Origin of the sequence: Vibrio sp. Isolate25 (assembly GCF_022398025.1) — a bacterium.
Taxonomy (GTDB): domain Bacteria; phylum Pseudomonadota; class Gammaproteobacteria; order Enterobacterales; family Vibrionaceae; genus Vibrio; species Vibrio coralliilyticus_A.
Map to the genome: position 1 here is coordinate 863808 of NZ_JAKEUT010000001.1, position 115343 is coordinate 979150.

110 protein-coding genes, 1 pseudogene and 1 riboswitch (2 of these 112 cut by a window edge) are annotated in these 115343 nt (G+C 44.0%); of the genes and pseudogenes, 51 read left to right on the top strand and 60 right to left on the bottom strand.

The annotated features are described in order from the left end of the window. A protein-coding gene (locus L1D15_RS03750) for a fatty acid desaturase (protein WP_239835187.1) crosses the window boundary here: on the top strand, positions 1 to 207 show its 3' end. It extends 921 nt beyond the left edge of the window; only the last 207 of its 1128 coding nucleotides appear in the window; its start codon lies beyond the left edge, outside the window; its stop codon occupies positions 205 to 207. Positions 208 to 562: 355 nt separating this feature from the next. Here the strand turns inward: L1D15_RS03750 and L1D15_RS03755 are convergent, their stop codons facing one another. Further along, positions 563 to 2140 carry a BCCT family transporter gene (locus L1D15_RS03755; RefSeq protein ID WP_239835188.1) on the bottom strand — a complete coding sequence of 526 codons (1578 nt, stop codon included), beginning with the start codon at positions 2138 to 2140 and terminating at the stop codon, positions 563 to 565. Between the two features lie 414 nt (positions 2141 to 2554). Here L1D15_RS03755 and L1D15_RS03760 point away from each other — a divergent pair, with 414 nt between their 5' ends. Together L1D15_RS03760 and L1D15_RS03765 are read left to right on the top strand one after the other, a co-directional pair. Beyond that, on the top strand, positions 2555 to 3031 hold the full coding sequence (locus tag L1D15_RS03760; RefSeq protein WP_239835189.1) for a MarR family transcriptional regulator: 477 nt from the start codon (positions 2555 to 2557) through the stop codon (positions 3029 to 3031). A 78-nt stretch (positions 3032 to 3109) separates the two neighbouring features. After that, complete coding sequence (locus tag L1D15_RS03765; protein ID WP_239864200.1) at positions 3110 to 4159, top strand: diguanylate cyclase; 1050 nt, start codon at positions 3110 to 3112, stop codon at positions 4157 to 4159. Here L1D15_RS03765 and L1D15_RS03770 read toward each other — a convergent pair whose 3' ends face one another. Continuing rightward, positions 4160 to 4615, bottom strand: a complete 456-nt coding sequence (locus L1D15_RS03770) for an Lrp/AsnC family transcriptional regulator (protein ID WP_239874717.1) — start codon at positions 4613 to 4615, stop codon at positions 4160 to 4162. A 143-nt stretch (positions 4616 to 4758) separates the two neighbouring features. Here L1D15_RS03770 and L1D15_RS03775 point away from each other — a divergent pair, with 143 nt between their 5' ends. Together L1D15_RS03775 and L1D15_RS03780 are read left to right on the top strand one after the other, a co-directional pair. Further along, positions 4759 to 5682, top strand: a complete 924-nt coding sequence (locus L1D15_RS03775) for a DMT family transporter (RefSeq protein ID WP_239864202.1) — start codon at positions 4759 to 4761, stop codon at positions 5680 to 5682. Positions 5683 to 6071: 389 nt separating this feature from the next. Further along, on the top strand, positions 6072 to 6380 hold the full coding sequence (locus tag L1D15_RS03780; protein WP_239874718.1) for a cysteine-rich CWC family protein: 309 nt from the start codon (positions 6072 to 6074) through the stop codon (positions 6378 to 6380). Between the two features lie 14 nt (positions 6381 to 6394). On the opposite strand, the gene viaA is transcribed toward L1D15_RS03780, so the two are convergent. Together viaA and L1D15_RS03790 are read right to left on the bottom strand one after the other, a co-directional pair. Next, positions 6395 to 7840 (bottom strand): ATPase RavA stimulator ViaA, encoded by a 1446-nt coding sequence (gene viaA, locus L1D15_RS03785; RefSeq protein ID WP_239835194.1) that lies wholly within the window; start codon positions 7838 to 7840, stop codon positions 6395 to 6397. A gap of 11 nt (positions 7841 to 7851) precedes the next feature. Next, positions 7852 to 9516: an ATPase RavA domain-containing protein gene (locus tag L1D15_RS03790; RefSeq protein ID WP_239874719.1), complete on the bottom strand. Its 1665-nt coding sequence runs from the start codon at positions 9514 to 9516 to the stop codon at positions 7852 to 7854. Between the two features lie 270 nt (positions 9517 to 9786). Here L1D15_RS03790 and L1D15_RS03795 point away from each other — a divergent pair, with 270 nt between their 5' ends. Continuing rightward, a complete protein-coding gene (locus L1D15_RS03795; protein ID WP_239864208.1) occupies positions 9787 to 10311 on the top strand; it encodes an NUDIX hydrolase in 525 nt (174 codons plus the stop codon). A gap of 11 nt (positions 10312 to 10322) precedes the next feature. Continuing rightward, entirely contained in the window at positions 10323 to 11327 is a 1005-nt protein-coding gene (gene ltaE / locus L1D15_RS03800) for a low-specificity L-threonine aldolase (protein WP_239874720.1), read from the top strand. On the opposite strand, the gene L1D15_RS03805 is transcribed toward ltaE, so the two are convergent. Continuing rightward, a complete protein-coding gene (locus L1D15_RS03805) occupies positions 11299 to 11574 on the bottom strand; it encodes a hypothetical protein (RefSeq protein ID WP_239874721.1) in 276 nt (91 codons plus the stop codon). The genes ltaE and L1D15_RS03805 overlap by 29 nt on opposite strands. A 349-nt stretch (positions 11575 to 11923) precedes the next feature. On the opposite strand from L1D15_RS03805, the gene L1D15_RS03810 reads away from it, so the two are divergent. Beyond that, positions 11924 to 14476, top strand: a complete 2553-nt coding sequence (locus tag L1D15_RS03810) for a glycosyl hydrolase family 18 protein (RefSeq protein WP_239874722.1) — start codon at positions 11924 to 11926, stop codon at positions 14474 to 14476. A gap of 37 nt (positions 14477 to 14513) precedes the next feature. On the opposite strand, the gene ppiC is transcribed toward L1D15_RS03810, so the two are convergent. Continuing rightward, positions 14514 to 14792, bottom strand: a complete 279-nt coding sequence (gene ppiC, locus L1D15_RS03815) for a peptidylprolyl isomerase PpiC (protein WP_239836236.1) — start codon at positions 14790 to 14792, stop codon at positions 14514 to 14516. A gap of 191 nt (positions 14793 to 14983) precedes the next feature. Between ppiC and L1D15_RS03820 the strand changes: the two genes are divergently transcribed. Both L1D15_RS03820 and L1D15_RS03825 read left to right on the top strand, forming a co-directional pair. Next, the gene (locus tag L1D15_RS03820) at positions 14984 to 15919 is read left to right on the top strand and encodes a chemotaxis protein (RefSeq protein ID WP_239874723.1); all 936 of its coding nucleotides are present in this window, start codon (positions 14984 to 14986) and stop codon (positions 15917 to 15919) included. 153 nt (positions 15920 to 16072) lie between these two features. Next, on the top strand, positions 16073 to 17086 hold the full coding sequence (locus tag L1D15_RS03825) for a GGDEF domain-containing protein (RefSeq protein ID WP_239874724.1): 1014 nt from the start codon (positions 16073 to 16075) through the stop codon (positions 17084 to 17086). A 64-nt stretch (positions 17087 to 17150) separates the two neighbouring features. Here L1D15_RS03825 and L1D15_RS03830 read toward each other — a convergent pair whose 3' ends face one another. Then, the gene (locus tag L1D15_RS03830) at positions 17151 to 18083 is read right to left on the bottom strand and encodes an exopolyphosphatase (RefSeq protein ID WP_239865370.1); all 933 of its coding nucleotides are present in this window, start codon (positions 18081 to 18083) and stop codon (positions 17151 to 17153) included. 203 nt (positions 18084 to 18286) lie between these two features. Between L1D15_RS03830 and L1D15_RS03835 the strand changes: the two genes are divergently transcribed. Next, on the top strand, positions 18287 to 18544 hold the full coding sequence (locus L1D15_RS03835; protein WP_239864214.1) for a DUF333 domain-containing protein: 258 nt from the start codon (positions 18287 to 18289) through the stop codon (positions 18542 to 18544). Between the two features lie 4 nt (positions 18545 to 18548). Here L1D15_RS03835 and L1D15_RS03840 read toward each other — a convergent pair whose 3' ends face one another. After that, entirely contained in the window at positions 18549 to 19385 is an 837-nt protein-coding gene (locus L1D15_RS03840) for a YdcF family protein (protein ID WP_239864215.1), read from the bottom strand. Positions 19386 to 19532: 147 nt separating this feature from the next. Between L1D15_RS03840 and L1D15_RS03845 the strand changes: the two genes are divergently transcribed. Then, entirely contained in the window at positions 19533 to 20903 is a 1371-nt protein-coding gene (locus L1D15_RS03845; RefSeq protein WP_239864217.1) for an L-serine ammonia-lyase, read from the top strand. Here the strand turns inward: L1D15_RS03845 and L1D15_RS03850 are convergent. The 3 genes from L1D15_RS03850 to L1D15_RS03860 all read right to left on the bottom strand — a co-directional run bounded on the left by L1D15_RS03850 (position 20879) and on the right by L1D15_RS03860 (position 24507). Beyond that, complete coding sequence (locus L1D15_RS03850) at positions 20879 to 21805, bottom strand: LysR substrate-binding domain-containing protein (protein WP_239874725.1); 927 nt, start codon at positions 21803 to 21805, stop codon at positions 20879 to 20881. The two genes, L1D15_RS03845 and L1D15_RS03850, sit on opposite strands and share 25 nt — an antisense overlap. A gap of 23 nt (positions 21806 to 21828) precedes the next feature. Further along, a complete protein-coding gene (locus L1D15_RS03855; RefSeq protein ID WP_239874726.1) occupies positions 21829 to 23232 on the bottom strand; it encodes an FAD-dependent oxidoreductase in 1404 nt (467 codons plus the stop codon). 150 nt (positions 23233 to 23382) lie between these two features. Further along, the gene (locus L1D15_RS03860) at positions 23383 to 24507 is read right to left on the bottom strand and encodes a M14-type cytosolic carboxypeptidase (protein ID WP_239874727.1); all 1125 of its coding nucleotides are present in this window, start codon (positions 24505 to 24507) and stop codon (positions 23383 to 23385) included. Between the two features lie 279 nt (positions 24508 to 24786). On the opposite strand from L1D15_RS03860, the gene L1D15_RS03865 reads away from it, so the two are divergent. After that, on the top strand, positions 24787 to 26262 hold the full coding sequence (locus L1D15_RS03865; protein ID WP_239836227.1) for a peptide MFS transporter: 1476 nt from the start codon (positions 24787 to 24789) through the stop codon (positions 26260 to 26262). 131 nt (positions 26263 to 26393) lie between these two features. Here L1D15_RS03865 and L1D15_RS03870 read toward each other — a convergent pair whose 3' ends face one another. The 5 genes from L1D15_RS03870 to L1D15_RS03890 form a co-directional block, all read right to left on the bottom strand. Further along, entirely contained in the window at positions 26394 to 27296 is a 903-nt protein-coding gene (locus tag L1D15_RS03870) for an EamA family transporter (RefSeq protein WP_239875112.1), read from the bottom strand. 58 nt (positions 27297 to 27354) lie between these two features. Next, positions 27355 to 28059 (bottom strand): phosphonate utilization transcriptional regulator PhnR, encoded by a 705-nt coding sequence (gene phnR / locus L1D15_RS03875; RefSeq protein WP_239836225.1) that lies wholly within the window; start codon positions 28057 to 28059, stop codon positions 27355 to 27357. A gap of 9 nt (positions 28060 to 28068) precedes the next feature. Beyond that, complete coding sequence (locus L1D15_RS03880; protein WP_239874728.1) at positions 28069 to 29796, bottom strand: putative 2-aminoethylphosphonate ABC transporter permease subunit; 1728 nt, start codon at positions 29794 to 29796, stop codon at positions 28069 to 28071. A 10-nt stretch (positions 29797 to 29806) separates the two neighbouring features. After that, a complete protein-coding gene (locus L1D15_RS03885) occupies positions 29807 to 30919 on the bottom strand; it encodes a putative 2-aminoethylphosphonate ABC transporter ATP-binding protein (RefSeq protein WP_239836223.1) in 1113 nt (370 codons plus the stop codon). Between the two features lie 257 nt (positions 30920 to 31176). After that, positions 31177 to 32187 carry a putative 2-aminoethylphosphonate ABC transporter substrate-binding protein gene (locus L1D15_RS03890; RefSeq protein WP_239836222.1) on the bottom strand — a complete coding sequence of 337 codons (1011 nt, stop codon included), beginning with the start codon at positions 32185 to 32187 and terminating at the stop codon, positions 31177 to 31179. 293 nt (positions 32188 to 32480) lie between these two features. On the opposite strand from L1D15_RS03890, the gene phnW reads away from it, so the two are divergent. The 3 genes from phnW to phnX are packed head-to-tail and all read left to right on the top strand — an operon-like array spanning position 32481 to position 35806. Beyond that, positions 32481 to 33596 (top strand): 2-aminoethylphosphonate--pyruvate transaminase, encoded by a 1116-nt coding sequence (gene phnW, locus L1D15_RS03895; protein ID WP_239874729.1) that lies wholly within the window; start codon positions 32481 to 32483, stop codon positions 33594 to 33596. 4 nt (positions 33597 to 33600) lie between these two features. Further along, the gene (locus L1D15_RS03900; RefSeq protein WP_239874730.1) at positions 33601 to 34974 is read left to right on the top strand and encodes an aspartate aminotransferase family protein; all 1374 of its coding nucleotides are present in this window, start codon (positions 33601 to 33603) and stop codon (positions 34972 to 34974) included. A 16-nt stretch (positions 34975 to 34990) separates the two neighbouring features. Continuing rightward, complete coding sequence (phnX, locus tag L1D15_RS03905) at positions 34991 to 35806, top strand: phosphonoacetaldehyde hydrolase (protein WP_239874731.1); 816 nt, start codon at positions 34991 to 34993, stop codon at positions 35804 to 35806. Between the two features lie 55 nt (positions 35807 to 35861). Here phnX and L1D15_RS03910 read toward each other — a convergent pair whose 3' ends face one another. After that, on the bottom strand, positions 35862 to 36464 hold the full coding sequence (locus tag L1D15_RS03910) for a DUF1294 domain-containing protein (RefSeq protein WP_239864228.1): 603 nt from the start codon (positions 36462 to 36464) through the stop codon (positions 35862 to 35864). 232 nt (positions 36465 to 36696) lie between these two features. Here L1D15_RS03910 and L1D15_RS03915 point away from each other — a divergent pair, with 232 nt between their 5' ends. Both L1D15_RS03915 and L1D15_RS03920 read left to right on the top strand, forming a co-directional pair. Further along, positions 36697 to 37017 (top strand): hypothetical protein, encoded by a 321-nt coding sequence (locus tag L1D15_RS03915; RefSeq protein ID WP_239864230.1) that lies wholly within the window; start codon positions 36697 to 36699, stop codon positions 37015 to 37017. 65 nt (positions 37018 to 37082) lie between these two features. Beyond that, the gene (locus L1D15_RS03920; RefSeq protein WP_239864232.1) at positions 37083 to 37769 is read left to right on the top strand and encodes a YafY family protein; all 687 of its coding nucleotides are present in this window, start codon (positions 37083 to 37085) and stop codon (positions 37767 to 37769) included. 276 nt (positions 37770 to 38045) lie between these two features. Here L1D15_RS03920 and yjjG read toward each other — a convergent pair whose 3' ends face one another. Beyond that, the gene (gene yjjG, locus L1D15_RS03925) at positions 38046 to 38720 is read right to left on the bottom strand and encodes a pyrimidine 5'-nucleotidase (RefSeq protein WP_239864234.1); all 675 of its coding nucleotides are present in this window, start codon (positions 38718 to 38720) and stop codon (positions 38046 to 38048) included. Between the two features lie 95 nt (positions 38721 to 38815). On the opposite strand from yjjG, the gene L1D15_RS03930 reads away from it, so the two are divergent. The 4 genes from L1D15_RS03930 to yiaY all read left to right on the top strand — a co-directional run bounded on the left by L1D15_RS03930 (position 38816) and on the right by yiaY (position 42183). After that, the gene (locus L1D15_RS03930) at positions 38816 to 39724 is read left to right on the top strand and encodes a LysR family transcriptional regulator (RefSeq protein ID WP_239865374.1); all 909 of its coding nucleotides are present in this window, start codon (positions 38816 to 38818) and stop codon (positions 39722 to 39724) included. Positions 39725 to 39878: 154 nt separating this feature from the next. After that, positions 39879 to 40034, top strand: a complete 156-nt coding sequence (locus L1D15_RS03935; RefSeq protein WP_239874732.1) for a hypothetical protein — start codon at positions 39879 to 39881, stop codon at positions 40032 to 40034. Between the two features lie 53 nt (positions 40035 to 40087). Beyond that, a complete protein-coding gene (gene elbB / locus L1D15_RS03940) occupies positions 40088 to 40738 on the top strand; it encodes an isoprenoid biosynthesis glyoxalase ElbB (RefSeq protein ID WP_239874733.1) in 651 nt (216 codons plus the stop codon). Between the two features lie 296 nt (positions 40739 to 41034). Then, the gene (gene yiaY / locus L1D15_RS03945; protein WP_239836212.1) at positions 41035 to 42183 is read left to right on the top strand and encodes an L-threonine dehydrogenase; all 1149 of its coding nucleotides are present in this window, start codon (positions 41035 to 41037) and stop codon (positions 42181 to 42183) included. A 59-nt stretch (positions 42184 to 42242) separates the two neighbouring features. On the opposite strand, the gene L1D15_RS03950 is transcribed toward yiaY, so the two are convergent. From L1D15_RS03950 to L1D15_RS03985, 8 genes are all read right to left on the bottom strand, one after another. Next, entirely contained in the window at positions 42243 to 42392 is a 150-nt protein-coding gene (locus L1D15_RS03950; protein ID WP_239874734.1) for a hypothetical protein, read from the bottom strand. 119 nt (positions 42393 to 42511) lie between these two features. Continuing rightward, positions 42512 to 43339: a hypothetical protein gene (locus L1D15_RS03955; RefSeq protein ID WP_239874735.1), complete on the bottom strand. Its 828-nt coding sequence runs from the start codon at positions 43337 to 43339 to the stop codon at positions 42512 to 42514. A 20-nt stretch (positions 43340 to 43359) separates the two neighbouring features. Then, on the bottom strand, positions 43360 to 45567 hold the full coding sequence (locus L1D15_RS03960; RefSeq protein ID WP_239874736.1) for a metallophosphoesterase: 2208 nt from the start codon (positions 45565 to 45567) through the stop codon (positions 43360 to 43362). A 446-nt stretch (positions 45568 to 46013) separates the two neighbouring features. Then, on the bottom strand, positions 46014 to 46799 hold the full coding sequence (locus tag L1D15_RS03965; RefSeq protein WP_239874737.1) for a hypothetical protein: 786 nt from the start codon (positions 46797 to 46799) through the stop codon (positions 46014 to 46016). Between the two features lie 120 nt (positions 46800 to 46919). Next, a complete protein-coding gene (gene secF / locus L1D15_RS03970) occupies positions 46920 to 47822 on the bottom strand; it encodes a protein translocase subunit SecF (protein ID WP_239874738.1) in 903 nt (300 codons plus the stop codon). 2 nt (positions 47823 to 47824) lie between these two features. After that, complete coding sequence (secD, locus tag L1D15_RS03975; RefSeq protein ID WP_239874739.1) at positions 47825 to 49663, bottom strand: protein translocase subunit SecD; 1839 nt, start codon at positions 49661 to 49663, stop codon at positions 47825 to 47827. Between the two features lie 190 nt (positions 49664 to 49853). Further along, positions 49854 to 50330 (bottom strand): hypothetical protein, encoded by a 477-nt coding sequence (locus tag L1D15_RS03980; protein WP_239864252.1) that lies wholly within the window; start codon positions 50328 to 50330, stop codon positions 49854 to 49856. Between the two features lie 142 nt (positions 50331 to 50472). After that, positions 50473 to 51141, bottom strand: a complete 669-nt coding sequence (locus L1D15_RS03985) for a hypothetical protein (protein WP_239874740.1) — start codon at positions 51139 to 51141, stop codon at positions 50473 to 50475. Positions 51142 to 51179: 38 nt separating this feature from the next. On the opposite strand from L1D15_RS03985, the gene L1D15_RS03990 reads away from it, so the two are divergent. Next, positions 51180 to 51752 carry a hypothetical protein gene (locus L1D15_RS03990; protein WP_239874741.1) on the top strand — a complete coding sequence of 191 codons (573 nt, stop codon included), beginning with the start codon at positions 51180 to 51182 and terminating at the stop codon, positions 51750 to 51752. 20 nt (positions 51753 to 51772) lie between these two features. Here L1D15_RS03990 and L1D15_RS03995 read toward each other — a convergent pair whose 3' ends face one another. The 5 genes from L1D15_RS03995 to phhA all read right to left on the bottom strand — a co-directional run bounded on the left by L1D15_RS03995 (position 51773) and on the right by phhA (position 55777). Next, positions 51773 to 52747 (bottom strand): GGGtGRT protein, encoded by a 975-nt coding sequence (locus L1D15_RS03995; RefSeq protein WP_239874742.1) that lies wholly within the window; start codon positions 52745 to 52747, stop codon positions 51773 to 51775. Positions 52748 to 52759: 12 nt separating this feature from the next. After that, entirely contained in the window at positions 52760 to 53452 is a 693-nt protein-coding gene (locus L1D15_RS04000; protein WP_239874743.1) for an iron-sulfur cluster assembly scaffold protein, read from the bottom strand. Positions 53453 to 53564: 112 nt separating this feature from the next. Then, positions 53565 to 53629, bottom strand: a riboswitch (Fluoride riboswitch). 126 nt (positions 53630 to 53755) lie between these two features. Continuing rightward, entirely contained in the window at positions 53756 to 54214 is a 459-nt protein-coding gene (locus L1D15_RS04005; RefSeq protein ID WP_239874744.1) for a cupin domain-containing protein, read from the bottom strand. 446 nt (positions 54215 to 54660) lie between these two features. Beyond that, the gene (locus L1D15_RS04010; RefSeq protein WP_239836201.1) at positions 54661 to 54993 is read right to left on the bottom strand and encodes a 4a-hydroxytetrahydrobiopterin dehydratase; all 333 of its coding nucleotides are present in this window, start codon (positions 54991 to 54993) and stop codon (positions 54661 to 54663) included. Continuing rightward, positions 54986 to 55777, bottom strand: a complete 792-nt coding sequence (phhA, locus tag L1D15_RS04015) for a phenylalanine 4-monooxygenase (RefSeq protein WP_239874745.1) — start codon at positions 55775 to 55777, stop codon at positions 54986 to 54988. The genes L1D15_RS04010 and phhA overlap by 8 nt, the downstream gene beginning before the upstream one ends. Positions 55778 to 56003: 226 nt before the next feature. Between phhA and L1D15_RS04020 the strand changes: the two genes are divergently transcribed. Continuing rightward, complete coding sequence (locus tag L1D15_RS04020; RefSeq protein ID WP_239874746.1) at positions 56004 to 58004, top strand: acetoacetate--CoA ligase; 2001 nt, start codon at positions 56004 to 56006, stop codon at positions 58002 to 58004. Between the two features lie 52 nt (positions 58005 to 58056). Here the strand turns inward: L1D15_RS04020 and L1D15_RS04025 are convergent, their stop codons facing one another. After that, entirely contained in the window at positions 58057 to 58635 is a 579-nt protein-coding gene (locus L1D15_RS04025) for a methyltransferase domain-containing protein (protein ID WP_239875113.1), read from the bottom strand. Between the two features lie 150 nt (positions 58636 to 58785). Here L1D15_RS04025 and L1D15_RS04030 point away from each other — a divergent pair, with 150 nt between their 5' ends. The 6 genes from L1D15_RS04030 (at position 58786) to L1D15_RS04055 (ending at position 66358) form a co-directional block, all read left to right on the top strand. Next, on the top strand, positions 58786 to 59664 hold the full coding sequence (locus L1D15_RS04030; RefSeq protein ID WP_239874747.1) for a LysR family transcriptional regulator: 879 nt from the start codon (positions 58786 to 58788) through the stop codon (positions 59662 to 59664). A 227-nt stretch (positions 59665 to 59891) separates the two neighbouring features. After that, complete coding sequence (locus tag L1D15_RS04035) at positions 59892 to 60785, top strand: cation diffusion facilitator family transporter (protein WP_239874748.1); 894 nt, start codon at positions 59892 to 59894, stop codon at positions 60783 to 60785. Between the two features lie 168 nt (positions 60786 to 60953). Beyond that, positions 60954 to 64265, top strand: coding sequence for an ATP-binding protein (locus L1D15_RS04040; RefSeq protein ID WP_239874749.1), 3312 nt, complete (start codon positions 60954 to 60956; stop codon positions 64263 to 64265). Beyond that, positions 64258 to 64965, top strand: coding sequence for a response regulator (locus L1D15_RS04045; RefSeq protein WP_239864269.1), 708 nt, complete (start codon positions 64258 to 64260; stop codon positions 64963 to 64965). Before L1D15_RS04040 ends, L1D15_RS04045 begins: the two co-directional genes overlap by 8 nt. A gap of 227 nt (positions 64966 to 65192) precedes the next feature. Next, a complete protein-coding gene (locus L1D15_RS04050; RefSeq protein WP_239874750.1) occupies positions 65193 to 65894 on the top strand; it encodes a response regulator in 702 nt (233 codons plus the stop codon). 122 nt (positions 65895 to 66016) lie between these two features. Continuing rightward, on the top strand, positions 66017 to 66358 hold the full coding sequence (locus L1D15_RS04055; RefSeq protein ID WP_239874751.1) for a winged helix-turn-helix domain-containing protein: 342 nt from the start codon (positions 66017 to 66019) through the stop codon (positions 66356 to 66358). A 65-nt stretch (positions 66359 to 66423) separates the two neighbouring features. Here the strand turns inward: L1D15_RS04055 and L1D15_RS04060 are convergent, their stop codons facing one another. From L1D15_RS04060 to L1D15_RS04080, 5 genes are all read right to left on the bottom strand, one after another. Then, positions 66424 to 66609 carry a DUF1289 domain-containing protein gene (locus tag L1D15_RS04060; RefSeq protein ID WP_239874752.1) on the bottom strand — a complete coding sequence of 62 codons (186 nt, stop codon included), beginning with the start codon at positions 66607 to 66609 and terminating at the stop codon, positions 66424 to 66426. 79 nt (positions 66610 to 66688) lie between these two features. After that, a complete protein-coding gene (locus L1D15_RS04065) occupies positions 66689 to 67549 on the bottom strand; it encodes a mechanosensitive ion channel family protein (protein WP_239864273.1) in 861 nt (286 codons plus the stop codon). Between the two features lie 141 nt (positions 67550 to 67690). Further along, on the bottom strand, positions 67691 to 68158 hold the full coding sequence (locus L1D15_RS04070) for a DM13 domain-containing protein (protein ID WP_239836190.1): 468 nt from the start codon (positions 68156 to 68158) through the stop codon (positions 67691 to 67693). 79 nt (positions 68159 to 68237) lie between these two features. Next, positions 68238 to 69467: a peptidase T gene (gene pepT / locus L1D15_RS04075; RefSeq protein WP_239874753.1), complete on the bottom strand. Its 1230-nt coding sequence runs from the start codon at positions 69465 to 69467 to the stop codon at positions 68238 to 68240. A 173-nt stretch (positions 69468 to 69640) separates the two neighbouring features. Beyond that, positions 69641 to 70849 carry a NupC/NupG family nucleoside CNT transporter gene (locus tag L1D15_RS04080; RefSeq protein ID WP_239874754.1) on the bottom strand — a complete coding sequence of 403 codons (1209 nt, stop codon included), beginning with the start codon at positions 70847 to 70849 and terminating at the stop codon, positions 69641 to 69643. Between the two features lie 575 nt (positions 70850 to 71424). Between L1D15_RS04080 and L1D15_RS04085 the strand changes: the two genes are divergently transcribed. After that, positions 71425 to 71871: an exoribonuclease R gene (locus L1D15_RS04085; RefSeq protein ID WP_239874755.1), complete on the top strand. Its 447-nt coding sequence runs from the start codon at positions 71425 to 71427 to the stop codon at positions 71869 to 71871. A gap of 155 nt (positions 71872 to 72026) precedes the next feature. Here the strand turns inward: L1D15_RS04085 and L1D15_RS04090 are convergent, their stop codons facing one another. From L1D15_RS04090 to L1D15_RS04110, 5 genes are all read right to left on the bottom strand, one after another. Beyond that, complete coding sequence (locus tag L1D15_RS04090; RefSeq protein WP_206375215.1) at positions 72027 to 72749, bottom strand: carbonic anhydrase family protein; 723 nt, start codon at positions 72747 to 72749, stop codon at positions 72027 to 72029. A gap of 256 nt (positions 72750 to 73005) precedes the next feature. Continuing rightward, complete coding sequence (locus L1D15_RS04095) at positions 73006 to 74571, bottom strand: BspA family leucine-rich repeat surface protein (protein ID WP_239874756.1); 1566 nt, start codon at positions 74569 to 74571, stop codon at positions 73006 to 73008. 26 nt (positions 74572 to 74597) lie between these two features. After that, positions 74598 to 75029 carry a DUF285 domain-containing protein gene (locus L1D15_RS04100; protein WP_239874757.1) on the bottom strand — a complete coding sequence of 144 codons (432 nt, stop codon included), beginning with the start codon at positions 75027 to 75029 and terminating at the stop codon, positions 74598 to 74600. A 334-nt stretch (positions 75030 to 75363) separates the two neighbouring features. Beyond that, a complete protein-coding gene (tdh, locus tag L1D15_RS04105; RefSeq protein WP_219348971.1) occupies positions 75364 to 76395 on the bottom strand; it encodes an L-threonine 3-dehydrogenase in 1032 nt (343 codons plus the stop codon). Continuing rightward, entirely contained in the window at positions 76395 to 77591 is a 1197-nt protein-coding gene (locus L1D15_RS04110) for a glycine C-acetyltransferase (protein WP_239874758.1), read from the bottom strand. The genes tdh and L1D15_RS04110 overlap by 1 nt, the downstream gene beginning before the upstream one ends. 584 nt (positions 77592 to 78175) lie before the next feature. On the opposite strand from L1D15_RS04110, the gene L1D15_RS04115 reads away from it, so the two are divergent. Together L1D15_RS04115 and L1D15_RS04120 are read left to right on the top strand one after the other, a co-directional pair. Beyond that, a complete protein-coding gene (locus L1D15_RS04115; protein ID WP_239836183.1) occupies positions 78176 to 79102 on the top strand; it encodes a LysR family transcriptional regulator in 927 nt (308 codons plus the stop codon). Between the two features lie 11 nt (positions 79103 to 79113). Then, complete coding sequence (locus tag L1D15_RS04120) at positions 79114 to 79500, top strand: VOC family protein (protein ID WP_239874759.1); 387 nt, start codon at positions 79114 to 79116, stop codon at positions 79498 to 79500. A gap of 7 nt (positions 79501 to 79507) precedes the next feature. Here the strand turns inward: L1D15_RS04120 and L1D15_RS22030 are convergent, their stop codons facing one another. The 4 genes from L1D15_RS22030 to L1D15_RS04135 form a co-directional block, all read right to left on the bottom strand. Beyond that, positions 79508 to 79630 carry a hypothetical protein gene (locus L1D15_RS22030; RefSeq protein ID WP_275658278.1) on the bottom strand — a complete coding sequence of 41 codons (123 nt, stop codon included), beginning with the start codon at positions 79628 to 79630 and terminating at the stop codon, positions 79508 to 79510. Then, on the bottom strand, positions 79623 to 80969 hold the full coding sequence (creD, locus tag L1D15_RS04125) for a cell envelope integrity protein CreD (RefSeq protein WP_239874760.1): 1347 nt from the start codon (positions 80967 to 80969) through the stop codon (positions 79623 to 79625). The genes L1D15_RS22030 and creD overlap by 8 nt, the downstream gene beginning before the upstream one ends. 73 nt (positions 80970 to 81042) lie before the next feature. Then, positions 81043 to 82482 (bottom strand): two-component system sensor histidine kinase CreC, encoded by a 1440-nt coding sequence (gene creC, locus L1D15_RS04130; protein ID WP_239864286.1) that lies wholly within the window; start codon positions 82480 to 82482, stop codon positions 81043 to 81045. Between the two features lie 2 nt (positions 82483 to 82484). Then, positions 82485 to 83168, bottom strand: coding sequence for a response regulator (locus L1D15_RS04135; protein WP_239874761.1), 684 nt, complete (start codon positions 83166 to 83168; stop codon positions 82485 to 82487). 465 nt (positions 83169 to 83633) lie between these two features. Between L1D15_RS04135 and L1D15_RS04140 the strand changes: the two genes are divergently transcribed. The 3 genes from L1D15_RS04140 (at position 83634) to L1D15_RS04150 (ending at position 87912) form a co-directional block, all read left to right on the top strand. Continuing rightward, the gene (locus tag L1D15_RS04140; RefSeq protein ID WP_239874762.1) at positions 83634 to 85868 is read left to right on the top strand and encodes a cytochrome c peroxidase; all 2235 of its coding nucleotides are present in this window, start codon (positions 83634 to 83636) and stop codon (positions 85866 to 85868) included. Between the two features lie 83 nt (positions 85869 to 85951). Continuing rightward, positions 85952 to 86635, top strand: coding sequence for a response regulator transcription factor (locus tag L1D15_RS04145; RefSeq protein ID WP_239836177.1), 684 nt, complete (start codon positions 85952 to 85954; stop codon positions 86633 to 86635). Then, positions 86632 to 87912: a HAMP domain-containing sensor histidine kinase gene (locus tag L1D15_RS04150; protein ID WP_239874763.1), complete on the top strand. Its 1281-nt coding sequence runs from the start codon at positions 86632 to 86634 to the stop codon at positions 87910 to 87912. The genes L1D15_RS04145 and L1D15_RS04150 overlap by 4 nt, the downstream gene beginning before the upstream one ends. A gap of 53 nt (positions 87913 to 87965) precedes the next feature. On the opposite strand, the gene L1D15_RS04155 is transcribed toward L1D15_RS04150, so the two are convergent. After that, positions 87966 to 88952, bottom strand: coding sequence for an aldo/keto reductase (locus tag L1D15_RS04155; RefSeq protein ID WP_239874764.1), 987 nt, complete (start codon positions 88950 to 88952; stop codon positions 87966 to 87968). 58 nt (positions 88953 to 89010) lie between these two features. On the opposite strand from L1D15_RS04155, the gene L1D15_RS04160 reads away from it, so the two are divergent. Further along, positions 89011 to 89976, top strand: coding sequence for a LysR family transcriptional regulator (locus L1D15_RS04160; protein ID WP_239874765.1), 966 nt, complete (start codon positions 89011 to 89013; stop codon positions 89974 to 89976). A 63-nt stretch (positions 89977 to 90039) separates the two neighbouring features. On the opposite strand, the gene L1D15_RS04165 is transcribed toward L1D15_RS04160, so the two are convergent. Beyond that, positions 90040 to 90240 (bottom strand): chromosome segregation ATPase, encoded by a 201-nt coding sequence (locus L1D15_RS04165; RefSeq protein WP_006960686.1) that lies wholly within the window; start codon positions 90238 to 90240, stop codon positions 90040 to 90042. A gap of 81 nt (positions 90241 to 90321) precedes the next feature. Further along, positions 90322 to 92238 carry a methyl-accepting chemotaxis protein gene (locus L1D15_RS04170; protein ID WP_239836173.1) on the bottom strand — a complete coding sequence of 639 codons (1917 nt, stop codon included), beginning with the start codon at positions 92236 to 92238 and terminating at the stop codon, positions 90322 to 90324. 356 nt (positions 92239 to 92594) lie between these two features. On the opposite strand from L1D15_RS04170, the gene L1D15_RS04175 reads away from it, so the two are divergent. From L1D15_RS04175 to L1D15_RS04210, 8 genes are all read left to right on the top strand, one after another. After that, on the top strand, positions 92595 to 93551 hold the full coding sequence (locus tag L1D15_RS04175; protein WP_239874766.1) for a MoxR family ATPase: 957 nt from the start codon (positions 92595 to 92597) through the stop codon (positions 93549 to 93551). Between the two features lie 9 nt (positions 93552 to 93560). Beyond that, positions 93561 to 94487 carry a DUF58 domain-containing protein gene (locus L1D15_RS04180; RefSeq protein ID WP_239836171.1) on the top strand — a complete coding sequence of 309 codons (927 nt, stop codon included), beginning with the start codon at positions 93561 to 93563 and terminating at the stop codon, positions 94485 to 94487. Then, positions 94484 to 94957 carry a DUF4381 domain-containing protein gene (locus tag L1D15_RS04185; protein WP_239836170.1) on the top strand — a complete coding sequence of 158 codons (474 nt, stop codon included), beginning with the start codon at positions 94484 to 94486 and terminating at the stop codon, positions 94955 to 94957. The genes L1D15_RS04180 and L1D15_RS04185 overlap by 4 nt, the downstream gene beginning before the upstream one ends. Beyond that, the gene (locus tag L1D15_RS04190; RefSeq protein WP_239836169.1) at positions 94950 to 95918 is read left to right on the top strand and encodes a VWA domain-containing protein; all 969 of its coding nucleotides are present in this window, start codon (positions 94950 to 94952) and stop codon (positions 95916 to 95918) included. Before L1D15_RS04185 ends, L1D15_RS04190 begins: the two co-directional genes overlap by 8 nt. After that, on the top strand, positions 95911 to 97803 hold the full coding sequence (locus tag L1D15_RS04195) for a VWA domain-containing protein (RefSeq protein WP_239874767.1): 1893 nt from the start codon (positions 95911 to 95913) through the stop codon (positions 97801 to 97803). Before L1D15_RS04190 ends, L1D15_RS04195 begins: the two co-directional genes overlap by 8 nt. Before the next feature lie 2 nt (positions 97804 to 97805). Continuing rightward, on the top strand, positions 97806 to 99443 hold the full coding sequence (locus L1D15_RS04200) for a BatD family protein (RefSeq protein ID WP_239874768.1): 1638 nt from the start codon (positions 97806 to 97808) through the stop codon (positions 99441 to 99443). Between the two features lie 57 nt (positions 99444 to 99500). Continuing rightward, positions 99501 to 99668: a hypothetical protein gene (locus tag L1D15_RS04205; RefSeq protein WP_239836166.1), complete on the top strand. Its 168-nt coding sequence runs from the start codon at positions 99501 to 99503 to the stop codon at positions 99666 to 99668. 67 nt (positions 99669 to 99735) lie between these two features. Next, positions 99736 to 100227: a L,D-transpeptidase family protein gene (locus L1D15_RS04210; RefSeq protein ID WP_239874769.1), complete on the top strand. Its 492-nt coding sequence runs from the start codon at positions 99736 to 99738 to the stop codon at positions 100225 to 100227. A gap of 3 nt (positions 100228 to 100230) precedes the next feature. On the opposite strand, the gene yddG is transcribed toward L1D15_RS04210, so the two are convergent. The 7 genes from yddG to L1D15_RS04245 form a co-directional block, all read right to left on the bottom strand. Continuing rightward, positions 100231 to 101148, bottom strand: coding sequence for an aromatic amino acid DMT transporter YddG (gene yddG, locus L1D15_RS04215; RefSeq protein ID WP_255906806.1), 918 nt, complete (start codon positions 101146 to 101148; stop codon positions 100231 to 100233). 41 nt (positions 101149 to 101189) lie between these two features. Beyond that, positions 101190 to 101750: a sugar O-acetyltransferase gene (locus tag L1D15_RS04220; protein WP_239864308.1), complete on the bottom strand. Its 561-nt coding sequence runs from the start codon at positions 101748 to 101750 to the stop codon at positions 101190 to 101192. 144 nt (positions 101751 to 101894) lie between these two features. Further along, complete coding sequence (locus L1D15_RS04225; protein ID WP_239874770.1) at positions 101895 to 102293, bottom strand: OsmC family protein; 399 nt, start codon at positions 102291 to 102293, stop codon at positions 101895 to 101897. Positions 102294 to 102304: 11 nt separating this feature from the next. Next, positions 102305 to 103282 (bottom strand): Gfo/Idh/MocA family oxidoreductase, encoded by a 978-nt coding sequence (locus tag L1D15_RS04230; RefSeq protein WP_239874771.1) that lies wholly within the window; start codon positions 103280 to 103282, stop codon positions 102305 to 102307. 72 nt (positions 103283 to 103354) lie between these two features. Next, on the bottom strand, positions 103355 to 103969 hold the full coding sequence (locus L1D15_RS04235) for a LysE family translocator (protein WP_239874772.1): 615 nt from the start codon (positions 103967 to 103969) through the stop codon (positions 103355 to 103357). Positions 103970 to 104057: 88 nt separating this feature from the next. After that, positions 104058 to 104981, bottom strand: coding sequence for a LysR family transcriptional regulator (locus L1D15_RS04240; protein WP_239874773.1), 924 nt, complete (start codon positions 104979 to 104981; stop codon positions 104058 to 104060). Then, on the bottom strand, positions 104971 to 105417 hold the full coding sequence (locus L1D15_RS04245; protein ID WP_239874774.1) for an Lrp/AsnC family transcriptional regulator: 447 nt from the start codon (positions 105415 to 105417) through the stop codon (positions 104971 to 104973). Before L1D15_RS04245 ends, L1D15_RS04240 begins: the two co-directional genes overlap by 11 nt. Positions 105418 to 105613: 196 nt before the next feature. Between L1D15_RS04245 and yjeH the strand changes: the two genes are divergently transcribed. Then, positions 105614 to 106873, top strand: a complete 1260-nt coding sequence (gene yjeH / locus L1D15_RS04250) for an L-methionine/branched-chain amino acid transporter (protein ID WP_239874775.1) — start codon at positions 105614 to 105616, stop codon at positions 106871 to 106873. Here the strand turns inward: yjeH and L1D15_RS04255 are convergent. Beyond that, positions 106866 to 107624: a class II glutamine amidotransferase gene (locus L1D15_RS04255; RefSeq protein WP_239864321.1), complete on the bottom strand. Its 759-nt coding sequence runs from the start codon at positions 107622 to 107624 to the stop codon at positions 106866 to 106868. The genes yjeH and L1D15_RS04255 overlap by 8 nt on opposite strands. Positions 107625 to 107661: 37 nt before the next feature. Next, the gene (locus L1D15_RS04260; RefSeq protein WP_239874776.1) at positions 107662 to 109083 is read right to left on the bottom strand and encodes a PLP-dependent aminotransferase family protein; all 1422 of its coding nucleotides are present in this window, start codon (positions 109081 to 109083) and stop codon (positions 107662 to 107664) included. Between the two features lie 96 nt (positions 109084 to 109179). On the opposite strand from L1D15_RS04260, the gene L1D15_RS04265 reads away from it, so the two are divergent. Further along, entirely contained in the window at positions 109180 to 109842 is a 663-nt protein-coding gene (locus L1D15_RS04265; RefSeq protein ID WP_239874777.1) for a pyridoxamine 5'-phosphate oxidase family protein, read from the top strand. A 415-nt stretch (positions 109843 to 110257) separates the two neighbouring features. On the opposite strand, the pseudogene L1D15_RS04270 reads toward L1D15_RS04265, so the two are convergent. After that, positions 110258 to 111372 (bottom strand): annotated as a pseudogene (locus L1D15_RS04270) (IS3 family transposase). Positions 111373 to 112053: 681 nt separating this feature from the next. Between L1D15_RS04270 and L1D15_RS04275 the strand changes: the two are divergent. The 3 genes from L1D15_RS04275 (at position 112054) to L1D15_RS04285 (ending at position 113744) form a co-directional block, all read left to right on the top strand. Continuing rightward, the gene (locus tag L1D15_RS04275; protein WP_239874778.1) at positions 112054 to 112872 is read left to right on the top strand and encodes an AraC family transcriptional regulator; all 819 of its coding nucleotides are present in this window, start codon (positions 112054 to 112056) and stop codon (positions 112870 to 112872) included. A 92-nt stretch (positions 112873 to 112964) separates the two neighbouring features. After that, positions 112965 to 113255: an antibiotic biosynthesis monooxygenase gene (locus L1D15_RS04280; RefSeq protein ID WP_239874779.1), complete on the top strand. Its 291-nt coding sequence runs from the start codon at positions 112965 to 112967 to the stop codon at positions 113253 to 113255. A 111-nt stretch (positions 113256 to 113366) separates the two neighbouring features. After that, positions 113367 to 113744, top strand: coding sequence for a hypothetical protein (locus L1D15_RS04285; RefSeq protein ID WP_239871844.1), 378 nt, complete (start codon positions 113367 to 113369; stop codon positions 113742 to 113744). A gap of 465 nt (positions 113745 to 114209) precedes the next feature. Here L1D15_RS04285 and L1D15_RS04290 read toward each other — a convergent pair whose 3' ends face one another. Beyond that, complete coding sequence (locus tag L1D15_RS04290) at positions 114210 to 115211, bottom strand: AraC family transcriptional regulator (RefSeq protein ID WP_239874780.1); 1002 nt, start codon at positions 115209 to 115211, stop codon at positions 114210 to 114212. A gap of 108 nt (positions 115212 to 115319) precedes the next feature. Between L1D15_RS04290 and L1D15_RS04295 the strand changes: the two genes are divergently transcribed. Next, positions 115320 to 115343, top strand: partial view of a hypothetical protein gene (locus L1D15_RS04295; RefSeq protein WP_006960661.1) — the beginning only. 300 nt of this gene lie beyond the right edge of the window; the window shows 24 of its 324 coding nt (coding positions 1–24); it begins with the start codon at positions 115320 to 115322; its stop codon lies off the right edge, out of view.

Below are 115343 nucleotides of genomic sequence, written 5' to 3' on the forward strand. Positions count from 1 at the left end.
AATGAGGCGTTAAATAAAGAGTTTGATGCCCTAATGAACAAAATGTCCGACTACTACGAGCTGAAAAAAGAAATGCTTGAAAGTAAAAAGTGTGATTTAGCCAAAAAGTATGAACACTCCGTACTTAAAGTTCGCTATCAGCAAATGAAGCAAGAGCTTGAATCTCAGCGCAAAAGCTGGGAAATGTTAGTCGCACGTTACGCATAGACCCTTTCACAACCTCTAAGACACAATCCCTAAGATATCATTCTCGGGGATTGTCTATTCTCGCTCCACTCAATTCAATTGGCCCTCGTTTCAATCTCTTCGGAAGATTATATCCACCATTAACTCGCTATTTTGTCGCATATAGGCGGATTTCCATGTTCACTACTCTCATGTATTCAAAGTCAATAACGTCATCTTTATCAAACAAAGCCAACGGTTATTTGAAGCAGCAAACCATACTAAGCTTGCATCATTATAGTAATAACAACTTTGCATACTCCAATTAGAAAAGGCCTAGCTCGAAAGCTAGGCCTTTGTTAAATCATCGAAAGGGATGAAGTATCATCCCTTGCAATTAACGATCGTATTGTTCAGTGCGCATCCCCATCAGTAGGCTCACACACATCATTAATAGAACAAACGTGAAAGGTAATGCGGTTGAAATAGCCCCTGCCTGCAACGCTTGTACTGCTTCCGTACCACCAACCCATAGAAGTGCTACAGCAATAGCTCCTTCCATAAAGGCCCAGAATACACGCTGAAGAACAGGTGCATCCACTTTACCACCAGCAGTGATGCTATCAATAACAAGTGAACCAGAATCTGAAGAAGTGATGAAGAATACCAACACCAAAATAATAGCAATGATAGACAAAACAGTGCCAAATGGCAGTACATCAAACATCTGGAACATAGCCAATGAAACATCAGTCAGGCCGTTAGCACCAAGCTCACCAATATTGTTTACAACTTGGTCAATCGCAATGCCACCAAATACCGACATCCAAAGTAGCGTAACCACTGTTGGCACCAATAGTACCGCTGTCATGAATTCACGGACCGTACGGCCTTTAGAAACACGAGCAATGAACATACCAACGAATGGTGACCATGAAATCCACCAAGCCCAGTAGAATACTGTCCAACCTTGGAACCAAGCTTCATCTTCGCGACCATGAGGATTACTCAGAGGAATGATGTTCTCGACGTAAGCCATCAAGGTCGTTCCAATATTACCAAATGCTACGGCATAACCTATCAGAGCAACTAAGATCAATAGCAGGAAAGCAACGATCATGTTGATGTTACTAATGACCTTGACGCCTCCATCAATACCGCGAACGACTGAAACTACCGCGAGCAAGGTTACAACCGTGATCACAATAATTTGTAGTCCCATGCCTGCGTCTAGACCAAAGACATGATGGATACCGCTTGCAGCTTGTTGAGCCCCTAGCCCTAGTGATGTTGCAAGACCAAACAATGTCGCCAATACTGCTAGAATATCAACCACATGCCCAGCCCAGCCCCAGGCACGGTCACCGAGGATTGGGTAGAAAATAGAACGGATAGAAAGTGGCAAACCTTTGTTGTAAGCAAAAAATGCCAGAGACAGAGCAACCACACCGTAAATAGCCCAAGGATGCAAACCCCAGTGGTACATCGTCGCGCCCATCGCCAGCTTAGCCGCTTCCGCAGTATTTGCTTCAACACCAAGAGGAGTTTCATACCAACCTGTAAAATACGCTACGGGCTCCGCAACACTCCAAAACATCAATCCGATACCCATACCGGCCGCAAACAGCATCGACAACCACGAGATAAACGAATAATCAGCAGTCGCATCTTGTCCGCCTAGGCGAATTTTACCTAGAGGGCTAACAATTAATGCCAAACAGAAAATAACAAAAATATTTCCTGACCAAATGAACAACCAGTCAAAGCTTCCGATGATTTGAAACTTTAAACCATCCAACATCGATTTTGCAGATTGAGCGTCCATCACAAGAACTGCAAATAGGAATAAACCAATAAATCCGGCACTTACTCCAAATACAGGGTTATGAACGTCAAACCCCCACTTCTGTACATTATCTTGACCGACAGTGTAATCGGTACTATCGATACTGTACTTATCAATACCTTTAGTCATCTTTCCTCTCTATGGATAAATACTCTTCCCTAATCCAGTCTTCAGATAGAAAATCGTTAGTGATAAAAACAATTTAGTCTATATCAAGACTTGATCAAATCACCACTATTGTACGCTGAGATACAAAACATTCCAGTAAATCACTCTCACTCGGCTACTTTTTCGGCAAACTAAGATTAAGTCGTCTATCATTTATACAACAATCAACAATCCATTAACAGGCACTAAATTCGACTTCTAAACATTTGAGAACATCACATTTACACTAGAAAATTTCTCGTCAACTCTCATAACTATCAATATCCTCATCAATATGAGAGTTAAGTATGAAATTTATGACTTTTCAGACTTCATTTTGCGAGAGTTTTCATGTATTTTTTCGCCTCCAAACGCTTCGCTCACTAAGGATTTACATTGGAAAAGCACGAAGAAGTTCTTATCTCTATTCGACAGATTATCCGCGCCATCGATCTGCACTCGAAAAGGCTAAGTAAAGAATCAGGCTTAACGGGCCCTCAACTGATTCTGATGCGCTCAATAAGAGAGCTGGGTGAAGTCACTATTCGCGAGCTTTCTAACCATACCAACATGAGTCAAGCAACAGCGACCACTATTCTAGACCGTTTAGAACGTCAAGAATTGGTTACACGCGTTCGCAGTGTGCAAGACAAACGAAAAGTGCATGCACACTTAACTGAAAAAGGTTCTGCGGTGCTTGCTCAAGCTCCAATGCCTCTACAGCAAAACTTCATTAACAAATTCCAGCACCTTGAAGAGTGGGAACAGTCCTTGTTACTTTCTTCTGTACAACGCATTTCATCTATGATGAATGCCGAAGATATTGATGTAGCACCGGTATTAGAGATCGGCAGTATCACCAAAGCCGAGTAACTTTCTATCGTAAAATTGATTTAGCAACACTTTAGACTTACTTTTTAGTAAAGGCGTAAAAACAGTCAAGGGTGTTGCATGATAAAAGAAAAAACGCTTCCGACTCGTCATAGGAATACCCTACTTGATACCAAACAGCAGAAGCACGTTTTAAAGCTTATCATTGCAATTACGCTTATTTTCTTTGTGCCACTCGGTATAAAAAACCTTCTGACAGGTGAGCTGATGCTTGGTGCCGTACTACTGGCATTTGAGATCACTTTGCTGCTCGAAATCACGGCGATCATCTACAATAAGTCAGGCTTCTTTGGGCATATAGTGCCGCTCTCTTTGTTGGTCATATCAAATATTATGGCGGTGAATATTTTTGGAACACTTGCAAGTTACTGGGTGTTCCCAATTGTAATCAGCATTGCTTTTTTACTTCCAACCAGAACAGCTTTAATGGCTAATGTCCTAATGTGTCTCGGTTGTGTTATTGCTCTCTTTCCACATCAAGAACTATCAGAAACTTCTCGATACGCCTTTTCTTTGCTTGCTACAGCAATTATTGTGCATGTTGTGGTTAAAGCCATCAAAAAGCTCCAGGCCGAGTTACGTTTTCTCTCAGTGAGAGATCCTATGACAGGAGCTTATAACCGACATCAATTACAAAGTTCACTAGAGAACATCCGCCAGTTATATACGACGTCTTCAATCGCATTGATTGATATCGATAAGTTTAAAACCATTAATGATCTCTATGGGCATGATGTGGGAGATCAAGTCATCAGCAAAGCAGTTGAAATAATAACTCAACATACTGAACGTACGGACATGTTATTTCGCTTGGGTGGCGATGAGTTCCTGCTGCTCTTCCCTCAAGTCGACCAATACACGGCAAAATCCGCGATGGAGCTCATTAATCAATCAATAAAAGAAGGCGATTACCCCATAAAAGTAAAAATCACCCTCAGCTCAGGTATTGCAGAGTCCCAACCCCTTGAAGCCATCGAAGACTGGGTAAAACGCGCAGATATCGCTCTCTATCAAGCCAAAAGACTAGGCCGAGATCGTGTCTCTCTCTTTTCTAAGCCAGACTATTTAAGCGAAGGCAGCCAAAGTACATATCAGCAGACAACCCGCTAACTACTTAAATATAGGTAGATGGCTCGCTTCTTTAACTTGTCTGATAGCAAGGTGGGTGTGGATATCTTTCACATTTTCTAACCTTTGAATTTTTCGTGTGAAAGACTCATAACCTGCTAAGTCATGACTCACAACTTCTAGTAGGTAATCATAAGCTCCGGAAACCACGTGGCAACTGACAACCTCCTCCATGTCTTGCACCGCTTGCTCAAAATCCTCTATCGACGATGCCTGATGGTTACTCAGGCTAACTTCAACAAAGACCGTCATCCCTACTCCGATTTTAGCCTTACTCAAACTGGCTCGATAACTAGCGATCACCCCTTCTTCTTCCAATCTTTTAATTCTCCTGGCACAGGGAGAAGGCGAAAGCCCGACTTTATCGGCTATATCTGCGGTCGATTGACGCGCATCCTTTTGTAACAGCATTAAAATATGTTGATCGATTCTGTCCATGAAGCACGCTTCTTTATCGCTTAAAACAATGAAATATTAGCGTTTTCAGCCAACCTATAATCTATTAATAGTTAACTTTGCCATATTTGGTCGCAAGAAACGACCCATAATTATCATCACCGAATTCAATTATTATTAACGTTATGATCTCAGGTTACTTGGCCATGGCCGCCACACTACTACTCTGGTCCGGCTTTTTCTTATCACTTCGTGACGGAGCACATTCAGACCTAACCACAGCGGATATCGCCTTAGTTCGATTCCTAATCCCCGCTATCGTGCTACTGCCTTTGGTTATCAAATCGAAATCCGTAATCAAAAGAGTACCAAAGCGCTACATAATGGGCATGTTTTTGGGTTGTGGCTTGCCCTACTTGCTTATCGCAGGCGCAGGAATGCAGCTTGCTCCCGTATCTGATGGTAGTGCACTGATTCCAGGAACGCTGCCATTGTTTGTTTCCGGAATTGCTGTCGTTTTATTTAAACAACCTTTGAGCTCACACCGCATTTTAGGGTTAACACTGGTAGTAAGCGGAATAGCGGCCTTTCTTTATCAAGGCTTTGGCCAACCAGATAGTCACCTGCTCAAGGGGTACTTATTGTTTTTAATTGGAAGTTTGATGTGGGCAACATTTACTATCTGCGCCCGTGTTTCGAGCCTTAATCCACTTATCACCGCAGGGTTCATTTCGTTGTTATCAACGTTAGCTCTGCCCGCACTGATTTTCAGCGGCAACATAGACAGCTACTTATTCAAGACTAACGTTGCAGAGTGGCCTTGGAAGGAGCTGGCTGGTCATATTACTTTACAAGGTATAGGTGCTGGTATAGTCGCTGCCTATACCTACTTACACGCGATCTCAGTACTAGGTGCAGAACGTACCGCCGCTTTTGGTGCAGTAACACCAGCCATTGCGACTTTGCTAGCAATAGTTGTATTTAACGAGCAGCCAACCGTGCTTGGATGGTTCGCTCTTGGGTTAATCTGTGTCGGGAGCCTAATAGCCAGCAATGTTTTCATGAAACAGGATACCTCTTTGCTCTATCAACCGCCTAAGTTTAAATAAGCTTAGAGATGAGTGTGATGCTTGGAACAATGACACATAGAATGTAGATTTGCCGAGCCAATGGCTTATTGTCCATTTTAATTAAAAATGGCGATGCAATGAACATCGATACCAATACATTCAAGGCCAGGTTATGAACAAACTGTGCTAGCCCTAATGTAAATAGCAACCAAAAGACAATTTGCAGGTGAGAAACATAAATTTTAATTCCAAGCCCGACGATAAAGACTGAAACAGCAAGCAAAGCTATCATGAATAAATTACTTTTTGATATTGATTATCATTTACATTAAATGTTAGTGGGAATCAATATTAATGACAACTGATTTTTGTTGTTACCGGCAGACTCCGGTATAGTCTGTGTCAGTTTTTTCGCTTGGATATCTATTTTGAAAACGCCCTGCATTGCTGCATGCAAAAATAATGGTGGGATCTGTAACGGCTGCCATCGAACTATAGACGAAATCATCAGTTGGAGACATCTATCAGATAATGAAAGAGAGACTGTAATACAAGCTCTTCAGGGAAGCGTTACAAGTCACTTATGCCCTTCATGTGGGCAACCCGCTCAATGCGATATCAGTGCAGAGAAAAGCACGTGCTGGTGCTTTTCTGTCGAACAGCGTGACACCTCTTCCTTAACATCTAATGACACTTGTCTGTGTAGAAAATGTCTGAATGCGTTGCCGATTGTTTAAATATTGGATGAAGGTTACCACTTCTTCATTATCCTACCGACTAGGTTGGGATGATAAGCCCAACTATGATCAAACATAGACATAAGCTCAGGGTTACCGTATTTTGACAAACTGATCGCGTGAAATCGGTTCTTACTCTTTTTAAGCTGCGTAACTTTATCTTGGATTTCCGGAGATTGTTGGGGGGCGATAAAATCAGAAATCACCACCATATCGGCATTTTTGTATTTATCACCACACATCAAGTCAATAGACTTGATCAAAACGGGTTCTAAGTCCGTTCCACCATGGAAACTGTATGTAAGAAAGTCACTCGCTTCCCTCAAACCATCTTGCCTCGTCAGCTCATACGTAATTTGTTCGGTGGAAAACAAAATAACAAAACAATCACGATCTTCGGCCAAAGCGATCTGCATGAGCGCATAAGCCATTGCTTTTGCACATTGCTCTGGGAACCCGCTCATAGAGCCTGATGCATCAACACAAACGATGAACGGGCCTTTTTCGACATCAACTTGCTTGTGCTCCGGCTTCTGCGCTTTCACTTTACGCAGAGTACGAGATTTACCTTGCATACGATAATTCATAAGCCGCTTGTCGACTAAGTGCTTATAAAAAACCACCTCTAACTCTGGGTAAGCCAAAAACATGGTCTCGTTCGGAAGCAACTTATTGAGGTCATCACTTTCGTGGATACCAACAATATCATCTGTTGCTTCATCCGATTTTTCTTCGACCATTTGCAATTCTTCAGTTGGAGCGCGATTTAAATCCGGATCGTCAACCTGACCAGCCATACGCCCTAATTTTTCAGCAATTTCCTGTAAGCCCTGATTCTTTTTCAGAAACTCAGCATGACGTTTCATTACTGATAAATCCGTTTTACTCAATTTCGCAGAAGCCATATCCCACAGACGCCCAACACTGTTTTCATCGCCTTCCTCAGTGACTTTATCCATGTTCTTCATGGTTTCCATACGCTGATAGAGATCTTTCAGAGCTTTTTCTTTGCTTGCTTCCAGCTCACTCACCTGAGCCTGATGGATGGCATCTGACAGACTTTGATACCACTGGTCACAGAAGTAATGAGGAAACATTGGGTTGTTTACCCCTTTATTCTTCTCTATAAGTCGACGAGCTTGAAGATAAAAAGCAGAATGCCATTCCAGTTTCTTAATGACGTCAGGAACCTTTTCAAAAAACGTGGCTTCATCCCAATGAATCACCTCTTGATAGAGTCCCAACTCTTGCTGAAATCGCTCCGTTTCACACACTCGAGTAATTCGTTTCTTAACGCTCCCTCGCCACTTCAACAGATGGTTTTTAACTTTGGTTTTCACCCCTCTGTTTTCGGTGAGCGCCATCACTTGAGATCGCGCCATTAAATCATTCACTGCAGAGTCGATAATCCCTGAGTCTGCTATCATTAATGCGAGATTGAGTCCGTCGGCTCCTAACATTCATTGTTCCTTTAAGAGAAGAACTGGTTTAGGTTTCTAAAACGTAAAACCGTACGTTCACATTCAGTTTTGGTGGACTCAAGCACTTGTTGAATATGCTGGAGGCTTGCTTCCATCGCCCTAGGCAAGTCTTGATCAATAAAGCTGTGCGGTAATGCGCCGTGGAAATTAGAGCGTACTTTCAATAAGTGGTGCTCGGCATGTTCAAGCTGAGCAAGTGCTTGTTCTGATTTTGTCAGCCAACTTTGATATAAGCCTTCATCTAACCCTTTATTCGTCACGACCGACACCAGCACAGCCCTGTTGGCTATATCTTTAATGACCAGATTGTTCGCAGCATCAATATCAAATCGAAGTCGGCACATATTGGTGTTCTGGTTCACGTAGCCATAGACATCACCGTTCCCTTCTTTAATGATTCGCTCCAACTCATTCTTAGGCACATAAACCCAGCGGCTGTCGCCTTTCTCGGATTCAGATACCGACATATTACTCTGCAGTAGCACCAACTTAACCAAGTCTAAAGCACTGCCTACTTTGTAAGTTTTTGCATCCGAAATATCGTAACTATGAATTTGTTTTTTGAGTAACCCGGTTGTCGATTCCATCGATAACATAATGCCAAACTCAGACTCTAACTCTTCCTGAACTTCAGCCAATTCTTCTCGACATAGACTGATCTGCTGTTCAACCTCTTGTTGATCAAAAGCTTGTTTAAGAGCAAATTCTTTGACTACTCTTTGAACTACCTCTCGAGACTCAGGGCTGTTCCATAAACAATCCTGTAGAAGCAGTAAATCGAGCGGATTGACCGCATCTCTACCGTTAAAATATGCGCTAGCTTTGAGTAACTTAACCGCCTTTTTCCAACGACGATCCGATACGTACATGTCGGTATCTGCGATGTCAGATCCAGTATTTTCCATGGCGGCTTGTTCTAACATCTGTTTCAGTTCGTAGAGCTTTTCGAACACTTCATCACTAAGCTGTAACTTTTCAAGCTCCGACTGCCACAGATGGTATTCTTCATCGGTAATAGCTAAACCTTCTGGGATCTGCGCTTCTTGAGGCGTCCCTACCGTTAACATCGACTTAAAGTTTTGCTTGTTTTGAATTCGATTAACAAAAATACGCACTAACATTCGGTCATAGAGGGCTTCTAGGCCACTGTCTTCATCCGGCAATTCATTGGAAGCCGAAACCAAAAGGCGCATAGGTACACGCTCTACGTCACTGCCATTTTTGAACGTTTTCTCATTTACTACCGTCAACAATGTGTTGAGAATGGCAGGCCCCGCCTTCCAAATTTCATCCAAAAATACCACTTGAGCTGTTGGCAGGTACCCTTCAGTCAAACGAAGGTAGCGGCCATTATCTTTCAGTTCTTGAATGCTCAGAGGCCCGAACACCTCTTCAGGCGTTGAAAAGCGAGTCATCAAGTATTCAAAATAAGAAGAATTGTCGAAGGCTTGAATAAGCCGTTTGGCAATAAGACTTTTCGCAATACCTGGTGGACCTAAGAGAAATACGCTTTCACCTGCCAGCGCTGCAAGCAAACACATTTTGATGGTATCTTCACGCTCGTAGACCCCATCAGATAAGGCATGCGCTAATTTGTTAATTCGTTCAGAGAGTAACGCTTTTTGCGAGTGGGAGACTCTGGTAGGGCTAATCATTCTGCGCTCCTCTGACTTCGTTCAGAATTTACTGTATGTATATTTTTATACATTTGTTATCACTTTGTTACAAGTGCATTTTTTAGTTTTGACTCGTCTTTATAGCAGAAGCAATTTTGACGTAACTTGTTGAAATCAATGTTTGCAAATTTGGGAGACAAGTCACTGGGAGAGTGTCTCAAATTTGAGCCAAGCTCTTTATTAACCTTTTATTCACTATATGTTGGCTGTAATGTAATCCGCATTAAAAATGAGTCACTTTAAGACGACATGGATACACCTTTGAATATTTTACACACATGGAAAGGCATTTCCCTTCAGGAAGAGCAAACAACCCTACCTAATGGTAAAACCATCACTCACACTACGATTTCTCATCCTGGCGCTGCCGTTATTTTGCCAATTGAAAACAATGGGAATATCGTTCTTATTAATCAATATCGTCCCTCTCTCAAGAAATGGCTACTCGAGCTACCAGCCGGAACACTCGAATCTAATGAACCCATTGAGCTTTGTGCAGTAAGAGAACTGGCAGAAGAAACTGGTTACAGCGCTGAAACCATGATATCTCTAGGACAAGTCACACCTTTGGCAGGCTTCTGCGATGAGATTCAATACCTATTTGTCGCGAAAGGCCTCTCAGAGGTAACAAAATTTGCGTGCGATGAAGATGAAGTCATTGAAGTGGTGTCTCTATCAGTAAAAGAAATCGAACAAAAGATTATCGATGGAGAGCTCACCGATGCCAAAACGATCGCATGTTTGAGTAAAGCAAAGTTATGCGGATACATATAGGAGAAAAGCGCATGGATTTCCGTTCGGATACCGTCACCAAACCAACCCAAGCAATGAGACAAGCAATGGCCGACGCGTTAGTCGGAGATGACGTATACGGTGACGACCCGACCGTTAATTCGCTAGAAGCATGGGTAGCAGAGCGCCACGGCTTCGAAGCTGCGCTTTTCACCACCTCCGGCACACAAGCCAACCTGCTTGGTTTAATGGCGCATTGCGAACGAGGCGATGAGTATTTGTGTGGCCAACAAGCGCATAACTACAAATACGAAGCTGGCGGTGCTGCAGTGCTTGGGTCCATTCAGCCTCAGCCAATCGAAAACAACCCAGATGGCACACTGGATTTCGATAAACTAAAAGCCGCAATCAAACCCGATGATAGCCATTTTGCTCGTACTAAATTACTAAGCCTAGAAAACACCATCAATGGCAAAGTGCTCCCACTTTCTTACCTAGCACAAGCCCGTGAGTTTGTTGATCAACACGGCCTTTTACTCCACCTTGATGGAGCGAGAGCTTACAACGCGGCGGTTGCTCTCAATGTGGATATAAAAGAGATCGCCAAACACTTTGACTCAATGACAATCTGCCTGTCAAAAGGGCTCTCAGCGCCTATCGGCTCATTGCTTCTTGGCAGCAAGGCTTATATCGCTAAAGCTCGCCGATTACGTAAAATGGTCGGCGGTGGTATGCGTCAGGCTGGTATTCTTGCTGCGGCAGGCAAACTGGCATTGACAGAGCAAGTAGAGCAACTCAAAGTTGACCACGCTAACGCGAAGCTACTGGCGACAGAATTAAGTCAGCTTCAAGGCTTCCACGTCAACCCTGATTTCGTTCAGACTAATATTGTCTTAGCTAAGCTAGACGACAACGTCGATATCCACGCCATTGCAAGTAAATTGAGTGAAGATGGCATTACCGTTTCACCAGGAAACCCAATACGCTTTGTAACTCATAAAGACGTTTCTGAGTCTGACATTAAGTTGCTTATTGATAAGTTAAAAACATATTTATAGTTTTCACCATAACTCTCTCTAAAAGCCAGTTACGAATGATGTGACTGGCTTTTTTATTAAGCATACGGCACTGCTCAACCAAGAGTTTTGCATTTCCATCTCTCCAAGAGTCCATTCTCAGCCACTTCCCTATCAGTATGACATGCAGTAAATGCTCGTACCATTTATGATGTTTTACAGTTAATGACTCTTCAATAAAGGTTTCTATGGATAAAATATATTCTCCTAGATAAAGAAACTTATCCAACCACTCCCTATTAATAATTTAATTCTTTAATAAGCATAAATTTTTGACATGTTTAAAACAAAAGAACACAGACGATAAAAACGTTAATTTTAAGCATGCGATTTTTAACGTTTTTGCCGAGGATTTTTAGAATAAAAACAATAAGTTAACCTTCCATTTAAGCTTTATGAAGTCCAGCAATTATTTATGAAATAATATTAATTACTGCTTCTAGTTCCATCTTGAAAAGTTGCCTTTTTTCTCCTCTAAAAAAACCTTCTAAATTGAAAATGGATAGCCTGAAAAATAAGTTCCTTATTGAATTTACTTTCAGGTTTTAACATAGGGTTGAATAAAAAGGAAATGTGCAATGAGCATAAAATACAATTGTCAGTTGGGTAAAAAAGGCATTTTAAAACCATTGTCTGCAGTTATCGCACTCAGTTTAGGAACAGTTAGCATGGATGTATACGCTGCACCATCGGCTGCAACTTTGGACTGGAATATGACTAGCGTGAAGAGCCAGTCATTTGTTGAGATTAACGGAGAAGCAGGTCAGCAATCTTACAAAAAGACCGTGGTAAGAAATGACCAAGTAACTTTCCCAGTAGAATGGGATGTTTGGTACAACAGCGGAACACCAGCAACAGAATGGCAAGTTCGCATAAATGATGAGGTCATCTTTTCTGAAGCGATCAATGGCCCTACAGGCTCTGATTTTTCAGGCGAAACGCAAGTACAGATAGATAAAGCAGGCCAATACGACATGACCGTTAATATTTGTGACGCTAACGGGGAGTGCTCAACTTCACCTGTCCACGCTGTTTCGGTGACAGATACTGATGGCAAAGGCATGGCGCCACTGGAAATGAACGTCGACGGCAATAACCAATCTTTTCCCCCACAGCCAGATGGTACAGTTGTAGGGACCTATTTTGTCGAATGGAGCCAATATGACCGCAAGTTCACGGTGGATAACATCCCAGCGGACAATCTAACGCATATCATATATGGATTTGTTCCAATATGTGGCCCTAATGATTCGTTAACCGACCCGAACTCGCAAAGAGCCCTGCAACTGGCTTGTGGTGATTCTCAGGATTATGAAGTTGTGGTTCATGACCAATGGGGCGCATTTGGTTCAAACTTGCCGGGTACTGCGGATTCATCTATCAAAGGAACTTACGGTCAGATGATGGCATTAAAGCAGCGTTACCCAGACCTAAAAATTCTTCCTTCGATTGGTGGCTGGACATTGTCCGACCCGTTCTTTGGCTTCACCGATAAAAAGAATCGCGATACCTTCGTCGCCTCAGTGAAAGAATTTCTTCTGACATGGAAATTTTACGATGGCGTTGACATTGACTGGGAGTACCCAGGCGGAACCGGTGCGAACCCAGATCTAGGTGACCCAGAAAAAGACGGTCCTGCCTACGTTGCACTGATGAGAGAGCTTCGTCAAATGTTGGATGAGCTGTCTGCAGAGACAGGTCGAACCTATGAGCTAACTTCTGCTATTGGCGCTGGCTGGGATAAAATAGAAGACGTTGATTACCCTGATGCCACCCAATACATGGATTACCTCTTCGTTATGACGTATGACTTCTATGGAGCATGGGACAATAACCTCGGTCATCAGGCCGCACTATATTGTGGTTCTCACGTCTCTTCAGCCCAGTGTGAAGGAACGTTAACGCCGGACGACGGCCCTGAATACACAACCGATAACGCAGCTAAAGAGCTACTTAAACAAGGCGTATCGCCAAGTAAGTTAGTGCTGGGGGCAGCCATGTACGGTCGAGGCTGGAAAGGGGTTACTCGCGATAGTATGTCCGATCCTGCAAACCCTATCACTGGTGTCGGTAATGGCCCTATTGCTGGCAGCTGGGAACCAGGTGTCATTGACTATAAAGATCTTGCCAGTAATTACTTTGGCCAACCGGGCGTTGAAGAATTTTACGACGAGCCTGCAAAAGCCCCATACCTCTACAAAGAAGCGACTGGTGAAGTGATCACTTATGATGACGAACGTTCTGTTAAAGCCAAAGCTGCCTACGTACGATCTCAAGGTTTTGCAGGCTTGTTCTCTTGGGAAATCGATGCTGACAATGGCGATATCCTTAATGCCATGCAGCAAGGACTCCTTGATGGTGGAGAGCCAGGTAATCAGCCTCCGGTTGCCGATGCTGGTAATGACATCGTCATTGACACGGCTCAAACCGTTCAACTCGATGGGTCTGGTTCACGTGACAACGACGGGAGTATTACCTCCTATCAATGGGAACAGGTTTCCGGCCCTAACTTGAGCATAACCGACCCAAATAAAGCGATCGCTACAGTGACAGTGCCAGATACAGGAACGAATGAGACTTACAGCTTCAAGCTAACCGTTATGGATGATGAAAACGCAACGTCCTATGACACCATGAGTATTAAAGCTGAGTTTGGCAGTGAACCAGAAAACACACCGCCGGTTGCTGACATTAGCGGCCCAGAACAAGCTGAAGCTGGTAACAACGTTGTATTAGATGCTTCTGGCAGCAACGATGCTGATGGCGACAACCTGACTTATCAGTGGAGTTCATCTGATGTCACGCTCACTGAAAATGGTGACAACGCAAGCTTTATCGCTCCTGAGTTTACGCAAGATACCCATGTCACTGTCTCTGTCACTGTTTCAGATGGCAAGGCTTCTGATACGGCCAGCTTATCTATTCTGGTAAAAGCGAGTGATGACGGTAACCCTGGCGAGTACCCACAATATGTTGAAGGAACTCCGTACGAAGCTGGAGACCGCGTGACTAATGTAGGAGAAAACTACGAGTGTAAACCTTACCCATACTCAGGTTGGTGTTCAGGCGCGGCTTGGGCATATGCCCCAGGAACGGGCTCGGCTTGGAGTGACGCTTGGATTAAGCTCTAACTCGGCTAGAAAAACACCCCGCAAGTGCGGGGTGTTTTTATGTTCGATAAAGAACCTTAACTACGTGCCATCCGAATTTGGTTTTTACTAAATGAGGAACGAGCGTTTCACCTTGAAAACACACTTTATCGAATTGCGGAACCATTTGCCCTCGGCGAAACTCTCCCAAATCCCCACCTTTTTTGCCTGATGGACAAGTGGAATACTTCTTCGCCAATGTCTGAAACTTAGCGCCTTTCTTCAGCTGTTTGATAATGTCTTCAGCCTGTTCTTTATGCTTGACCAAAATGTGTAAAGCAGCTGCTGTATTTGCCATGTAAACTCTTAACCTATTGGGCTTAACTATAAGGGCATATTTTAACGATTTACGGCAAGATCACCATCTCTCAGGAAAATATCCATAAAAATTATCAAAGAGTCTGGGTTAATTGACCTATCTTAATTGAATAGCTCCACAGATCAGTTAACATCACATTTATAAAGTATCATATTTGAGAAACGTCCGTTATGGCAAAAACAATCAGTAAAGCAAATCAGTCTCAAGGCATGTTGATGTTCACTCTGACTAAAAGTGAACAACTTTTTGCTATTGGCACACTAAAGGTTCGTGAGATTGTCCCGTATCAACCGACAACTCAAATTCCCTACTCGCACCACCATGTGATTGGTACTGTTACGATTCGAGATAAAACCATTCCAGTGATTAACATGCCTGCGGCTATTGGCTTCAGACCTATACAACCGGAAGAGTATGACTCTTGTTATTTGATTGTGACAGATTGCCTAAGGACTATCGTTGCCTTTATGGTGCGTTCAATTGAAAAAATCATTGAATGTGATTGGCGCTCCATCGAACCATCTCCCCAATCCGCAGGCCGAAATGTCTTTGTAACAGGTATCACTCGTTTTGAAGATCAGATCGTTCAGATGCTCGATGTCGAACTGCTTCTGTCGAAAATCTACCCACAGTACGAATCCACAAAGATTCCAATGTTGACGGATATTGAACGTGAACGACTCAAAGCATTAAATATTTTGCTTGTCGATGACTCCTCTATTGCAAGAAAACAACTCGCTGATGCTCTTGATAGCATTAATATCTCCTATCAAATACGAAACAATGGCATTGAAGCACTTGAACTGATGAAAGAGGAAGCAGAACGTGGTCAGCCTATTCAGCTATTAGTGAGCGATATTGAAATGCCGGGACTAGACGGTTACGAGTTGGCCTTTGAAACCCAAAGTGAGCAGCAACTGAGTAACGCTTACATCATTCTTCACACCTCACTATCGAGCGAGATCTGTGTGGACAGAGCACGCCAAGTCGGCGCACATGAAGCCCTTGAAAAGTTTAATGCTGGGGATTTAATCAAAGCTATGCTGAGAGGTGCTGCCAAGCTTGAATCCGGAAACCCAACAGAGCGAATCGAAGTAGAAGTTTAACCTACTGGAAGTTTAGGTTTGATGAGTTTCACTGAACTCGACTTATCAAACCTATTAAATATTCGAATTTTATTGCCATTAACTCAAGCATCTCAGAAACAAATCCGCTAATCTTAAGTTAATTGGTAGTTAACGCAGAATGCTAATAAACAGATGACCGACGACTTTAAAAAATCAACCGCTAATTTAAAAAAAGCTGTCCCACTCATGATGCAAAATCACGTAGCCGCAACACCTGCTAACTACGCGCTATGGTACACCTACGTCGAAAATGCCATTCCTCAGATGAACCGTGAGCTTGAAACCATCATCGAGAATTACGGTGTATGCCCCCCCGCAGCTGGTGAAATGCTCTACAACAATTATGTTGCGAGTAGAGCGGAAACAGACATAAACGACTTGCGTGCGAACATTGAAGTGCTGGTGGGTCAAGTCGCATCCTCCATGACGGATACTCTCGCGGATACCTCTCACTTTTCTCAGGTAATCGATAAAAGCTTTGAGAACCTAGAAAAAGTCGATGACGAAGCGATGTCCATTGATGAAGTGATGAAAGTAATTCGTCAACTGGTTGCGGAATCTAAAGATATTCGCCATTCGACAAACTTTCTTAACAACCAACTTGAAACAGCAAGCAAAGAAATAAAGAACCTAAAAACTCAGCTAGCCGAAGTCCAACAGGATGCTCTGTTTGATGGATTAACCAGTTTGTACAATCGGCGTGCCTTCGATAATGATTTAGATACCCTCTGTCGCTCAGAGCAAAAAATTTGTTTAATTCTGACTGATATCGACCACTTCAAAAATTACAACGATACTTACGGCCATCTTTTTGGCGATGCGGTTATCAAAGGCATCGCCAAACGCCTTCAGATCAGCAGTCGGGATGGTATTCATGCTTACCGATTTGGCGGTGAAGAATTTGCTTTGATTATGCCAAATAAACAACTAAGAATTGCTCGCCAATTTGCAGAGAGTTTACGGCGCTCAATCGAAAAATTATCAGTGAAAGACCGTCGTTCTGGCAAGCAGGTTGGAAATATCACCGCATCCTTTGGGGTTGCTGAACTACAGCCCGGTGAAATGCCACACTCAATCATCGAGCGAGCGGACAAACTTCTTTATGAAGCGAAGCAGCTCGGCCGCAACCGAGTAATGCCAATTTAACTTTCTGAACCACATAAAAAAGGAGCCCCATTAAATCAAGGGCTCCTTTTGGGTTGGGATGAATTTATCCATCGGAAGTGATCGCTTGAATCAACTCTTTTTGCACAGCATCCGCTTTGTCATTATCAATCTGGCAAGTTCCAGCGGCCTTATGTCCACCCCCGCCATACTTAAGCATTAGCTCACCCACATTCGTTTTTGAGCTTCGGTCAAATATCGATTTACCTGTAGCAAATACAATATTCTGTTTTTGAAATCCCCACATTTTATGAATTGAGATATTACACTGAGGGTATAAGGCATATATCATGAATCGATTACCAGCGAAGATTGTTTCTTCTCCAGTAAGATCGAGAAACACTAAATTGTCATACACTGTGGCACAACGCTGGATCTGCTCTTTGAATAAGTTCTCGTGCTCTTTATAAAGATCAATACGTTCTTTGACATCAGGATGCTCAAGGATTTCTTCTATTGAGTGAGAAGTACAATACTCAATCAAATCCATCATCAGGTTGTAGTTTGAAATTCTGAAATTTCTAAAGCGCCCTAAACCTGTTCTAGCATCCATCAAAAAGTTAAGTAGATTCCAACCTGTTGAGTCGAGGACTTCATCTCGGCTAAACTGCGCCGAATCACCTTTATCAACCGCCTCCATCATTGCTAGCCAGTCAGAGGGAAAAGTCTCTTCTCCACCATAGTACTCCCATACAACACGAGCCGCGGAGGGGGCATCTGGGTCAATAATATGATTTGATCGCTCTCCTTGATTGCGAATCATTTCCGACAGGTGATGGTCAAACACAAGGTGAGCCTGCTCAACATAGGGGAGATTCGTGACAATATCTTGAGGTGTAATATCTATAATGCCATCTTGCATGTCTTTTGGATGAACAAACTTAATATCATCAATAAGGTCAAGTTGCTTAAGAAGTACGGCACACACTAGTCCGTCAAAATCACTTCGTGTCACTAAACGATGTTTCTGTTTCGACATCTTAATATCCTTATCTTTTAACAGCACAAAGTACTTCATCTGAATAACTGGTACTGTTACTTCATCAGTCGTTTCATAGATAGGCGCTATGAGTACATTTTTAATTTTAGACACCTTCGATCTTTTAACAAACTTAAGGCAATGTTTTTTATCTACTCTTCTAAACTAAATGCGCCACTAATTGATTATGATGGGAAAATAAAATGAAGGAAGTCACTTGGGGTCTGATATTAACCGCTATCATCACACTTGCAGGTTGTGCTGCTGAACCGGACAAATATGAGGTAAAAAGTTACACCTCTGTCGCTAACCCTGCGTCAGTCTACTGCGTTCAGCAAGGTGGAAAGCTGGAAACAGTGAGCGAAAACGAGCAACGTATCACGTATTGTGTCCTTAGCTCAGAGAAACGAGTCGAGGAATGGGAATACTATCGCCAGAACCATCATTCACCTGCATCTTGATTCTCTAAGTTGACTGCATGGCGGCCATTTCTGGGTCCAAATGCCTATTTAACCAAGTAAGGTTATGATGAAAGCGAGCCAATGATGAACGTAATGTTGCTCCATCCACGTCGGAGGTTGTACTGAGTACAATCTCTTTCAAGATAGTTAACTTTTCCTGCACCTCGTCTGAAAGTTTAAGTGCATCTAACTGCGAAAGTGAGTGAAGCGCTAACTCCGCCGGTACACATCGAACTCTTTCTAGAGGTCTTTGAAAAGCATTGTTGGTCGCCCCCTCTAAATACACTCGATAGGTCGTCAGTTCATCGACCAGTAGAAATGCTTCAGCATTACCTTCTCGGTGCGGGTACTCGACACTACAATGGTGACGAATATCCATATCTATCTTTATGTCCAATCCCGCACTATTGCAGCGCTGTTTAAGTGCGCGAAGTAGCCCTTGCTCATTCATCAATTGCTGAACTTCAAAGATACGCTTCAAATGATAATCGTTAGATACCAAGGTAATGTTGATTGGCTGACGATTCAGCCCCATTTGCTGTAGTTTCAGCGCGACATTGTGAATATTTTGTACTGTGTTTTGCGATTCACTTTCCAAAATAACATGGCTTTCTTTCAGACGAATCTGAGATGCGCTTTGGTTAAAATACTCTCTCATTGCCACAGCTTCAGAAACGGTTTGTCCTGGGGTTACACCACCACAAAATACTAAGGCAGTTTCGTCATCGTTAAGAGAACTGAGTAATGCGGGCAATGCTTCAACACGAGAGCGGCCTTCTTTTGTTAGTGTGTCGTCCACCAGCCGCTTACCAAGAACAATAACCACATTACGAATGTTCATTATTTACTCACTTCTCAATTATTAATACTAACTTGCCGAAGTCCTGTACAAACATCTTCTTTATAGATAGCGTTAGCAAGGTTAATGTTTTGTTAACTATATTTAAGTAGAGTCTGACCAACAGGCCATATCACAGGAAGTTAGTTTATGCTGTCGATTTTCGATATTTTCAAAGTCGGAGTTGGGCCATCCAGTTCCCACACCAACGGGCCAATGCTGGCCGGTTATCATTTCACGCGCTTGCTCAGTGATTCCTTATCCAAAGTGGATCGGATACAGGTTGATTTGTATGGTTCGCTATCCTTAACCGGCATAGGTCACCATACGGATCGTGCTGTGATCTTAGGACTTATGGGTAATAGGCCTGACACAATAAAAATTACCAGTGCCAAGCAAGCTTTACAACAGACACTGGATAATGAATCGTTGCTGCTGGCAGGCGCCCATACCTTAGCATTCCGCTATGAGAGTGACATTATATTTCACAGCGACAATCTACCGTTACATGAAAATGGCATGACAATTACCGCCTATGATAGCTTTGGGGCACAGCTCGCATTTGAAACTTACTATTCTATCGGAGGTGGGTTTATTGCCACAGCCGCCGAGTTGGAAAATGGCAGCAGTGAGCAGCCCGTCGATGTGCCCTATCCATTTACTTCTGCTGACGAAATGCTAAACATGGCAGAAGAGAATGGCTTCAGCCTTGGCGGCATGATTTTACAAAACGAGGTCTGCTTCTTTGACAGTGATGAAATCGATCGTAAAGCAGAACAGATCTGGAAAGTAATGACCCTTTGTATGCAACGTGGCTTTGACACTGAAGGCATTTTGGAAGGTGGACTCAATGTCACACGACGTGCGCCTAACTTATTGAAAAAGCTTGAAGCTAACGAAGCGATTGAAAATGATCCTATGGAAATCATGGACTGGATTAACCTCTTCGCCTTCGCTGTCAGTGAAGAGAATGCGGCAGGTGGCCAAGTAGTTACCTCTCCAACGAATGGCGCGGCAGGGGTTATTCCCGCTGTACTCATGTATTACCATCGCTTTATTAAAGAACTCGACCTTAAACAAATCAAAGACTTTTTAGCTGTCGCTGGCGCAATTGGTATTTTGTACAAAACAAATGCGTCGATATCTGGCGCTGAAGTAGGCTGTCAGGGCGAAGTCGGTGTTTCATCATCAATGGCCGCAGCTGGCTTAACCGCACTCAGAGGTGGCAGTAACGAACAGATCTGTATCGCAGCTGAGATTGCAATGGAGCATTCGTTAGGCATGACTTGTGATCCCATTGGTGGGCTTGTTCAAGTGCCATGTATCGAACGTAATGCAATGGGGGCGATGAAGGCCATCAATGCCTCACGAATGGCACTAAAAAGAACCAGCAAATGTCTTATTTCTCTAGATAAAGTTATCGCAACTATGTATCAAACAGGTAAAGACATGAATAAAAAATACCGTGAAACATCTCTTGGCGGGCTGGCGGTCATTCACATGGCTCCACCCTGTGAATAATCCATGCTGCTTGTTATCCAATTGGAAAATTGGGTAGCAAGCGGATTACTCGGGTCGTGTTGAAGCAAATAGTGCCCATCTCGACTGGGCACTATTTTATCACTGATTCTCACTAAACTGCCCTGAATAAGATGCTCCTCTACTAATAGCTCTTTGACCAGCAAAATACCTAGCCCTGATACTGCCGCTTCAATTGAGAGAAGCGAATGATCAAATTGCATTGCAGGCTCCACAATACGACCTGTGAAATGATGATAATCAAACCAGTACTGCCAGTTTTCCTGATAACCCGTAGTGGCTATTTTCTCACTATTCGCTATCTCATCTAGTGTCTGTATGGAGTTGGATGCCATCAATCTTGGTGCTGCAACCAGTACCCAGTTTTCTTCTGTTAAAGCAATGACATTTCCCTCACCCATGGGCTTCGGGCCATTAATGATTTCAATATCCGCAACTTTACTGCCATTGGGATAAGCATTTGACGAAGTAGATATCTTTAGTTCGATATTCGGGTGGTCACGGCGAAAGTCTTCAAGGCGGGGGATTAACCACTGAAAGCAAAAACTTTGCGCAATACTCAAGTTCAACCTATGACGCTTTTTCCGTTGAAACAGCTGCTCTGTTCCAACAGAGAGTGACTCAAACATTTGAGTCAGCAAAGGTAAGTAATACTGCGCGTCTTCAGTCAGTTGGAGCTTCGACCCTCTACGTTCAAATAAAGTAGCCTCTAGATAGCTTTCAAGCTGTTTAACGTGTTGACTCACTGCGGCACGAGTGACATTGAGTTCATCCGCCGCCTTGGTCAAACTTTGTAATCGGGCAGCGGATTCAAAAGCTTTTAAAGCATTAAGAGGAGGTATAAAACGCATAGATTGGCAAGTTAATGTCAAAGCGACAAGCATGGCAATTCTGTGTGACAGAGATATTACTTCACCTTGTCTGCTTTACCGGCGGCACCAGCAAGCTTTGATAGCCATTTATCCCAGAACATTGGCGATTGCTCGTTATCTTCCGCTTCTTCTTTTCCTCTCACTGCATTTCTGACTAACATTGCACCTATCCAACGAATAGGTTCCGAAGGGAACAGACCGAGTGGTCCTTGCGCTAAACCACTTCGTGTCCAATCATTGTTTTCTCCAAGTACAAGCGAAGATAAAATTTTTCCTCCTATCCGAGTTTGAGCAACACCGTTACCGGAATAGCCAAAACCGTAGAAGATGTTTGCTTGACCTTCTAATCGACCAAAGAAAGGTAAACCTGTCACAGACCGATCAGATCCCCCCGTCCAGTTATACGCGAACTTAACCCCTTTGAACTGAGGAAATAACCGAGCGAATGATCGTGTCAATAAAGGCAAATATCGAGTTGGTTGATTGAACATCTTATCCACTTGATTGGCATAAGAAAAACGATTTCCCCCCTTGCCTAGCATCAACCTCCCTTCTTGGGTATCACGATAGTAATGGACGAAAATACGTGAATCGACCACCGCAGCCCCTCTGTCAATTCCACATTCATTAAGTTGCGATTCGATAGGGTCCGTAATGACCATGTCAGAGGAAACCACGACAATACTGCGTTTCAACTGTTTAAAGTGCTTAACCATCCAAGCATTAAGCCCTAATACCACTTTATCTGCTGTGATAGTCCCATTAGGCGTCTCTATCAGGGCTGGATGACCAAAATTAAGTACTTTCATGGGTGTATTTTCAAAGACTTGGACCCCCTTTTCTATCGCGACTCGCCTTAGCCCCCTTACCAATAAAGCTGGTTGCACACTGCCAGCAGCAGGTGAATAGAAGCCTTCCAAGTGTCGATGTGAGCCCGCTAATCTCGCAATATCTTCAGGACAACATGACTGCCAGCTATTGATATTTAATCGCCTCAACTCTTCCACTATGGGACTCATCGAGTCTTTTTGAGCAGTATTGGTTGCCGTGTAGTAAGCACCATGACGACGAAGCTCGGCATCAATATGATGTTGATGGCAAAACGCTTCAATCTCATATATCGCTGCTTCGGATTCTTTGACTAGCCTTTTAGCTTCATCCTCCCCAAACAACCGCTTCATCGTTGGGAATTTCGTTGACCAAGTCAACATACAGCCGCCATTCGCGCCTGAAGCTCCACTACCGCACAGACCTTTATCAATCACTGCAATAGATAATTTAGGCTGCTGCTCTTTAAGCATGATGGCCGTCCAAAGGCCTGTATAACCACCGCCAACAATAGCAACATCCACTTGAATATCATCCATTAAAGTAGTGGTATTCAGCGGCTGTTCTCGCTCCAAAGCTTGCTTAAACCAAAATGAGGGATGTTGTGACATGATTGAATACCTGTTGTTTTCGATATTCAAAATGTAACCGGATTAGTTTGATGTACATAGCGAGGATATCTGACGCTTAGCGTCAACATAACTAACGCAATGAAAAAAGCGCAGACTATTCTGCGCTTCTTGTACTTGGGCTCACTCTGGTTATATTTTATCTGACACCGCCAGAATAGCGGACAAGGTGTCCTCACCGAATTTCACACTTCTTTCCGGCGACCAGCCATAAAGTGGATCTGGATAATCATTGTTGTCCTTAAACGGCATTTCAACAGTGTAAGACAAGCACTTAAATTGCTCCGCTACCCAGTTAGAGCCGACTGTTAGATTAGCCTTGCCTGGTTCATCTTTGTCATAACCAAACTCATCTTGGAACTCAGGTGTCACTGTGTGTAGCGCCTGTTTAAATGCAACTTCCAGTGAAGCCAGTCGCTCGTCATAAGAAGGAATGCCCTCTGAACCAGCAACAAAGTTGTAAGGAATAGCTTCATCACCGTGTATATCAAGGAACATATCCACGCCAATTTCAAGCATCTTATCTCTTACAAGAAAGACTTCAGGGCTCTTCTCCATACTTGGAGATTGCCATTCACGATTCAGGTTTACACCCACCGCATTGCAGCGTAAATGCCCGCGAATACTACCATCAGGGTTCATATTTGGCACAACGTACAGCACCGCTTTTTCCAGCAAAGCACGCGCTGCCGTATCTTCGTCATCAATAAGGCGTTGGATCATACCCTCCATAAACCATTCAGCCATGGTTTCACCTGGGTGCTGCCTCGCAATCACCCATATCTTTTTCTTACCATCACTAGGCTCACCAAAAGTCAGCAAACTCATATCATTACCATCAAGACTATGACCTAATGTTTCTAATTTGCAGTGATGGGCACTTTGGGCAGCATGTAGTAAATCTTGATGGCGATCGTAGCTATAAGGTGCAAAGTAGGCAAAATAGACAGATCCGTGCTCTGGAATCAGCGTAAAGCTCAGCGTATCACCATCAAATTCTGCTGGAATACGAAACCACTCTTCTCGGTCATACGACGCAACAACATCATAGTCTTTCCAACCTTCTGGATAAGCGGAGTTTTTCAGGTCAACAATCTGAATCGAGTGTGACTGCTCTGCTTCGGTTTCCAAACGAAAATGGAACCACTGATAAAACTCAGACTGATTATCATTAGGAATCTTAAGCTGAATTGCGTCTTTATTATCCGCGTTGACGACTTCAATACTACCACTTTCGAAATTGCTGAAGATCTTCATTGAGTTACTTTCCTTATCAACAAAAACAACTTTATAAACAGGCTAACACAAAGGTTAGTACGCAAAAATAAAATTGCAGACTCCTGACAAAAGGCTTGCAAATCGTGCTTATCCAACGCAAACGTTTTAGATCAATTTCATTATAAAAAGTTATGCGAAATTTAGAAAAAATCGTGCATAGATTATGTTTTCTGCGATAATTGTTTCAATTTATAACAAACCACAAATGATATAATTATCAGACATTAATTCTATATCACACAATTATGCGAGACTATTATGTGGAATAAACTCAATAAATCAATGATGTTCTGCCAAGCAATGTTTGGCTTATCATTCTACGGTGTGATGGTTATCCTGACCCGATTCTTCTTAGAAGATTTAGGGTACAGTGAAGCCGACACCATGATGGTTGTCGGGGCTTTCTCTTCTATTGGTCCACTTTTCGCCATTGCGGGTGGGTTCATAGCGGATAAATTCCTCGGCGCCTATCGTTCGTTGACCATTGCTTACGGTACATTCGCAATAGGATACACCTTGCTCGTTTTAGGTGCTTCCACCACCAATGTTCCGATGAGCTTAATCGGTATTGCCTTGGCTAGCTATGCCCGTGGGTTGATGTCTCCTTCTTATCCCAGTCTTTACAAGCGCACTTTTTCAACAGAAGAAGACTTCGAAAACGGCTACCCAGTCAACTACTCTGTTAACAATGTAGGCGCTCTGCTCGGTCAATATCTATTCCCTATGTTTGTGTTAGCGATAGGTTTCCACGGTAGCTTTATGCTCTCAGCAGTAATGGCTGGCTTTGCTTTTATCATCTTAGTTATCTTCAACAAACAATTAGTTGGCGTGGGTGCCGATATTGACCAGACCCCTGTCAGCATAAAAAATTGGCTCTCTTTCTTTGCGTTATCTGCCGCGATGGTTGGCTTGGTGTTTTTCATGTTCTCGAACATGGCTGTCGGTAAAAACATCGTTTACGCCATTGGCGCAGCCGCGATTCTGTACTTCATTACTCTCATGATTAAGTCTGGCAAGTCGGACGCACTGAAAATGGGCACGATTCTGATCATGACAGTGCTGACAACCTGCTTCTTTGTTTACTATGGCCAGATGATGACATCGATGACGATGGTCACCATCAATACGATGCGTGGTGATTTGTTCAATATCATCCCTATTGCCCCTGAAGCCTCAATGGCAATGAACCCGCTTTGGTGTATCGTCGCAGGCCCGGTGATTGCCATGACATTCTCTTCACTCGAGAAAAAAGGGGTTAACTTCTCTACCGCGACAAAGATTGGTTTTGCCTTTATCTTCACTGCTATTGCCTTTGGTATCTTAACGATGGCGGTAATGAATGTCGGTGAAGACGTAGTGATCCGCCCTGAAATCTTCCTGGCAATTCACTTCTTCCAAGCGTTTGCAGAAGTTATCGTCGGTAGCTTAGTCGTTGCCTTTATTCTATCGGTGGCTCCTAAGCATATTGAAGGCTTCTCGGTGTCTTTGTTTTCCGTCGCAATGGCACTGAGTGGAATTGTTGGTGCGGTTTTCTCTACTTCTATAGCGCTCGAAAAAGGCCAAGAACTGACCCAAGAGATTGTTCAAACGGTTTACGGTGATTACTTCCAACTACTGACTGTATTAGCTGTCTTAATGGTCGTCATCGCACTAGTCTCTTCATTCATTATTCGCAAGATGCTCGATGCGGCGCATGCTGACGAGCAACCCACAATGGTGGAAGTGGAAAGCTAATAACCCAGAAATACATATAAAAAGCCCCAGCGAGGAAATCATTGGGGCTTTTACTCGCTGCAGGCTAGAGGTTTAACTCTCATCGATTTTCGTCGTAAAGAGAATAATACAAAGCATGTTGGTTAGCGCAATTAGGCTACCGTCAAAACCAATCCAACTAAAATCAATGTTGTTCCTATCAGTCGGGTCATTAAGAATTTTTCTGATAGCCAAATGATCCCAAAAACCATACCGAACACAATACTCAGTTGACGCAAGGCAACCACATAACTGACGTTTTCTGTCATTGTCATGGCATATAGCACTAACCCATAAGTTGTTGACATCATTGTGCCAGCTAATGCTGAAGGCTTTTTAATCGCCCAGGCCTGTTTAAAATCGTCACCCCTTCGTGCAATAAGCAAATAGAGGGCAATGCAAAGCGCAATAGACCAAAACTGTATACCAAGATAGAAAATAGCAGAACTTCTGTCACTAACCACGTTTTGAAATGTACTGGCTAAAAGCAGCAAGGCTTCTTTATCAAGAATGGAATAACCTGTAGTTCCAAAAGCGGCAATCAATGCCCATAGAACCCCCACGTTGAGATAATCTCTAATATTGAACTGACTAAATGACTCTAAAGGCACAAATAAACAGCCAAGAGTGATCAACGTAAAGCCAATCCAGCTGTTGATGCTCAGCTCATAGCCCAATACAACGGTTACTAATCCAACCATCAAAACAGGCAGTGCTCGTGCGATAGGATAAATCACGCCGATATCCGCCTGCTTGTAAGCAAAACCAAGTCCCAGCAGATAAATCATCTGCGCAATACCGCTGACAATCAGGATTAGCCAAAACGTCGTCGGAAAGAAAGTCATATCAACTTGGTTAAGATACCAAATCACATAAGGAGTCAGTAGTATTGCGGCGGCTGAACTACTGGCGAGAAAAAATGCGGGCCCTGAAGCCTTGTTGCTTTTACTAAGCAGATTCCAACCAGCGTGAAGGAAAGCGGAGATCACGACCAGTGTGATGGCCCAAAGTGACATAGAAAATCCTTGTGAAAAAAGGCTTCCTGTCGGAAGCCCATCCATAGTAAAGAGCAGGTTAACGGTTTAGTTCAGCAAGGGATTCAATACTGATAGCATCATGACGCCAGTATTCAATGTCACAATCAATAAGCTCTCCATGCTGGTTGTAGTTAATACGCTCAACCACCATTGCAGGCGTACCTGAGGTCGCTCTCAATGCTTGTGCGGTATCGCCAAGCAAACTGCTGGTACTGATTCGGTATCTGATCTTTTGATACACCATGCCAAAGTGATCACGATAAATATCCGTGAGTGACTGAGACAAGTCAAAATCGAGTAGGTTCGGAAACCATTCAGGGCGAATGTAGTTAGTCACAAACACGACTGGGCGACCTTCTAAGTAACGCACTCTATCTACCTTGTATACATCGGAAAAAGGCTGAAGCCCAAGTAAACTCGCTGCCTGCTTATTAGCCAATATGCCTTTGGCGGCAACCAGCTCCGTCAGAGGTGTTCGCTTCTGTGATAAGGCCATATTAGTAAAGTTCAGTGTTTGCGTCGGATCGTATCTAAGTGGCTCTGGAGATATAAACCAACCTCGACGATCTTCTCGGTAAATACGACCTTCTGATTCCAGTAGTGACAGCGCCTCGCGTAAAGTCACACGGGTTGTATCAAAGGATTCTGCTAACTTGCGCTCTGCGGGTAATTTTTGTCTAGGTGACAAAAGACCTGATTCTATTTGTTCAACAATGGAATCTTTAATTTTTACGTACTGCACTCGTTGTCCTTACCTTCTGCGCCACGCTTGCGTTCTATTTTCCAACCATTTCCCTAACGTCATATGCACCAATTTTGCCACCGCAGCAGAAATCATAATCATGACTGCCATCGCAGCAGCTGCGCCTGTTTGCCCAGCATCATCCATATTTAGTACAGATACTGAAGCAGGAATGGTTTCAGTTGAATAAATGAATACTACCGCAGAAGTGGTCGTTAATGCATTAATAAACAGATAGGTAGCGATATCCAACGTTGCAGGAACACACACTGGCAAAGTCACTTTGAAGAACAATTTGTACTGAGGCAGCTTCACCGAGGCCGCCGTGGCTTCAATCTCTGCAGGGATTTGCTTTAGTGCCGTCAAGGCAGTCATATGCCCGACCGTGTAGTAATGCACAACTGTATTAATCACCAAAAATGCCATCGTACCGTAAAGGAAACTCAAAGGATTGTTGGCGTCATTAAAATAGAAGATGTAACCCAAGCCGAGTACCATACCAGGAACCGCCATAGGCACCACACTTAACATTTGCATTGCCTGCCGAATAGGTGCAAACGCTCGCCCTTTTTCTATGCAGTAAGCTCCGACAAAAATCAGTGCACTACCAATAATCGCAGCCCATGTAGCCAAAGATAATGAATTAAAATAAGGTTGCCAGCCGTAAGTACTCATCTCGGCAAAATTATAGTTATTTAACGTCAATGCTTTATTCCATGGCCAGAAGGTAACCAATGATCCATACACCGCCATACCAAGCACGGCAAGCACAGCTAATGAAATGACTGAGCAATAAACAAAACAAGCGCCATCGCGCAGAGTGTTTGGCTCCGGCTGATAAGGCACAGAGCGAGTATCAAACAAACTCTTTTGCTTCTTCTGTACCCAACGGTCAGCAACAAACGCTAATAAAGCAGGGATCAACAACAAGATGCTGGTCACCGCCCCCATCGAAAAGTTCTGCTGTCCTACCACTTGCTTAAAAATATCAGTCGCAAGGACGTTGTAACTCCCTCCAATGACTTTCGGCACACCGAAATCGCAAACCACCAAAGTAAATACAACGATAAGCGTGCTTATCAAACCATATTTGGCAGCAGGTAATGTCACCACAAAAAAAGTTTTCAGTGGCGATGTTTTAAGCGCCCGCGCGGCTTCATAAAGACGCGCGTCAGACGTTCTGAGTGAGGTGGTTAATATCATCAGCGCATGAGGAAACGTCCAGAAGATCAAGCCTAGAGAGATACCAATCAAACCATAAACCGAGTGCCCACCGAGGATTTCTTTGGCAATACCTTGATTACCAAACAAGAAGATCAAACTAATTGCAGGTAATAACGACGGAGCAAGAATCGGCGCCGCCCCCAACACATGAAACATGGCTTTAAATGGCATACAGGAGCGTGTCAACGCATAGGCATAGCCAAATGCCAATACCCCGACAACGCCAGTCACCAGAATGCCGACTGTGAACGTATTACCCAAAGACTGCCACAAACTTGCTTGGGAAAAATAATTAGCAAAATTGGCTAAACCAACAAACTCCCCTTCCGCACCTTGAACGCTTTTTTCCAGCATTGCCCACAAGGGCATGACGATAAAGAGCACCAATAGTGTGAAAAGAAAAGCAAGTAAACCAAATAAGACGATATTGTCGCGGCTTACTCGTTTTAACAGGCCAGTGGGCCGAGCTTTAAGGGCATTCATCGTCGGGCTATTCATTGTGTTACTTTCCATTAATCTACCCCTAAGCCGCAATCGCTTTATCACCCGTAGGGCTCATCACTGGGTAGGCTCTTGCCCCATGCTCAGCAAATTGAATGTAGCGAATATCACCAATTCGAAGTTTCATGTTTTGCGCTTGCTCCCCAGACACATCAATAAAGATGGGCTGTGCATGTTTGTCATGCTGCAACTCACACTCATATCGCCAGAAAGCCCCTAGAAATTCATAGGTACGAATACGCACCGGCAACGCATTTTTAACCTCATCAGAGAAGCGAATATTCTCTGGACGGATAGCTAAATCAAAGTGATCACCACGAACCAAATCGCGATTTTCCAATATCGGCGCTTCAATCAATGACTCTGCAATTCTAAGCTGGCTGTCAGTTGCAACGGAAGCGTTGATAAAGTTCATGCTACCAACAAACTCCGCGACAAATCTGGTGGCTGGCTGTTGATAGATCTCTTGTGGCGTTCCAACTTGTTCAATAACACCATGATTCATAACAACAATACGATCAGCCATGGTTAGCGCCTCATCCTGATCATGGGTCACCATAATCGTGGTAATACCCAGCTTACGTTGGAGCTTGCAAATCTCATCGCGAAGGTGCACTCGAACTTTCGCATCCAAAGCTGATAAAGGTTCATCAAGAAGCAGCAATCCTGGAGATAAAGCCAATGCACGAGCAAGCGCAACACGCTGCTGCTGCCCTCCAGAAAGTTGGTTTGGGTACTTCTGTCCTGATGTTGCTAGCCCTATCATATCAAGCCAGCAATCCACTTTTTCTAAGGCTTCCTGATTCGTCATCCCCTGGTTCTTCAAACCAATGGCAATATTTTCTTGGACGGTTAAATTGGGGAATAAGGCATAGGATTGGAAAACGATACCAAAGTCGCGCTTCTCTGGGGGGAGAAAAGTCGTCTCCTCACCATGTTGAGATATGGAACCAGAAGTCGGTAAATCGAGACCAGCAATGGCTCTTAGTAAGGTCGTTTTTCCACAACCGGATGGCCCAAGGAAACAAACAAACTCACCTTTTTCAATGGATAGCGAAATTTGTTTTAGTGCTGTGAACTGTCCGAATTGCTTCACAACATTTTCAATCTGTAGATAAGGTTGGTTAGTTGGCATAACACACACTCCAAATGGTATATACCAACTGTAAATCTGGTTTATTTCAGGAACATTACAAATTTATAGAGCAAAGATGACAAAAAAATGAATAAGAGATTCATATATCCAACACCGCTAGTGCTATTGGATACCAGCCTCTTGTGTAACTTTTTATCTGCTCACACCAATATTGATAAAAATACCTTTAGCTGATTAGAAAACAAAAGGGAGAACCTAAGTTCTCCCTATGGATTAACCAAATTGTGTATCACTAATTACGATTTTGGCTCAGACTTTGCGTCAAATTTCGCAGACCAAGTAGCCAAGATATCAGCTCGCTTGCTACCCATTTGCGCAAAATCCATCTCCGCCATATTTTCTTGTACATTCGGGAAGTTGGACACTGTTGCTTTCACTTCTTTATGACCAACCACTGGGTACATTTCTACGTACAGTTCATTAGCACTCTTAGAAATGGACCAGTCAACCACACGTTTCGCTGCGTCAGACTCTTTTACCAAACCAACCGCTTCTGATTCCCAACCAATACCTTTAGGCGTAATCACCGCAAGTGGCGCACCTTGAGTTTTCAGCTTAGCGCCGCGACTTGCCATTGAGATACCAATCGCCACTTCTCCCATACCTGCTTGAACACAAGGTTTAGAGCCTGAATGCGTGTAATGAGCAATATTTTTATCCAGTGCTTTCATGTAATTCCAGCCCTGGTCCTCACCCATGCTTTGAAGCCACGCTGACACCTGCATATATCCAGTACCAGATGACGCTGGGTTTGGCATTGCAATATGGCCTTTGTAAACCGGATCCGTCAGATCTTCCCATGACGATGGTTTAGGTAGGTTCAACTGTTTTGCCACAGCTTCATTGAAACAAACCGCATTGAAATATGCGTCATTACCGAACCAAGCTTGATTCGACTGCGGGTCGTTGAGGTTGGCATGTAGAGACTCAGCACCTTTTGGTGTATATGGCTTAAGCAAGCCTTGCTCTTTCAGCAATGCCATTGAAGAGCCCGCAAGGCCCCATACGACTTCCGCACGCGGGTTGTTTTTTTCAGCAAGGAGTTTTGCTGTCATTATACCCGTAGAGTCACGGACCCACTTAATTGTGATGTCTGGGTTTTCTTTTTCAAATGCCGATTTATATTTTGCAAGAATGTCAGTTTCAAAAGCGGTATAAACCGTCACTTCCTCAGCGGCCATCACATTAGTCGCTAGAACAGAGACAAGCGCAGCCAGCGATCCTTTCATCAAACGGTTCTTCATCATTTTCTCCAGTTAAGACTCTATCGTTTGAGACCAATTCACTTCCCTTTGGGCAAAATACATTGGTCTGTACCAGTTAATGACATACACCCTAAATTGGCTTTGTGACGATTCTATGAATAAAAAATGGCACTTTTTATAAACCTGTTCAAAAAATCCTCCTTCATCACGGACCTAATATTTTCGATATGAAAGTTTTATGAATTTCAGTTTTTGTCTATTTACTCATCGTTTCCTCGCTTGCTAGAGTAAGCTTAAACTCTGGTGTATACCAAAAAAACAAAATGGATATTAGGATGAATAACGAATACCTACTGCTTACTCCTGGACCTCTATCAACTTCTGCTACTGTTCGTCAAGCCATGCTCAAAGACTGGTGTACTTGGGATGATGATTACAACAGAGATATCGTCGAAGTGATTCGAGCGCAACTGGTGAAGTTAGCCACTCATCACAGCGGCTATACAAGCGTATTGATGCAAGGCAGTGGCACGGCGTCTGTCGAAGCAACAATAGGCAGCGTTATTAGCAAAAAAGGCAAGTTGCTGGTCATCGATAATGGCGCATATGGTGCTCGAATCGCACAAATCGCACAATATTTGGACATCCATTGCCATGTCGTTTCCCCTGGCGAAACATCACAGCCAAACTTGAACGAGGTGGAAACGGCATTGGCAACGGATCCCGATATCACACACGTTGCTGTCGTTCATTGTGAAACGACAACCGGCATGCTTAACCCAATTCAACCCCTGGCTAAACTCGCGAAACAATATGGCAAAGTCGTCATCCTAGATGCAATGTCGAGTTTCGGGGGTATCCCAATGGATATTGGTGACATGGGTATCGACTTCATGATCAGCTCAGCCAATAAATGCATTCAAGGCGTACCTGGTTTTGGCTTTGTCATCGCTAAGAAGGAAGAGTTGGAAAAATGTCAGGGTCGTGCACGTTCTCTTAGCTTAGACCTCTATGACCAGTGGCACTGCATGGAAAAGAATCACGGTAAATGGCGTTTCACGTCACCAACTCATACTGTGCGTGCTTTCTACCAAGCTCTGCTAGAGCTGGAACAAGAAGGCGGTATCGAAGCGAGGCACCTGCGCTACCACACCAATCAGACCACGCTGGTCGCTGGTATGCGCTCTCTTGGTTTTGAGCCTTTGCTCAACGACGAGCTTCACTCTCCAATCATTACTTCCTTCTATTCACCCACCCACGAAGATTATCAGTTTAAGACCTTTTATGAACGCCTTAAAGAACAAGGGTTTGTGATCTATCCAGGTAAAGTATCGGATGCAGATTGTTTCCGAATTGGCAACATCGGCGAAGTCTACCCACAAGACATTGAACGCCTGATTGGGGCGATAAAAAACGCCATGTACTGGCAAGAAACAGCAACGGTAGCTTAATGCCATGAGTCAATCAGTCAAGCCCACTCACTTTCGTAGCGAAGGGGACGTGAACACCACCTCTGCACGACAAGCTTGGAGCGCTTCTTTGAAAGATGAGCAAACGCAAAGCTTACTTCAACGCGATAGTGATGTGTTCGTGCATCAGGCAATGTCGACCCCTTGTTTAGATGCGCTTGAAAGTGCTGAAGGCATTTATTTGCAAGACGCAGCGGGCAAGAAATACATGGATTTCCATGGTAACAATGTCCACCAGTTAGGTTACGGCCACCCTCATATCATTAAAAAAGTCACGGAGCAAATGGCAAACTTGCCATTTGCTCCTCGTCGATTCACCAATGAAACGGCCATCAAATGTGCAGAAAAGCTCACTCAAATCTGTGGCGGAGAGCTAAATCGAGTGCTCTTTGCCCCCGGTGGCACTTCAGCCATAGGAATGGCACTCAAATTAGCTCGCCATGTCACGGGAAACTTCAAGGTGGTATCACTTTGGGACTCGTTTCATGGAGCCTCGCTTGATGCCATTTCCGTTGGAGGCGAAGCTTGCTTCCGAGAAGGTATGGGGCCTTTAATGGCTGGTGTAGAACGCATTCCACCTGCTGTTTCTTATCGGGGGGCATTTCCCAATACCTCTGATGATGTTCACTACGCCGATTATCTAGAGTATGTCATCGAGAAAGAAGGCGGTATTGGTGCATTTATTGCCGAGGCAGTACGAAACACCGATGTTCAAGTCCCGAGCAAAGCCTATTGGAAACGTGTACGTGAGATTTGTGACAAACACAATGTCATGTTGATCATCGACGATATTCCTAACGGTATGGGGCGTAGCGGTGAATGGTTTACTTATCAAGCTTACGATATAGAACCGGACATTTTATGTATTGGTAAAGGCTTTGGCGGAGGCCTGGTTCCAATTGCAGCTATGGTCACCAAAGACAAATACAACACCGCTGAGCAGATCTCTATGGGTCATTACACCCATGAGAAGAGTCCAATAGGTTGCGCCGCCGCTCTCGCGACCATGGAAGCTATTGAGCAAGAAGGTTTGCTGGAAAAAGTAAAAGACGATAGCAAATTTGTACGTAAAAAATTGCTGGAAATGAAAGAGAAATACCCAGTAATTGGAGACATTCGTGGCATTGGCCTGCTCTGGGGAATAGAGCTCGTTACCGATAAACAAACAAAACAGCGAGCGTACGATGAAGCAGAGTCAGTACTTTACCAATGCCTCAACAATGGGCTGAGCTTTAAAGTCTCCCAAGGTAATGTGATTCAGTTGAGTCCTCCACTGATCATTTTACGCCAACAACTGACCGAAGCACTAGCGATCTTTGAAGAAGCAATCGCTAATGTGTGTAATGAATACAACTATTGATAACAAGGTATCAATTATGACTAATTCACCAATCCAAGCCGTTATCTTTGACTGGGCTGGGACCATAGTAGATTTTGGTTCATTTGCTCCAACCAGTATTTTCGTTGAAGCCTTCAAACAAGGTTTCGATTTCGACATAAACCTTGCAGAAGCCCGAGAGCCGATGGGACTGGGTAAATGGGATCACATCCAAGCGGTAGGCCAGCTGCCATCTGTCGATAAACGCTGGAACGAACAATTTGGTCGTTCAATGAACAGTGACGATATTGACCGTATTTACGCAGCCTTTATGCCGCTGCAAAAAGCCAAAGTGGCCGACCACGCAGAACCAATTCTCAATGCCATTGAAGTGGTCAATAATCTAAAAGCTCAAGGTATCAAAATTGGATCCTGTTCAGGTTATCCTCGTGAAGTCATGGATGTGCTTATTCCTGTCGCAGCCGACTATGGCTACAAACCAGACTATGTCGTAGCAACGGATGACCTTCCTCAAGGTGGTCGCCCTGCCCCCTACATGGCACTAAAAAATGTTATCGAACTCAGTGTGACGGATGTTAAGGCATGCATCAAAGTTGATGACGCTGCCCCAGGAATTGACGAAGGGCACAATGCGGGTATGTGGACTGTTGGATTGCTACTATCCGGTAATGAAGCCGGGTTAACTTTCGAAGAATATCAATCTGCAGATGAAGACACGTTGAATAAAGCACGTGAGAAGGCCAAAGCAAAACTCATCAAAAGCGCCCCTCATTACCTCATCGATACGATTTCTGAGCTACCAGACGTGATTAAAGATGTCGAACGCCGATTAGCAGCCGGAGAGCGCCCATAAACGGTGACAGCTACAGCGAGTATCAGCCAGCTACCACAAAGTAGCTGGCTGCTTTTTAAAACAAAAGCATCACTTGCAACTGAGACAAAAACTCTAAGGTTGTCATCATTCCCTCTTCTGTTAGCGTCCAGCAAAACAGAGTAAAGTTTGCTAGTAGTGTCACCCAAAATAGACTTTTAAAGCCTATATCACTGTATTTATGATGCAGAACAGACTGAGCCAACAACGCTCCGGGCCAGCCACCAAAAACATTGATGATATGAAAAGTGACCGATGGTACTCGCCAACCACCAGTATGAAGCGCATGTTTATCTAGTGCGTACACCATATATGCAATGGTACTTAGCGTAATGTAGAGAACAAAAGAAAGCGGTGGATAATCAAGCAGAAAAACACTCGCCACAAGTGTGCTGAAAAACCAAATGGCTATTGAAAGCGTAAAATTGAAGACTACCTGACGCTCTATATTAACAGCACGTATCCCTCCATGCGCATCCTTAGCTAAGCGAAATTGCACTCGTTCACTGATGCGAGGAGGATGACCATACGCTTCCAAATCACATAGATGGAACTTAATCTGTGCTTCCTGATCATCAACCGAAATATATCCGTAGCCTTTACTATCATGCCACTCACTAATGGTGCCTTGAATAGCCATAATGATCCCTCACTCCCTTGAGCGTCCTACTCAAGGATACCTAGCCCAACCAATCTATTATTTATTTGCACTGCTACGAGTAGTTTAGCTCATAAACAACAAGTTGCTTAATAACATTATAATAATGCTTCAAGTAACCCCAGTTTGGACTCAACATCATTACTGACAGTTTCTGACACTCCACTGCCATACACTCACTTTGAACTTAAACAAAGTCAAAAGGAGTAACACAATGGAAAACGTTATTGAAATGGTTAGCTTTAAACTATTATCAGGTACAACACCGGATGAATTGGTAGAAGCGGCCAATCAAAGCCAGAAGTTCGTCGCCAATTTAAAAGGCTTTCAATATCGTTCCTTGAGCCATAACGAGGAGAACAACACATGGACAGATGTCGTGTATTGGGACTCAATGGAAGATGCTAAAGCCGCTGGTGAGCAGTTTGTTAACTGTGCTGACTGTCAACCTCTAATGGCACTGATTGACTCCGAATCGGTGAACATGCAACATCAGATTCTCCGAATGAGCGATCTAGCAGCTAAGTACCAGTAATATTGATTTAACGCCTCGCTAAGGAGAACATTTCAATGTTCTCCTTTTAATCAACAAGGAAAGAAATGAGTAAATCGGAAAGATTGTTTGAGCTACTAACCTTGCTGCGTTCAAAGCGCTATGCGGTGACAGCAGCAGAGTTAGCTCAGTCAATGGAAGTCAGTGAACGAACCATTTATCGTGACATTCAGTCGCTGATGAACTCCGGTGTCCCGATTCAGGGGGAAGCTGGTGTGGGCTATGTCCTACAAGCTGGTTCGCATTTACCTCCCTTAATGTTTTCTGAACGGGAAATGATGGCTCTCGAGCTAGGTATGAGGATGGTACGCGCTTGGTCCGACAGCGAACTCGCTGATGCTTCCACAACAGCGTCTACAAAAATTCTTTCCGTATTACCAGACAAACGAAAGCAACAAGTTGAAAGTTTCCCCATTCTAGTCCCAGATTTTTACACGCAAACAGAGTCTGCCCGACATGGACAAATGCTGCGCCATGCGATTGATGCAAAACTGAAAATAGATATTGATTACACCGCAGAAAGTGGCGCTAGAACGCAACGAAGGCTGCAACCACTTGGACAAATGTTCTGGGGAAAAGTGTGGACGCTGGTCGCGTGGTGTGAACTCAGAAATGCCTATCGACATTTCCGGTTAGATAGAATAGAAACACTGAGCATATTGGATCAACAGTTTGAAACTACAGCAGATAAATGCCTAGAGCATTACATCACGATATATGCTCCGAAGGACTAATCGACAGTTAAAAATGTCGGACAGATGTTGGTTGCCATTTTGCATCCACTCATGTCACACAGCACATCAAACTCCACATGTTCAGTCACAAAAGGAGGTCCTTCATCACGGCTCATATCTCTAATATGAAAGAAAATGTGCTGAGTGGGTGAATTTTGTGACGATATCAAACCATAGCCATGTTTTGCATTCCACTTTACGATGACTCCTAACATGCGCTAACCCTCATTCATAATCTTGAAGATTGTACTGACAGGTAGCGCAATAAGATCACCTTCAAGCCAATAATATTTCTTTCAATTCAAATAAAGAACTGACAGTGTGATTCGGGACAATGCCTTCCACGTCATCCTGTTTGGCACAATTCAACCAACAGGTTTCAATACCAAAGTTGATACCGCCTAAAATATCGGAATGTGGATTATCGCCCACCATCAGGATTTTACTTTTACATGGGCTGCCCATTTTCTCCAACGCATGAGTGAAAATACCCACATCTGGTTTAGCAATGCCTACTTCTTCTGAAATGATCACATGCTCAAAATAATTGGTCATTCCGGTACGCTCTAAGCGGATTGCCTGTAGCTCAGTAAAACCATTAGTGATAATCCCCAGCTTCGCTTTTCCCTGTAACGCGTCCATTAGCTCTTTTGCCCCCGGCAGCAAGGTACAAATATCTGCCATTGCATCAAGAAATGCGCTGTTTAGCTCTGAGGTCGTCGTTTCAAGCTTTGCTGCCCACTCTTCAAAACGAGTGTGCTTCAATTCATGGGCGGAGATGGCACCGTTCTGATAATCAACCCACAGTGGCTTGTTCACTTTTTGGTAGTGGTTGTAGTCATCCTGTGTAAACTCAACCCCTTTACGAGAGAACATCAACTGCATCCCTTGAAAGGCATCGAAGTGGAACAGGGTTTCGTCAGCATCAAATAAGATCCAATCGTACTTCATTTTTCTCTCCTCAAAATTCGCTGCCAGTGTAGATTGTTTTCCTTAAGATGATAATCTACCAATCAAGAAACTTATTGTTTACTATTACTCAACCAATGCAAGCATACTCGTCCATACCTATTTTTGTTGCCGTCGTAGAGAGCGGAAGCTTCTCAACAGCGGCAGAGAAGCTCCATATAACAAAATCAGCCGTCAGCAAGCGAATTAACCAGCTAGAAGATGAACTGGGGATTCGATTGTTGAACCGCACGACTCGAAAGCTCAGCCTCACGGAAGCCGGACAACGCTACTATGATTACGTAGCTCAATCACTTAGCTTGGCCCAACAAGGGATTGATGCTGTAACAGAACTGCAAGGAAAGCCAACTGGGAAGCTAAAGATCACTGCTCCAATGTCTTTTGGTGTTCTGCATATTGCCCCTCTGGTGGCTGAGTTTTTGAATCTATATCCTGATCTAGAAATTGACTTGCAGCTTGAAGATCAGATGGTTGATCTCGTCCAAGGTGGTTTTGACTTGGGAATCAGAATCGGTCACTTACCTCTTTCCAACTTAGTTGCGAAAAGACTCGCAACATGTCGCAGCATCTTATGTGCCTCTCAGCAGTATCTCGATGCATTTGGAGAGCCCGAAAAACCCAGCGATCTTAGTCATCATAATTGTTTACGCTATGCCTATTTTCGTGGTGGAAGTGAATGGACATTTGAAAGTGCTGCAGGATCTTTCAGTGTGGTACCAAAAGGAAAATTAGTCGTCAATAACAGCGAAGCCATTCGACGCGCTTTACTTGAAGGGCTTGGCATCGGCCAACTGCCGACTTTCATTGTCGCTAAAGATATTGCCGCAGGTAACCTCAAACCTGTACTGTCAAACTATGACCTACCTATTCATGCCGTATATGCCGTATTCCCAGAAAGAAAACATCTACCACTGAAAGTTCGAGCTTTTGTTGACTTTATCGCCGAAAAATTTGGCTCCGATATCCCCTACTGGGACTCGATTTAAACAAGTGAACGTCATCACCATAAAAACGTGACTGTGTCCTCACTACCAAACTATCGGACAATTTCGAGGTCAATTTCATGATGTAAGACAAAAGTTAATCAACTTATCAAGACCACAATTAGACCAATCCCAACGCGATGAATCTAGAGGTTTTATGAAACGATTTTTCCCCTCGAGTGTGATGCTCACTCCTTTTGTCGTCAAATATTATTCTGAGCCAGGACAAGATGATAGTGACATTGATACTGATGATGACTCGAACGCCGTGTCTCAAACTGATGAGAAAGAATGCGACTCACTTCCGGTCTAAAGTATTTATTTTCATCTACCCTATGCAACGTCAGTTTGATAAGGAAATAAGTAATGAAGAAAATCGCAGTTATCCTCAGTGGCTCAGGTGTATTTGATGGCGCAGAAATTCATGAATCAGTTCTCGCCTTGCACGCGATTGAAAAGCAAGGAGCCAGTTGGCACTGCTTCGCTCCAGATATTGATCAGCTCCATGTGATTAATCACATCACCGGAGAAGAGATGCCGGAAAATCGAAATGTCTTGATCGAAGCGGCTCGTATCGCACGCGGTAATATTGAAGATGTGGCGAAACTAAATGCTGAGGAATTTGACGCACTCGTTCTGCCTGGTGGTTTTGGTGCCGCAAAAAACCTGACGGACTTTGCTATTAATGGCGCAGAATGCAGTATCAATACACATGTCGCTTCAGCGTGTCGAGCTTTCGCCCAAGCAAGAAAACCAGCCGGCTATCTGTGCATTGCACCAGCCATCATTCCGATGATTTACGGCAATGGCGTCAAGGGTACAATCGGCAATGATGAAGCCACTGCTTCTGCATTCAGTGCATTGGGAGGTGAACATATCAATTGTGAGGTGGGCGACATCGTCTTCGACGAAGAGCACAAAGTACTTTCAACACCTGCATATATGTTAGCGGGCAGTATTTCTCAGGCAGCCAGCGGCATCGATAAACTAGTGAGAAAACTAGTAGAAATTGCTTAATTTCCCGATTCGACACCACAGCTCTCTGCTCAATCAGAGGGCTTTTTTCATTTTCACACAAAACCATCGCTGAACAATATTACGACAATCACGGTTCCTGTTGAATAAACGGTTGCGGTAACCCACTAATATTTAACATTATTATCAGGCAAACTCGACCTCTCTGACCAAGATCACAAATCTAGAGCACATATACCACTTTTGGGTAGGCAAATTGTTTGAGATCAAAATTACAAGGCCTCTGTATGTGCCAATCTATTTGTAGTTTTTATTCTAAATATATTCGGAGCAAGTCGATGACAAGTGCATTTTTTATCCCTACTGTAAACTTAATGGGTGCTGGCTGTTTAAAGGATGCAGCAGACAGTGTGCAGTCTCAGGGCTTCAAAAAAGGTCTTATCGTTACAGACAAGATTCTTAACCAAATCGGTGTAGTAAAGCAGGTTCAAGATCTGCTAACAGAACGCGACGTCCAAACTGTAGTGTTTGACGGCACTCAACCTAATCCAACAATAGGAAACGTAAACGACGGCCTGGCTCTACTCGCCGACAACGAATGTGATTTTGTTATTTCTCTAGGCGGCGGGTCTCCACATGATTGCGCAAAAGGAATTGCGCTTGTCGCTTCAAACGGTGGCAAGATCGGCGATTACGAAGGCGTTGATCAATCAGCCAAACCCATGTTACCTCTGATTGCAATCAACACTACTGCTGGAACGGCATCTGAAATGACCCGATTCTGCATCATTACTGATGAAGAACGCCACATTAAGATGGCTATTGTTGACAAGCACACCACTCCGCTAATTTCAGTCAATGATCCAGAACTGATGCTAGCAAAACCTGCATCATTGACAGCCGCAACAGGTATGGATGCCCTTACACACGCTATTGAAGCGTATGTTTCTATCGCTGCAACTCCTATCACCGACGCCGTCGCCATCAAAGCTATTGAGCTTATTCAGGCTCATCTGCGCACCGCTGTCGAAAACGGTGAAGATATCGAAGCTCGCGAACAAATGGCTTACGCGCAATTTATGGCCGGTATGGCGTTTAATAACGCTTCTCTGGGTTATGTCCACGCCATGGCTCATCAGCTGGGCGGCTTCTATGACCTACCACACGGGGTGTGTAACGCCATTCTGCTTCCACATGTACAACGATACAACGCGCAGGTGTGCCCTGAACGTTTACGTGATGTTGCGAAAGCGATGGGAGTAGATATTGAAGGTATGACAGCGGAGCAAGGCGCAGAAGCAGCAATCGATGCCATCGTGACACTGGCGAAAGATGTGGGCATTCCTGCGGGCATCAAAGAACTAGGTGCTAAATCAGAAGACATTCCGACACTCGCAGATAACGCACTGAAAGATGCGTGTGGCTTTACCAACCCGAAACAAGCGACTCACGAGGAAATTTCTTCCATCTTCGAAGCCGCTATGTAATTCCGTTTTTCTTTTCCTAACTCAAGCCTCTTTCGGGAGGCTTTTTTCATAGCAGTAATCTAGTAAGAACGAGTGATCAAGCCTAGTATCGAAGCATCGGTTTCGCCAAAATATAACGTCACTGACTTGGTTTTACCTTGAGCAAAGCTGCCGTCTTGCTCAATTTTAGTAGGGGTTAACGTACTTTCATTAATGAGTGAGGATTTCATTAAGAAGTTTACAAGGTGGGCTTCGCCCTAGACGCATTGTTTCAGGAATTCAGAAATGAAAATGCCAGTAACCTTAGTTACTGGCATTGTGCTCAATCAATTAATACAAGTGATTTAGTTTACTGTGATGAAGCGCTATCAGTCACAACGAAAGGCTCAAACTGATGCACGTTGATCAATTCATTCACACCTGCCATCTTAACCTCAGTGATCGTTAACTCTGCTGATTGTTCTGCACCTTGTGGAAGTTTCAAGCTGATCGAGCCTAATTTAAGCTCTCCTTCTTCTGTCACACCATGGAAGAGCTCACCAGGGTTATCACTTTTGGCGTAGAGCAATACGTACCCTTCATTCTCACCAGTCCAAACGATACCATTCTGGCTACCTTCGCTATCTAAAGGTTCAAACTTCCCGAGCCCATCTACGTATGAGCCAGCTTCATCTATGGTCCCTTCAACTTTGAATGCAATTTTAGCATTGAGTAGACCACTATGATGAGGCATGGTAAAAGCGAACGTAGCAAAACTGTCTACATTCCCTGATGCATCTGCTGATGTTGTTATACCTTCAGAGGTAATGGCAAAGACTTGCTCAGTGAGCCCTTCAACCACCAGTGTTGATTCAGCTGTGTGGCCACTGTCACTACTCGCTACAACTTTTGCTGTACCGTAATCCAGCGCTTTTAACTTGATAGAAGACCCGTCTTGACTTACTGAAGAAATCTCTAAGATTGACTCATTACTTACCGACCAAGTGATTGGTCCTTCTTCGCCCGTGTTAACTGCTGAAATGTCGTACGTCATGTTTTTCTCAGCATCCCATACCTCTTCAACATTTAAAGAAAGGTTTCCTTGTGACGCATCATCTGATGAACCAAGGTTACAGCCAACTAAACTCAAACAAACGGTGACTAGTGCGGCTTTGAACAAAGTGTTGTTATTTAGCATATTCATATTCTCGTATTGTGTTACTTATGCATATCGAGCTTGTTGTAAACAGACATAAAGTCTTTCATATCAATAACCTGAGCACCGCTATCATTAGGTATATCAACGAGATTGGCACTCCCTGCGTCCCAACGCATATGATGCCAATATGGATCGCTAGGTGCGTTTGTGGAGTGCATATAACGCTGCACCATTGCCAAGTCAGCTAAATCAATTTTAGTGTCACCGATAAACTCACCACCGGTTGGGTGGCCCGCAATATCCCCTTCTGGGTAGACCGCCTTAAACGCGATACGATCTTTAGTCATCATTGCGTGCGTCGAAGTTTGACCAGAGCTAGTGACGTCTAAACGGGTGATTTCAAATTCCGTGTAAGCGTCGTCTTTGCTTGCTTTACCTGTTGAAACTTCTGCATTAGTTGCAAACTTAACATTCACCACTTGCTCTGTTTCGCCTGTATCTGAAGAACAGCCACCTTTCATGACACACTCTAGTACTACGGTCACCTCGACTTGAGCACCGGGCATAGGCTCTCCATTTTCATCGAACAGAGGTTCATACGTATACTGGGCCCCATCTTGTTCTACAACCTTGAAGCCTCCCTTGCCTTCGATAATCCCAGTATCGATATACACGCTATCGGTCACTTCAACCTTATCGTCTTCGATGGTCTGGGTATGCATGGTAAATTTAAGTTCGATCTGTTCAACGTCATCCAACGCCGACATATCAACTCCAAACTCGACCATTTCCCCTTCTTCAGCAAACGCAACATTGTCTTCATTAACAATATCCAACGCGTATACATTATTCACCGCTTCCGTCACTTCTACAGTAATGGGGTTAGACCACTGTCCACCAGAGCGTACGTGGATCTCGGTTTCACCCGGAGCAATTGCGGTCAAAACGGCTTTACGTGTGGTAGAGTCAACATCAAGCTTTGCTACACTGTCATCAGCAACGACCCATTCCAAGTCTTTTCGATTGTTGCTTTTAACTTCCGGTGATGCCTTAGCATAAATGGTTTCATAAGTGCCCGCTGGGAGTGACGTTTCTGTCTTGGTCAGCCATTCATTACCGCCATAATTGTCTGGATCGTCGTACTCTATTCTTATGTCGATCTTCTCAATAGTTTGGGGGATTTCTTGGGCGAATCTGGTGCTAAAGTTAATGTAATCATCATAGTGATTCCATTTATCAGTGAAGTAACCTTCAGTGCCAACGGTATAGTCCCCATCCCCCTCTAGCTCATCAATATGCGGTGAATATGAACGGTGGGAAATCTTGTTGTTGTCAAAATCAATATCAAGAATTCTCAGGTAACCTTTACCACTCTTTTCACCACAGTTTTCTGGGTACACATCACTACAGGTTTCATCGTCTTCATAAAGATTTTGATAATCGACAAGCACCTGATTTACTGGCAATCCACTGTCATTAGTTCGGACAATGTTATAAGCGCCATTAGTAGGCGCAGGAGAAGAGTGACCATTGATCGTCATAAATATTTGGTCTTCTTTGCTAATAAACTCCTCCCACATTTGAATCGGGTCATGAGTCAAGAAGCCTGAGAAAACATTGTTCGTATAACCAAGCTCACCGTCTTGGCCCACCAATCGATGAGTGACAAGAATCGTAGGGACATTCGGATGATCATCCAATACCTTACGTCCCCAGTCCAAATCTTCATCCGTCGGGTCAATCACCATGTTGAGCACGATGATTTCCTGCTCATTTAGCTGATATTTGAACGCTGTAGACAGACCGTTTGGGGAACTTGCGATAAAGTTTGGCATGTTCTCAAAACGCTCAGGTCCATAATGTTTGAGATAATTTACTGCATTGACCAGTTCCCATGATGATGCCGATTTATCTACATCATGGTTACCTAACGTAGTGCTGTAGGGGATATTTACGTCATCAAGAATCGCCATTGCCTTATTAGCATTATCCCATTCCCAGTCGTTTTGACCTTTTTGGACAATATCCCCTACATGGATGACAAACTGAATGTTTTCATTGTCCGCATTCTCAGCAAGCCAGCGAGTTTGCTTCTCGTAAATTTCTGGGTAATTCAATGACAAATATTGTGTATCAGGTAATATCGCTATTTTGATGTTCTCGCCAAGATCGATATTTCCATCATCTCCCGTGGCAAAAGCTGTTTGCACAGACAAGCCTAAAAGAGATAAGACCAGCCCCTGCTTAGCCGTGTTTCTTGCGCCCATTATTTACATTACTCCTAGTTTTTATGGTATTTCCATTGAGGCGCTAGGTTATAAAATGACTTTATTACATTTTTAAAAAGGTAACATTTCAGTCGTATTTCATTTTTATTTAAAACCTTAAACTTGATCAATAAAACAACCAAGCTATTGATAATAAAGCAAAAAAAAGTAACAACTAAATAAAGAGCGAACTATAATAATAAATAATCACATAAAAAATAGATAATTAACAAAGATAAACAACCAATAATAATGATTTTAATTCAGATATAAAAAACCAAAAGAAACATAACCCACTTAAATTAAACTGCATTTGCAATAATTTAATTATGAATTATTTATAAGTATCTATCACTATAGTTAATTTTAAGGAATATAATATATTTACATTATGACAGAAGAATAGATATCAAAGAAAAATATAAGATAGAATACCTTTTCGGTATTTAAATTAAAGACTCAATATTGGTAATCCATCTTGGTAAATGTAGGTTGAACCAGTCGATATACTTGCTGAGTTGGGGCTTTTTACGCTTATAAAGAAGGTTGGTTACTTCAATGACCAGCCATGCTTTCGCAATAATAAGCTGTTTCAGCAACGCTTCTCGCGACATAGGCTGATGCACACTCAGATATGTATCAACAATACGTAACATATCGCTTTTATCCCCTAGCCCTTTAACCAAAGGTGCTAAGTCAATTGCTGGGCTACCCGTGCTAAAGCGTTCCCAATCGAATAATACCCATTCACCGTTTTCTCTTCTGCCCCAATTGCCGTCATTAGTATCACCAGACAGTAGAGTGGGGTTTTCAAATATCACGTCACTCTGTAAGTGTAACTTGCCAAGAAACTGTTTATGCTCCGCAGTAAGAGAGAGCATAGCCAGTGATGTCTCCATTGCATTATCACTCCAACAGTGCGACTTAAGCTGCCAATCAGGACAGACTGGCGTTTGATGTATAGCGGCTATCTGCTTAAATGGTTCACTCGCATTAACCAACTCTTCCAGCGTTACCGAATGAGGCACATATTCGATGACAATCGAGTCCTCGTCAGCTGTGATAAGACGTGGTGACTTAACACCTTGTTGACTTAGAACCTCAGCGGCGCTTAGGTAGAAGCTTCTCTCAATAGCGTTTACCCCTTGTTTTCGAATGTATTGTTGTCCTTGCTTTTCAATCAAATGCACCTTAGCGGCGCCCATTTGCGCCATTTCTTGCTCTGTTTTCATGCATCCTCCACCATAGCCAATCTCAGTCAACACCATAAGCTAGCGGAGTTTTGGTGTGAAGAGAACAAAAAATGCCCTATAAATTGGTTACAGGGCATAAGCTAAGGTTATGATGCGGAGTTATGGCGCAGAGTCAACTTCAACAGGTAAGTAATGCTTAGGCTCCAGCTTTAGCCACTCCGGCAATACCGTCCCTATCGATATCGAAGACCAAGTACCAGAAAGAATGCCGATAAACATTGCAATCGCAAATCCTTCAAGCGCATTGCCCCCCATGATCCATAGTGCTGATACTGTGAGTAGCGTGGTGCCGGACGTAACCATGGTTCTGGAGAATGTTGCAATAACTGCTTGATCGTTTATCTCATCAGTAGGTGTAGTCTGTTTGGCCACTAGCAGTTCACGAATGCGGTCTGCAATAATGATAGAATCATTTAACGAGTAACCTAATATTGCCAGAATAGCGGCGAATACAGTTAAATTGAACTCCATCTGAGTAGCAGCAAAGAAACCCAGTACCAAGACGACATCATGAATAAGGGCCAGCAATGAACCACTTGCCAATCGCCACTCAAAACGGAAGCACAGATAGCCCAGAATGCACATCATCGAGATCAGCAACGCCAATCCACCTTGGTCAACCAAATCCTGTCCGACCTGAGACCCTACCATGCTGTTACTCACTATATCTACTTGGTGTGATAGCCCAGACAATACTGATGAAATATCAGGTGTGCTTGCCCCCTCATCTGGGATTGGGTAACGAATTATCCAACGCCCCTCTTGATCAGAATGCGTCACAGACGTGAACTCTCCCAGCGAAGGCTGTAGAGCTTTGAGCAAATCGCTGTTGTTCAGGGTTTTATCTACCTGAACTTCTGTCACCATACCACCAGTGAAGTCTAGGCCCATATTTAAGCCTTTTACACCGAAGGCAATCAGTGAGATGGCCATCAATCCAACCGAAACAAAACTTGTGATATATCGGATTCGACGGATATTTTGTTTTAGATACTCAACCATAATTAAACCCTTACATCACGACGGCTATCGCGTCCCCAAACTAAATTAATAATTGCGCGTGAAGCGAAAACGCCACTGAACATACTAGTTAACAACCCGAGGCCTAACGTCAGAGCAAAACCTTGGATCGGACCGTTACCGATCGAGTAAAGGACCACTGCCGTGATCATAGTGGTAATATTGGCATCCAGAATGGTACTCAATGCACTGCCAAAGCCTAAATCAATTGACTGAGCAAAAGTTCGCCCCTCTGCCAACTTATCTTTTATTCTTTCAAATATCAGAACATTCGTATCCACCGCCATACCGACAGTCAATACAAGCCCTGCAATGCCCGGCAGTGTTAAAACCGCCCCCGGTAATAACGCGATTAGGCCCAGCAAGCTAATCATGTTGACGACAAGTGCTACATTGGCAACCCATCCTAAGCGTCGATACCAAAGCGCCATAAAAATCAACGTCATCGCCATACCAAGCGCTAGTGCCGCAAAACCATTTTCAATGTTTTCGGCTCCGAGTGAGGCACCAATGGTACGTTCTTCAACGATAGTGACGGGCGCAGTTAGTGAACCAGCACGAAGCAGTAACGCTAAATTTTGAGCTTCATCCAGAGAGCCTGCTCCAGTAATGCGGAACTGACTACCAAGTTGCGACTGAATAGTGGCAACACTGATGACCTTCTCACTGCGCTCGGTTTCGCCGTTAGCATTGGTCGTGTACTCACGGTATACCGTCGCCATTGGCTTACCAATGTGTTTGCCGGAAAAATCACTCATTGTTTTACCACCAGAGTGATCCAGTGAAATATTCACCTCGGAAAAGCCCATTTTGTCGACACCAGCGCGAGCATTAACGATGTGCTCCCCCGTTAAGACCGGACGTTTTGACAGCACTACATCACGGCCATCATTGTCCTTCAGAACAATGTCACCATAGGAAACTCCTTCAGATGGCGCTTTTGCTTCATGAAACGCAAGTGTGGCTGTTGCACCTATGACATTCTTTGCTTGTGAAGGATCTTGCACCCCAGGTAGCTCGATCCGAATGCTGTGCTCTCCCTGTCGTTGTACCAGCGCCTCTGTAATCCCAAGCTCTTCGATACGATCGCGCATGATCTTAAGGTTTTGCTTTATCGTGACGGTTTGGAAATCTGATTTGTTCTGCGCTGTTGGTTTCACTGCTAAATAGTCAGAATGACGCTTAATCTCCCAACCCGAATAATTTTGACGGATATAGTTCGCAGACTGAGTTAACGCTTCTCCTGAGTTACTTTTCAGATCAAAACCATCCACGCCAACTTGGGCAAATTTAACCCCGCGAATATGCTCCCGACGCAACATATCTCGCATTTCATCCACAATAGTATTTCTTTGTTCTTCAAATGCTTTGTCTACATCTACATTAAGCAAGAATTGCACACCGCCTCGAAGATCCAGCCCAAGTTTAATTGGGCTAAAGCCCATGTCACTCAACCACTTGGGTGCAACAGACACGTACGAAAAAGTAATCGAGTCTTGTTTACCTAACAAATCATTCAGCACTTCACGCGCTTGGGTTTGAGCGGTTTCGTTATCAAACACCAAAATGGTGGTGTTATCTTCCTGAGCAATCTCATTCGCGTGGATATTTCGTTGTTCCAAGTAGCGATTCAGTTGCAAGGGATTATCAAGAATTTCATTTTTTTGTGACGTTGTCACTTGAATGGAAGGCAGCTCCCCATACCAAGTTGGGATGGCACTGAGTGCAAGAACGACCACTGTTACAAGCAGCACAACATATTGCCATGCTGAGTAACGGTTCATCACTCTCGCATGTTTTTTATTAGGTGTATTTTTCTTCATATATTTATCTTTTACATGCAATACCTAGTCACGGCTGTAGCCTGATAGGTATAGAAAGTCGCCTGATCCTCAAAGAGGTCAGTCTTAAACTTATTGATAGAATCTGAAGTGGGACAACAGTGACGTATCGTCTATTTATGCGGCGAATTTACGCTGCATTAAGCGCCATCAACAGATTACAGGAAGGCGTTCAAGCGAACTGGCTATTGAGTGCAACGTACAGTGCATTGGACTCTTTCCAGCCCGAGATACGGTGGTTTGAGGAAAACGAATGTGTAACCCAATAGCCTTGACTGGCTAAGGGGTAAAGATAAAGCGAATGAAGAGGAAGCTGTGCTTGACCGGAATAATGGCCATCACTGGCCCCAGGCGCTTCTCCTTCCTCAGTGTGGCGATCAGATAAGCTCCAACGACTGAGTGGGACAATCGCCACCACATCAACACCAACTTCAGACTGAGATATGGGTTGTTGGGGCTTATCTTCCTGCTGGGACTCTTCAAACAGAGTCTGATAGCCCGCTTGGGACTGAGGTAAGATCTGGGTCGTATGGCGGCTTAAGCGTGCGCTTGCATCATTTTCTGCTTGCGTGAAATACGCCATTGCCTGCGTTGGAAGAACCATCGCAAGCAATAAAAACCAGAAAAAGTGGATAAAACGTTGAGCCATTCACAACACCAATACAAAAAGACAGCTGGATGTTAAGTCCAAGCCTATCTATAAACAACTAAAATTATCTAAAAGCTAATATTCCACATTTGAACAGTAAACAATGTCAGATAAAACCAGTAAAAACCTGAGTCTTCACTGGCTATCGATAGAAGATCTCTCCCGTCTGCACATCTAGGTAAACTTTGTTGGCTTGCTTAATTCCTCCACAATAGACAAAGTACACGTCCCTTTGCTCAAACGTCAGTGACCGAATCCAACCACTGGTTTCTTCAAAATCTTCAGGCACACAGGTCTTCTCCTTGAGTAGTTGATCGGTTTTCTGTACAAACATCTCAAAGTGAAGTTTAAAGTCATCAGATTCTTCTATGTAACTACTGACTGTTTCTACACGTTCTTCTTTAGTAATGGTTGGCGCTACTTCTAGTAAGGCTTCCATTGGCACCCATTCGGCCACTTCTTCCCCTCCCTCCTCGTAAACATAATAAGGAGAGATACGCCCCCACCCATTTTTCTTCTCCAGAATATGCAGTTTGTCGCCACGGTAAACAACGCTTTCCACGAACGCTTCATATTGGGGATATTCTCTAACGCCGAGTTTCGCGGGGCTAACGTAAAAATCTGTCACTTCTGGCTTAGGCGGTGGTGCTTTCTCTTCTTTCACTGGCGGGGGCGGCGGCTCCTTATTCGCCTCCATCATCGCCGCTGCTGCTTCTGCATCTTGCTGCGGCTTTAAGTAGAAGATGTAGTAGCCACCACCAGCACAAGCTATACCGAGTAACAGCAAAACAACCATGATTATCTTTTTCATATTGAGTCAGCTTCTTTTCTATACTTAAGCCATCTTTCATGAACAATATAGCTAATATGAAATGGCACGGGCTATATGTCACTGTAACGGCATTTATATTGATCACTTTACCAATTAAAGGTTTTGGTGAGCATTGCCGTGCAGATACGTGGAATAAAGCCCTCAAATCTCAGCAAAAAGTTGAAGACTGGTATAATACCAAAGCCGAACGTTTCAATCAGTTACTCAAGCTACACCACCAACAGACATTTCTACACAAAGCCTTCTCTGAACAAGAGATCACCAGTTTTTGGAAACCGGAAAAGCACGCTTTACATTACGAGATGAATCAGCAGATACGTGCTGCCAACACGGTGGTCCAATCACTCAATCAAGAAGTGGATGCACTCACTAGTGAATCTGCCATCATTGATAACGCAATCTCAATGTGGGAAGGTATTCACCGCCACTGTAAAGTTGCCCAGTACAAGCTTAATAGCTTTTCTAGCCTGACATACATACAGCTTAATCAGACGTTAAGAAATGACACTCAAATCTTGCTTAGAAAAATAGAGCGGGTCCGACGTATTTATCAGCAAGAAATCGAGGCCCTGGAAAAGAACAAACCATAAACCCCAATCTCCACATTTTGCTAGCGATGCAGTTGCTGTTCGACGGCAACAGCTAAAGCGACAGTCGCTCCCACCATCGGATTATTACCCATTCCAATAAAACCCATCATCGCAACGTGAGCTGGCACAGAAGAGCTGCCTGCAAACTGAGCATCGGCATGCATTCTTCCCATGGTATCTGTCATCCCATAGGACGCAGGGCCGGCGGCAACATTGTCAGGATGCAAGGTTCGCCCAGTACCACCTCCTGACGCCACTGAAAAATAGTGTTTACCTAATGCGTTACATTCTGACTTATAGATGCCTGCGACCGGATGCTGAAATCGCGTTGGATTTGTTGAATTCCCTGTAATACTGACATCGACTGATTCTTTATGCATGATAGCAACGCCTTCACGTACCTCATCGGCACCGTAACACAAGATATCGCCTCGTGCGCCTCCAGAGAACCGCTTGCGTTCGACCTCGATCAGTTGATTGGTCTGGTAATCAAATTCTGTTCGAATATAGGTAAAACCATTAATGCGCGAAATAATATATGCCGCATCTTTACCCAGGCCATTTAAAATGACCTTAAGAGGTATTTGACGAGACTTGTTGGCATTAAGCGCTATTTTAATCGCCCCTTCAGCAGCAGCGAACGACTCATGACCGGCCAGAAATGCAAAGCATTGGGTTTCTTCACTAAGTAAACGAGCTGCAAGAGCCCCGTGCCCTAAACCGACTTCTCGCTGCGCGGCCACACTGCCCGGTTTACAATATGCCTGCAAGCCTTCACCGATGATATTCGCCGCATCTACCGCAGTCTGAGCTTTTCGATTTATGGCAAGTGCAGAACCCAACGTATAAGCATCACAGGCATTGTCAAAGGCTATGGGCTGAGTCTCCAGTACTACTTTTTTAGGATCAATACCGAAACTCATACAGTATTCATGAGCTTGCTCGATAGAGGATAAGTTCATCTCTTGGAGTAATTGAGTCATTGATTCATTCATAACGGCAGCCTCCTACGCATTACGGGGGTTGATGACTGTACTGGCTTCGTCAAATCGGCCATAGCAGCCCGTTGCGCGCACCATTGCTTCATTCGCATCCATACCTTGATCAAGGTCCGCCATCATCTTGCCCAAGTTCAAATATTGATACCCTATCACTTCGCTGAATTCATCTAAGGCAAGCTTGGTCACATAGCCTTCTGTTAGCTCCATATAACGTACGCCTTTTGCTATGGTTGAATAACTTGTCCCTACCTGGCTGCGTTGTGATTTCCCTAAGTCTTCGAGTGCTGCACCAATTTCTAACCCTCCTTCAGAGAAAGCCGACTGTGTCCTCCCGTAAACAAACTGTAGAAAGATTTCGCGCATTGCTACATTAATAGCATCGCAGACTAAATCAGTATTCAGTGCCTCCAAAATGGTTTTACCTGTGAGGATTTCCGCCGCCATTGAGGCAGAGTGAGTCATGCTCGAGCATCCAATAGTCTCAATCAAGGCTTCTTCGATAACACCTTGCTTCACATTGAGCGTAAGCTTTGCTGCACCTTGTTGTGGAGCACAAGTCCCAACTCCGTGGCTCAAGCCCGAAATAGCGATGACTTCTTTTGGACGTATCATTTGGCCTTCGACAGGGATAGGTGAAGAAGGGTGTAATTCTCCACGCTGAATCGGACACATGGATTCAATTTCACAAGAGTATTGCATGATGTTTTCCTCTTAATCGGAAAACAAGTGGAAGTGGGTCGTGGATTTTCACTACTACAGAACCAACAACCTGATTTGATCAGATTACCTTTCGACGAATCACTTGTTTTCGTATTCTGTAGGAGTCATCAGCCACAGTGGCGGTTAAATAGGTGGAACCCCATCACCTGCGTAATTAGAGTAGATCCAAGTAGCACATAATAACAAGACCTCTTTTAGAACGATTATGTATTAAAAGAAACTACGTTAGATCAACTCAAACCATCATAAAAAGAAAGACTGCATTAAATGCAGCCTTTAGAATTATACACATCGCTTACTTGAAACCGTCACAGGCGCGTCTTTAATCCCTGCATAAAATACAATGATTTCAGCGGGCTCATTACCTTCGTTACGACCATAATGACAAGTGTTAACCACTTCAACTAGTGAATCTCCCGCCTTCATTTCTAACACCTTTTTGCCCTTTACCTCATCTTGAGTAATGACTGTTAACTGACCTTTAGTCAAAACACCAGCGTTGATTGCAGGGTGCTCATGCAAAGGAAGCTGTGCCTTAGGTGGAATAGTAATTTTCAGGACGGTGATTTCCGGTATGCCTTGGCCGTAGTTTGGGAGTTCAGAACCTTCCCAGCTTCGAGAAGATTTCGCTAACTGTTCCACTTTAGGTGTCATTTTATCACCTAAACTTTGCTCTTCATTAGCAAACAACTGACCTGATAAAGAAACGGTAAGGCATGCCGCTATAAATAGTCTGTTCATCATATATCCTGTAGTTCTGTTATTTGAATGGTTGTGAATTTAAAGTGATATTAAATTTAAAAAATAAAYATATTTCCAACCACTATACCTGTCAAACCTCTAAGATAAATCTTACTAATATTTAATTTAAATTAACTTAGATTTTCAGTGAAAGTAAAATAATAATTAATACTTACTCATCGTAACGGAGAGTTGAAAATCATATAAATGACAACACCTTCAAAAAAACATTAATATCACTAATAGAAATTATTCAGCATTACTACTCTCAGTTTATTTAAATAAATCAAATTATGATTTAGGATTAATTAACCACTTACTGATGGAAAATCCATTAAATGATAATGGTAAATCGATATAGGATAAGGGCGACAATAAAGGTGGGATATGTTCAGTGAGATAAAACGGCCTGAAGCAAAACAGAGGCAAGCTTCAGGCCTTTGTGGTTAATCTTTCAATTTATCGCATTTCGCTGCACAGATGAAATCGTTACGGTGCAGGCCTTGTATTGAGTGGCTCCACCATGTAATAGTTACTTTACCCCATTCCAATAGTATCGAAGGGTGGTGAAACTCATCTTCAGCCAATTCGGCAATCTTATTAGCAAATGCCCACGCTAACTTAAAGTTCTTAAATTTGTATTCCTTCTCAAGCTGAGGAATACCATCTCGCTCTATTAGCATCCAATCGTTAAGCTCTGTAAGCAGCAATCTTTGCTCTTCTTTGTTCAGTGCAATCGCATCACTGCTGCAGGCTTCACATCGTAATTCATTAAGCATGGGTGATTTCCTTTGGTTCAAATAGCGGAGGTAGCAATCCCGCGTTCATTGCCTGATGTACATGAGACATCAGATCCGTTTTACTTAGCTTGTATAACTGCCTAATATCTTCGAGCAGAAAATATATTGGTTGCATAATATCAATGCGATATGGCGTCCTCAGTACAGTATGAAGATCAAACCCTTCTCTCAACGGGCGCTCGTCATCTAAGGCATACAGTGTTTCTCCAGGAGACGATAAAATCCCTCCCCCATAAATTTTGCATTCTTGACCTTCTTTCACCAAACCAAACTCTACAGTAAACCAGTAAAGCCTAGCTAAATACACCCGTTCTTTACTTGTCGCGTCTTTACCAAGTTGACCGTAAATATGCGTGAACTCAGCAAATTCCGGATTAGTGAGCATTGCACAATGGCCAAAAATTTCATGAAAGAAATCGGGTTCTTGTAAGTAGTCAAACTCTTCACGTGAGCGTAAGAAGGTGGCCACCGGAAATTTCTTATTTGCCAGTAGAGCGAAAAAACGATCAAAGTTTATCAATGCAGGAACAGGCTCGACTTGCCACCCGGTTTCTCTTTGTAAGACTTGATTAATTTCAGGCAGTTGAGGAACTCTATCGAGCGGTAGACTGAGCAACTCAAGACCACGAAGATATTCCTTACAAGCACGCTGATTAACTAAATCTAACTGACGTGAGACAAGATCATGCCAGATCTGATCTTCTTCGCCGCTCCAGTCGACAAATCCTTGTTTATTAACAGGTTTAGATACGTACTGAGTCATCACATTTCCTTTTAACAACTCTTTTACATTAAGCCTATCCCCTCACGAAATCGGTGACAATTCGTCCACTTACATCACCGCCACGACCACTGTAACATTTATTTTACATTTTCATTTTTTTTGCTTATTTATCAGCGATATGTTTATTGGCGGATTGTTTGACATTGGCTATTTTTGCAACAAAACTTAGCCATAGTTATGGAAAAGTGTGTAAGACGAGGAAGTCATGTCCACTCAAAAGTCAGTTGAGCCACTCCCACTTTGGGAGCCTAGCCAAGAAAGAATGGCCGCATCCAATCTGTATCAATTTATCCAGCATATCAACATGCAGGGAGAGGCCATTGAAAATTATAGTGATTTACACCGATGGTCTGTAGAAAATAAAAAACATTTCTGGATGGAGATTTGGCACTTTTGCGATGTAATCGGATTCAAAGGTGATTGCATTCATGGCGAAGGAATAGCGCGTTGGGAAAAGTTCTTATCCAATCGCGACACTATCTGGTTCCCACAGTCTCAGCTAAACTACGCTGAAAACCTGCTCTCCTATGCATTTCAAGAGCCTGAAGGCGTGGCTATCTGGTTTAAAAATGAGCGCGGCCAAAGCCGTAAGCTCACTTGGCAACAACTGTGCGATCAGGTGTCTATTGTTCAGCAATGGTTAAAACAAAACGGTGTAGAAAAAGGTGACGTGGTCGCCGGATACCTACCCCATATGCCAGAAACGGTCGTCGCTATGCTTGCGACAACCAGTTTAGGCGCCATATGGACATCCACTTCCCCTGATTTTGGGGTGGAGAGTGTCAAAGAAAGATTTGGACAGGTTCAACCTAAGATTTTGTTTTGCTGCAACGGTTATAGCTTCAACGGTAAAACATTCAACATGGATGAAAAAAACAACCAAATTGTGAAGGCTATATCCAGCATTCAAAACACCTGTCACATTGATTATTTGCAGATTGGGCAAGAAGGACCTCACAGCAATGAAAAGTTTTCTGACTGGGAGTCGATTTTAGCCAGCTACATCCCTCGTGGAGTGCGATACCAACGCGTCGGATTCAATGACCCACTGTTTGTCCTCTACTCCTCCGGCACGACCGGCAAGCCTAAATGTATCGTCCATTCCGTCGGTGGCACGATACTTAACCATTTGAAAGAGCATCAACTGCATTGTGATATTCAGCCAAGTGATCGCGTGTTTTATTACACTACCTGTGGTTGGATGATGTGGAACTGGCACGTTTCAGCCCTCGCCAGTGGTGCGACTCTCGTCATTTTCGACGGCAGCCCTATGTATCCAATGCCAAGTGTTTTATGGGAATTGGCTGAAGAAGCACAAGTCAGTTTATTTGGCACATCAGCTAAGTATCTCGAAGCACTGCAAAAAGCAGAGTTCAACCCGAGTCATTACTACCGCCTAGAAAGCCTTAAAACTCTTTGTTCAACTGGTTCCGTACTCTACCCACAGCAGTATGACTACGTCTATAGCTGCATCAAGGCAGATGTTCACTTGGCTTCTATCTCCGGTGGCACTGATATTTGTGGCTGTTTTGTTCTCGGTAACCCAATTTCTCCGGTATATCGCGGTGAATGTCAGGCGGCGGGACTGGGGTTAGATGTCCGAGTATTCAATGAGCAAGGACAGCCCGTCGAGAATCAGCGCGGTGAGCTCGTTTGTCTTAACAGCTTCCCGAATCAACCCGTCGGCTTTTGGCATGACAATGGTGAACGCTACCACAACGCTTATTGGGATAAGTACCACAACACATGGCACCATGGGGATGATGTAGAAATAACAGACAACGGGGGAATGATTTTCTATGGCCGTAGTGATGCCACCCTTAACCCCGGGGGCGTTCGGATAGGCACAGCGGAGATCTACCAGCAGGTTAACCAGCTTGAAGAAGTCAAGGATTCTATTGCTGTTGGTCGGGTCACAGACGGTGATGAGAAAGTGGTGCTGTTCGTTCAGTTAAATGACAACCGTACACTTAACGATGAACTCATTTCAACCATCAAGTTACAGCTCAAAACTCAATGCTCACCTAGGCATGTACCCGCCGAAATCTACCCCATTAGCGAAGTACCAAAAACCAAATCTGGTAAGTTAGTGGAGCTGGCCGTCAAACAGGCCTTACATGGTAAAGAAGTCCTGAACAAAGGGGCAATAGCTAACCCTCACGTATTGGATGAAATTGCTCAATACGCGACTCAAGCGGTGTCTTAAACAAAAAGCCCGAACAACAATCGTTCGGGCTTACAAAATTTTGAAGTTGGCGTTATTTCTTTGCTATCGCCATCAGTACTGTCAACTTACCTTGCGGCGTGTCTATACTGAACGGCGTTGTGACTTCGACCTCATCAAACCCAACACTGCTCAATACCTGCAAAACATGTGTTGGGGTCATTCCACCTTCTTCGTCTTTCTCAGATAACCAGTCCCAGTGAACAAAGTGGTTTCCTTTATTAAGCAAGCTATAGACAATATCGACAATATCAGAGTAGTTAGGTAGAAAACTGCAAACAGACGATGCGACAACGAGATCAAACTGATTGCGAAACGCTGGATGCATTGCGACCAAACCACGAGACAAGTAGTCAACAACAGGTTCAACATTATTCAGCTCTTTCATGTCCAGTTGCTCAATCATGGCTTCTGAACTGTCTAGCGCGACAATATCTTTCGCGAGAGGAGAAAGTTTCTGGCTTAGTAATCCTGTACCACAACCAAAATCGAGAATACGCTTCCCTTGGACATCGACAATTTCTTGCAGAGAGTCGAATGCTTTCTGTGCATACAAGACTGCTGAAGGTTCGCTTTCCCACTCTGCTGCGTAATCATCCCAATTTGTAGCCATCATGATCTCCCTGTTACCTCATTCATTTGGCGTCCAGTAAGAGTATCAAAACTGCATAAAATTCATAGCTTTTGCCACCAGAAAACAGACAAGCGTAATGTATTCTTATAACATTAGCTTATATAAACACCAATGACGTGAATTACTCAGATGAACCTATCGCAGATTGAAGCCTTTTGTACTGTTGCTGATACTGGGTCAGTATCCGAGGCCGCCAGGCAACTCGAATGCAATCGCACCAAGCTGAGCATGTCCATTAAAGCACTTGAAAAAGACCTTAATATTGAACTATTTGTGCGTACAGGTAATCATGTATCTCTATCTGAGGCTGGCAAAGCCATCTATAAAGATTGCCAGAATTTACTGGTAACGGTTTCCCGTATTCGTCAGACCTGCGCGCAAGTTTCAGGCGAATTCAACGCCGAAGTCTGGATAGCACGTGATGACTCACTACCAGACGACATGTGGCAAGAACTTTCTCACCGATTGAACAATAAGTTTCCAGCGACCTCATTCAACATTGTGCTGGCATCCAGTGGAGATTTAGCCAATTTAGTCACGACACAGCAAGTCGACTTTGCCTTTGGTATCGACTACGAGCGTATTGACGATCCACACATCAGCTATCACCCTTTAGGTAAAATAAGGCTGATGTCTGTCTGTAAGGCCGATCATCGTCTTAGCCAACTTCGACGTGTTTCAGACGAAGAGCTTCGCAACTCAAATCAAGCGGTGATGGTGTATTTGAATGAAAAAGATAATCCGGAATTGCAACCTTTTTCTCTGCGCCATATTGGCTTTTCCAGCTTTGATTACATACTCAAAACCATTCTTACAGAAGACGCCTGGGGAGTGCTCCCTGAACCCCTCATACGCCATCACTTGCGCAAGCAAGAACTGGCGGTCATTAAACATACCTATGGCCTGACTCAAGAGGACTACTGTATGTTTACCGCCGCAGGTATGGCAGAACACCCTGGCATGTCCTGGTTAGCTGACAAACTTAACGAATATCTGTTTGATTTTTAACTGCCGCCTCGATTTAAAAACCAAGCCCAAGCTTTAAAATGATGATTCCGTTTACAACACGACAGTCAGTGCCAATTTAACTGACACCAAAAATAACAACTAATCCATTGATTTAAAAGTACTTTAATTTAAAGCAAAGAACATTGTCTATTTTAAAGTCAGATCGAGTTTGTCAAATTCTCTCAGTATGAGAAGAATAAAGGTATGTATAGCGAAGAGAAAACTCTATGTGTGCCAGGACAAGCTTAAATGAAAAACGAATACTGACTTTCTCAGCCCTTTTAGCTTCAGGCTTTGCAGTAGGCGGATTGGTACTCGGGCTGCTTGTTGGTTCATTAGTCATTGTCTTTGATGGGGTTTATTCTTCAGTTAGTCTGCTGCTAACTTTATTGTCGCTCGCTGTATCTAAGTACATTCAAAGCCCATCCCGGAGTCACTTCCCCTTTGGTAAAGCAGTCTTAGAGCCTGTTGTTATCGCAACTAAAGGCAGTGTCATCCTTCTTGTTGTTGCGTACTCACTTTATTCTGCCATTATCGCAGTGTTCAATGGTGGACGTGAAGTCGATGCCTCTATCGCTACCTTGTTTGGTGTAGTCAATGTTCTAGGCTGTGGTTACGCGTGGTGGCACATTGCTCAAAAGTCCAAGCGTTTTTCATCTGGTTTAATCGAAGCGGAAGTCAAACAATGGCAAATGGACACATTATTAAGTGTTGCCGTCACTTTAGGCTTTATAGCTGCATGGGTAGTTGCCTTATCTCCACTTGCTGAATATTCGGTTTACGCTGATCCTATGATGATGATTCTGATGTCTTTTTACTTCATAAAAGTACCCTATGAGATGCTTAAAGAAGCGGTTCGTGAACTCCTGATGATGCCTCCTAGTGATGAGATCTGTGACGCAGTTGATCAAGGTGTATCGGCACTGGTTAAAGAAGTAAAACAACAAATTGAGTTAACGGCTGTCACTAAAGTGGGTCGTGAGCTTAGAGTGAACCTTGATGTTCATTCAACAGAGAAACAGGTGGCTATCGCAGATATTGAGAAAACACGTCGCATTTTGAAAGATAAACTCTCTAAGCTACCGCTCGACCTCAGACTTAATTTGCATATTGCGGGTTAATTAACCCATTGTTAAAACATTAGAAATCTCCCTCTGAAGAGGGAGATTTTGTTATTAATCCTACCAAATGCGCCAGCTCGTTCTATTATTATGTATATGATTTCATAAAAGACATCTCCAATCTCAAAATGGAGAGGCAGTAACACGAGCACATCAAGGTTGGCGCCTATGAAGAACCCGTTTACGTCATTACTGGCAGACAAACAGCCAAAGAAAGCATTACCACAACGTGATGACAGCATTAAAACCAGCATTTTAGATCTGCTATCTGATGGTATGGTGATATTTGATGGCCAAGTAGGCTCCAATGCCATTTTCTATGCCAACCCTGCTTTTCTCAAATACTACCAACTCCCTTCTAACCAAGTCATTGGCCGTAATATCATTGAATTTTTCTCACATTTTCTCAGTGACGATCATATCGCTAGTCTTCATAGCGCAGTCCATGCAGCCACATCCCACACCAGTGAAATTTGTATCAATCAAGAAAAAAAGCAAGGTTGGCTACGTATCAACTTGGAAGCAATGAGAAAAAAAGGAGGCGGTAACCACTACCTCATTCTCAGCCAAACTGACATCAGCCAAATGAAACAAGTTCGTCAAGAGCTCAAAAAGTCTAATCGTAAACTTCAACAGTTGGTCTCTAACCAAAATCAACGCATCAATGAGCAAGAAATCCAAATGGGGGTCATGTTCGAACAGGCCGTCGACAATATGCTGCTGCTCAACTCTGAATTGAGAATACTCGACGTCAATGACTCGGCACTCTCTCTTTTTGAGCATGACAAAACCGCTCTGCTTGGCTTGAACCTCACCTCGCTCCTTTATGAGTTTTCAGAAAACAGCATCGAAAGTAAGCTTTCCAGTGTGGAAATGTACCAAGAAGTGCCACTAGATGACGTCATAAAAGTCAATCGAACTAATGACGTTCTCAGCATGCTCGGTTCTGTTCGATACATAACAATGAAATCGCAAAAGTACATCGTTTTGGTTTTACGTGATATCAGTAAAGAGCAAATAGCTCAGAATGAACTCAGAAAAAGCCAAAGTGAGCTTGAGGAGGTAGTAAGGAGCCTAAATTTAGCCACTCAAGCTGGGGGGATCGGAATATGGAGCTGGGACTTTAAAAGCAATGAGCTCTCATGGGATGAACGTATGTACGAGATATATGGCGTAGACCCTGACAACTGTAAGAACAACTACGCTATGTGGCAAGAACGAGTATTAGAAGAAGATGTATACAGCGCGGAGGAAGCCCTTAACAAAGCCCGAGAAAACCTCACTCAATTTAACTCTGAATTCAGAATACAATTACCAGACGGGAATATACGCTGGGTTAAAGCCGCTGCAGATGTTCTCTTTGATCAGGATGGAACCACCCCTATTGGTATGGGTGGTGTTAACATTGACATCACGAAAGAAAAAAAGGCACAAGCTAACCTCAGGCAAGAAAGTGAAATCGCATTAGCCGCCAGTGAAGCAAAATCTATGTTCCTAGCGAACATGAGTCATGAAATACGAACTCCGATGAACGGTGTCGTCGGAATGTTGAGCCTTTTGAGTGAGTCAGAGCTTAACGGTGAGCAAAAAAGTATGGTCACCACCATCAAAGATTCCGCTCTTACCCTACTTCATATTATTAACGACATTCTAGATTTTTCTAAGATAGAAGCTGGTCAAATGTCTTTGGAAAGTGTCCCTGTTGAGCTGCAAAAACTCATCGAAAGGACACTAGATGTTCTCTGCTTACAGGCAAACAACAAGGGAATTGAGCTTTATCTCACCTATGATGCCAGCCTACCGAAAGTCATCATGAGTGATAGTGTTAGGCTCAGTCAGGTGTTACTCAACCTAGTTGGTAATGCCGTCAAATTCACCGATAGCACGGATGAAATGAAAGGTAAGGTGTGGGTGTCTGCAACTCTTAACCAGCATGAAATCGCGCCCTACGTCGAAATCATCATTGAAGACAATGGAATTGGTATGACTGAGGAGCAGGTTGAAAAACTATTCAAAGCCTTTAGTCAGGCAGACACCAGTACTACTCGACTCTATGGTGGAACGGGGTTAGGCCTCTCTATCACCCGCTCCCTATTAGAAATGATGGGAGGCGATATCAAGGTAGACAGCCGGTTTGGTGTGGGTAGCCGGTTCTCTGTTGAACTCCCTTTCATAGAAGTAGAAGAAAGCCCTCAAGACCCAACGCCAAACTATGTTAATGGCTCCAGAATCCTTTTCGTCACCAATGATCAAAACATTTCTACCTTCTGTGATATCAATCTTGCAAACTTTCGTTGTAAAACCAATTGCGTTGCCACCATTCAAAGAGCAATTTCCGTACTCGACTACGCAAGTAATGCCGGTGCGACCATCGATCTCATTATCATTGGCCCTGATCTCTATCATTATTATGAAGAAAAACCACTGTCTGAGTTCAGATCTCCTCTGCTGGATAAACAAAAATTCATCTTTCTAACTCGTAATCCAACCGCAGAATCTGGCTTAACCAAACCTAACAGCTATGTAATGCCATGTACGCCTTTTAAGCCAAGCGAGCTCACTACCGCTATCGGTGTCATGCGAGGCCTTATCAGTTGCGAAAAAAACATCAAACAACTTGAGAATGACACCAATAAAGGCATTCCCAAAAGCAAAACAGGCGTCATTTTAGTTGTCGATGATCAACCCACCAACCGAGATGTTATTCAAAGACAGCTCAGTCACCTCGGTTACCAATGTGAAATGGCCATACATGGACAAGAAGCCCTCCACAAGTGGAAGCATGGACAATTTGATTTGATATTGACGGATTGCCACATGCCGGTAATGGATGGTTATGAACTGGCGAATCAAATCAGGAACATAGAACGTCAAGACAAGAATCGAGGCCATACGCCAATCGTCGCCATTACCGCCAACGCGATGGTTGAGGCTTCGGAGCAATGTATCGCATCGGGGATGGATGATTATTTGACCAAACCAGTTGAGCTAAAAACTCTCGATCAAGCAATAGAGAACTGGATGAAGCTCTCCCCTATCCCACTAGGGGATAAATCTGCCAATCAACCTGAGAATGCGCCAGAAAATACCGAAATCCCCGTAGAAAAATCAGAGCAAGCCCCTATCAGTATGTCTACTTTGGAGCAGCTTTTAGGCACTAAAGAGATATCGGTTGTTGGCCCTTTACTAGAAGGCTACTGGGAGTCCGTTAATGAAGATATAGAAAAAGTAGAGCTTGCAGTGACTGAGCAAAGCGATAAAGAACTTCAACAAATTGCCCATGCTGCAAAGGGAGCCGCCCGCTCTGCGGGAGCTGATGAACTCGCCAATACATTTGAGATCTTACAAAAAACAGCACATCAAAAAAACTGGTTAGAACTATCGAACACTTTAAACGACGCCAAAGCAGAACTGATACGCTTAAAGAACTACCTAATTGAGCATTCAATCATCGAAGATACGGAAGTGATTTATGAGTAACTATGACCCAGCCGATTTTACGATTCTTATCGTTGAAGATCACAAGTTCTCTCGCCAAGCGCTCGTAGGGATGCTAGTGAGAGGTGGTTATGAAAACTTACTCTGCGCTAAAGACGGCATGCAAGCCATGAAAAAATGCGCAGAGAACAAAATTGATTTAATTATCACAGACATCAACATGCCCAATATTAATGGACTGGAGTTGATTAAAACCATAAGAACCAACCAAGCCCAAATCGCCTGTGACACACGAATTATCGCTGTCACAACCCTGTCTGATACCTCCACTATTTCAGCTTGTATGGCGATGGAAGTCGATGCTTTTCTAGTCAAACCCATCAATATAAAGTCGGCACAAGAAAAAATTCAAAGTGCAATATCAGAGCCTAAGCGTTTATATCAACAACACTTTTACCAAGAGGTCGATACCCACATTGACTTAACTCCTCAAGAAAATCCGCAAGAAACAACACAGCGTATCCGGTCTATAGACAGTCGTGTACGCGAACTGTCACAGCTTTCGGAACTCAAAGAAGGTATGACCCTAGTTTATGATATTAATGCCGTCTCGGGTGGTTGCTTGCTTCGGGCTGGCACTGTGCTTAACAAAAAGCTCATTTTACGCTTATTTGAGCTCAGTAAAATTGTTGATACAAATAGCATCGTAGTTAGAGAAGACAAAACACAGATGGCTGTCTAAGCCACTTTCTCAGATTAAGAATCAAACTGAGAACACCTCAAACTTTCCAATATTGAGAGACAAATTAGGGTTCAATTCTAGCATCCAACATATTCAATCAGTAAACATATCATTGATTTAAAACAAAAATAATCAGATGAACTGGAATAGCCAGTTATTGGTTCGATATTTGCAGAACTCGTATAATTCGAGCAACGCTACTCTCACATAGTTACAAGGAGAGGTTTATGACAACATTCGAACCTAGAATATTTACCATTCTTGTTGTAGAAGACAATAACTTGTCTCGCAAATCACTCATAGGCATGCTGTTTAAAAGTGGTTACGAAAACATTCTGAGCGCAGCAGACGGCCAAAGTGCAATAGAAAAAATAGCACAAAGCCATATTGATTTGGTCATCACAGATATCAATATGCCTCATATTAACGGATTAGAATTGATTAAAGCTATTCGTATGGGGAATACTAAAGCTCCGCCAGAAACCAGTATTATCGCTGTTACAGCGCTCTCAGACACCAAAACAATCTCAACCTGCATGCGTTTCGAAATCGACGCATTTCTGTCAAAACCGATTAAAGTCAAAGACACCCGAGAGCAAATCGAGCAAGCGATCACCGCACACTCAGAATTGTACCAACAGCATCAATACCATGATGTCGTAACCGACATTAATCGAGAGTCCTCGAATGCGACAACACCTCATGCTACAACGAATTCCAACCAATTTATTACACTCGCGAGCCTGGCTGAGCTACAAGCAGGAATGACGTTAGCAGGCGATATATTTGCAAATAATGGCGGGTGTTTATTGAAAGCGGGAACATTACTCGATAGCCGCCTAGTGAATCGGCTCAAAGAGCTCAGCTTAATCATTGACAAGCACCCAATTCGAGTTCAATTAGAAGATATGCAACCGGAAGGTGTCTGAATCTAGCAGACATCTATCCACTCGCAAAACCCTACTAACAGGACTGCTTTTTTTGTTGCACCAGAAAAAAACCATCAGTATATTCAATCGCGATTTGACGATTATCAATTAGTATCACTCATATGACTAACCAATGTAACTTAGCAAACCAGCGAGCATTCTCAACAACAGATACTGAAATCGCACTAGAAAGTGCATTTGCTCTCCAAGCAAAAGCACTTTCTCACCCTGCCCGCGTTAGAATTCTTAAGATTTTAGTAACATTGGATAACCTTGGAGGCTGCCTAAACTGTGATCTGGTATCGCAGTTAGAACTGGCACAATCAACCGTATCTGAGCATTTACGTATTCTAAAACAAGCTGAGTTTATTATTGCAGAGCCGAATCCCCCTAAAGTGTGTTATAGAATCAATCGCCATGCCATCGCAGATTTTGAGCATGTATTTAATCATCTCTTTAATTGAATGCCTTAGCGATTAAGCGCTCAGCTCATGCAAACTTTTCATACTGATCTCATCAATATCGGGCGCTACCGACTTCTTTTCTTTCTGCGTACTGCACAACGTACTAGCACAGCGCGTTTTTCCTCATCCGTATAAGAGCGCCACTCCAATATCTCATTGAGCGTTCGAAAACACCCTAAGCAAATGTCATCACCATCAAGGCAGCAATTTCTCACACAAGGGATGGGCACCTTTTCAACGACAGTCTTCATCTTCACCCTCTCATGTTAACACTAGCGGTTGAAGATAGAGCTGTCGAATAGAAGCGTTTTAGGCACAAAAAAGAGAGCCTCAGCTCTCTTTCTCCTCGTCTTTCTTTGGCGGGAACCTCTCTTCATAGAGTTCCATAAAGTCTTTTCTGATTTCCTGCTCTAGATGAGTCGCCTTATCAGTCGGGCAAAAAATCATGAAATGAACCACTTGCTCCCCTGTCGCGCCGCTATTGATATGGATATGAGGTTCTGCCCCCGGCAAATCAACACCAGCGTGCTTCTCGATCATGGCGTTATAACGTGTTGCAACATCGCTGAAATAATGGCAATGCTCTTCGATTTTCTCGATCATTATCGGCACTAGTGGATACAAATTGACAAACTCAGCCAAAACAATCGAAAAATTATGATAAACATAGCGCTTCATGAAGTTGAGGTTTTTCACCGGATAAGTAAAAAACATACTATTGGGGAGGGTCGCGGTTTTCCCCGTGTAGTGGTACTGGCCATGGTGAAGATCGATTTCCTGAATGACAGTAGCCATCATGTTGTGCTCAATCACTTCACCACAGAGCTTACCAACTTCAATCCAATCACCAACTCGAAATGAACGAGAACTGGCTCTTTGAATCGATCCGGTAAAACATAAAATAATTTCTTTGGATGCCACAACTATCGCCACGGCAATCGCCGTTACCGAAAGAGCGAATTCATTGATCTCAGACTTCCACAGAATGAAAAGTAGCAGAACGGTCACGGCAAATGCACCATTCTTGGTGCGTGACATCCAGTTACGTTGTTTCTCAGACACAAAGGCAACATCGCCACGTATCTTCGATAAAATGATGCGGCGGATTACGACTACACATACCATAATCAGCGCTGTGAAAATGAATTTATGAGTCAGAAGAAAATCGATGACAACTTGCACTTTCTCCATTCTCGGCTCCTGTTTTTGTTATATAAGAAAGGGGCAAACGCCCCTCATAGAAATCTATACATGCTCAATAATAACTTCCCATACTTGTTGAGAAGGATCCAGTTTACATTGCTATAAATACAGGCTATGTGCTGTGAGACACTATTTAAAACGCGCAGAGGTGATAAATTCACCAAAGGTTTCACACCAAACTATCACCGTATTATATTCTGCTAAACTCACATCACTCGGTAAATCGAGAGTAAAACGGTCAAACGTCTTCACGTCACCGACTTTCACCATGGTCTGTTTTTGTTGATTAAAGTCAGCTTCGGTTTCGACAAACTGTGGCGATAAATAAAGCTTATAATCCGGCCCCGGAGCTAATTCACCAACAAAAGCGATTTTGTCCTGACTGATAGACACTGATCCTTCGCCCCAATGCAAAAAATCACTGTCTTTCCTATCACGCTGGAAGGTCGCCGTATAAACGGCATTGTTAGTGACATTCTCTACTGAGCTCATCGAAGGCGAATCAGGCTGGATGAGTATAGGTAAGGCATAGATGCCAATTGCAAAACCAACACCACCACACATAAGATGTGTAAACAGTAAAAAAATCCTTTTCATCCCTGAAACCTCTGTTTATCGAGCATACTCTAATAAATGTACACGATAATCAATGAGATAACAGGAATATATCAAGATTTTATCTATAGCTCAGTGCGGTTCTTTCTGACAAGGTCATAATGACTTTAACGGCCTGCTCCATAGCCTCAATACTGATAAACTCATGAATTCCATGAAAATTATAGCCACCAGTGAAGAGATTAGGACAAGGTAACCCCATGAATGATAACCTTGCACCGTCGGTACCACCGCGAATTGGCTTAACGTTTGGTTCGATATCACAGGCGATCATCGCTTGTTTTGCTAGCTCTATGATATGAGGGTGCGGCTCAACCATCTCCTTCATATTGAAGTAGCTGTCTGTCAGTTTAAGCTCTACTCGACCTTTGGTTAGCGTTTCATTGAGCTCGTTCACTTTGCTCTGCATAAACGCCTTGCGTTGCTCAAGTCCATCACGTTCAAAATCCCGAATGATATAACCTAACTCGCAACGTGCAACGGTCATTTCCGCAGATTTCAAATGGTAGAAGCCCTGATACCCTTCCGTTGCCTCTGGCGTTTCATCAGTAGGCATCAACAACTGGAACTGAGCTGCAATGTTCATGGCATTCACCATTTTATTTTTTGCCGTTCCTGGGTGTACGTTGACACCATGGCAAATGACATCGGCACTGGCTGCGTTAAAGTTCTCATACTCCAGTTCACCAGCAGGACCACCATCAATCGTATATGCCCATTGCGCGCCGAATTTCTTCACATCAAACAAGTCCGCTCCACGACCAATTTCTTCATCTGGTGTAAACCCAATACAAATATCACCATGTGGAATACTCGGGTTCGCTTGCAATTCAGCGATAGCGGAAATAATTTCAGCGATGCCCGCTTTGTTATCCGCACCGAGAAGCGTTGTACCATCTGTGGTGATAAGGTTATGCCCATGAAGTCGGTGCAGCTCGGGGTACTGAATAGGAGAAAGCACTTCATCCCCCTTACCAAGTGCAATATCCCCCCCCTGATAATCCTCAACAATCTGAGGCTTGACATTTTTTCCTGACGCATCAGGTGCGGTATCCATATGAGCGACAAAACCTATCGCAGGGACATCATAATCGACATTACTTGGCAGTTTCGCCATCAAATACCCATTTTCATCAAGCGAAACATCACTTAACCCCAGTTCTATTAACTCTTGTTGCAAAAACTGGGCGAACGTTCTCTGTCCTTCACTACTTGGACATTTGGAACTTGAAGGATTGGATTGTGTGTTAAAAGTTACGTAGCGCAAAAAACGTTGAATCAGTTCATTCATAGCGGTATCTCTTATTATTGTTGGAAATTTCCCAGACGGGATGCTTCCATCCTACGCCTACAACAAATCGAAACGTTGCTATAAATCAGTTTTGACTCAAATAGATAAGTAAAGCCCAGCTTCATAAACTGGGCTTTGTACTTCTTTTATAGATTTTAGAATCTAGCGATGGGTTAAAGTAGAATGAAAATCCCCGCTAGGCATGCACTCATTAGATTCGCCAGTGTACCAGCAAGTACTGCTTTTATGCCTAAATTAGCCACTTCAGAGCGGCGCTCTGGCGCAATCACACCAATAGAGCCAAGCTGAATAGCAATCGAGCCTATGTTGGCAAAGCCACACAGTGCAAATGTGACGATCACTTGGGTGTGTTCAGAGAGTAGCGCTTTGTACTCGACAAAGTCGATGAAAGCCACAAACTCATTCATGACAATTTTTTGGCCAATGTAAGAGCCCGCCATCAGCATTTCATTTGCCGGCACGCCAATCACCCATGCCAGAGGAGAAAACAGGTAACCAAACAGCGTTTGCAGCGTCAATCCGCTAAAGCCCGCCACGTCACCCAAACTTTCCAGGCCCGTGTTGACCATGGCAATCACGCTCACGAACGCAATCAACATGGTACCGACAGCAACGGCGACCTTCATACCATTCATTGCACCACTTGCTAGGGCATCAATCACATTGCTGTCTTGCGCTTTGTCCATCTCAATATCAGATTGGTCGATTGGTGTTTCACGCTCAGGCACAATGATCTTTGCCATCATCAAACTGCCCGGCGCAGCCATAAAGCTCGCGGCAATTAAGTACTTCAGCTCAACGCCCAACCCAGCATATCCACCCAGCACACTACCGGCTACAGAAGCCATACCACCGGCCATCACAGCGAACAGTTCAGAGCGAGTCATACGCGAAAGGAAAGGTCGAACAAGAAGTGGAGACTCACCTTGAGATAGGAAGATGTTACCGGTAGCAACCAAAGACTCAGCTTTACTCGTCCCTAGGAACTTTTGGATACCACCACCGATAAACTCGATAACCTTTTGCATAATACCAAGGTAATAAAGTGCAGAAATTAGCGCGCTAAAGAAAATAATGATAGGAAGAACACGAACCGCAAAGATAAATCCTGTATTGGCTAAATCACCAAATAAGAACCCAATGCCTTCATCAGCAAAGCCTAATAGGCTAGAAACACCATTACTTAAACTGGTGAGTGCAGTTTGTCCCCAAGGGAAGTACAAGACTAAAGCGGCAAAACCGACCTGAAGTAACAAAGCGCGAAAGACTGTTTTCCAGTTGATTGCTTTGCGACTCTCTGACAACAACACAGCACACAATAATAGTGTCGCAACACCGATTAATCCGAATAGGACATTCATTAAAGATAACCTCTACAAGCATTGAAAAATAGCTGGTCCGGTCCGTGGGGTCATTCACCATTCCATGTGACGGCTTGTATTGGTAGAGCTGTCGCTCTTAACCGGGCGGAAAGTATAGCGAACATAATGAGATATTCATCACATATTTTCACGCAAACGTTCAAGTGCTCAATCTATAAGCAATGCTTTCACCCCTGATAAGATTGACTAGGGAAACTAGCAGAAAGTGTACAAATTGTGCATTTTGTTGCTATGAAATAATGAACAAAGATCACAATAACTAATATGTAACCAAATTCATTTGCGTAAAAAGTTTGGCAATTCACGATTTGCCATCTAGGTTTATAAAAGTATCAACTAACGTACTAGTGGCAAAAGAATTCTCTAACAACGTCAGCAAGCTAATAACGCAAACACAACTGCATATTGCCCCACCGTTTGGTGGGGCTATTTTATTTGGAGCAATTTAGAGCGCTGATTGGGAGCTTCATGTTAAGCAGTAACTCAATTAGAGCTAGATTTATGCCACTAGCGGTATAGAATAATCGCCCCTTTAACAGATGCCAGAGATCACCATGCAACGCGATTACACCCTCTCATCCCTAAAAGCTACCCCAAGAGAAGAGCTGGAAGAACTGAGTCTACGAATGATCCACCGCCTGATCGCAGAAGAATCGATGACGGAGCTGTTTACGTTCGATGCCGATGAGACGGAATCCGAAGACAAACTGCAAGAGGCGCAGTTTGATGCCATGTTGAGGATGAGTGCGATCGCTCTGAGTGAACTGCCAGCCCTTTTCAGCGAATCAGACAATCAACAGCAAAATACGCTACGCATGCAACGCTTACTGCTTTGGCATTTCTATTCGGTTTCTTTTCACCTTGAACAGGCAATACCTCTTGAAATCCATTGTCAGCATGTGGAAGTACTACTTAAACAAGCCCCAACCAACGCATTAGAGTGGGTCACAACGTTAACCGACTTACTGCGCCAATACGCGGCCATTAGCCAAAGTCGCTAGTTCGAACTCGGTATTGCTGCGATCACCCAACCTCATAACATTGCGAGAATCGCCACTAGGATACTGAGTGTGAAAGGGAAGCAAAAGCCAGACTAAGGTATGTCAGTGCTGCTTCACAGCCGCTGAAAAGGCCGGGATGTCCCGGCCTGATTATTTTAATCGTTAGTGAGAACGACACGAGCATTCTGTTTTTGAATTGGGCGGTTGTTGTTACCCATCACCATCTGCATTTGCTTTGCCTGTTCCGTCGTTAAGGTTTGCGCAGATTTAAGCACAAACCAGCGTACGCCTTCAGAACAAGGTGGCGTCGTCAGAGAGCCATTAAAGCGGTAGTACTCTCCCGTTGCAGGCAACATATCTTTTACCGCAAACGGCGTTTGTAGCCTCACGGTTTGACCGGGTTCAGGCATGGTAGCCGTCAACTGTGTGATCTGGTTGTTTTCCCCTGGTGCTGCGTTATACATCACAGCAACAACCGCTAGGTTGCCATCTTTATCCGCATTGACAAAATGCGCTTCCAAGGGAAAGTGTTGACCACGAATATGGTTTTCTGAAGGCGTATGGAAGTGGAACTGCGCCAGATTAAACTCAACTCCATCTACTGTCACGGCGTTATTCCCCTCAACAACCGCTTGAAGTGTATGTCCGTTATTCGTCAGCCCAGTCACCATACCCTGATATTCAATGTTGAGTGGCATCAGCTCCGCGTCAACCACATCCTTGATATCAATCGGGCTTTGGTTTTTGCCAGTGGCACACTCTTTGGCAACGTCTCCCCAATGTTCAGGTCCTTTATCCCCTTTGTAACCCCATTCAGCGGCCTGAACCGTTCCCGCCATCGCAATCATCAAACTTGCGGCAATCAATGTGTTTTTCATGTTATTTCCTTATTATCGTCACCAACGGAAGATCGGCCACCATCATAAGTCGATGACCAAATCCATGAGTAGTAGGAAAACTTTGATTACCTGCGAATTTTGGAACCGGATACAAAAAAGTGAAAGTTACTTTTTTGTCAATTTCACTGGAAGATGCCTTTGTCTTTCTAACATTGCCAGTTTGATCTTGCCCTAAAACAAAAAGCCAGTGTTGTATCACCAACACTGGTTTTCGGACAATACTAGGTATCAGAGATCAATCAACGAAGTAAGGCAGTTGCTCTTGAGTTAAGGCACTGTCAACAGCAAACTCAGCGTGCTCTGTCACATTGCTCACATTCCAATTAGTCAGGTCTTGGGAAAATGCCTTAGATGACATAAACATACGGCTCATATTTGTCACGCTTGATGTATCCCAATGACCAATGTCTTGATTAAATGCGTTCGCCTCTTTAAACATATACGACATATCAGTAACGCTTGTGGTATCCCAACCACTAATATTCTGGTTGAAACTTTCTGCACCAGTAAACATGATACTCATATTAGTCACTTTAGATGTGTTCCAGAGGCTGATATTCTGGTCAAAGACTTTTGCAAATCCGAACATATGCGCCATATTAGTTACATTTGATGTATCCCACCGACCAATATCCTGATTGAAGCTTTCTGCTTCGCGAAACATCAATTCCATATTGGTCACTTTGGACGTATCCCAATTACCGATATCCTGATTGAAACTTTCTGCACTATAAAACATATGGGACATATCTATTACATTTGATGTATCCCAGCCAGCAAGGTTCTGGTTAAACATGATTGCATTTGCGAACATCCAAGACATATCTGTTACTTGGGAAGTATCCCACCGACCAATATCCTGATTGAAGCTTTCTGCTTCGCGAAACATCAATTCCATATTGGTCACTTTGGACGTATCCCAATTACCGATATCCTGATTGAAACTTTCTGCACTATAAAACATATAGGACATATCGATTACATTTGACGTATCCCAATCGGCTATACTTTGATTAAACAGGAGTGCCCTTGAAAACATCCAAGACATATCTGTTACTTGGGAGGTATCCCACCGAGAAATATCATGATTAAAAGCTTTTGCCGTATCAAACATACCGCGCATATCACGTACCTTCGACGTGTCCCACCGACCAATATCTTGGTTAAACATATAGGCCTCTTTAAACATCCCACGCATACTGCGCACATTAGATGTATTCCAGTGGCCAATATATTGATCAAAAGCATAGGCGCGATGGAACACCAGCGACATATTCGTGACATTTGAGACATCCCAATAACCAATATTTTGGTTAAATTTACTTGCTCCCCAAAACATGCCTGACATATCCGTTACATTGGACACATCCCAATAGCCAACATCTTGATTGAACTCTTCCGCTAAGTTAAACATGTGGTGTATATTTGTTAAATTAGAAGTATTCCAATAGCCAATATCTTGGTTAAATTTTTTTGCGCGGAAAAACATTAAGTTCATATCCGTTACATTCGATACATCCCAATCACTGATATCGGCATTAAAGGATTCTCGATCATAAAAAACCCTACTCATGTCCGTGACTTGCGTGGTACAAAAGCGGATCTGGCCACGCTCAAGATAATCCAACATGGTCTTGTCTCTGATAAGTGTGTTGTCGACCACAACATAAACCTGCCCGTTCTCAAGTATCACAGAGTTGACAGCTTGGTCTGGGCATTTTACTGAGATATCAGCGGCAAAAGCGGAATTACCAGCGAGCGCTAACGCGCCGACGAAAAGTGACGTAAGTGTACGTTTCATTGTATTTTCCTAGAATTGAATAGACGTTATTGAGGAAACTGTGGAAGGTCGTCTTGAGACAGACCGCTGTTTTTAGAAAAGTCCGTATGTCGTTTGACTTTACTAACATCCCAAACGGTTAAATCTTGGTCAAAGCGCTTAGCACCTAAAAACATGCCGTCCATATTGATGACGCGGCGAGTATCCCATCGGCTGATGTCTTGGTTAAAGAACTCGTCTTTAGCAAATAAATGGCTCATATCCGTGACATGGCTAGTGCAGAGTTGGATATTGCCAGCAAGGAAGTTTTGCCAGTAATCAGAGTTGCGGATAAGTTGGTCATTCACAACCACAAACAACTCTTCTTCTTCAATCAGCACAGTTCCCGGGGTGTTCGATTCACAGGTGATACTTTGTGTAGCAAAGGAAGAGGCGCAGCTAAGTAACGCACACGCAAGCACGATAAGTTTTAATTGCATTTGAGATATTTTTCTTACCAATGAATAGTGCGTGCGATTATATTTATAAATTAATTATTATATAAGTCAGGATTGTTTTATTACTTAAACCAATGATTTTAATTGAGACATTCAATATAATATTCTTCAATATTATTGATTTAAATAATTATTAGTGACAACTATTGTTTTTATTATCATTTATTTAATTTAAAACCTTCCCGCTATATGTTCATTACCTAACCAGACAGTTCACTGATATAGCTTGAACATTGACTAAGAAGTAGTAGGCGGCCCAAAACAAAAAAGGCGACAGTTTCCCTGTCGCCTTTGATTATTCAGCATCTCGCTTCGATTATTCCCAGTCGAGAATCACTTTACCTGATTGGCCGCTACGCATCGCATCAAAGCCTTTCTGGAAGTCATCAACCTTAAAGTGGTGAGTGATGATTGGCGTCAAGTCTAAGCCCGACTGAATCAGCGATGCCATCTTGTACCAAGTTTCGAACATCTCACGGCCGTAGATACCTTTAATCACCAGACCTTTGAAGATCACTTGGTTCCAGTCGATGCCCATGTCTGATGGCGGAATACCTAGCAATGCAATTCGGCCGCCGTGGTTCATTGTCTTCAGCATGGTGCTGAATGCCGCCTGAACACCCGACATTTCAAGGCCCACATCAAAGCCTTCCGTCATGCCCAGCTCTTCCATTACGTCTTCAAGCTTCTGTTCCGCAACGTTAACTGCACGGGTCACACCCATTTTACGTGCAAGCTCAAGACGGTATTCGTTCACATCTGTAATCACCACGTGACGAGCACCGACGTGCTTAGCCACTGCTGCAGCCATGATACCGATTGGGCCAGCACCTGTGATCAGTACGTCTTCACCCACAAGGTCGAAAGATAGTGCCGTGTGTACAGCATTGCCGAACGGGTCAAAGATTGATGCTAGATCGTCTGAGATGCCTTCAGGGATTTTAAATGCATTAAATGCTGGAATCACTAGGTATTCAGCGAATGCCCCTTCACGATTTACACCCACACCAATAGTATTGCGACATAGGTGAGTGCGGCCGCCACGACAGTTACGACAATGACCACAAGTGATGTGGCCTTCACCAGAGACACGGTCACCGATTTCGAATCCACGAACTTCCTGGCCAATAGCCACCACTTCACCCACGTATTCATGACCAACGACCATAGGAACAGGAATCGTGTTCTGAGACCACTCGTCCCAGTTGTAGATATGAACATCTGTACCACAAATCGCGGTTTTCTTAATTTTGATCAGAATGTCATTATGACCAACTTTCGGTTTTTCAACCTCAGTCATCCAGATGCCTTCTTCAGGCTTTAGCTTAGATAGCGCTTTAATTTTCATTACTTAATGATCTCCATGTCACGACCCACTTCGATGAAGGCATCGATGGCGCGATCAAGTTGCTCGCGCGAGTGTGCCGCAGACATTTGTGTACGAATACGTGCTTGACCTTTCGGTACGACTGGGAAAGAGAAGCCAATCACGTAAATACCTTTTTCTAGTGCGCGTTCTGCAAACTCAGCCGCCACTTTCGCATCGCCAAGCATGATTGGAATGATCGCGTGGTCAGCGCCACCCATAGTGAAACCCGCGGCTTCCATACGAGTGCGGAAATGTGCTGCGTTTTCCCATAGACGGTCACGTAGGTCACCACTTTGCTCTAGAAGATCAAGAACTCGGATAGAAGCATTAACGATGGCTGGTGCTACCGAGTTTGAGAACAGATATGGACGAGAACGCTGACGTAGCCAGTCAATCACTTCTGCTTTACCCGAAGTATAGCCGCCTGATGCGCCGCCCATGGCTTTACCTAGCGTGCCTGTGATGATGTCGATACGCTCAACCACATCGTGGTATTCGTGGGTACCTGCGCCTGTTTTGCCCATGAAACCCACCGCGTGAGAGTCATCGACCATTGTCAGTGCGCCGTACTTATCAGCAAGGTCACAAATTGCTGGCAGGTTAGCGACTACACCATCCATTGAGAATACGCCGTCTGTGACGATAAGGATGTTACGAGCGCCCGCTTCTTTAGCCGCGATTAGCTGCTGCTCAAGCTCTTCCATGTTGTTATTTGCGTAACGGAAGCGCATTGCTTTACACAGACGGACACCATCGATGATTGAAGCGTGGTTAAGCGCATCAGAGATGATCGCGTCTTCTTTGCCCAGAATCGTTTCGAACAAACCAGCGTTAGCATCAAAACAAGAGGTGTATAGGATTGTGTCTTCTTTACCAAGGAACGTAGAAAGCTTTTGCTCCAGTTCTTTGTGAATATCTTGAGTACCACAAATGAAACGAACAGACGCCATACCAAAGCCGTGCTTATCCATGCCTGCTTTACCCGCTTCAATTAGCTCAGGGTGGTTAGCAAGACCAAGGTAGTTGTTAGCACAGAAGTTAAGCACTTCTTCGCCTGTAGAAATTTTTACAGCCGCTTGCTGTTGAGAAGTGATAACGCGCTCTGACTTGTAAAGACCTTCAGCCTTTACTTCTTCAATCTGTTGTTTGATCTGTTCGTAGAATGCAGAAGACATTTCAAATTCCTTCCTAGTTATTATGTTAAGCACATTGCTTATTCATCACCTTCGTTTTTTCGAAGGCGTAAAAAGTTGCCTTAAGTGTAATTCAAGCACGTCACTTTCATTATCCCATCAGGTGGAAAAACATTCGTGAATCATAGGCACAAATAAGGATTTTTTATGATAAAAGTCACAGTCCATCTTTCCGATTAGATATAAAATTGCTGTCTAACAGTAATCAAGATTAGACACTTATGGATGTATAGGTGGATAAATATAGTGTGCTGTGTAGCTATGGGAATGCATTAAAGACTGTAAGAAACAAAAACAGGCGTTGGTTACTTTGACCTACCCGCCTGTTTTGGTGACATAAATGAACACGCGTGTTACTTTTCTAACACTAAGGTGACTATGGTGAGCAATACGACTGCGAATGCGGCCAGCAAGATATCTTGCATCATTGATCCCAAGTCAAGAAGAAAACCTGGTTCTTGCACTTTGAGTACCTCTTGCTGTTTAACATTTGACCACCTTATCGATACAACAAATTATTAACAACCGATTTAATTCTCAATTTAAAGACATATCACGGTTTCAACTTGGTTAATTCAAAACTTATCGCTTTGCTCCCAGATCTTGCATCCTTCATTTTGATCGTTGATGAAGGTAGCTTTACAGCCGCTGCTAAAAAGCTCGAAGTGACCCCTTCAGCACTGAGTAAATTGATCACTCGGCTTGAGTTTGCACTATCTGCAAAGTTGTTCGAGCGTACCACCCGAAAACTGGTGATCACGCCGACAGGACAGCAGGTATACGATCAAGCGATCGTGATGGTAAACGCCGCCCAGCAAGCTTGGGAGCTCTCAACCACTGATCACAAACAAGCAACAGGCTCTCTTACCATTGCAGCGCCAGAGGCCTTTCTCAACTCTGTTTTGCAGCCTTTTGTCGTGCCTTTCTTAAAACAGTACCCAGACATTCAGCTCAAATTGCGTGTGGCTGATGGTGAGATCGATCTACTCAGGGACGGGATCGATGTCGCCTTCAAACTCACCGATAGACCCGATGAAAACTTGGTGCTTAAAGAAATTGGTAAAACGAATCTGGTGCTTTGTGCAAGTCCCGCATACATCGAACGGCGCGGGATGCCCTTACACCCTACCGACCTACAACAGCATGATTGCCTATATCTAGCTGAAACAGAACGAGATAACATCTGGGACTTCTTCAAAGACGACGAATTCCATTCAATGACGGTGTCAGGTCGCTATGCAGTAAACCACTCTCAAATGAGACTCACTGGAGTAAAAAACGCACTAGGGATCGGCATATTTCACGACTTTGTTATTGCAGAAGCCATTGAAAAACAACAGGTTGTGCCTGTACTCCCTGATTGGACCATCAAAAGTAATTACCATGGTGCCATCGCCATGCAGTACCCGCAAACCAAATACATGCCCGCTCGTCTGCGTGTTTTTATCGACTACATTAGCCAAGCGTTAGGCGATAAACTCGCCAGCCATTAACGAGAACTCCTATGTTTAATACAATTCATCACGTAGCGATTATTTGCTCTGATTACTCAGTGTCTAAGCGGTTTTATACTGAGGTATTGGGGCTGAGGGTCTTGGCAGAAAACTATCGAAAGGAGAGAGCTTCTTACAAGCTCGATTTAGAGCTCCCAGACGGTTCGCAAATTGAGTTGTTCAGCTTTCCCAGTGCACCGAAAAGGCCGAGTTTCCCAGAAGCACAAGGCCTACGTCATTTAGCTTTTGCGGTAGATAGCGTTGAAGAAGTCAAAACATACCTAGAAGGTAGAGGGGTCGCCGTCGAAGCCGTACGTATTGATGAGTTCACCGGCAAGGCCTTTACCTTCTTTCAGGATCCAGATGGTTTACCACTGGAAATTTATCAGACTGAGTAAATCCTTGTTATCGCCGAGTGGTCATGATGAATCCACGGAACCTTTGCTCAAGAGACCAGATAAACACTTTCTCAAGCAAACTGCGTCGTACTCGTTTTTTAATCATGCGATGCGGGTTAGTATCACTCATTCTGCGCTTCTCCTCTAGCTTGTGGTGGCTGTACAACTTTTTTACTGCGTTGATACCAATCGACTTTTCTGGTCATAACCATAACGAAAGCTAGGATCACAAAGCACAATGCTGTCCCCATCAGGAGTGCGTAACTTTCTGCCTCAAGTAACCCGAAGAGTAATCCGTATAGACACAATAAACTCGCTCCAAATACTGCCCCCTGCCTGGTGTTGTCTAGCATACCGCTGACGTAGACACTCAAGAGGCTGGTCGAAGCCAAAACAGAAATGACGTAAGCCCAGTTAAAACCAGTATGTTCACTGAGTGAGATCAGTAATAGATAGAACAACGCCAAAGCAAGGCCAACAAAACCATATTGAACAGGGTGAACAGGGCGAGCCTGAAACAATTCAAGCAAGAAGAAGCTGGCAAATACTAAGGTGATGACAAGAAGAGAGTAATTAATAGCACGGTGTGATTTAAGGTAATGATCAACCGGGTCAATGAGGTCAACCCCCATTTGACGTTGCTCTAACTCATCACAAGACGAGGCTTCTTCCATGCAGTTCTTAAACAGTTGCGTAATATTGGATGAAAAGTTGCTGCTAGCCCATTTTGCACTAAAGCCTGATTCAGACACATCCGACGCTACTGGCAGATAATCACCGATAAAACTCGGGTGTGGCCATTTTGATGACAGCGTTACTGAGGTGGTATTCCCAATTGGTGTGACTTGAAGTTTCCCCATCCCCTGTAATAAAAAACTCAGATTAAAATCAAGAGATTGGTTAGGATCTAAATGAACCAAATCAAGTGAAATATGAAAACCTTGAGCCAGTTGTTTAATACCTGTACCCGGCACTACATTAAGTGTCTTACTGCCCAGCTTCATTGCATCTAACTTAACTAAGCCGCGGCTATCTTTAATACCAACCACCATAGTTACTTTTTTGATCTGATATTGCTTAAGCTTATTTAGCAACGAAAGATCGAACGATCCTTTGAGCGCACTTTGCGCTTTGTATAAGCGAGCTTTGTAGATGCCTCTATATTTCTCGAAGCTGTCTAAATGAGCTGTCATATCAAAAGTATCTGGCAAAATGTAAGCCTGACGCTCAACCGTATAAGTCCGTTCTTCACTGCTAACCGTTTCGGTGAAGTCTACCGCGATGAATGGACCGATAATACGTTGCTCACCACTGCTACTGCGTGCGATTTCCTCTCTCACTTCTTGCTGACGGTAAGCGCGCTCGGAAACAAGGCCACTCACCATAGAAACCGGGATTTGTAATAAGACAAACAAAAGCAGCACAAAGCCAAACTTCATGCCAAGCTGATTATTAAAGATTTTTTTCATCTGTTTTCTCCTTAACTGATGTGGCTAATGTAAAACAGCCACTTGGAGAAGAGATGGAGCGTTTATGGAGTTTTTATGGAGAAGGAAAGCTCAAAGTGGCTTTAACACCTTGGTCGACATTCTCAATCAGCAATGAACCCTTATGCAGTTTGGCAACTTGCTCAACAAAATTCAGCCCAAGCCCAGTACTTTTCACGCCATTTTGGCGAGCAAGAGAATAAAATCGCTCTGTAAGCCTTGGCATCGCGTAATCTGGAATACGTGGCCCGTCATTAGATATCGACAAAGCAACTCGATCACCTGATTGTGAGTAACACCAACGAATCGCGCCATTACAATCCACAAAATCCAGTGCATTATCCATAAGGTTGAACAGGGCCTGCTGGAACATAAAGCGATCACCAACGATCTCAAAATCAGACTTTATAACGACTTCGCATGTAACTCCTTTAGCATTGAGTCGAGCATCGGAGGCCGCTAAAATATCATTAAGCATAGTGTTGATGTTGATCGGTTCCTGCTTATCCAAATGTGGTTGCTTCTCTAGTCGAGCCAACTCCAATAGTTTGTCTACCAAAGACTGCATCCTATCGCTCTCGCGCTCGATGTTTGTCGCAAAACGCGCTACTTTTTCATCGGATAACGGCATCTGTAATATTTCGCTTGCTCCCTTAATCGCTGAAAGCGGACTTTTGAGTTCATGCGTCAATGTTTGCACATACTCTTCGACATACTGCTTACCATCGAGTTGATTACGCATGTTTTCTAATGCGTTACTCAAAGTCCCATATTCATAAAACACGCGAAAGCTTGGTTTAGTGACCTTCTCTCCTTGGCCCATTTTTACCGCATAATTTTCCAACTTATTCAGCGCCGAGTGAATACGCCATGCGAACAAAGCCCCAGCCAGCAATACTAACCCGCTCATCCACACCATCCAAAACAAGACATTTCGCTTCGACAGGTCAATAAATGGCTGAACCGAACGGTTGGATTTAGCCACCGTCACGCTGCCAATGATTTCACCCTTATGATAAATAGGGGCTGCGACATGCATCACTGTTGACAGAGGATCATCTGGATCTTCAGCAGTACTTCTCGCTCCGTATTGACCACGTAACGTGAGATAGACATCGTTCCATCTCGAATAATCTTCTCCGACATCCTGTTGCCACGAGTCCGCAATCACAACCCCATTTTTGTCTGTAATGTAAATGCGATGATTGATCGCTTTCTTACCGATTTCCCAGATACGAGCTTTGGGCTCTCTTAAGCCATATGCAGTAAGAAGTGTTGAGAATCGACTCTCTGAAATTTGGCCATTCGCCACGTCTTCTTCCGCAAGCACAGCCAAGAGGTTGGCCATATCCACCAGCGTTTCTTCGGTCGTTTGTCGAACCGTCGGTTTAAGCTCCTGAATCACCGTAGTGCTCACGGTATAGGCCGTCAGACCGACAAGAACAAAATACAAAAAGAACAGTCTTAATCCGAGTGGGATCTTAGGCCATTGCATCGTTACTCATCCGTTTGTTCGTAGTAGTAACCGAAACCACGCTTAGTGCAAATACGATCATTCATGGCAAAGGGCTTGAGCTTGTTGCGTATCGCTTTAATGTGGGAATCGATATTACGCTCATAAGACGTATACGGTGTCATATCAGCCGCTTGCATCAATTGCTCACGGCTTAAAACACGACTGGATACAGCGATAAGTTTGCTTAAGATCTTAAACTCAACGGCAGTCAAACCTAATGATTGGTCACCAACGCTGTAATCAAAGTTGTCCGCTTTTAACTCATTCTCATGTTCTTTCGGCGGTTGGTCTAAAGTGAGGCGTGATTTGATACGCAGCTTGATTCGTGCCAGCATTTCTCTTGGGCTAAAAGGTTTAGTGACGTAGTCATCGGCACCAATCTCCAACCCCACCACACGATCGATTTCCTCATGTCTCGCAGTCAGAAAAATAATCGGCACATCAGAAAACTCTCGAATGGATTTACAAAGTTCGAACCCATTCCCATCCGGTAAGCCAACATCAAGCACCACTAACGCTGGTTCGCTCTGCTTGATGAAGGCCAACCCTTCTCTCGCGGTTGAAAACCATGCAGTCTGATAGCCATCCATTTCGATAACATGAATTAAGTTTTCGGCAATGGCTGGTTCATCCTCAATAATGACGATCGTTGTTTTATCGCTCAATGTGCTAACTCCGTACAACCGTATTTCTGTTATATGACGAATATATAATTACAGACAATCATTGATGTGAATAGCTTAAAGGCCAAAGAAGCGCATAGGCCAAGTCACTTGGCCCATTTCAATCAAGTCATAAATGGTGAAAAACACAGCACAGATAACCGCCAACTTCAAAAGACGATAAACGATGAACATAAACACTTCCTCAAGCGTGAAAAAAGCCGCCAATGCGGCTTACAAAGCAACTAGAAACAAGGCTACGTTATACCTTTTACTTATTGAGATTTCGAGCATTAAGCTCAAAACCTTTTCTACTCGAGTTAGATTACATTTCACCACTAACCTTGATATGCATCAAGATTAGTAAACTTACTCCATCCAAGACAATTTGATTTCGTCCGCTTTAACCGTTTTTTAACCCTCGCCTTCCTAGTATCCCATCTATTACTGCACACAAGGAAGAAAGCGATGAAAAAGCAAGCGTGTTTATTCGCCCTGACGTTGGGGCTAGCATCCCAAACAATGGCGATCCCTATCCCCGATGATCTGGATACAGAACTACGTAAACTGATTGAGCAACACAGCCTGACTGGGGAGCCCAACAAAGGTTTTGAGATACCCAGTGTGGATTCAGAAGAAGTAAAACTAGGCAAACTGTTATTTTTCTCCAAAGCACTGAGTGGCAATAAAGACGTCGCTTGTGCCAGCTGTCATCACCCCTACCTTGGTGGTGGAGACGGGTTATCACTTCCAGTCGGTACACTGGCTGAGAATGAAGATGTACTGGGTCCAGGCCGAAAAACGACGACTGGCCAATTCTACGTAGCACGCAACACTCCAACGATCTTCAATGCAGGTTTATACAAACGCAGTCTGTTTCGCGATGCACGCGTAGAGTTTGTTGATTGGCTTGATCCCTCAAAAGGGATCAGCACCCCCGATGTGGCGTTTGGTGAAGCTGACCCAAACGCAGGTGATACCTTGTTAGCAGCTCAAGCTCGCTTTCCACCGGTCACAGCCTCAGAAATGCGCGGTTTTGATTTCATGCAGGATGCCTCTAATCAAGCTGTAAGAGCACATCTCGCGGCAAGAATTGGCGACTATGGTGACGCGAAAGGCGAATTGTTTCGCAATCACTGGGTAGAAAAATTTTCATCCGTTTACGGGGAAGACAAATCACCTCAAGAGCTTGTGACGTTTGCCAACATTACCCGAGCACTCTCTGCGTACCAACAATCAATGAATTTTACCGACAATGCTTGGAACCGATACGTAAAAGGGGATTTGTCTGCGCTCACCCTTTCACAAAAGCGCGGTGCTTACCTATACCTCTACATGCCGCCCCCTCCGTCTGATGGTGGTAATGAGCCAGACTTCTTACCCACCCAATGTATTGGTTGCCATAACACGGACTCCTTTAGCCAAACAAAAGATTCAAACTATCATCGCCTTGCCTTCCCACAAATTGGCCCCGGAACTGGAGAACCAGGAATGGAAACCAATGACTTAGGCCGTGCCCATCGCAATGAAAGTGAAGACGACATTTATAGTTTTCGCTCTGGTACGCTATTAAACATCGAAGTCACCGGACCATTCGGCCATGCTGGAAGTTACGATACACTCGAACAAGTAATTGATCATTATGATGATTATCATCAGATACTCGATCAGTACATCGATGAGCTAGGCTGGTGTGAACAACCGCAGTTTAAAGACATTGAACATTGCAATAGTCTGTTCCCAGAGACAAGAGAGAATACAGATAAAGCCGCCAAGATCATTGATGATGAAATTGCCGATGGTGCCCCTGTGCTACAAAAACTCAACTTGTCAGATCAATCGAAAACCGATTTGGTTAACTTTATGAAAGCACTCACCGACCCTTGTGTGAAAAGCGCAGAGTGCCTGCAAGCTTGGCTTCCTCAGTCGGAGGAGTCAGATCCTGATGGGCTTCAACTGCAAGCAATCAACTATCAGGGGGTACCTCTTTACCTGCCTTCCAAGTGTTCGGAGGGTGAAACCCTACAATCCGGTGAAAAGCTAACAAGAGATCAAGGCGAGTGTATCACTGGTTTAACTGAGCACTTTTATTTTGATGTTCAGAGAAATAACACCACTGTCTACCTGAGCAGTCGCGATGGTCAGGGTGATCTTAAACTCTACTATCACCCAACAACTTGGGCATCTGAGGAAAATGCGTTAGCTGAATCAGTGGGAGAAGGCACAGAACAAGTCCTGATCATCACCCTAAATCGGGGACGCCACTACCTAAGTGCCATCTCACAACAGGGGTACCAAGGGGTATCTATCGCATTGGGTGAACACCAAGCAAATAAAGAACCTGGAGAGCAGCCTAAAGTCATCTCAGACCAGTGTGCTGTTTCTGCTCCTATCTCCTTTAGCGAATTGCAGAGTGGTTCTCCCGTCTGTACTGCACAAGGTGACAACTATTATTTCATCAAGGTCACCCAACACAACAGTACTCTGGAAGTTAGAACACAACACGGTAGCGGTAATACGGATTTGTATGTCAGTCCTTATTGGCCAAGTATCAACCAATTTGAGTTTTCCTCTCAAAACCTTGGTAGTAGTGAGTACATCAGAATTGACTCTCCACCTCCCGGTTGGTACTTCATCCTAGCGGCTGGCGATGGAATCAATCATGGTACATCGATACAACTTGATGTCTCCAAACAAAGATAACTCGCTTTCTCAAGAAAAGGGAACATTGTTGCCAAGCCATCACTGGCTTGGCTTTACTTCTATTGGATTTCACTAAGGTGCCCATGATCCACACAATATTGGTTGAAGACGATACTCGGCTAGCAGGCAATATCATAGATTTTCTTGAACTGGAAAACATTACATGTGATTTCGCCAGTAATGGTATTACAGCCCTCAACCTGATAGAAAATAATGATTATCAGGTTATTATTCTGGATATAAATCTCCCACGACTTGATGGCTTTAGCGTTTGCGAACAGCTTCGCTCTCAAGGAATCGGGGTTCCAATTATTATGTTAACTGCCCGAAGTCAACTTGAAGACAAGCTGACAGGATTTAAGGTTGGCACTGATGACTATCTCGTAAAGCCCTTTGCAATGGCAGAATTAGTGGCAAGAACGAAAGCACTGGTGAATAGAAAAAGCGGTCAACTCACTCAGTTCAAGGCGGGAAACATAATGTTTAACTCGCAAGAAAAACAAGCGTATGTTGATAATCAACCGCTCAAGCTCCCGCCGACAAGCTTGACTATCTTAGAGCAATTAATGCGTGCTTACCCGCACTCAGTCACTCGTCAATCTCTTAATTTGGCGATCTGGGATGACCGATTGCCCAACAGTGACTCCCTTAAAGTCCACATACATCACCTGCGTAAGGCATTAGCTTGTCATAACAGTTCGGCCTCCATCATTTCTATCAATCGACAAGGCTTCAAGTTACAAATTACAGAGTTGGAGACCCCATGATCAGCGAGATACCAAGCTTAAAACGTTATACTCTGATCGTGCTTCTCACCTCCGCTGTTATATTGGTAACACTGATGTCCGCTCTCTGGATGCTTCATTTTTTTAGCAGTCAAGACAACATGATTAAGGGCGCTCTACTCGAAGTAGCCCATAGGAGCGAATCAGACCATCTTGAGGCAAATCATCGATTCTTAAAAGCCAGAAATTGGCATGACCTACCTATCGAGATTCGCCGTCATTTCACTCGTGAACAACTCATCCCAGATCGACTCTATCAAAAGTCAGATCGAGACAGCCTGTTCTCTAGGCCGACCGAGTCCGTGTTTTTGCTCTCCCTAGCAAGGCCCAATGGAGAAATCCATTATGCTGCTCATCGTTTCAAAGAGCCTCCAAACATCCCCGCCCCACACTGGTTCACATCACCTGAAGTTCAAGCAGTTTTTCTTGGACTTTGCGCATTGAGTTTCTTTTTCATGATATTGCTAATGTTTATGAACTCAGTCACTAAACCAATTAAAGAACTGTATGGCTGGGCCAGAGAGCTGGATGCCCAAAATTTAAGTGCCGCACCGCCAGGGTTCCGATACAAAGAGCTGAATACACTCGCTCAAATTATCCTCGATAGCGTACGTAAAACGAATGCCTCATTTGAACGAGAACAGGAGTTTGTTCAGTATGCCAGCCATGAACTACGTACACCGATTGCCGTTATTCGTAGTAGTGTGGAACTAATGGAAAAAGTCGAACAGCAATGGGAGGTCAAGAGTCATCGCGCAATGCAGAGAATTAAGGATGCCAGCCATTGCATGGCTGAACTCTGCAATACGTTGTTATGGCTAAATAAAGCCGAAGATTCTCAGCTATCCACTCAACCCGTGGATCTATCATCGCTACTGCATTCAGAAATGGAGAACCTGAGCTATCTGACACAAGGAAAAAGCATTGAAGTGCAAATCCGTACTGACAGTTATGAGGTCAACCTACCCTACGCGGCTGTGCAAATGATAATCGCTAACCTATTGCGTAATGCCGTGCAACACACACATGAGGGTATGATTACTATTGATCAGCGTCAGGGAGCCGTTCAGATCATTAACCGAGAACGGCAGGAAGATCATGAATATTATGCGGAGCACTCAGGTTTTGGGCTAGGTCTCATACTGGTGAGGCGTTTATGTCAGCAACTGGGATGGAGTTTCAGTTTTGAAAAGAGGCACGATCAATGCTGTGCCTCTTTGTTTATCGAAAAACCGAACTTTAGACTAGCTAACAGATAAGCAATTAGAGCGCCTGAAGGCTAAACAAGGCCGGTACACTGATAAAAGTCCCCTCATGCGTTCACACCCTTCATGCCTTCAGGGGTGTAACGCTCACCAACTGGCTTAAAACCATCAATGGCTTTTTCCAGGATAGCCTCGTCCTGAGGTGTTAGCCTCACGTTCACCGAACCAAGATTATCTTCCAAGTATTTCAGTTGCTTAGTCCCTGGAATAGGCACAATATCGTCCCCTTGCGCGAGTAACCAAGCTAAGGCGATCTGTGCGGGCGAACACGCCTTCTCCATCGCTAAGTACTTCACCGCATCGGATAAAGGTTGATTAGCCTTTAAGTTTTCAGACGTGAAGCGTGGCAGCGCTTTACGAGCATCGTTGTGGGAGAAATCCCTTTCTGACTGGATACGTCCAGTCAGAAAACCACGCCCTAACGGCGAATATGGTACAAATCCAATACCGAGTTCACGACAAGTAGGTAGTACCTCAGCTTCAACATCTCGAGTCCAAAGTGAATATTCCGTCTGAACTGCCGTAACTGGATGAATTGCATTAGCTCTTCTCAGGGTATTTGCACTTACCTCGGAAAGCCCAATATGTGCAATTTTTCCTGCTGAAACCAACTCACTTAGCGTCTCCATTGTCGTTTCAATAGAAGCCTTGGGATCCAAGCGGTGAATGTAATAGAGATCAATACACTCGACACCGAGTCGACGCAGTGACCCTTCACACGCTTGGCGAATATACTCGGGGCTATTATCAATACGTCGTTTGTATTCTCCTGGCTCCCTTACGATGCCGCACTTGGTGGCAACTTTGATATTTTTGTCTTTAGTCCGTAAGAATCGGCCAATCAATTCCTCGTTGTGATGGTCCCCATAAGTATCCGCTGTGTCCAAGAATGTACACCCGAGATCGATTGCCTTATTAAGTACTTGCAATGATTCTTGATCATTTCTTGGCCCATAAAATTCGCTCATTCCCATGCACCCTAGCCCGATCGCTGATACTTCTAAGCCATTTCCCAAGATACGTTTTTCCATCATCTAATTTCCTTGGTTTGTTGTATTGTTCACAGTATGATTTCCCAAAAGGGAAAGTTATATGCCAAAAAACCGCAATCCATCTTCCGATATCGGAAAAGGGGAATTCAACAAAATCCACTGGGATGATGCACGAGTCTTCTTAGCCATAGCTAGAGCAGGGACATTAAGTGGTGCCTCCAAGGCATTAGGTGTCGGCATAGCAACGGCAACTCGTCGTATTGAGCGCTTAGAAAGTGCACTCAATTTAAGGCTGTTTGTAAGAGATCAACTGGGTTATAAACTCACTGACGAAGGGTTATCGCTTATTCCTCAAGCAGAAGCTCTAGAACAAGCCGGATATGCGTTTGGCTCTGCCGCGCAAGGCCATGATGATGGGGTTTCAGGACACGTTCGTATAGCCACAGCCCAAGGGCTTGCCGACCACTTGATCATTCCGGCCCTACCAAATCTACTACGCAAGCATGCCGAGCTCAGCGTAGAAGTTGTGACCAGTATTTCAACCGTTAATTTGCACCGAAGGGATGCAGATCTAGCCATACGTATGGTGAGACCAGATAGAGGAAATGTGACTATCCGACGTTTAGGGAAGCTGGGCTTTGGCCTTTACGGCTCTGAGAGTTATATCAATCGCAGAACAGATTCAGCGCAGACCCATCCCTATGACAACGATGACTTCATCGGCTGGGCAGAAACTCAGCACCACCTCCCCGCAGCTCAGTGGATACAGAAAACACTCAGAGGAAGAAATTGCAAGATCTCCACAACCAATTTATCCGCACAGTTCAGTGCCGCTCATGCAGGCCTTGGGCTCGCAGTACTCCCGCATTTCATTGCCCAGCAGCAAGGACTCGTCTGCATTCAACACGAAGTAGACTGCAATCAGCCTATCTGGTTGGCTATACACTCAGATTTAGCGCACTCAAGACGAATAAGAGTAGTCACTGAATTCTTGAGCGAGTTAGTCTCTGAGAATCGTCAGCAATTAGAGTTTGGGGATGAAAATAGGCGACCGAAAAATAAATGATTATCGGTTGTAGATAAAAACAAAAGCCGCTTAAAGCGGCTTTTGTTAGAGCGAATTCTAATACTAATGCACTGGCTTATCGGTTTTAGAATAAAACTTACCGAAGTACTGCTCTAGGATCTCAGGTGTTAGCTCACCAGCTTCTTCGAGTTTTTTTAGCTCTGCTGCGATAGCTTTTTGCTCTTCAAGTGATGGAAGCGCTACTTCAGGCTCATCACTCATTTCCTGAGACATTTGCTCTAGCTCTTTTTCAAAATCACTCATGCTATTTACTTACCTAATCAATATAAAAACTGGGGCTAAGTTTACCTACTTAGCCCCAGTTATTCTAGCTTACGGACAGTTTTATAGCTTAAAGCTACCTACCATACGATCTAGACGTTCCGACAGCTCTTTTAGATCAGAGCTGGCGGCCGCCAGTTCCTCGGCAGTACTGGTTGTCACTTCATTAATGGCGTTAATTTCTTCGATATTTTGGTTAATAGTATGCACAACCGTTGACTGCTCTTCCGTCGCCGTTGCCACCTGAGTGTTACGGTCAGAAATGTCGTGGATGCGTTCGGAGATGTTCACCAACACTTCTACCGCTTCATCTGACGATGACACACCTTCATGCGTTACAGACTTACCAGCTTCCATCGCCGTTACAGCATCTTTTGCATCACTTTGAAGCTGGTTGATCATTTTCTGGATCTCTTCCGTCGAATCAGCCGTTCGACTGGCCAAGTTTCTTACTTCATCTGCGACCACAGCGAAGCCACGTCCCTGTTCACCCGCACGTGCAGCCTCAATTGCTGCGTTCAATGCAAGTAAGTTGGTTTGCTCGGAGATATCACGTATAACATCCAGAATAGAGCCAATTTCTTGCGTTGTAGATGCCAGTTGCTCAACCACTTGACCTGTGTTTTCTATGTCCATCGCCAAACGACTGATCGCGTCCTTAGCTTTGTTGACGACGCTCTGGCCGACCTGAGTGTTGTCTGAAGCTTGGTTCGCGGTTTCCGCTGCGGTGGCCGCATTCGAAGCAATTTCGCTGATCGTCGCGCCCATCTCGTTAATCGCGGTCACCACTTGAATGGTTTGGTCACGCTGAATCTGACTATTGTCATGAGTCGTGTTAGCTTTGTGAGACACACTGTCAGCGGCCGTTTGCAACGCACCACTGGTTGACGCTACTTCTTTCATTGACTCGTGTATTTTCTCAATAAAGCCGTTAAAACCTTCAGAAAGCTGGCCAATCTCATCACTACTCTGAACTTCAATACGTTGTGAAAGGTCGCCATCGCCTCGGCCAAGGTCGGTAAAGCGAGCAGCAATCGACTTAATAGGACGTGTGATGCTATTAGCTAAGAATAGACCCATGAAGATAAACAGAGCAGCAACCACAATCGTCGTAAAGGTCATTTGCTTGGCAACATGGTTAAGGTCAGCAAACACTTCATCAACCGGGGCTACACCAATAACAAACCAATCCATAGAAGGAATATACAGGCTTGAAACAAACACCTGTTCACCTTCATAGTTTGCTTCTATCAAATTAAAACCCGATTTATTCAGAAGTTGAGAGGCTTCCCCACCATAGAGCTGTGATAATGTCGAACGTGCTTTGTCTTTCTGACGGTGAATTTGTACTTGACCTTGTGCATCGGTCAGAAATACAAAGCCGGTGTCTTCGATTTGAAAGCCATTCAACAACCTAACCATATCATCCATTGATTTAGACAGGCCAGACATACTTAGCCCATTAACAAACTGGAAGTTGGCGAACATTTTTACTTCACCCGTCGACTCTTGGAACATGCTTACCATGGTCGGCTGACCAGATTGGGTAAAGCCAAAGAACCAGCCATCTTGTTGTTGGTTCAACTGGCGCAAAAAGCCATTTTGGTTCCAATAGTAAGCCGTTTCACGGTTAGCAACAGAAGCATCATTCAAACTGTATTGGTTACGAACGTTGTTAAGCTCTTTAACCAGCTTAGCTTCAACCTGAGGGTCAATATTGGTCGTGCTAATCGCATCTTTAATAAATTCATTATTTGCTATCTGCTCTGCTGCTCGCAGTAGCTGAGTCACATCGTAGTCAATTTGTCCCTTGATCTGGTCTAGCATGGAAGGCAGTTCAATATCTACCAGTCTATGCTCCAGAACTTCGCGTGCCTGACGCTGTGCCATGACTCCAACAATAATTGTTGAAGCGAGAACAGCAAAGGTAATACCCGCAACAACCTTTTGCTTAATACTGATCGCGTTTAGTTTCATCATTCGAGTTGCCTTTTAGCGCTTTGTCATTATGAAAATTCATCATCACCACTGATTTACTAGCTCCAGAAAGGGGCGAGCCAAGCTAAATTGTGACGCATCTTTTTATATCGGATGTAAATTACATTTCTTTACTGAATAAGTCATCAATTTAACCCTGATTTGCAAACCAATTTTTCGATATTGAACACTTGCATGAGGAACGAAAATCCCCATATTGTAAACAACTGAAATAATAGCACTTATGTTGTACTGCTGCGTTGAGTAGTAAATAAGCAGCCGAACGACAATAAAGTCAAAATGGATGAACTTTTTCATAGCTCAAACCACTAAGTGAAAAAGTGAGGAGATAGACACTGATGAACTCTCAGTCATTGCACCACCTACAGCAATATTTAGAAGGTCAGGTTATTGGCCAACAAGAACTCGTCAAGCAGCTTTTAGTTGCCTTACTGGCCGACGGACATATTTTGGTTGAAGGCCCTCCGGGGTTGGCCAAAACACGAGCTGTGAAATCATTGGCTGACTGTATTGAAGGCGATTTCCACCGCATTCAGTTCACTCCTGACCTACTGCCTGCAGACTTAACTGGCACCGATATTTTTCGTCCAGAAACAGGCGAATTTACTTTCCAACCGGGGCCGATTTTTAACTCACTGATTCTGGCCGATGAAATCAACCGTGCTCCTGCTAAAGTGCAAGCAGCAATGCTTGAAGCGATGGCAGAAAAGCAAATTACCGCCGGTCGACAAACCTACCCATTGCCCGATTTGTTTTTGGTCATGGCAACACAGAACCCCATTGAGCAGGAAGGCACCTACCCACTGCCTGAAGCTCAGTTAGATCGCTTTCTACTGCATCTCAATGTTGACTACCCAAATGCGGAAAGTGAACTGGAAATTTTGCGTCTTAACCGCGGCGAAGCCAAAGGGGTAGAAAAAATCACACCACCAGTTCTCTCTCAACAAGATATTTTTTCTGCTCGTCAGGAAGTGTTGAACATTCATATGGCCGAAGGGGTTGAGAATTATATTATTCGTCTCGTCATGGCAACGCGTCAGCCCGCTCAATACGATGATACATTGAGTAGTTGGATAGAAATGGGAGTAAGTCCACGTGCCACAATCGCTTTGGATCGCTGTGCTCGAGCACACGCTTGGCTGTCTGGTCGCGATTATGTTTCTCCAGAAGATGTACAAGCCATGGCCTTCCCCGTTCTCAGACACCGCATTCTGCTTAGTTATCAGGCGCAAGCCGAAGGCATCTGTGCTAATCAGGTAGTGAACCGTCTTCTGTCTCTGGTGGGCAGCGCGTAAGGGTTACAGATGGATAAACAATTATCCCCATACTCAGACGGTGTAAACCTGTGTCTTGATGAACTGCTTTACTATAAGCAACAAGCGATAAAGTGGTTACCTCCTGCTAAGAGTTTGTGGTCTCAAACGCTGGGACAGCATCAGAGTAAGCAACTAGGGCGTGGTATGGACTTTGCTGAAGTCCGCCAATATCAAGCTGGAGATGATGTTCGCAGCATCGATTGGCGTGTAACCGCTCGAACCGGCAAACCTCATACCAAACTTTTCACTGAAGAACGAGAAAAGCCCATCATAGTGTACGTGGATTTCAGTGCCAGCATGATGTTTGGTTCTCAGCTGATGTTTAAATCGGTCTTAGCCGCACACATAGCAAGCCTGATTGCTTGGCTATCTGTCGCGCAGCGCGATCGCATCGGTGCAATTATCGATACTGGCGATCAGCTGACCGAGTTAAAGCCGACTAGCCGTAATCAAGGACCGTTAGCATTCATTCAGCATATGGTGAAGCTTCATCAGGACAAACTGCGTTCTGCACCCACGCCAGCATCACCTGATATGATGAACGGGTTACAAGCTCTTAATCGACTTTGTCCCAAAGGCAGTGAAGTTGTTATTATCAGTGACTTCCTGCGCTTTTCAGAGTCCAACCAGTCATTACTCACTAGGTTGCGTTCCCACAACCGAGTTAGGCTGGTGCATATTTCCGATCCTTTGGAAGCCGGTATCACCAATTATCGTGGCGTCGAGCAAGTTTCCGACAAACGTCAAACTTTGTGGATGGACTTTTCTTCACGAAAAGCGCGCGATCAGATCAAGTCGGTTTTTGAACAAAAACAGCAAGATCTGAAAGACTTATCTATTAAACACGGCTTGAGTTTTACCCGTCTCTCCACCCAAGAGTCACTACTACAACAATTATCTGGACGTACTCAATGAGCACCAATAATAAGGATTCATTACTCCCACTCAACCCTATGCATTTACCGGAAGTACCTTCGTGGTTTCCATTAGCATGGGGCTGGTGGGCCACCGCAGGAGCAATGGTGTTCGGCGCATTGGTCATTTGGTTCGTCTATCGCTGGAACAAAAAGCGCTTGGCCCCCAAGAAAACCGCGTTGAAACTCATTCAAGCAGGTGAAAAGCCTGCGGAAGCCATTGAATTACTTCGTCAAGCTGCCCTGTGCTACTACCCAAGAGAAGAAGTTGCACAGCTTACAGGTAAAGAGTGGTACGCCTTTCTTGATACTCAGGTTAAATCCCCTGTATTTCTAGACAATTACGAACTCTGGCAAGAAGCTTTGTATTCGAAAGAGCCTATCGGAAACGCAGCCGAATTGGTGACACATTGCTCACGATGGGTAGACGAAGCACTTCCGCCAAAAAGAAGGAGAGCCAAAGTTGGCTAACATCGAATTTGTATGGTGGTGGGCATTTTTGCTGCTGCCGCTACCCATACTGATTTATTTTTTACTGCCGCCAGTTAAGCAGTCATCTCCTGTTTATATGCCTTACCTGCCTGACTCTGCGGCAGGTAGCGCACCAAGGAATTTATTGGCTAAAATTCTGGCTGGTCTGATTTGGGTTTGTCTGGTTACCGCAGTCGCAAGACCTGTTTGGTATGGCGACCCGGTCACGACACAACCGAAGCACAGAGACATGATGCTGGTTGTCGACTTGTCTTACTCGATGAGTAAAGAAGACATGCAATTTAACGGTGACTATATCGACCGTTTAAGTGCAGTAAAACAGGTCTTATCGGACTTTATTGCCAAACGTCAGGGAGACCGACTCGGCCTAGTGCTGTTTGCCGATCACGCTTATCTGCAAACACCATTAACGCTTGATAGGAATACTGTTGCCGAGCAACTCAATCAAACAGTGCTGAGATTGATTGGTACCAAAACCGCCATAGGTGAAGGTATAGGACTGGCGACGAAGACCTTTGTCGATAGTGATGCTCCACAGCGTGTCATGATTTTACTCAGTGACGGCAGCAATACTGCTGGTGTACTTGACCCGATAGAAGCCGCCAAAATTGCTAAAAAGTACAATGCGACCATATACACAGTCGGTGTTGGTGCGGGTGAGATGATGGTCAAAGAGTTTTTCATGACGCGCAAAGTCAATACGGCACAGGATCTGGATGAGAAGTCACTGATGGAAATTGCCAAGCTGACAGGAGGACAATACTTCCGTGCCCGTGACAGTAAAGAACTGGCGACCATCTATGACACCATAAATAGCCTAGAGCCTGTGAGTCAAGCGACTCAAACTTGGCGACCACAGCAAGAGTGGTTCGGGTTTCCGCTGGCAATATCACTAGTAGGCTTCTTTGCCCTTATCATCATTAGGAGGAATCATGTCTGATTTTCGCTTCCTCTACCCAGAGTGGTTATGGGTGCTTATTCCACTCTTAGGGATGGTTTTCTGGCTCTCGAAACGTATTCGTAGCCAAACATTGATCGCACCTCATTTAGCAAAAGCAATGGGCATTAAGCATCAATCAGCACGAACCGCGATAACCAGTATCATCGCCTTGAGTGGCTTTATTGCTATTATCGCCCTTTCCGGGCCGAGCTTCACCAGTTCTGAACGACCGAGCTTTAGCAATGACAATGCGCGAGTGCTTATCATGGATATGTCGATGTCAATGTACGCCACCGACATCAAACCGAATCGGCTCACTCAAGCTAAGTACAAAGCCACTGATCTGCTCAAGAAATGGAGTGAAGGGACGACCGCCCTACTCGCATACTCTGGCGATGCATATACCGTGAGCCCGATGACTTCTGATACGCGGACTATTCAAAACCTGATACCAAACCTCTCACCTGAGTTGATGCCCTACCCCGGTGCCGATGCAGTTAAAGCGGTTAAGTTGGCCATCGAGATGATGAAAAATAGCGGGTTATCCCGCGGTGACATCGTTCTTTTCATTGATGACTTAGATGATGAAGAAAGCCAAGGCATTCAGGATCTTATTGCTAACACACAATGGCGTTTATCCATTCTTGGGATCGGAACTCGATCTGGTGCACCAATCCGGCTCAGTGACGGGACCCTACTCAAAGATGCAGGGCAAACCGTCGTTGCGAAATCGAACTTCAGAAATATGAATCGCCTTTCCAACTCTGTTGGTGGCTTCTTCACGCCTATTCAACTTAATAACAGCGATATCGACGCGATTGCCAATCGCACTAGCCAAATTGAGCACACAGGAAAACTCAATCAATCACAACAAATCAGTGATCGTGTCAACAGTGGTATTTGGTTATTACCACTTTTAATTATTCCTGCACTTTTAATGTTCCGTCGCGGCTTTTTGTTTGCTTTAGTAGTCTTAACTTACCCGCTACTTTTCCCCGAACCCGCATTGGCCTCCGCTTTTCTAAACAGTGATCAACAAGCCAAACAACTCTACGACGCGGGGCAGTATAAAGCCGCCGCTGAGCTGTTTGAGAATAGAGAATGGCAAGGTATTGCGCACTATCAAGCGGGCAACTTCCCTGCCGCCATCAATGCGCTTAAAGGTTCGCAGACGCCAAACGGAAAATACAACCTCGCTAACGCCTACGCTCAAAACCGAGAATTTGATCAAGCCATTAGCCTTTATGAAGACGTGCTCAAACAAGATCCGGGCAACGAAGATGCAAAGAAAAATCTGGAGATAGTCAGACAGCAACAGCAACAGCAACAGCAACAGCAACAGCAACAGCAACAGCAACAGCAACAGCAACAGCAACAGCAACAGCAACAGCAACAGCAACAAAAGTCTGAACAGGATTCGTCATCAGAGCAAGAGCGCTCCTCTCAATCTGAACAAAACTCTGGTTCAGACAAACAGCCCTCTGACAAGCAACCAGAGTCTCAGCAGTCTCAGCAGTCTCAGCAGTCTCAGCAGTCTCAGCAGTCTCAGCAGTCTCAGCAGTCTCAGCAGTCTCAGCAAAATGAGAGTGAAAGCAAGCAGCCAAATCAACAAGCTTCCCACTCCCAAGCTGAGCAAAAAGACCAGCAAGAGGAGCCATCGCAAAGCACTTCAAAAGCAGAGCAAGTGCCTCAGCAGGAGAACCAAATTTCAGAACAGCCACAAGGTGAAGCACAACAGGAGCAAAACCTAGAACAGATAGATCCTGCGCTTCGCAAGCTAGAACAAGTTGAGAGTGCACGCGATCCTAGCCGTTTACTCAAAGCTCAGATGATGTTGCAAGCTCAGCAAAAACAACCACCGCAGAATACAGGTAAGAAGTGGTAACTATGAACCGACAAATAATAAAACTGATTAGCTTACTGGCGCTGGCTTTTACTTTTGTTAGCCCAGCGGCATTGGCAGCCAATGTTTGGGCTACCGTTAGCAAAAATAAAGTCGTTAAGAATGAAGTATTTCAGCTTCGCGTTGTGGTTGACGAAAAAGTCTCTTCCGATGCTATAGATTTCAGTGCACTGGAAAAGGATTTCTATGTGGGAAGGCCTAGCTTTGGCTCTTCAATTAACATCGTCAATGGTGATCGCAGCACACGCAGCGAGTGGAACTTAACACTCGCTGCTCAAACCCTAGGGGTTGCCAAGATCCCCGCATTTACTATCAATGGCGCCAGTTCAAAACCCATTGCTATTCAAGTCACAACTGATAATGATGAACCTCAAATCTCTGATCTCGTTGAGCTGCAAAGCTCACTCGATAAAACAACGCTTTACCCAAATGAAAGTGCCTCACTACGAACTCGCCTGATCATTAAAGCGGATCCAAGGCGCCTGCAGAGCCCTAACGTTATTCCGCCTCGCGTTGAAGGGCTAACATTAGCTCAGATTGGTGAACCAAATCAGTACCAAAGTGTACTTGATGGGGTAGAGGTAACAGTGCTTGATCAAAGCTATCGCGTTACCGCCAATCAGCCCGGTGACTACACACTGACTGGCGCTGCGTTTAAAGGTTCTGTTGTCTATGGCAACGATCGTACGGGCACCACTAAACTCATTTCCGTTGACACCCCAGCTAAAACTTTTGAGATTAAAGTAGAAGATAAGCCCGAAGGCTACACCGGCGTCTGGTTGCCAACTTCCCAACTTAAATTAACTCAAACTTGGACAGCAGCCAACGGTGAGAAGATAACCTCTTCTTCAGTTCATGACACCAAAGTCGGAGACTCAATTACACGAGAAATTACTCTTGATATTGAGGGGCTTTCTTCCGATCGCTTCCCTAATATCAAGATCACCTACCCTCAAGGCATTCGTGTCTATGCAGAAAAGCCTCAGTTCACGCAACTGAACAATGGCTTGACCCGCATGACATTGAAACAGGTGCTCATTCCCCAACAAACCGGTGATGTTGAGCTATCAGAAGTGAATCTAAATTGGTGGGATAGCCAGAATAAACAGCAGAAAGCCGCTCATCTTGATGGTTTAGCACTGAATGTTAGCCCCGGTGAGAGCTTGAATATTCCGGTTCCAGCCTCTCAATATACAGCCCCCGTAGAAGTCGAAACGATCACCGTCAACGACCCAGGGTTCTGGCCTTATTTAACTGGACTCTTTGCATGTCTTTGGATCGCCACAACCATTTTGTGGCTAAAGAAACGCACTCCGATTGAAGCGCCAAATCACCATGATGCCAAAACACCAATAAAATCAAGTGACAGTTTGATCGCTGCGCTAAAGGCTGGCGATCATTTTAAAGCGCAGCACTGTGCTTCAAAATGGCTTCAGGAGGCACAAATCAGTGATAAATCTCTTCTCTCTGACATCCAAAATGAACTGGATGATATGCAAAAGTCACGTTTTTCTCAGCAAGAAACTAGCTGGAACGCATCAAAATTGCTTAAACTGATTAAAAAGGTGGACAAGATGCCTCGGACAAAAGATAAGCCGAATGAAACTTTAGCGAAGCTTTAATACATAGAGGCATTGGTCGCGTCCACGTTGGTGTACCAATGAATAACTGGAGGAATGATGTCGGCAATAGAAAAGCCAGATCCCAGTACTCATTATGTGATCCTCTATTTTGACGGCTCTCAAATGGCTTCATTTGAAGTCGATGCAAAAAGTCGTTATGAGGCGATAGAGGCGTTTAAAGATCTGGGTTTTGCGGAGTGTGATATTTTCTCTATTTCTCCCTGATGAAACCGCCTAAACTCGAAAGGTAGCTTTGCAGCTACCTTTCTGTTTTTTAAGCGAGCTGAAAGCAATGATTGAGATTGCAATTCGAGTAACCCTCATACTAAGCACAATAATTTTCGTCTGTAGCACCAATGCATCCGTCGACTTAGTCACCGTCGACAAGTCCAAACGTCGTATGTACCTCATCGACGATGGTGAAGTGGTTAGAGAATTTCGCATTGCACTTGGCAAACACCCACGAGGGCATAAAACTCAAGAGGGTGATAACCGCACACCAGAAGGCCGTTACTTCCTAGACTTTGTCATCGACGATTCAGAGTTCTACCGTTCGATTCATATCAGCTACCCAAACCCTCAAGATATTGCATACGCAGCAAAGCTTCGGGTTAATCCTGGAGGAAATATTAAGATTCATGGCTTAAGGAATGGGGAAAAGCGCCCTGCAAATTTCGTACAGAGCTTTGACTGGACCAATGGATGCATTGCCATCACTAATGAAGAAATGGATGAGCTGCTCACTCTAGTGAAATCTGGTACACCCATTGATATACGCTGGTAATGATTAATCATTACATGTTTGAGGCTCCGCTGGCTCAGCCTTTTTCTCTCTTGTTACCCACCAGCACAGTAATGAACCGACTGTCACTAGCGCAACACCTTGTAAAAAGGTATCGGTGAGCACAAGGCCCAGGATCACGGAAGAGATAATCGTTGAAAGAACGGGAGTAAAGTAAGACAAAGTGGCTAAAAGCACCATATTCCCGCCTATGATCGCGTAGTTCCAAAGCGCATAACCACTGCCCATTGCAATCCCCGTAATGAGTAACAATCCACCAGATTCAAGATTTAAGCTCAAACCTGTTTCATTGCTGATGGCATACTTCATCCATAGAGTTACCGCCGTCATGATGAAGAACAGCGTGATCGGGTTTTGCCCTTTAGATATTCGCTTAGTCAGATTGCAATATATTGCCCACAGGAAGGCGCCGACAAAAGCCATAGTGTACGTCAGCGGGTTCGTTGCGACATTCGCAGCAATCTGAGAGAAAGAAAGCCCTTGTTCTCCGGTAATACTCCACGCGACACCAAAGAATGCTATCGCTATCGCAGGGTAAACGAGAATATTGGTTTTCTTCGGGCTGAACATTACAGCCAACAAGACGGTTAGAGCGGGCCATAAATAGTTAATCACCAACATTTCTACAGCTTGCTGACGAGAGTTTGCCATCGCTAATGCCAGAGCCAAACAGATTTCGTAAGCGACGAATAGCCCACCCCCGAACAGCACATAAGTCATTGAATAACTTCGAACCTTAGGCAGCCCCATGACCATAACTAAAAACAGAGAAGCAACGCTATAGATTGATGCTGCACCGCCAATAGGGCCTAAAAACTCGGTGACCGTACGAGCTAACCCCATAACACTACTCCAAAGCAGGATGGCTAGTACACCGCACAAAGTAAATTTATGTTGGCTCACACTATTCTCTCAAATTGACAATAAAAGAGGTTAAGCTAGCGTTAACTGTCATTCTCTGTCAAATGTCTTATCAAAGTCGCTGGGGTGCCACCATATAGGCTGTCAGGCGGTACATCTCGCGTCACCACTGAGTTAGCCGCAATCACACTGCGTGCACCTATGGTCACACCTTGATTGATGACCACATTACCACCAATCCAAACATCATCCTCAACCGTGATTGGCAAGCAAGTCGTTTCCCAACCTCGTCGACAACGGTAATCCAAAGCATGGCCTGCAGTGTAGAATTGAGTGTTAGGGCCGATAAGCACATGATTGCCTATCTTAATCTCAGCTCCATCCAACATGGTCACGTTCATGTTAATGAATGTGTTATCCCCTATCGATATGGTTTGACCAAATTCACAGAGAAATGGTGAACGAATCATGCTTGACTCACCAACATGATTAAGCAATTGGCGGCAGATGTCTACACGCTGCCCATCGCTGGTATTGTGATTCAATTCTTGCAAGAGGCGAGTGGCTTGCTCACGAATACGATTGATGCTGCCATCTGACCCATCAAACAACTGGCCAGCGATCATTTTTTCAAACTCTGTCATAACGCCCTCCCATTAACGGCTTGAATAAAAAAGATAAAGTAGCGCGAATAGAGGATTGTAAAAAGGGAAAGCTGACAGAGGATCATTTCCGTAATTGACAAAAAAGCCGAGTTGTAAACCCGGCTTTCCACGTTTTATAGTAAGCTATACTATGTCCCAACTGTGGGTCATTTCTACGCCTTCACCTAGCATCAGGCACACGGAACAATACTTTTCTAGAGAGTCTGCTGTTACTTTTGCAACAACCTCGGCATCCAAATTTTCACCAGACACCTCAAAATGAATATTTACTTTGGTGAAAATTCTAGGCGCGGTTTCACGACGCTCAGTCGACAGTTTTGCCGTGCAACTTGTTACCTTTTGCGCCGCTTCTTTTAGCCCGTCAACAACATCGACTGAGCTGCAGCCACCCGCCGCCATCAGAACCATCTCCATTGGGCTTGGTGCAGTTGCACCGCCATTACCATCCATGACCACAGAGTGACCAGATTGAGAGTGACCAAGAAACTTAAATTCTTCAACCCACTTAACTTCAGCTTGCATATCTTTCTCTCTTATACGTCTGCCGGGAATATTACGCCCGTTTGTTTACGAATTTCTGTCAGCAATTTAGCCACAATCAGCGAGCGCTTCATACAGTCTTCGTCCATTTTGTGCGTTTCAAATTGCTTAGCAAAAACCAAGGCTTCGTAATACATTGGGTTCGGATCTTGTTTCACACTCAAATCTACTCCAACACTGCCTTTTGTAATCTTGGTCAGCTTTTTACCCGTAGAAATCATCTCCATCAAAAGCGCGCCCTCTTCGCCTTGAATTTCGCTTGGTAAATAGGAGTCACTGGTTTTAGAGTGCTGAAGCACGACTTCAAAGCCATCATAACCCAAAATCACACTTCCACTGCCATCCACACCACTGTCCAGCAGCTGGGCGTGAGCTTTCACACTGAGTGGTTCGCCAAATAACTCTACCGCAGCACCTACACAATAGTAGCCAATATCCATAATTGAGCCGTTTGCAAAAGCAGGATTAAACGTATTTGGGTTTTCACCCGCCAGATACTTAGGATAACGCGATGAATACTGACAGTAAGTAATCAATGCTTTACGAATTTTACCGATGTGGCGGCTATGCTCTTTCAATAATTTAAAGTTGGGAGTATGTGGTGACATAAATGCTTCAAACAGCACAACATCATTTGCTAATGCCGTCTGATACATCTGTTGCGCTAACGTCTCATTGGCAGCCAGCGGCTTTTCACAGATCACATGTTTCCCTGCTTCTAGTAGCTTTATCGCTTGTGGGGCATGCAGTGAATTCGGGCTGGCAATGTAAACCACATCAATCTCTGTTGAAGTGGCCAATTCGTCAAAATCATCGAACAGAGCTGGTGAATCATATTTCTCGGCAAACGCTTTCGCTTTTTCAATAGAACGGGAATACACGCCAGCTAAAAGATACAGATCGGTTTTTAATGCGGCCTCAATGAATTGGTCTGTGATCCAGTTTGTTCCGATAACAGCAAGTCTAATCATCCTTTCTTCTCCAATCATGACAAAAGGAGCCAAGGGCTCCTTTGTTATCTATTCTCATATGTATTGAGTATCTTACACTGTCATGACGACTCGCACCGCTAAAAAAATCAACACGGCACCTGACAAACGATCAATCAATTGTGCTCTGGAGCGAATTTTGTCTAAAAGGCGTGGGCTCGATAGCAAGAAAGTAATCAAGGTATACCACAGACCATCGACAACGAAAGGGGTTAATACAATCAGAGTTTTGGCTGCCAAGCTATCTCCAACGGCCACAAATTGGCTGAACAACGCGATAAAAAACAAGGCAATTTTCGGACTCAAGATTGAGATAAGAAAGCCCTCTTTTGCCGACTGCCAAGCCGTTGTGTGCTCTCCTGATTCTAACTTCGCTGCCACGCCACCTTTTGAGCGCAGAGCGTTGTAGCCAAGATAAGCCAAATACGCCGCCCCCGAATAACTGATTGCTTTGAATAGCAGTGGGGACTGTTGCAGGACAACGGCAAGACCAATCAGGGTAATAAAAGCATATATACCGATACCAAATGCATGCGCCCATGCCGTTGCCAAACCATTTCTACGACCACCAGCCAAACTATGCTTGGCCACCATCGCTAGGCTTGGTCCGGGTGACATCGCCCCTAAAATGCAGATCGTGAAAAGTGATAGCCAGATTGTGAGTGTCATTATTTTTTCCTGAAACTAGAGTCATACCATTAAGTTATCGCAGCGAAATAATGATTTGAAATCAAAGTTTATTATATTAGCTATGACTTCAAATCATACTAATAGAATACCTTGAGGTGCGGATCGCATGAAGCACCCTCTCACGCATCCACTGATGGGCTTTATCTTGATCATACTTAGGGTGCCACATAAGCCAATACTGATGCGCTTCCGTGTCAAACGGTAGCGGGCGATATTCCAGATCGTGATTGGCGGATAAGTTCAACGCAATGTGTTCAGGCACTACCATTAAATAATCACTAGAAACTAGCGCATTCACGGCAGCAAAGAAGAAAGGCACTTTCAGCGCTACCCGCCTTTCATAACCTAAATTTTTCAATACCATGTCAGTGCTGGAATCTTTGTCTCCCCCTCCGGTCACTTTCAAGTGCGGATAAGCGATTAAATCTTCTACAGTCAGTGTGCGTTTAGACGATAATGGATGAGAGAGATGCATAAGGCAAACCGACTTGTCTTCCCCAAGCTTCACACTGGTTACATTAGCAGGTTTCTCTGGCTGCATGGTTGAGGCTAAGTGGATACCCGTTTCGCCAAACTGCTGAAGATAATCAGGCTGCCAAAGTCGATAAGCCAAGTTGACGTTAGGGGCTTGCTCCACCATTACCGCAACAACATCTGGCACTATGTACTGAGCAACATAATCACTGGAAGACAAAACGAACTCCTGCTTCCAAGTTTTAGGATCGAATGGTTTGTCATGCAGCAGCTGTTCAAACTCGCCCAAAAGCAAATTGAGTTTTGTCTGCATTGCGAGCGCTCTTGGGGTCGGAACCAAAGCATTACCGTCACGCACCAATAACGGGTCACCACATAAGTCTCTTAATTGGGCGAGCTGGCGACTCGCTGCAGATTGGGTGATGTTAAGTCGTTCTGCAGCCTTACTGACATGACATTCCTCTAGCAGTACCTGCAACGAGCGCAATAAATTGAGATTGATATGATTAAGAGACATGACGGGTATTAAAAAACTCCGTGAGTACAGTGTGGGTCATTAGGTGACGTAACTCCGGAATCGTTTGTAATTCATCGCGAACTGCATTAAGCCTAGCCATGCTAGGCACTTCAACAAACAACATCATGTCCGTCTCCCCTGTAATGGCGTGACACCACTTCACTCCCTCGATCTTATAGATCTCCGCAGCGTACGACTCACAATAATGTGACGACGCAGACATATCGAATTTTAAGGCAATGTAGGCCTGTATCGACTCCGGCTCGCCTTGGGCAATATTGGCGTGATAACCAAGAATCACTTTCTCTTGTTCCAGTTTTTGAATTCTTGCAGTAACAGCTGAACGTGACAAATTGACTTGACGAGCAATATCACTGACCGATGCTCTGGCGTGGTGTCTTAAAATATCGAGAATTTGATTATCGAACTTATCCATATTACTTCCTGTCATACCTCAACTTATCCTGTTGATTTCAGGTAATGTGACACAAAAATCAGTTGGGCGAAAGAGTGCAATCTGCCTATTAACCTCCCTCAGTTCCGCCAAAGTGACATATAAATCCGACAAATTGTTTGCTGTGTTTCTCTTAATGTTTGAGTAAGCTATCAAAAAAAATTACGGGAAAGGAACCATGGGGCAGCTAAAACAAGAAATCACATTATTATCAGGCGTTGGGCAACTCTCAACGACCTTGCTGGGTACTGGCCTTTTTATGGTCCCCGCGATTGCAGCTGGCATCGCTGGTTCACTTTCTCTTTGGGCGTGGCTCATTCTATTTATTGCGATATGTCCGATTGCGCTGACCTTTGCTCAGTTAGGTAAGCGTTACCCGAACGCAGGTGGAACCGCGTATTTTGTACGTCAAGCATTTGATAAGCGCCTTGAAAAAAGCGTGGCTTGGTTATTTGTCAGTGTAATTCCCGTCGGTGTACCTGCCGCGGTGGCACTCGCCGCCGGATTCTTACAGCAGTTACTACCTAAAGCGCTGGACTCATCTATTTTCGCTCAACTGCTAACTGTGTTTCTTCTTATAATTGTCAATTTGGCAGGAACGAAATCATCCGGACGGCTACAGACATTTATCGCGCTAAGTATTTTCACCCTGGTTGCTGCCTTCTGGTGGAAAGGCGATATTGGCGGGCAAGATCTGACGATGCCGGCACTCACCTCCGAATCAACCTGGAGTATTGGGGCTGCACTAGCCGTTATGTTTTGGTGTTTTGTCGGGATAGAGGCTTTCGCACACATGGGAGAAGAGTTTAAAAATCCGCAAAGAGATTTCCCCATTGCGATCATTATCGGTTGTTTTGTCGCTGGAGCCGCTTACTGGGCCTGCTCCGTCGTTATTTTAAAGTTTGGTGCCTATGGCAGCAGCGAATTCGACAGCGCTTCCATACCTTGGTTATCAGAAATGCTGTTTGGTGAACAGTTTAAACTGCTCATCAGCGCCCTTGGATTTGCTGCCTGTTTTGCTAGCGTCAATCTATACACACAGAGTCTCTCAAGAATGGTCTGGGCTCAGGCACGCGAATACAAACCTAAAAGCGCCTTAGCCAGAGTCTCAATTCGCGGCGTTCCGGCCAACGCAACTTTGGTAGTCGGCGTGGTGCTAGTGCTTTCATGTTTGGTCGGGGAAATTTCAGGCCTAGATCTTGAGTTTTTTCTAAAGCTGGCCAATGGCATTTTCGTTCTGGTTTACCTTTTGGCCATGCTTTCAGCCTATAAGCTCCTGACAGGTACCAGTAAATGGATGGCTGGCGTGTCATTGTTTATATGTACTGGCGTATTCATCTGCTTAGGTTGGTCAATGCTATATGCCGTCACTATTTTCGCCGTTCTTTCTCTCCCATGGAGAAAGCGACGCTCTCTCAATCAAAGTCGGGCTAAATAGCATGATAGGTTACGGCGTCACCCTTTATAGACAAAATACTTTGCGCAGAGACTTTTCTCCAATCAGCGCTTTTTTCCAACGGCTCTGATGCCAGAGCAATGTTTGCGCCATCTTGTCGAATGAAGACGGTTGGCGCATCATTCGCTGAGCTATAACGCACGACCCAAAATTGCTCACCATCCGAAATACAAATCGATGCTTTCAATGGTTCTTCTATTCCTCTCGATGTCGCAAGCTGGCCTATATCCTTGAGAGTTGTACGAATCGCTTCAACAGGCTGCTCACGTAGGCCATTTTGTAACATTAAAAGAAAGATAAGCTCGCTATCCGTTGTGCCCATGCGCTGGAGGAACAACGGCTCCGATAACTTCTTATGTAACTCATATTTTATTTGTTCAAAGCCCCCAATCTGGCCATTATGCAAAAACATCCAATTATCGATGATAAACGGATGACAATTAGAACGAGAAACCTGAGTCCCTGTGGAAGAGCGAACATGAGCCATAAATCGATGGGAACGAATGTGGTGAGTTAATGAGCGCAGGTTTTCATCTCCCCAAGCCGGTAAGACTTCGTGGAACTGCCCTGGAGTATCTCGCTCGGTATACCAGCCGAGCCCAAAACCGTCGGCATTCACGCGCGTGACTGCTTTTCTTGCATCAAGACTTTGGTGCACCAAGGAGTGCTCAGGCTCATAGACTAATTTGTCTAAATAAATGGACTCTCCTTGATAGGCTAACCAGCGGCACATAAGCTTCCCTCAATTGAAGATATTTAATTCAATACAATCACGATTCAAACAATCGGGCAAGCACTCGTATTCTCGGTTCTAGCTCTGACAAGGGCGTATTACCAAAACCAAGCACAACAGATCGCCAAGAGCGGTGACTTGCCGCGGTATGCTCGTAGTAGCTCAACGGGCGCAGTACGATGCCTTGCTTTTCGGCCCTTGCCACCCACTCTTGCTCATCTATTCCGCCGTCCCATTTGAGCGTGACATGCAATCCTGCCGCTTGGCTGATGATTTCCACCCTTCCATGAAAATAGTCGACAATGGCTTGGCTGACTATTTCATGTTTCTGTTTATACAATCGGCGCATTTTCCGAATATGACGAATGAGATGACCTTCAGCAATAAAGTCAGCCAAAGCCTCTTGTGTATGAGAAGGAGAATCCCCGCTCATGGCATCTTTGATTTCAAGACAGCGCTGAATTAAATTATCCGGCACCACCATATAACCTAACCTTAAGCCGTTAAACATCACTTTACTCAGTGAGCCAATGTAGATCACATGCTCATCTAGCCCCATTTGTCCTGCTAATCCCTGTAGACTGGTATAAGGCCGGTGCGCAAACTGAAACTCACTGTCATAATCATCTTCAATGATCCATCCTTGATTACTCGCCGCCCATTCAATCAACTTCAGGCGATTTTCAGTGTTGATGGTCGTTCCCATCGGATATTGGTTACTCGGGGTGATGTATAACGCTCGTGCCGTACTTTTCAGGACATCACTCAACTCAAAGCCTGTTTCTTGATACACCGTCAAAGGTTCCAGTAGATATTGGTTGAATTCAAGCACCTTGGTCATTTGGGCGTACCCGGGCTGCTCCATCAAGACTTTTTCACCTTGTGCCAGAGTCGCTGCCATCGCAATGGTCAAAGCCTGCTGCGCGCCAGAAGTCACGATAATTCTTTGTGCTGAGCAGTGAACGGAGCGGCTGGAAGACAAGTAATCAGACAGTGCCGCTCTAAGCGCTTCACTACCCTGAATATTTTGATTTCCCAGTAGCACTGGGCGTAGAACATGCCTTTGCAACAGTCGTTGCCATTTACCAAGCGGAAACTGTGAAAGATCTGGAACGCCAGGTGCAAATGACGAATTGATATCAAAGCAGTTGGACTCGACCGAAGACGTACCCTGAGTCACGGTCGCTGGCACATATTTGTCCGGTAGCTCCACCGCAACGTAGAACCCCGAACCTTGCTTACTTTCTATGTAGCCTTCCGCCAACAGCTGCTCATAAGCAGCCGTCACTGTATTACGACTTACATTGAGTTCACTGGCGAGCTTGCGCGTCGAAGGCAACTTACCCTGCAATGGCCACAAACTTTTCACTATTTTTGCTCGAATCGCATGAAATAACTGCTGTTGTAAGGTGCTCGCCCCACCTGAGAGAGTCAGATCTCCAATATCAATCAACGCCATTAACTGGACCTATAAGTTTGTCAAAACTGGCTCTCAATAACATACCAGTTAAACATTAGATTGGAACCATAAATTACAAGCCAATGGAGAAACGCAATGCTATCAAACACAGAAAGGACCCAAATAAAAAAAGGCGCACACAAAGCCGTGTTCGAGGACAAACATCTTGAACAAATAATTGATGAATCATTAATCGCCCATATCTCGATTAATGACGCTAACGGCCCTATTGTGATTCCTATATTGGCATGGCGTGTCGATCAACATGTGTATATCCATGGGGCAAACAACAGCCGACTGCTGCGCTCGTTAAAACAAGGCCACCAGACCTGCCTGACATTCACACTTTTCGATGGCTGGGTTTTAGCAAGATCGGCTTTTCACCACAGCGCCCACTATCGCTCAGCTGTCGTTTTCGGCCAATTTGAAATAGTTGAAGAGAAGCAGGAAAAAGATCGTCTACTCAATCATTTTATAGAGCAGATTGCCCCCGGAAGAACGGAGCAGGTCAGATTAAGTAATGATAGAGAACTCGCCGCGACAATGGTGCTGAAGATGCCTTTAAGCGAAGCGTCAGTCAAAATCAGTCGTTTTGGTGTCAACGATGATGAATCCGATTTGGATCTTCCTGTGTGGGCTGGCGTCTTACCCTATCGGACGACAGTTGGCCCACTTGAGCCAGTAGAAGCATCCACACATTTGGAAGAACCCGATTACAGCAGTGCTTATGGTGAACGCTGGTACAGTTCAGTGAACTAACACTCGATAAAAAACCTTAAAACGAGCCCCAGCCAATTCGCTCTCATCTATTGAAATGCACCAGATGAGTCGTTTGGCGGATTCTGAAACAATAGTCAGCCCTAACCCCAAGCCGTCGCTATGGCGGCTTTTATCCAGCGTTCAGGGAGAAGGCTTTATGTAGATAGGACTCAGACAACACCTATCGAGATAGTCTCTAAGCCCACGGTAACCGCTAAAGCCAATAATTTTATTCATTTTGCATTCTTGCGCTTTAAATATAATAAGCGTAAATATATTTCAAGTTAAAACAACACTAAAATGTATATTTAAAAATAAAAAACAATAATAATCCACATATTTAAGAGATGAATAAAATAGAAGTGGACCCCGATGGTTGGACACATAAGCTAATTTCTTAAGTGGTTGATCTTGCTCATGCAGCGTATCTCTGCCTGCCGAAGTAGGCTTCATCAGGAGTGAGGTCATTGAGTCCTTGATGATTACGCTCTTCATTATAAAACACCATGTAGTGACCGATTTCAAGTTCTGCCTCTCGGGGCGTGGTGTAAGCTTTTAAATAAACCTCCTCATATTTTAGGCTTCGCCACAGTCGTTCGATAAAGACATTATCAACCCAGCGACCTTTTCCATCCATGCTGATCCGTATTCCGTGGTCAAGTAACTTCTCCGTGAAGTCAGAACTGGTGAACTGGCTATCCTGATCGGAGTTAAAGATATCAGGTGGCCCGTAGTGTTGAAGCGCGTCTTCGAGAGCCTCAATGCAAAAGCTTGTTCGATAAGCGCCAAGACAACACTTTACGGCTATACCAGTCGATAATAGCGACCAGGTACAGGAACCCTTTAGCCATTGGGATGTAAGTGATATCAATAGCCCAAGCTTGGTTCGGGTAAGTGACTTCGATATCACGCAACAGGTAGGGGGTAAACCTTGTGTGCTTTGTTCGCCAGTGTTGTTTTTGGCTTGGGATAAATCGCTCCAATGCCCATATCTCGCATGATCCGAACAATACGCTTGCGATTAACGTTGTGGCCCTTTTTAGCCAGCTCGGTTCGAACACGCTTACTGCCCATGAACGGATATTGAAGGTGGATTTCGTCAATCATACGACGTAATTCAATCTCTTCAACAGAAAGTCCGACAGGCTGATAATAAGCTGTAGAGCGAGCAACATTGAGAAGCTCGCACTGACGCTTTATCGGTAATTGGGTGGATTTATCCAGCGAACTCTTTCGCTGTGCTCGGTCTAGCGACCGAGCACTTTGGCCAAAAAAATCATTTTCCATGGTCAATTGACCGATCTTGGCGTGGAGTTTGTCCACTTCTTCAGAGCTGTCCTTACCCGACTGACTTTCAGAGGCAAAAATCATGGCTGCATTTTCAAGCAGCTCTTTTTTCCATGTTGAGATTTGGTTAGGGTGCAGGTTGTACTTCTGCGCTAACTCAGCGACAGTTTTATCACCTTTGGCGGCAGAAAGTGCCACTTTAGCTTTGAATTCAGGAGAGTGGTTTCTACGTTTTCTAGTCATAATCTGTTCCAGTATTCTTGGGTACTATCAAAACAGATCAATCACTTAAAGTCATGTCCGAAAATTGGGGGCCACTTCTGTTTTCAGTATTAAGTACTATTTTTTCACGCTGATTGTTATTCCTGTTTACCCAATCATCACTTCATCTGAGTATAGTCAACAAAGTCAGGTAGCCAGTTTTGCCTTCCCCATACCACGTCTGAAACGGTTTAGTTTGCTTGATATGCAAATGCCGAAAGAAAAAAGCTCATCGGTTTTAGTCAATAGCTAGTGAGGTTGTGTAGATAAGTTAAAACGTTTTTGTCCAAGAGCTTCTCAGGTTGAATTTATACCCTTGGCGATTTTTAGCTCGAAAGTGCCCCAACAAAAGTCGTGAACAAAATAAGAGTGTATGGTCGACATTAGATTTTGAAATATAAGTTAAATTTTGACAAATGGACATGATTCTAAACCCTATCGATTTTGTTTTATCTGCTGAAAATATAATGGCAACGTGCGGTGAATTTACTTCTAGTTGCGTTTCATGTTTACGGTGCATTGTTTAAGCTTTATTGTAATGTTGACAGTTACTTAGCAGGGCACTCAATGACGACTAAAGCCATTCTCCAAAGAAGAAAAATGAAAACGATTTTTGAGCATACTCAATCTAACGTGTTGGTGATCCCACAGGCTCTGTATGCCATGAAAGATGTGGTAGTGCTTAGCCATCACCGAAACTCGGCTATTATGTATAAGAACTTAGAACAGGACTTAGTGGACATTGAGTTTTATACCAACACACCTTGTTTTATATTTGTCCAAAATGGGCGTGAGGTGCTCACAAATAGCTACAACGATACGGTCACGTTGAGTCCGGGGTCTTCTATATTTCTCCCTCAAGGACTAAATCTTCAATCTGACTTTGTTAAAGAAACAGAATCTCTTAAGGCTTATCTAGTGTTTTTTGACGACGATGTTATCAATGCTTATTTGAGCAAAGTCAAACAGCCTTTAGCTTGTCATGAAAGTAAGGAACCCTTTTTCTTATTTGAGGAGGGTGATGAATTTACGACTTTCTTTGACTCACTTCGAGTTGATATAAAAACGCCCACCTACCTAAATATTAAACTCCAAGAGCTGCTTCACCTTATTGCTTGGAAAGACCATCAGCGTATTTTGGGCTCATTGCTGGCTACAAAGAAAAGAGTTCCACCTAAACGAAATCTTGATCGCATGCTGGAAACGTTGGATGTACTTCATCTCACCGTTAGCGATCTCGCTCATCTTTCAGGAAGAAGTCTTTCAAGTTTTAATCGTGATTTCAAAGAAAGCTACAAGATGCCCCCTAAAAAGTGGCTGCAAGAGAAAAAATTATGCAAGGCGAAAGCACTCCTGTTAGGTAAAGAGCTTTCTGTTACGGAAGTAGCTATGACTATGGGGTATGAAAATGTATCGGCCTTTATCAAGGCGTTCAAACTGAAGTATGGTGTAACGCCAAAACAGATTAAACAGCGCGAATGACTGGAAATCGTTATTTTTGACAGTCTATGAGTAGTTTACCTTTAGTAAACAAGCTAATCTGAACTTCGATTGTTATCTAAGAGGAGTAAGAAATGAGTGTCAAAGTCACCCTAAACTGCCAAGTAAAGCCAGAACGATTTCAAGTCTTGCTGCCATTTCTGGAAGACAACTTACCCAATGTAAGAGGGTTTCAAGGAAATATGCGGGTTAAAGTTTTATTTGATCAAAAGAACAATGAAATACTCTTGGACGAAGAGTGGTTAACGATAGAAAGCCATCAGGAGTATTTGAGTTTCATTAATGATAATGGTGTCTTGGAAGAGCTAAGCTCTTTTCTCATTGCACCGCCAATTATCAAATATTTTGACAAGATCGAAATTTAACTATTGTTGAAAATACGAATGTGGCCTTTAACAAAGCTCTACACTCGGAAAAATTAATCGCTGCGCTCTCAATTTACTGGTGAGCGCGGCTTATGTTCACTAGGCTTTTGTATGAACTTATGGATTTTCATTTCAGGACTAATGTGTTTGTTTACCTCATGTGTGCATGTTATTGCAGGGCAGTTGGATCCTGTTAGACCTTTTCTTGAGTCAGATCTGCCAGATATCCCTAAAGCAACATTATTAGCCTGTTGGCACATGGTCTCAGCTACTCTCATCATTTGTGGATTGATATTAACATATGCTGGTTGGCTTAACTTAGATTCATTTGAAAACGTTGTTATTGGAATATCTACTATCTTTATTGTTTTCTCTTTAGTATTTATTAGTGTCGGTTGGTATTTTTTTAAGCTAAAAACGTTTATGAAATTACCTCAGTGGGCATTACTTCTCCCTATAGGAGTTTTCGGGCTAGTCGGTACAATATAAATATAACAAGCAGTTAAGTTGTCAAAATACCGTTTCCGATGAAGTAAAACAGTGGAAGATTGTTAATGAATGGTCGGTGACAAATCAAAGAGCTCTACCAGTTGCCTATCGTGGTCAAAGTCATGCCTACCGTATTCAACACTATTGCGCTTGTCTACGTGGGTATCGGGATGTTTACGTTTTTTTCGACCCCTCTGAGTAATTGTTCTTGACTAACTCTCCAAACACAGTGGCTGTCGCTACAAAACAACACTAGCGTTAGTACTCAAATCTTTCGCCATATATGACCTCTATACTCAGATAAGTCTCGTTTGTCGTTTATTCAAGAACAATAAGGCTGCCTGCTGTTTCATCGACTAAAAAACTGATTATTATGTATAGATATACAGATCTAATTAAAAAAAGAATGATCTTATGATTAGGAATAGATACATTGTTTGGAATAAATCCCTTTTGGGATAGGTTCTAAAGGTAGTAACGCTGAACGTACTGGTTAGGCGTTAGACCCCGATGTTTTTTAAACATGCGATTAAAGCTAGCGATATTCTGATATCCAAGGCGTTGAGCAATATCGTCAATCTCGATACCATGACGCATCATCTCTACCGCAATGTTACTCAGAACATAACCACTCACAGTGGTGAAGTTCATTCCTAGATTACGCAACCGACGTTGAAATTGCTGCACTGAGAGCCCGAGTAAGCTAGAAACATTTTCTACCGTTGGCAGCCCATAATGGCGGCTGTAGTTTAGAATTTCATAAATCACTTTCACTTCATCTTCTGGGTCAGGCATATTAAGCAATTCGTCCAAGTCAGCAAAATTCATCGCCAGTCGCCCTTTCTGCAGCCTCGCTTGCTGCTTGGTAGCTAAACGCAGCTCCGAATGAAACCATATCTCCGTGGACGAGTGACTCCATTCCACCTCACAGCCAAAATATGCTTCATATTTAGCTGTATTCTTGCGAGAACCAGACAGTTGTACTCTGAGTGGAGAAAAATCCTGACCAAGATAAGTACGTAAAACCTTAGTGAGTGCCATCGCCATACGAATACTGTCGTGAACTTTACATTCAGGTTCGATCATCGGGTTCCGATACGCCCATTTGATCAATGAGCCACTCAGGGAAGCAGACAGAAACGCCCCACTTTGCAGACTGCTAAATCCATAATTCACACGTCGAATGGTCGATGCGAGATCACTACCAGAAAGAAGCCAGTGAGAAATAACACCTATCTGCCCAACATCAACATCACGGTTGATATCAAGAATCACATCGGGATTATCAGTAACGTCCTCTAATTTTTCAAACCAGCGATTCACTTCAACCATTGGGATCAGCGTCATCGGATTGCGAAACGCGGATTCTGGAATCACCAGTTCGCCATCGTCAATTTGGTAGCGCGACCTCGCTTCCTGATGAATATGTCGAATTCCCAACACACGCATAAAGCGCACTTTATCCATATACAGATAACATCAATTGGCTATTTAATATGAATCAATCTGTCACATACTAAGCTAATTTTCAAATCCGAAACACAATACAGATCCTTATTAATAAAGGAGCCTTGAATGAGTTTATTAAGTGTCCCGTTC

Coding starts and splice junctions, on each gene's coding strand:
- L1D15_RS03995 (WP_239874742.1), bottom strand. CDS start 52,747: ATGAATGAATCAATGACTCAATTACTCCAAGAGATGAACTTATCCTCT.
- L1D15_RS04265 (WP_239874777.1), top strand. CDS start 109,180: ATGCTATCAAACACAGAAAGGACCCAAATAAAAAAAGGCGCACACAAA.
- L1D15_RS04280 (WP_239874779.1), top strand. CDS start 112,965: ATGAGTGTCAAAGTCACCCTAAACTGCCAAGTAAAGCCAGAACGATTT.
- ltaE (WP_239874720.1), top strand. CDS start 10,323: ATGGATTTCCGTTCGGATACCGTCACCAAACCAACCCAAGCAATGAGA.
- L1D15_RS22030 (WP_275658278.1), bottom strand. CDS start 79,630: ATGAGTGATACTAACCCGCATCGCATGATTAAAAAACGAGTACGACGC.
- creD (WP_239874760.1), bottom strand. CDS start 80,969: ATGAAAAAAATCTTTAATAATCAGCTTGGCATGAAGTTTGGCTTTGTG.
- L1D15_RS03830 (WP_239865370.1), bottom strand. CDS start 18,083: ATGTCGAAACAGAAACATCGTTTAGTGACACGAAGTGATTTTGACGGA.
- L1D15_RS04290 (WP_239874780.1), bottom strand. CDS start 115,211: ATGGATAAAGTGCGCTTTATGCGTGTGTTGGGAATTCGACATATTCAT.
- L1D15_RS04080 (WP_239874754.1), bottom strand. CDS start 70,849: ATGAATGTCCTATTCGGATTAATCGGTGTTGCGACACTATTATTGTGT.
- L1D15_RS04160 (WP_239874765.1), top strand. CDS start 89,011: ATGCCAAAAAACCGCAATCCATCTTCCGATATCGGAAAAGGGGAATTC.
- L1D15_RS04165 (WP_006960686.1), bottom strand. CDS start 90,240: ATGAGTGATTTTGAAAAAGAGCTAGAGCAAATGTCTCAGGAAATGAGT.
- L1D15_RS03850 (WP_239874725.1), bottom strand. CDS start 21,805: ATGCTTGTCGCTTTGACATTAACTTGCCAATCTATGCGTTTTATACCT.
- L1D15_RS03820 (WP_239874723.1), top strand. CDS start 14,984: ATGGCAAAAACAATCAGTAAAGCAAATCAGTCTCAAGGCATGTTGATG.
- ppiC (WP_239836236.1), bottom strand. CDS start 14,792: ATGGCAAATACAGCAGCTGCTTTACACATTTTGGTCAAGCATAAAGAA.
- L1D15_RS04085 (WP_239874755.1), top strand. CDS start 71,425: ATGCAACGCGATTACACCCTCTCATCCCTAAAAGCTACCCCAAGAGAA.
- yjeH (WP_239874775.1), top strand. CDS start 105,614: ATGGGGCAGCTAAAACAAGAAATCACATTATTATCAGGCGTTGGGCAA.
- L1D15_RS04230 (WP_239874771.1), bottom strand. CDS start 103,282: ATGATTAGACTTGCTGTTATCGGAACAAACTGGATCACAGACCAATTC.
- L1D15_RS04175 (WP_239874766.1), top strand. CDS start 92,595: ATGAACTCTCAGTCATTGCACCACCTACAGCAATATTTAGAAGGTCAG.
- L1D15_RS03890 (WP_239836222.1), bottom strand. CDS start 32,187: ATGATGAAGAACCGTTTGATGAAAGGATCGCTGGCTGCGCTTGTCTCT.
- L1D15_RS04000 (WP_239874743.1), bottom strand. CDS start 53,452: ATGCAATACTCTTGTGAAATTGAATCCATGTGTCCGATTCAGCGTGGA.
- L1D15_RS03795 (WP_239864208.1), top strand. CDS start 9,787: ATGGATACACCTTTGAATATTTTACACACATGGAAAGGCATTTCCCTT.
- L1D15_RS03840 (WP_239864215.1), bottom strand. CDS start 19,385: ATGAACATTCGTAATGTGGTTATTGTTCTTGGTAAGCGGCTGGTGGAC.
- L1D15_RS03930 (WP_239865374.1), top strand. CDS start 38,816: ATGCAAGCATACTCGTCCATACCTATTTTTGTTGCCGTCGTAGAGAGC.
- L1D15_RS04225 (WP_239874770.1), bottom strand. CDS start 102,293: ATGCAAGCTGAAGTTAAGTGGGTTGAAGAATTTAAGTTTCTTGGTCAC.
- L1D15_RS03920 (WP_239864232.1), top strand. CDS start 37,083: ATGAGTAAATCGGAAAGATTGTTTGAGCTACTAACCTTGCTGCGTTCA.
- L1D15_RS04150 (WP_239874763.1), top strand. CDS start 86,632: ATGATCAGCGAGATACCAAGCTTAAAACGTTATACTCTGATCGTGCTT.
- L1D15_RS04200 (WP_239874768.1), top strand. CDS start 97,806: ATGAACCGACAAATAATAAAACTGATTAGCTTACTGGCGCTGGCTTTT.
- L1D15_RS03955 (WP_239874735.1), bottom strand. CDS start 43,339: ATGCTAAATAACAACACTTTGTTCAAAGCCGCACTAGTCACCGTTTGT.
- L1D15_RS04120 (WP_239874759.1), top strand. CDS start 79,114: ATGTTTAATACAATTCATCACGTAGCGATTATTTGCTCTGATTACTCA.
- secF (WP_239874738.1), bottom strand. CDS start 47,822: ATGGTTGAGTATCTAAAACAAAATATCCGTCGAATCCGATATATCACA.
- L1D15_RS04195 (WP_239874767.1), top strand. CDS start 95,911: ATGTCTGATTTTCGCTTCCTCTACCCAGAGTGGTTATGGGTGCTTATT.
- phnW (WP_239874729.1), top strand. CDS start 32,481: ATGAATAACGAATACCTACTGCTTACTCCTGGACCTCTATCAACTTCT.
- L1D15_RS03990 (WP_239874741.1), top strand. CDS start 51,180: ATGAACAATATAGCTAATATGAAATGGCACGGGCTATATGTCACTGTA.
- phhA (WP_239874745.1), bottom strand. CDS start 55,777: ATGACTCAGTACGTATCTAAACCTGTTAATAAACAAGGATTTGTCGAC.
- L1D15_RS03790 (WP_239874719.1), bottom strand. CDS start 9,516: ATGATTAGCCCTACCAGAGTCTCCCACTCGCAAAAAGCGTTACTCTCT.
- L1D15_RS04245 (WP_239874774.1), bottom strand. CDS start 105,417: ATGGATAAGTTCGATAATCAAATTCTCGATATTTTAAGACACCACGCC.
- L1D15_RS04010 (WP_239836201.1), bottom strand. CDS start 54,993: ATGCTTAATGAATTACGATGTGAAGCCTGCAGCAGTGATGCGATTGCA.
- L1D15_RS04210 (WP_239874769.1), top strand. CDS start 99,736: ATGATTGAGATTGCAATTCGAGTAACCCTCATACTAAGCACAATAATT.
- L1D15_RS03980 (WP_239864252.1), bottom strand. CDS start 50,330: ATGGCTCAACGTTTTATCCACTTTTTCTGGTTTTTATTGCTTGCGATG.
- L1D15_RS04110 (WP_239874758.1), bottom strand. CDS start 77,591: ATGTCTTCTGCATTCTACGAACAGATCAAACAACAGATTGAAGAAGTA.
- L1D15_RS03985 (WP_239874740.1), bottom strand. CDS start 51,141: ATGAAAAAGATAATCATGGTTGTTTTGCTGTTACTCGGTATAGCTTGT.
- L1D15_RS04255 (WP_239864321.1), bottom strand. CDS start 107,624: ATGTGCCGCTGGTTAGCCTATCAAGGAGAGTCCATTTATTTAGACAAA.
- L1D15_RS03865 (WP_239836227.1), top strand. CDS start 24,787: ATGTGGAATAAACTCAATAAATCAATGATGTTCTGCCAAGCAATGTTT.
- L1D15_RS04090 (WP_206375215.1), bottom strand. CDS start 72,749: ATGAAAAACACATTGATTGCCGCAAGTTTGATGATTGCGATGGCGGGA.
- L1D15_RS04055 (WP_239874751.1), top strand. CDS start 66,017: ATGACTAACCAATGTAACTTAGCAAACCAGCGAGCATTCTCAACAACA.
- yjjG (WP_239864234.1), bottom strand. CDS start 38,720: ATGAAGTACGATTGGATCTTATTTGATGCTGACGAAACCCTGTTCCAC.
- L1D15_RS03885 (WP_239836223.1), bottom strand. CDS start 30,919: ATGCCAACTAACCAACCTTATCTACAGATTGAAAATGTTGTGAAGCAA.
- L1D15_RS04035 (WP_239874748.1), top strand. CDS start 59,892: ATGTGTGCCAGGACAAGCTTAAATGAAAAACGAATACTGACTTTCTCA.
- L1D15_RS04025 (WP_239875113.1), bottom strand. CDS start 58,635: ATGGCTACAAATTGGGATGATTACGCAGCAGAGTGGGAAAGCGAACCT.
- L1D15_RS04170 (WP_239836173.1), bottom strand. CDS start 92,238: ATGATGAAACTAAACGCGATCAGTATTAAGCAAAAGGTTGTTGCGGGT.
- L1D15_RS04235 (WP_239874772.1), bottom strand. CDS start 103,969: ATGACACTCACAATCTGGCTATCACTTTTCACGATCTGCATTTTAGGG.
- L1D15_RS03935 (WP_239874732.1), top strand. CDS start 39,879: ATGAAACGATTTTTCCCCTCGAGTGTGATGCTCACTCCTTTTGTCGTC.
- L1D15_RS04095 (WP_239874756.1), bottom strand. CDS start 74,571: ATGAAACGTACACTTACGTCACTTTTCGTCGGCGCGTTAGCGCTCGCT.
- L1D15_RS04070 (WP_239836190.1), bottom strand. CDS start 68,158: ATGAAAAGGATTTTTTTACTGTTTACACATCTTATGTGTGGTGGTGTT.
- L1D15_RS04045 (WP_239864269.1), top strand. CDS start 64,258: ATGAGTAACTATGACCCAGCCGATTTTACGATTCTTATCGTTGAAGAT.
- L1D15_RS03770 (WP_239874717.1), bottom strand. CDS start 4,615: ATGGACAGAATCGATCAACATATTTTAATGCTGTTACAAAAGGATGCG.
- L1D15_RS04185 (WP_239836170.1), top strand. CDS start 94,484: ATGAGCACCAATAATAAGGATTCATTACTCCCACTCAACCCTATGCAT.
- L1D15_RS03775 (WP_239864202.1), top strand. CDS start 4,759: ATGATCTCAGGTTACTTGGCCATGGCCGCCACACTACTACTCTGGTCC.
- L1D15_RS03810 (WP_239874722.1), top strand. CDS start 11,924: ATGAGCATAAAATACAATTGTCAGTTGGGTAAAAAAGGCATTTTAAAA.
- L1D15_RS03825 (WP_239874724.1), top strand. CDS start 16,073: ATGACCGACGACTTTAAAAAATCAACCGCTAATTTAAAAAAAGCTGTC.
- L1D15_RS04180 (WP_239836171.1), top strand. CDS start 93,561: ATGGATAAACAATTATCCCCATACTCAGACGGTGTAAACCTGTGTCTT.
- L1D15_RS03960 (WP_239874736.1), bottom strand. CDS start 45,567: ATGGGCGCAAGAAACACGGCTAAGCAGGGGCTGGTCTTATCTCTTTTA.
- phnX (WP_239874731.1), top strand. CDS start 34,991: ATGACTAATTCACCAATCCAAGCCGTTATCTTTGACTGGGCTGGGACC.
- L1D15_RS04060 (WP_239874752.1), bottom strand. CDS start 66,609: ATGAAGACTGTCGTTGAAAAGGTGCCCATCCCTTGTGTGAGAAATTGC.
- L1D15_RS04220 (WP_239864308.1), bottom strand. CDS start 101,750: ATGACAGAGTTTGAAAAAATGATCGCTGGCCAGTTGTTTGATGGGTCA.
- L1D15_RS04050 (WP_239874750.1), top strand. CDS start 65,193: ATGACAACATTCGAACCTAGAATATTTACCATTCTTGTTGTAGAAGAC.
- L1D15_RS04285 (WP_239871844.1), top strand. CDS start 113,367: ATGAACTTATGGATTTTCATTTCAGGACTAATGTGTTTGTTTACCTCA.
- L1D15_RS03915 (WP_239864230.1), top strand. CDS start 36,697: ATGGAAAACGTTATTGAAATGGTTAGCTTTAAACTATTATCAGGTACA.
- tdh (WP_219348971.1), bottom strand. CDS start 76,395: ATGAAAATTAAAGCGCTATCTAAGCTAAAGCCTGAAGAAGGCATCTGG.
- L1D15_RS03950 (WP_239874734.1), bottom strand. CDS start 42,392: ATGAAATCCTCACTCATTAATGAAAGTACGTTAACCCCTACTAAAATT.
- L1D15_RS03965 (WP_239874737.1), bottom strand. CDS start 46,799: ATGAAAACAGAGCAAGAAATGGCGCAAATGGGCGCCGCTAAGGTGCAT.
- creC (WP_239864286.1), bottom strand. CDS start 82,482: ATGCAATGGCCTAAGATCCCACTCGGATTAAGACTGTTCTTTTTGTAT.
- L1D15_RS03835 (WP_239864214.1), top strand. CDS start 18,287: ATGAAGGAAGTCACTTGGGGTCTGATATTAACCGCTATCATCACACTT.
- secD (WP_239874739.1), bottom strand. CDS start 49,663: ATGAAGAAAAATACACCTAATAAAAAACATGCGAGAGTGATGAACCGT.
- L1D15_RS04065 (WP_239864273.1), bottom strand. CDS start 67,549: ATGGAGAAAGTGCAAGTTGTCATCGATTTTCTTCTGACTCATAAATTC.
- L1D15_RS03880 (WP_239874728.1), bottom strand. CDS start 29,796: ATGGAAAGTAACACAATGAATAGCCCGACGATGAATGCCCTTAAAGCT.
- elbB (WP_239874733.1), top strand. CDS start 40,088: ATGAAGAAAATCGCAGTTATCCTCAGTGGCTCAGGTGTATTTGATGGC.
- pepT (WP_239874753.1), bottom strand. CDS start 69,467: ATGAATGAACTGATTCAACGTTTTTTGCGCTACGTAACTTTTAACACA.
- L1D15_RS04205 (WP_239836166.1), top strand. CDS start 99,501: ATGTCGGCAATAGAAAAGCCAGATCCCAGTACTCATTATGTGATCCTC.
- L1D15_RS04040 (WP_239874749.1), top strand. CDS start 60,954: ATGAAGAACCCGTTTACGTCATTACTGGCAGACAAACAGCCAAAGAAA.
- yiaY (WP_239836212.1), top strand. CDS start 41,035: ATGACAAGTGCATTTTTTATCCCTACTGTAAACTTAATGGGTGCTGGC.
- L1D15_RS03910 (WP_239864228.1), bottom strand. CDS start 36,464: ATGGCTATTCAAGGCACCATTAGTGAGTGGCATGATAGTAAAGGCTAC.
- L1D15_RS04100 (WP_239874757.1), bottom strand. CDS start 75,029: ATGCAATTAAAACTTATCGTGCTTGCGTGTGCGTTACTTAGCTGCGCC.
- L1D15_RS03860 (WP_239874727.1), bottom strand. CDS start 24,507: ATGAAGATCTTCAGCAATTTCGAAAGTGGTAGTATTGAAGTCGTCAAC.
- L1D15_RS04005 (WP_239874744.1), bottom strand. CDS start 54,214: ATGAACAGACTATTTATAGCGGCATGCCTTACCGTTTCTTTATCAGGT.
- L1D15_RS04275 (WP_239874778.1), top strand. CDS start 112,054: ATGAAAGATGTGGTAGTGCTTAGCCATCACCGAAACTCGGCTATTATG.
- L1D15_RS04140 (WP_239874762.1), top strand. CDS start 83,634: ATGAAAAAGCAAGCGTGTTTATTCGCCCTGACGTTGGGGCTAGCATCC.
- L1D15_RS03755 (WP_239835188.1), bottom strand. CDS start 2,140: ATGACTAAAGGTATTGATAAGTACAGTATCGATAGTACCGATTACACT.
- L1D15_RS04020 (WP_239874746.1), top strand. CDS start 56,004: ATGTCCACTCAAAAGTCAGTTGAGCCACTCCCACTTTGGGAGCCTAGC.
- L1D15_RS04155 (WP_239874764.1), bottom strand. CDS start 88,952: ATGATGGAAAAACGTATCTTGGGAAATGGCTTAGAAGTATCAGCGATC.
- viaA (WP_239835194.1), bottom strand. CDS start 7,840: ATGTTAGGAGCCGACGGACTCAATCTCGCATTAATGATAGCAGACTCA.
- L1D15_RS03855 (WP_239874726.1), bottom strand. CDS start 23,232: ATGTCACAACATCCCTCATTTTGGTTTAAGCAAGCTTTGGAGCGAGAA.
- L1D15_RS04145 (WP_239836177.1), top strand. CDS start 85,952: ATGATCCACACAATATTGGTTGAAGACGATACTCGGCTAGCAGGCAAT.
- L1D15_RS04240 (WP_239874773.1), bottom strand. CDS start 104,981: ATGTCTCTTAATCATATCAATCTCAATTTATTGCGCTCGTTGCAGGTA.
- L1D15_RS03845 (WP_239864217.1), top strand. CDS start 19,533: ATGCTGTCGATTTTCGATATTTTCAAAGTCGGAGTTGGGCCATCCAGT.
- L1D15_RS04030 (WP_239874747.1), top strand. CDS start 58,786: ATGAACCTATCGCAGATTGAAGCCTTTTGTACTGTTGCTGATACTGGG.
- L1D15_RS03870 (WP_239875112.1), bottom strand. CDS start 27,296: ATGTCACTTTGGGCCATCACACTGGTCGTGATCTCCGCTTTCCTTCAC.
- L1D15_RS03900 (WP_239874730.1), top strand. CDS start 33,601: ATGAGTCAATCAGTCAAGCCCACTCACTTTCGTAGCGAAGGGGACGTG.
- L1D15_RS03765 (WP_239864200.1), top strand. CDS start 3,110: ATGATAAAAGAAAAAACGCTTCCGACTCGTCATAGGAATACCCTACTT.
- L1D15_RS04260 (WP_239874776.1), bottom strand. CDS start 109,083: ATGGCGTTGATTGATATTGGAGATCTGACTCTCTCAGGTGGGGCGAGC.